Genomic DNA, 115,343 nt, shown 5'->3' on the forward strand with positions numbered 1-115,343 from the left:
GTCTTTCCTGGTGTCTATTGCGCGGTGGAACCACACTGATCCCTTCCCGAACTCAGAGGTGAAACGCTGTTGCGGCAACGATAGTTTAGGGGTCGCCCTACGCAAAAATAGCTCGGTGCCAGGGATATTATTCAACCACAACAACACAAGAAAAGCCTTCTCAAGATTAATTGAGCAGGCTTTTTTTGTTTCACGAAGTCATAGCAACCGCAAAGGCAAGTAAAACGTACCTTCCGCACCCCTAACTGTCACAAAGGGAAATTACGGAGAGAAAAAAGTTAAGTGAGAATCAAAATAGATATCATTAGTCAAAAAAGAGATTTCAGTAACCATGAATCATAAAAAATGGCATCAAAATAAGAGTGTAAATAAGGGGCAATAAGAACTGACGGCAGAAAAATGAGTTTGAGATAAATAAACGAAGATGTTAAAGACTGAAATCATAAATTAGAGTAATAAATGAAAGTGACATGTAGCTGATATTTGGTGAGATGTTAGAGGCTGTTTCTAAAGAAAAGTAAAGCTAACAATTTGGAGGAGTAAATCAATCCCAAAATAGACGAGGAGTTTAAGTCTAAGCGCCAATGATGTCTCGAAAACCTTATCCCAGTGACCTGACTGATTCAGAGTGGGAGAAGATTGCACCGCTCCTACCAGCAACGAGTCCAATTGGTCGGCCCCGTAAGGTGGATATGCGGGAGTTGCTTAATGGGATTTTCTATGTGTTGTCTGAGGGATGTAGGTGGCGTTCTTTACCCCACGACTTTCCACCCTGGCAAACAGTCTACAAGTATTTTCGTCATTGGCAACGCCTTGAGGTCTGGCATACTATCAATACCCATCTTAGGCAACAAGTTCGCAACAGCGTCGAGAAAGCAGATAACCTCACAGCAGGCATGAACGATAGTCAGTCGGTAAAAACGACGGAAAAAAGGGGGAGGTTTATGGCTATGACGGAGGCAAGCAAGTAAAAGGACGCAAACGTCATATCTTTGTGGATACATTGGGACTATTATTGGCAGTCGTCGTAACCGAAGCCAATTTTCCTGAACGTTTGGGAGCTACAGCTGTAGTGATGGAAGCGGCAGATGCCACAGAGGACATTGTACTCCTGAAGGGTAGATCAAGGCTACAGCGGGGAGAACCTTGCACGAGTGATTCAGCAATTGTGTGAGGCTAAAGTAGAAGTAGTGCGTCGCACCGAACCAGGATTTGTGGTGTTACCGAAGCGTTGGATTGTAGAACGAACTTTCGGGTGGTGGAATCACTATCGCCGCTTAAGTAAAGATTATGAACTACTTCCCGAAGTTAGTGAAGCAATGATCTATACGGTAATGATTCGCTTGATGCTACGACGACTAGCGCAGTCAGAATCAGCATCTTCATAATCTTTTAGAAACAGTCTCTTACCGTTGGATTATCTTTTTTAAGCGAAGCGTTAGCGAGTCCGCGAGCGTCTGTACTTTTTTGACCCTTTCAATTGCGCGAAAACCAGAACCATTAACGTACATTTCTAGGCATTCACGCTTAATATCTTCAGAATATCCTTTTGGTTCATAAGATTCGATAAATTGACGCTTACATCGAACGCAAATGTAATTTTGCTTACCACGTTGTCTACCGTTTTTACGTATATGAGTTGATGCACACTTAGGACATTGCATAGTGATCGCTCTAATTCATATTTCTATTCTGCAACGCCCATTTAACTTACCAACCTCCATCAATAGTAAACGCAAGTAAACGGAGCGAATAACTTCCCATTACAACAAGCGGCAATCATATTAACTAGCCCTTATCTCCTCGCACTTTTAACGCAAGTAGTCAACAGACAGTGCCTCGTAGTAGCTCTGTTTCGTTGTCAGAATTATGCAAGCCAAGTATGGGAGGTTGAGAATCAATCCCATACTCTGATTCATTAAGGTTTATCGCCCTCTCCCTGTCCTCCTGTGCCCTTCTGCCCTTGTGGTGCAGACATGATTCGCTTTTGCTGTTCTTGTAACCAAGTTTCAAAGAGTTCATTCAGTAGTCGGACTTTCATAAATTCATCTAGTTGTGCGGGGATAAATTTTTCCAGTCGCAAAATCACGAACCACTCGGCGATGCGGGTAGGGGGCAATATCTGGCCTGGTTGACTGCTAGATAGCATTTGCACCATTACCGGATGTAGTGCATTCAGTTCAATCGGACCTACTAAGCCGCCAGTTTGGGCTTCTGGCCCAAGCGAATATTCACGCGCCAAGTCAGCAAAAGAATTTTCTTTTGCCTGAATCCGGAAGTAAAGTTCTTGGGCAATTCCCACATCCTGGGTTCGCAGTAGGGAATAAATTACTTTATCTAGTTTTGCTTTGGACTGAAAAAAGTAGGATTCCAATTTATTACCCCAAGTGGCTTGCTTGAATTTTTCAATTTTAAGCTTACGAGTTGTAATAACTTCTAGCTGTTCGGTAGTCAGCCCTTGATGTGCCATCCAAGCCTGGATGTCTTCTTCATTTTTGAACTGTTTTTCAACGTAAAACTGCTGTTTGGCTTGGGCTATTTCCTCAGGTGTACACTCTATTGCTATCTTCTCGGAGCGTGAATTTTGCTCTATGGCCTCATCGAGGATCAATTCTCTCTGCAACTGTGGCAGCATTTGGTAATTTCCTAGCAAGGAAACCAGCTCACTCGCTGTGATTGTACGATTACCGATTTGGATCGCTTCAGTCATTAGCTTTCGGGAATCTCAATATTGTTAAAGAAGCTAAACCGTAGCCCATTCACTGGGAGCTTTTGTCTTAATTTTACCGAGTTAGGTACACTTACCTCACTTTCTCAATAATTACACACTTTAAAATATACAGATCATATATGTTTGTATAAAAATTTTACGTAAAACCGGTCATAGTGAAGACAAGATTAAAAGGGATAATCCCTCTTTCATGAAAGTGGGTTAAAACCTGATAGCAGTTCTCGACAATGGTGAGATACGTTATTAAGCTACTAAAGCTTGGGAAAAAATATTTGGGTGTACCTCAGTAGCTTAGAAAACGCTATACTTCATTGACTGTAACGTCGAAAACTCGTTCATTTATCCGAGAGTGACAAAAAGTGCGATTCGTTGTGTGACAAATCACCGTAGCCAGTCCGTAAATAATCACACCAACCAACACTAGCAATAAAGTTGGTTGAACTTTCGGTCTGATGCGGGTGAAAGCCCCGCCCAATAGACTCAGTTGTGACTCCTTATCTGCCCACACTGACCAGACTCGGTTTCTGGAGGGTGAAGCTGGGAACAGGGTGTAATCAGACATCCGTTGCGGGATGACACTGACGCTAACAGGGAGTTCCTACGGTGAAATAGAACCTAGAAAAGCAACCTACACTCAAGCAGAGCGCAACACTAAAACCCCGACTTCACTGGAGACAAAACATTATTCCCGCCACGCATTGTTTTGGGTAGTGGCATGAGTCCAGGGAATCCAGAGGTTGAATTGGTCCCACCTAAAGGAACATAGCAATCTGACCGAGGGAACGAATAAAAACGAATTGAGGGTGTAGGGGAGGTCGAATCCCTGCGTAGGCTAGACGAGAAGCGGAATTCTCTCAATTCGGGTAGGACTGACAGTAATTGGTCAGAGGTGTTCAGAATATACTTGCTTGGAGTTAGAGCATTATTAGACACAGCGATAATGCTAGTGAATCTTGGAAGAGTTTACCGTGGAAGAAATTTCGCCGTAATTTATTCCGCCTACAAAAACGAGTGTACAAAGCCATTCGAGACGGAGACAAAGTCAAAAACCTTTTAGCTATTCATCAAAGCTGCCACGATTACATACACATGGGCAATGACTCTAGTTAAGAACATCGAAAGCTGGGTGCGGGGAAAACCTGCACGCCCAGATTGAACAGAGAGGTGCGGCGGATAATACCGCCCATCGACTCTAACAGGGTTATTCCTCTTTCGCTCCCAGCCAGAAGATGGGTAAAATCTGCTAAGTGCAGGAAACCATAAATCTAGCTATTGCTAGATGCTGTAATTCTCTCAAACGCTATAATCTACATCTGTTGCACAGAGAGATTAACTTGTGGATGTCATATTAGAACGATCGCACGAATTAAAACAAGCCTTAGTTGATTTTGTCCTTGATGCTGAAGGCGAACTGGCACAAGCACTGGAAACTTATGCAGCAGCACAGTTGCGCCGTGGAAGTGGGGATAGTACACAGCAGGACTTAATCATTGATAGCTTTCTAACAGCAGGGAAAGTCGGTGATAAGTCTCCATTAGAGTTGTTTATCGAAAGCCATCCAGATTTAGAAGAGAGCGATCGCAATCTGATCAAAAGCTGGCATCATAGTTTTATTGGTTTATTTGCCATTAGTAACATCCTACCTGATGGCTTTGAATTGACGAACTGGATAACAGATAAATGCTACCTCGTCAAGCCTAACAATACCCAAACATTACAGGCAATATCTCGGTTGAAAATAGGAGAAATTTTACTAACTCGCATTTCTCCTGTTACCGATAGCTACTGGATGTTGTCTGGGCCCTATACAATAATGGGTAAATTAGGTAAACCCAAACTGGCTGTAGCAATTGGCAACTTCAAAGAAAAGTATAAAAGTAATCTTTACAGCGATGCTCCAGACTTGCTAGAAGAAGCTTGGCAGTCAGTAGAACAATATCATCAGCAGTTTGTAGACTTTTTTGGTACTGATGAAATCACCCTATCTGGATACCATCTTAATAAGAAAATCGCGGAATTTCAAGAAATAATTACTGAAAAAACCTTCGCAGCAGCAGGAATTGATACTTCCAAATCCTTGGCGGAAGTGGCAGAAGCAGCTGGCATTGGAGACGAGGAAATCAAAGCAGCAGCACAAGAGTTTGGCGCTGATTCTAATGTAGTCTCTCAGATGTTGAACAGCAAAGGCGGCAATAGCAAAATGGTTATGCCAAAGGTTGATTTACCTGCCGAACTCAAGAAAGCAGAACAGGTAACGGCTCTTTCTCATCCCCGTTGGGGACAAATGTTTTTACCAACATATAGTAAGGTACAAGCAATCTTATCAGCAGAAGACTGGCAAAGTGTTCAAGGGGCGGAAAAACTAATTCGCTACTATCTCGAAGATAAAAGTATTAATGCCTTTATTTGGCATCGACTAGCGCAACAATATCCAACTCAATTAGAAAATGTGTTGCAAATAGTTCTGCAACGTCCAGAGTTTCACCTTGAAAGCGACTTGGATGTGCTTTTGCAAGAATTCCACAAACCGATTGAGCCAGAGCTACCAGATATTGCCAGTGTACCCATACATTTGCATAATTTATTTCAGGAAGCTTTAGGAGAAGTTAATAAATCTAAATCAAAGGGTAAAGGGCAAGCAAAGCCAGCAAAGGGTTTTCAACGAGGTTAGTAATTCACCGTTCGCGTAATGGTACTCATGCTCGAAACCAAATAACCCTTCGACTCTGTGTTAGCGCAGAATTTTTGTAGCTTCTTGTAAAAATTTTTTGATGACATTTGGGAAAGCGTGTTTCTTTACATATCCCTTATTTCATCAATTTAATTCTCTATTAGGCGAACGGTACACAAAAAACCCCGACTTGATAGCCGAGGTAGATGGGAGAAGTCCAAATGTCGATGAGATATCGCAATACCGAAATCTGTTTTTATTAGCTAATGCCAGTTAGGTAGTTAAGTTTAGTTTTAGTTAAGTTATGTAAATAAATTTAACCTAAATATTACAAATAGTCAACTAAACTTGACAAAAAAATCTAATGGATATTATGAGAACTACTTATCAGTCAGTGTATAGGATTTTTTTTAGAGATGCGGTAAACGAAATAGGCAAAACAAAACGGGTTACTGGCTAAGATAGTGGGATGAAAATGAGAACCGATCTGCTTTAGAGTTAGAAAACTGAGGGATTAGCTGCATCAATCAAGGTAGTCGGAATTAGACCAGAGATTTGAGAAGCTAGCTACTAGATCACCAAAGTCTTTACAATTCCTTTGTTAGCTCAAAAAGTATTTCTCGACCTATGACAAATCAAGCTCCTATCCCGGTTATTGTCAACGGTGCTGCTGGTAAAATGGGCCGTGAGGTGATTAAGGCAGTGGCGCAAGCGCCTGACTTAAACCTAGTGGGTGCAATTGACCACAGTTTGGAACATCAAGATAAAGACGCTGGAGAATTAGCGGGTTTAAGCGAACCCCTTGAAGTGCCAATTACCAATCAATTGGAACCTATGTTAGGGTATGTGGCTGGCGACAGACAGTCTCCTCCAGGGGTAATTGTAGACTTTACTCATCCTGATTCAGTTTATGACAATATTCGTAGTGCGATCGCCTACGGTATTCGTCCAGTAGTCGGCACTACTGGGTTAAGTCCAGAACAAATTCAAGACTTGGCAGATTTTGCCGACAAAGCTAGCACTGGTTGTCTAATTATTCCTAACTTCTCTATTGGGATGGTGCTGTTGCAACAAGCCGCGATCGCAGCCTCCAAATATTTTGACCATGTGGAAATTATCGAACTGCATCACAACCAAAAAGCTGATGCTCCCAGTGGTACTGCCATTCAAACGGCGCAGTTACTAGGAGAATTGGGTAAAACTTTTAACCCTGCTCTTGTAGAAGAGACAGAGAAATTACCAGGAGCGAGGGGTAGCATAGCAGATGAAGGGATTAGAATTCATAGCGTGCGCTTGCCAGGACTGATTGCTCATCAAGAAGTTATTTTTGGCGCAGCAGGACAGATTTATACTTTACGACATGATACGAGCGATCGCGCTTGCTATATGCCAGGAGTACTACTAGCGATTCGCAAAGTCTTAGCGCTAAAGTCGTTAGTATATGGATTAGAAAAGATACTTTAGACTTTAAATACACTATTCAGCATTCATCACTCAGCACTCATGTTAGTACCACTGACTCGCCAGAAATTTGAACAAGTTATCCCCCTAATTGCCACTGGTTTGCAGTACAAGTACTATTGGGGGAAGTTTTCAAATTTTTTGCAACGGCTGTTAATTTCTGTAGTTGCCATAGTTGTTCTATTGCTTGTAACAGTCATTTTTAAACTTGAGTTTGCTTCAATAGTATTTGTGCTGGGGGTAGTTAGCGCTTTTTTTTGGCTGTGGTATCCAGTGTTTCAAGCAAGTATGCGGAATTTGCAATGCCGCCGTTATAAGTATGGCGGCTTTTTCCGTGGTCGAGTCCTAGATTGGTGGATCACAGACCAGTTGATGGGGAAACAAGAAACAGTCAACAGCAAAGGCCAACTGGTAATTGTGGAAAACCGAGAAAAACAAATTAACTTAGAGGTGGGTGATGAAACAGGATTTACCATTGAGTTTGTAGCACCATTACGTCCTGCTCACAAAGTTATTACTCGCGGTCAAATTGCCGAAATGGTAGTGCTGTCAAATCGTGCAGATTTAAGCAGTATTGAACAATTCAGCGATATATACATTCCCAGTCGTGACCTGTGGATTAGTGATTATCCTTATCTGCGGCGGGATTTCTTTAACGAAGTCGGTCGTCGCTTGCGTGAAGACCAACAACAAAAACCACGCCGTCGCCGTCGTAGAGACGAGGATTGAAAAAGAAGTCAAACAATTTTGGTTTTAGATTGACCCCATACCGTTGATGCGAAAGCTTGAATAAATAATTTTGAAATTTATTCTCGCGTTTAAATTCGGGGGCTTTAAAGCTTTTTGAATTTTAAATCTTTCAATCGAAAATTTACTGAAGGAGGTGGGATGATTTAATCAGTTTGCTAACGAGAGCATCCTACTTTGATGATTTTCCCTTTTAAACGATAGGTAACAGATCCACAAGCAAAACCTCCTAGCAAATCAGGCTCTGCATAAGTTTGCATAGGCGGATTTTGTTTATCTAGTCGCCATTTCCAATTGCCAGATATTTTTTCTAGAGTGGGATATTTTTTTAAAAACTGTGAATCTGCAACAATATCGTGAGTTCCCTTAAGACTTACCTTAGAACGATTAAGGTATATATTGTAATCGTAAATAACGTTTTTATTTTTATTACTACTATTAACAGCTTTGCCAGGATAAGCATAAAGAATGTTCCTTAAAATCCTGACATCAGATGATACATTAGCAAATATTTGCCCATCTTTAATTTCGGGACTTTGATTATTTAAAACAGCAGTATTATTTACAATATCAACATGATCGCTTAAAAATGTATGAATACCTGAACCACCATTATTAAATGTAAGATTGTTTTTAACTAAAGTGCGTCCTTTATATACACTCAACTTTGAGTTATTTTGATTATTTCTTGATGTATCGATAATAATGCCATTACCATCTGTGATCTTTCCGACTGCAATCCAAGGGATGAACATACGATTGTTATAGGTCTTGTTGTTGGTTACAAACATCTTGTATCCCCGATTGTTGTCAAAATTCCAATTGCTCAACATGGAAATACCACTGCAACCATAAACGCTGTACCAGGCATTATCGAACACCACGTTATTATTTATTGTCACGTAGTCTGATTCAATGACTGAAATGCCTGCTCCTCCACACTTGTGTACCTTGTTGTTGACAATACGTATATGGTGAGTATGACCATTTTTTCGTCCATCCACGTTGATGCAGTTTCCATTCGTCAGAGGGTTTAGTTTGTTAGTTTTCTGACTCATTGCATAATCTAGGGTTACATTGTCATTGTTCCCTATGACTTCAAGCCCATTTATCTCAATATATGACGCTCCATTGTGAATCAAAATTCCATTCCATCCATTGTGCTTAATTTTCGGACGATGCCCAGGATATGCTTTAAACTTAATCCATGCGTTTGCTTTTCCAGAGCGAGTAATAGATACTACCTGTCCATTTGGGCTTGCATTCCTGTAAACTCCGTTCATAATCAGTACGGTGTCCCCAGGGTTGGTCAGATTTGCTGCTTTTTGAATTGTCCTAAAGGGGGATGAATTAGAGAGTCCGCTATTTGTGTCATTTCCAGTACCACTAACGTAGTATGTTTTCGGTGTCGTCTTAGTGCTGATTAGCTGGCGACTGGATAAGATAATTTCCTTGTTAGTAGATACTTGATGGACGTTTTCAACTAAAGATACTTTTATATTTTCTCCTTTAGCCAAAAGACTCAATACTAAGGGAATTGCAAAGTATGCACTTAAGTTGAAACCTGTAATTACCACAAGAAACGGCTCCTTGTTAGGGACTACTTAACAAAAATATCAGGATATTCAGTGATTTTGAATGCTCTTTTGAATAGAAAATATAATAGAGTCGACTTTCCTAGCTCCCTCGATTTCCATCTTGTCCATAAGCTTGCCAAGCCAAGTCTACCAATCCATCAACGATCGCAGCTGCTACAACTGCATTACCTTTGCGACTCTCAATTGTAATATGGGGCACTAAGGAGTCTTGTAAACGCGCTTTCGCTTCATCAACATTGACAAATCCTACTGGAGTCGCAATTATCAAAGCAGGTCTAATTTCCTCAGCCTCAATTAAATCAACTAGTGCTGTTAGTGCTGTTTGTGCTTGACCAATCACAAAAATGCCCTCTGGATAACGCTTTGCTAAGGTTTCGATTCCCCATGCTGCCCGAGTTTTTTCTTTTTGAGGGCGTGTCAGAGCTTCCATACTGCAATACACCGGATTAGCAAAGGTGTTTTGAATCTCAGATGCAATACCTACTTGTACCATCGGGACATCTACTACAATCGTGGTACGCGCGGCTAGTGCTGCTGCTCCTGCTTGTAAGGCACGCTCAGAGAAACGAATCAAAGACTTATACTCAAAGTCAGCTGTAGAGTATATTACCCGCCGCACAATCTCATATTCTGCGGGTGAAAAGACATGATTTTCAATTTCATTATCAATAATTGCTAAACTTTGAGCATCAGTTACGTGCCATTCCATTTTTCTTGAGCTTCTTAAATATTAGCTTTCAGCTTATCAGCTTCAGGGATTTAGGAGTTAGGAGTTAATTAAAAACTCATAACTCCTAACTCAGCACTTATAACTCATTACTAGAAGAAGGTCGGCTGAAAACAGGAGATAAGTAGGCAACCAAGACACCGATAATAAAGCCAGAGATATTGCGAACTAGAGGTAGCCAGTCACTTGTACGTGTCACCACTGGCCCAATACCAAAGGCAATAAATAAGATCCCCCATAAAGGTGAGAAAATTAAAGCCCATTGCCAAGCAAAAACTTGTCCTTTCTCGCGGGGTTGAGCTGCAAATCCACAAATTATCCCACCAATAACTGAGGTAATCAAGGTGAGAATCCATTGCTCTCGTGGTAGTCCAGGAACAACATTGCAACCACCTTTGAGTAAACAGCCTTTAACAGATTCTAAAGCTTGCAGAATGGCTTGGTCTTCGCCTTGTTCGCGCACAAAGTACAAATTACCGAAGCGAGTTTGCAGTTCTATCCAGAATGTTCTGGGTAAAAGTTCATAAACAGCATCGCCGACGCTAAAACTGAGGATGTTACCGCCACGAGAATCGGCAACTAGTAAAATGCTTTTGTCATCCAAACCCCAATATTTTATAACTGCCCGGCCTGGGGTGCGGTCATACTGGGTCAATACTCGCAGTTTCCAGCCTGTATCGGCTTCAAACTGTTCTAAATCTTTGACAAGCTTTTCTTCTTGCAGCACAGGCAGAGATTTAGCTAAGTCTACAACTGGGGTAAAGGTGTCAGGGAGTAACTCAGGATTGTCATAAGCCAATGCTGGGGGAGAATTCATGACCCAAATTGACCCAGCCAGAAAAAAGACTGCGATAGATAGCAGAATTCGTCGCCAAAAACAAGATTGCATGGACGTTTTTATACAAATATCAACGGTAGAGGTGAACAAGTTGTTTTAAAAGAGTACGGGAAAAATGATAGTTCTTTACACTTGTTTACTTTACTCTAATCTAAGGGATCAAAGCAAAGCGTTTTTGGGAATAGGGCACTAGAGGCAGAGGGGCAGGGGGGAAAGAGATAATTTATTATTCTCCCCCTTGTCCTCTGCTCCCCGGTTTCTTTTCTTAGTCCCTAGTTCCCATTCCTTATTACCAATTCAATCTTCGTCATCAAAATTGGTTTCCCAGTTAACAGCGTCATCGTAACCTTCGTTAGCGCGGTATACTTCTGTTTTTATGCGGCGATTTTCTTGCCTTAGCACTTCTCGTTCTCGCAACGTTAGTGGTGGTTGTTCATTGCTTGGCAAGCGATCGCTATTTCGCCTCGTCGGTTTTGGGCGTGTGAAGTTTCTCCAAGCAGCTTTCGCGCCAACAAAAATGCTGCGTGTACCTACTTGCAGATTTTTAGCCTGAATTCTTGCACTATCGAGGGTTTGATCGACTTGTTTGGCTACTTGACTGGCATTTTTGACACCTTCACTAACATCATCAGTTAAGTCAGTTATTTCCAAACCAGTCACGCGAATAGCTTCTAGAGTGGGCGGTAACTCTCGTGAGAGTGTATCAAATAGCTTTTCTGCACTGCGAGCAGCGCGTGCTAACTCTTGCAAAGCGGGTATGGCCGCCACTAAAACCGCAGTTAAGCTTGTGGCGACTAGAAGTAAGGAGAGTCCCAACCAAAACAGGGGATCAATCACGGTAATGTCATTTATGAGCGTTCTAATGGCTGAGGAAGATAATCTGAGTCTTCAGGTGATGTTTGCCTCTGTAAGATTTGGCTTTCCTTTTGAGTGGCATCTACACCTGCTGCGATCGCTTCCCGTAATCGATCTAAAGTCTCATCCCAGTTTCGTAGTGCGCTGGCAGAGAGACGATCTGCTTGGATTTGCACACTCGTTGATAAATCTTCTGCCAATTCTGGGATAGCATTGGCAGATTTCTTCAAGATTTTACGCGTTTCGCGCCCTGTACGTGGAGCCACGAGCAAACCCGTTAAAGCACCGATGGTAGCTCCCAGCATCAAACCGCCAATAAATACTCCAGAACGGTTATTAGACATATTGTTGTTTCTCTCCTTACACCTATTTTAGGTGTGTTTTCTCTCCTTGTAAGGCTCACCGATTTTATTCAGTTAATCTATCCTGACAAAATATCAGCCAAAAATGTTGCTTTTGTTCATTAAACATTAAAACCATTAATTACTTATGATTCAAAACTCCCTGGGTTACTTTCCCTCTGTATCTTTGTACCTTTGTGTCAGCCCTAATTATAAATGTTCATGTGAACTTGACATAACTCATTTGGCAACAGTTCTTTTCCCGGATATTAACTCTAGCCTGCGAAAATAACGCTGCCAAATTTGCTGTCCTTGTAAAAGTAGACTGATAATTTGTCGCACTTGTTGGATTTGCATTTTTAGTGCTTGATTTTTCTGCCGTAAGTTATAAATATTCTCCTGACTGAGATAAATATTTTCTGGTGCTTTATTTAATACTGTATGAGTACAACTTTCATAAACAGTTAACGTATCTGCTATGTATGCTAGCCGCTGCTTGAGTTGCCACACTCGCCAAGCCACATAGACTAGTATCAACGAAATGAGGGTATTAACGAGGATAACTAAAATTACCATTGTTTATCTTCACCAATATCAGCTTTGCGGAATTGTTCTATATACTTGACTACGAATTTTAGATTTTAGATTTTTTTGGGGATGAACCAGAAAATCGCCAATTCACCAATTTTGTAACAACTATATGCCCACACCTGGCAAAACCACAGCTACAATTGCCTTAGATTCATGACTCGGTTTGCGAAATCAACCCGTATGCTTAAAAAGCCCCAGTTTTACTACGTTTCACTCCTTAACCTGATAATCCTAGTCAATTTGCGACCTTTGCGGCATCTAAGCACAATGGCATAGCCCCTTCAACATCCTGTGAGAGAACTACACTCCTTATTGGAGCCTCCTCAGCATCGCCTTTATTATTGTGCTATTACCTCTACCAGTTTTCCAGTCTGTCGCGTGAAGTTCACTAACATTTTGCTTGCAAACCCTCGCCAGTGCTTCAAATTGCTGGATGTGCGGTGGGGACAAGGAAAGTGGGAAAGGAAAGAGTCTATTAATTACCTCTTCCCTTATACAATTTTCCTAGCCGATGGCTTTCCCCTCTTCCCTTAACCTTCTTGTTGAAGGCTTATCCCTGGTATTTCACTAATTCGTTGCTAATAATGATTACTTTTTCTCTATATCCAGTAGAAGGTAAGGATGTCAAAAAAATTACTATCAACTAATTCCTTCCGAGCCATTTTAGTTGCTTTGACAATTGGATTTGTTGGGTGTGGAAATCAAGCTGCAAGAACTGCATTCACTCAAACTACCACCCCGGTAAATGAGAACCTTCCTCAAGTTGTAGCAACAACAAGTGTACTATGTGATTTAACCAAGCAAGTTGTCGGGAATACAGTTAACCTCACTTGCTTAATTGATCCTAGTGCCAATCCTCGCGTTTATAAACCAAAGCCAGAAGATCGTAGAGCCATTGAGCAAGCTAATCTCATTCTCTATAGTGGCTATAATTTAGAACCAAATCTGATCAAATTAATTAAAGCAACTAAAAATACTGCGCCTAAAATAGCCGTCGGTCAACTTGCGGTATCTAAGCCACAAAAATTTCAGAAAAACGGCAAGAATTTAATTAATCCTCATCTTTGGCATAATACTAAGAATGCTATCAGAATGGTGGAGGTAATTAATAGTAATCTGAGAAAATTAGAATCTAGTGATGCAGCAAATTATAACAGCAACGCCAAAAAAATTACCAATGAACTCACTCAGCTAGATAGCTGGATTAAGTCAAGAATTACGAGTATTCCTGCCAAAGAACGTAAGTTAGTTACAACCTCTAATGCACTGAGTTATTACGCCAAAGCATACGGTATTCCATTAGCAGGCGGATTACAAGGTATTAATAGTGGCCAAAACTTGACACCTACACAAGTTAGAAATTTAGTTACAAATATTAAACGGGCTAAAGTCTCAACGATTTTCCCTGAAACGGCAATTAACGAGAATTCACTTCAATCTGTAGCAAGAGTTGCTGAAGTGAAAATTTCTGATAGAAAGTTATATGTTGAGGGACTTGGTGAACCGGGAAGCGAGGCGGACACTTATCAGAAAATGATGATTGCCAATACACGCACAATTATAGAAGGGTTAGGAGGAACGTATTTAATGTTTCAATCGAAAACTGCTAATTAGTTATAAATTCCATTAATAAATCTGATAAACCGAAATGTTTTAGATTAATGAAAATTCGGTTTATCAGTCCTTTTTTAAAGACGAAAATGCTAATGCTATTTGTCTTTTAATCTAATATCAATCACAGTTGCATTGAAGTTGTAGTTAAAGCCTTCCAACTCAAACGGCATTCCAATTTTAACTTTACTGTTACCTAGAACGGGGCCATTGTCAGTAACCTGGGCTTTACCGTCTAGAGTCAAAAGCAAATCTGTACTAAAATTGTTGGTTTTTGGATCTGGTAATTCTTTTACACTACCATCTGGTTGGAAAACATTGACTGTTCTAGGTAGCTGTTGAATGGATTTAATTTCAATCTGTCCATAAGGTTGATTGCGGATAATCACATTAGTCTTTCCACCTTTTTTTAAACCTTGGTTAAATAATTGCTCAGGGTCACGGACATTCAAGCCACGAACAACTAAGTCTACTTCTATAGGTATTGTTTTCGCACCAACTTGGGCAACAGAACCAGAAGTTCCAGGAAAGACAAAGATGCCAAATATCACTAGCAGAATTACCAGTGCAGCACCTAAATCTAAGAGGTTGATTTTGCCGAACAAGCGACCTTTTGAATCTAAAATAGCCATAAAAATTTTTCCGAGGTAATAGCGAAGTAATTGATTGTAGCAAGAAGGCTTTCGATGAAAACGGCAATTTTTCCTATTTGGTAATAACTCAAAGCGGCTGGGCGTTGTAGTTATGCGACAGTTTATCACGAGTTTCGTAAGTTAGCAGGGGTGGGAGCTAACCCTGAAACTTTTACCCGTTCAGACTGACGCACCCAGAAAGTAATATCTAGTGTTTAAGCCTATCTCTAGAGGGAATCTCTAGTCCACCACAATTCGGTAAATTTGCGTAAGCATTAGCTGTATCACAACTCATTTGCTATTGAGTTAAGAATGCAACTTAGAATCCTCTAAATCCGTCTCATAATTTGTCCGATTATTTTATGTTCTCCCGAAATAATCTTTAAAGCGTATTATGTTCAATTGGAAAGGTTTTGTTGCAAGTTACCGTGTGTGGCGGCGTAGCTGGTTTTATCCCCTAATTTCGGTGGTAGTCGCCCTGAGTTTGTGTCTGAGTACACCCTTGCCTGGAAGAACTTTAGACTTCTTGCCTCTTATATTGCAGGGAGTCCAGGTACTTCAGCTTTCTAATATATCTGATCGCCAGGAAACTGATATTGGCAAGCAGATTAATCAGCAAATACTGGGGGGTCAAGTCAAACTTTACCGGAATGCTGAAGTTAATCGCTATGTAGAACAAATTGGTCGGCGTTTAGCAGCTAATAGCGATCGCCCCAACCTTCCCTTCATTTTCCAAGTCGTTGAAGATGATGCGATTAATGCCTTTGCAACTTTAGGAGGCTATGTATATGTCCACACAGGTTTACTGAAAACCGCAGACAATGAAGCGGAACTTGCAAGTGTCATCGCCCATGAAATTGGTCATATTGGCGGGAAGCACTTGGTTAAACAGATGCGGCAAAAAGCGGTCGCTAGTGGTTTAGCAACAGCAACTGGTTTAGATCGCAATACAGCAGTGAATATTGGTGTAGAACTTGCCTTGAATCGTCCTCGTAGTCGTCAAGATGAATTTGATGCCGATCAAAGAGGGCTACGAACCTTGACACGCGCTGGGTATGCCCAGTCTGGGATGGTTTCTTTTATGCAAAAGCTACTGAAAAAGGGTGGTTCTACTCCGACATTTTTGAGTACACACCCCGGAACTAGCGATCGCATTGATGCCCTCAGACGTGCAATTAACACCCAACCTAGTAATGGAAATTATGGGTTGGATAATGCTAGTTATAAAGCTAATATTCGACCTTTAGTAAAGTCTTAAGGGAATGGGGAATGGGGAATGGGGAATGGGGAATGGGGAATGGGGAATGGGGAATTGCTTACTTCCCTTGTCTCCCTAATCTTCCACATCTTTCCCTCCACCTCATCTCGACGAATATTATTCAATTCTTATTGCGACGATCAACTTTGATTTTGGCTGGATTAACGGTAATTACAACTTCTTCTAAAGGGAGGGTACGGAGATAGTTTTTAAAAATGTTAACTTGATAAACCAGGTTATTCGTTACATCCAGTCCAGTCAACCAGCCACTCCGGGGATGATAAGCGCCAGTATCTATGTCTAGCCATCCCTGTCCTTGTGCCAGTTTCCCAGGAGAAACACCAGGCAGAGTAAAAGTAATCGTGTGACCGATGATAATAAGCTTATCTGGAAAGTAGGGTTTTTCGATGCTGTGAAATTCCTCTCGTATCCAGCACAGTTGATCGGCAGTTTGTTCTGTCACCGACTTGGAAGGGTCAACCCCAGCATGAGTTAACCAAATATCCCCCAAGTCGAGATATGTAGGCAAACTCTTGAACCAATCCAGATGGTCATCGGGGATTGAAGCCTCGTGGTAACTGGCTACGGTAGCTTGCCCTCCACTATACAACCACGCTTGCATCGTCGGGGAGGAAGTTCTTTCATTAGTCAAAATGTTTAATAACATCTGCTCATGATTTCCCAGCAAACATGGGTAGTTATGTCGTTTGACAAAATTAACTACTTGTGAGCTATGAGGCCCGCGATCGATTAAGTCTCCCAAAAAATAGATTTGATCGTCTGACGTGGGAGCGATCGCCTCCAACAAAGTCATTAAACCTTCATAGTGTCCATGTACATCCCCAATTACTATTCGTCTGGGGCTAGTTTCGCTCATTGTCTCTTAGCTTCAATAGTTTTGCTAATACTTCTGCTACAGTTTAAGCTGTCTGGTTTCCGTAATGAAAGGTAAAAATACTGAACTAAGTTTTATTTTAATTTAATTATTATTCCAGAAATAAATATTATTAATGATGAACATAGAGTAGTATGGATAGTCTTTACTGCTAGTAAAGAAAATTAGCAAATGCCACTCGCGTTAGCTTAAAATCTAAGCTGTTGCTGTATTTCTAACTTTTTACCTCAACAATGTCTAAAGATTTTTCTGCTGAGATTAGTTCGCGCATCTGCCAGCACATGAATGACGATCATGCTGATGCCATAGTTCTTTATGCTAAAGCTTTTGGTGGTGTAACAGATGCGATTGCAGCAAAAATGTTGTCAATTGATGCACAAGGTATGGATTTGACAGCGCAAGTCAATGGTGAAGCTGTACCAGTTCGCATTCAGTTTGATCGTGTTTTAGTAGATGCAGAAGATGCTCATCAAACTCTCATTGCAATGGTAAAGCAGGCGCGGGTAAACGCAAAGTAGAAATTTGGAAGTAACTAAAGACCGCCATTGCGTTTTATATTAGCTATCACCCAGAGATACCGACCTCTTCCTTGACTACTGCGGTATGAGGCTGGGTTTGAATAATTTCAAACTTCCAGTCTGAAGAATAATCAGGCAAATCATAGCCAACACTCTTAACATGAGCCAGCATCAACTCATCGCGTTGGTGCCAAACAGCAAATATGCTTTCTCTACCATCGTCAAGCGTTTCTAGGTCGATTTTATAAACCTCATTTACCCGCTTTAGTTTCAAGCCCAACAAATTTAAGAGTCGACTGAGTATTTTTATTGCCGAAACCTGCTCTTTTTCTCCGACTAAGTTAATACCAAGCGCCCTTTTAATATGCTTACTATGCTGAAAAACAATATTTTTAAGCATTATTAAATCTGGATTACTCTCGGTAAACTCTCTTTCTGCTTCGAGAAACTGAAGCATTCCCAACGCTCTCATCGCCTCAACTTTGAGTGTGTAAGTTTTTAAATCTGGTAGAAAAACTTTCCCTTCACCCCAAGACAATTGCTGATGCCATTCTTGCTGATCTCTGACATGAAAATACTCGCTTTCATGAGTGAGATAATAATGAATTAACAATTGACGATAATATCCTTGGTCATCCTGCAATTTTAGCCAAGGAGTAACTTCTACACCATACCTTTGTCTGAGAACATATTTATTAATTTGGTTACGTTCTCCATCAGTTAGAGAATGTTTTACTAATAGCTGATCATATTCTACATAATCGATATCTTTAGCATTAGCTACAGCCTTTGCTAGCGATAGTTGATTTTGCTGCTTAATATCTTTAATTTTGCGTTTAATATCTTTAGCTTTTTGACGGCTTTGCGCCCAATCTTTTTGAACTTTGACAATTTCTAAAACTAATCTTCTGCGGGTAGCTAAATCATCGGCATCAGTTGCCAAAAATGCCAGCCGTAAATCTCGAATAATATTATTATGAACAGCATTGCTCCGCATCTGAATTTGATGCCCATCAGCAATCAAACCATCTTGCATCGATTGACGATAGAGGCGGATAGAAGCATTTACCCGTGCAGATAACTTAGCCCAAGTTCGCAAATGAATCGGGTCATGAACTAAAGGTAAATCGACATCTATTTTATGTAATGGACTAAGCAAAGCTAAGTTTTCTTTTTGATTTTCTTGATACCAGTCAGATAGCAAGCGATAATTTGTACTACCACTACCAATTAAACCAATACCTCGTTTCGCACACCAAACAACACGCGGCACATCATCTCGCACTCTCGCTAATGCTTGTCTTGCTTCCGAGTCAGGAATTACCCCTTGAAAAATTCCATAAACTCGGTCGAAATGTTGGACATCAATACTAATTCCTGTACCAAGACTTGGGGTAACAAAAACGCCATCATATTCAGAGATTTTTTGATTGATTGCTGCAATAAAATCAACGGCTGCGTGGCCAGGTGTATTTGTAGTATGGCTACTAACTACCAAAGTTTTGGGAAATTGCCGTCGTAATTTTTGTAAGCGTTCTTTCAGGTAACGTTCGATTGTTTCACAACTGTAACGCCCAGCGCGACTATCGGTAGTAACATAACATTTACGTCCGGCAAGTAAATCTAATTCTAATTGGTGAATTAGCGGGGTTGGGTTCGGCGAATCGTAAAAAGTTACATCCCAACCTTGTTGAGGCTTCCATTGGTTGAGAACTACCCAAGGCGTTAATTTTATTCCTGCTAATCCCTGTAGATATTCAAGTGATACATCTGATAAATCAGCATCTTGGGCAATTACTAAACCCCCAGTTGTTAAAACTGTGGAAATTAGTTGCTGGAATAATCTTAATATTTTTACACGTTTATGTTTACAAGTATTACTGTTTAGTAGATGCCACAAAGATTGCTCTACTTCATCTAAAATTATTATTGCCCCGTGCCAATTTTCAGGATTAAGTTTCCAAATGGAATCAACGCACAGTCCAAGGGATTGCTGTGGAGAGAGTGAACGGAGGATGGGAGGAGCGGGAGTAAGTGTTTTATTAATCCTTTTATCCCCATCTTCTTTATGCGTTCCCCATTGAATACCGATTTTTTCGCACAAAAATCGTCCTAGTAAAATTCTGTGAGTAATTAATAAAACGGGTTGATTTCTAATTTTTGCTTGCTGAACAACGGCTTGCAGTGCTGTAGTTTTACCTGTTCCTTTTGCAGACTTGACTCCTACTAATCCAGAAGTTGGAAAGGGGATTTCACCTATAAAAGGTCGATTCAAGGTAAGAGCAGCAGGAATAGTTAACTCAGTATGGGGTTTTGTTTGAGCAAGATAAATTTCTAAATCAACACTTTGACGATAAATTTTCTCGAAACTAGTTGCACCTTTCGCAACGATAAACTCATCAACCCCTTTTTCCATTCCTGGAAGTTCGATAACTTTAACAGGGCAATTTTCTTGCTGGAATAAACAACCAAGTTGAGAAATAGCATTATTTACAGCAGCAATTGTTTTAGGTTGAGTTTCAAAATCAAAACAAATATAAAAGCTACGCTTTGTAATTGCAAACGCTGCTAAGTCAGGAATTAGCTGACGACGGGTAACTTTGCCAAATTCATCTTTAACAACCCGATAACCACTGGTAATTCCGGGAATAGCAATAGCTGCATATCCTTGTGTCAACAGCGTTGCTGCTTTTTTCACACCCTCGCAGAGAATCAGGGGAATGTTATGTTGCATCACCCATTGCCAAAAGCCTCTAGCTTCACCATCAGCAGTAATGGTGATATTTTCAGGCATGACCAGATTGTAACGTCCAGCAACTTGCTGCCACACTTGCAGCGTTACCCGCAAACAAAATACCCGCGTTGGTGTGCTAGGGGGATGCTCGTATTTGATGGACTTAGCATTGTGATTCTGTCGGGGTTGGTTTGGTTTAAAGCATCCCCATTCCATCTTTTGCCAACTATTCAAAGGGTCTAGCCCGGAACACCACCAACCCCCTTCAGTAATATGAGCATAACGCTGCAACCAGCCAGCTTTCACCATTCCAGTATTGGTGCGGGGGAGTAGCTCAGAAATCAACAGGTACTCATAAGCAGTTACGCCTTGGAGCGACCTAAAATTGAGTTGCACTAAGTGTAAGTCTATACCACTACTCTTGACTAATTCCTCAAGGTGTTGGGGGTGTAAATAGTGCAGATGCATAGGGAAAGACCCGAAGAGAAGACGATGAGATTAAAACATTAGCACGCATCTGTTTTTTTTCTATAAGCGAGATTGCTAGGCTTTGATGATGCTTTTTTTACTTCGTCACGGGAGACACATCGGTTAAGCCTCTAGTAGGTTATTCTGCCTATTAGATCCCCAAAGTAATAATTTTGTATTGTAATATTTGTTCTATTTTAATTTTTATTTATCAGTAAATCTCTGCGTTAAGGAATGCGATCGCTTTAGGGTAACATCTTCATGTACTTCAGCAAAAACTTTGTACTGAGTATCCACCTGCGATCGCGCCTCATGTTTAGGATGTGACATATTTCAATGAATCAAATCAGGTAGGGGCAATTAATGAATTACCTTTACCGCTTTTAGTTTTGCGTAAGTTCTAACTTTTACTCAAGTAGCACGGTAACTTAAAAAGCTGATTGGAGGTAAAATAGACAACAACTTTTAAGAAAAGTTCAATCTACTTTATAAACCCTTTGCTTTTAGTTACGAATGTAGGAAATATGGCTTTGTGTTTTTCAATTTTACCGGGTGCTTGTTTCATTACTGGCTATTTTTTATTAAAAAAAAGTAATAATGAAATCTCGCATTTAGTAGCTGTATTTGCAGCTATTAGCCTAATTTTGGGTTTAATATTAGCTCCCTGGCAGATTTTACTTCTACTATTAATTCTTATTCTTATCAGTACAAGCTCCGAATACTATACAAGCAAGGTAGTCAGCAGCGAAATTCAATATCCACAAGAGCCAGTTACCAAGTCTGAACCAGATTATAACTTAATCTACCGTGGGGCTTCCTATCGTCCTGACCTTGATGCCAAATCAAATGCAGAAACGATACCATTAGTAACCCCTAAATTGATTTTTCGGGGATGTACTTATTTTGTTTGCGCTGATCCTAATACCCAATCGGCTGGAATAATTACACCACCAGTAACCTATAAATTGAGCTTTAGGGGAAGCAGCTATTCTATAAACAGAAATGCACACAGAGAAATTAAATAGGGAACAATATAACAAAAGTAGCTCAAATTATGTGTAAAGCCATACCTAATTCAAAGCTGGCAAAAAACTATTTTGAACTGATCTGACTACAGTTTTCCTGAGTAATACTACTAAAAAATCGTTTCGCTGAAACATCAGCGAAACGATTAAAGTTAATCTCAAAATTAAAAATAGCTAACCTGCTAAATTAAGCCCCGACAGCTTCCTTTGCGGCGTACAACACCTCAGCATTGATTTCTTTGAAACCGCGATCGCGGGCAAATTTCTCAGTATTTCGCTTCACTTTACCGCGAACAAATCCAGGAATCTTATTCAATTCTGCTTGACCATCTTTTGTCCAATTCAAATCAGAATCAGCAGAAATTCCCCTAGTAATTACTTCTTTGGTATCGTGACCACCGAAGATTTCTAATAGGTGATCTTCCATTCCCAAAGTGAAGGAATTGTAGATTAAATCTGTAATCTGATTAGTACCTTCGTAACCCATAAATGGTTTGTAACCAATGGGGAAATTTTGGACGTGGATTGGTGCAGCAATTACGCCGCAGGGGATATCCAAACGCTTACCAACATGGCGTTCCATTTGGGTGCCGAAAATGGCAGAGGGTTCGACACGAGCGATCGCATCCCCAATTTCACCATGATCTTCGGAGATTAGCACTTCATCGCAATACTCGCTCACCTGTTCGCGGAACCAATCCGCATCATATTTGCAGTAGGTTCCAGCCCAAACAACATGGATTCCCATTTCTCGCGCCAGAATCTTGGTAATAGCGGCGGCGTGGGTATTGTCGCCAAAAACTACAGCTTTTTTGCCAGTCAAGTTTTGACAGTCAATTGAACGGGAGAACCAAGCAGCTTGAGAAACATGGAGAGTTTGCTCATTGATGAAGTTTTCATAGTCAACTTCTGCACCTTGAGCGTTAATTACCTGCTGAATCTTGCGAATACAACGGGCAGTTTCCACTACGCCCATTGGAGTAATGTCTATATAAGGTGTGCCAAATTGTTGTTCCAGGTAACGTGCTGTGGTCAAACCGAGTTCGCGGTAAGGCACCAGGTTAAACCAGGCTTGGGACATCTTTTTCAAGTCATTCACCGAAGCACCTTCGGGAATTAAGGTATTTACCTCAATTCCCAAATCAGCCATCAGCCGTTTGAGTTCGGTGCAGTCGTGATTGTTGTGGAAACCAAGGGTCGTAGTACCGATAATGTTAACCGAGGGCTTTGCAGTTTTACCCTCTGGTAATTCGCCCCGCTTCCGCGCTTTTTCAATGTAGTATTGGACGATTTGATCCAGAGTGCGATCGGCGGCTTGCAGTTCGTTATAGCGGTAGTGGTTCACATCCGCTAGCATTACGTCTCCTTTCGCTTCCAGTTGCGCCCGTTCCACAAAGTTGTGCAGGTCTTCTTGCAAAATGCTGGAGGTGCAAGTGGGAGTTAACACAATCAGATCGGGGTGTTCCTCGGCATCTTTGCGGACGATGTTATCTACCACCTTCTCTTGGGAACCACGCGCCAAAACGTTGCGGTCAACAACACTGGTTGTCACTGGAGTGAAATCCCTCTCCCGCGATAGCATTGAGCGCATGACGTTAAAGTAGTCATCGCCAATGGGGGCGTGCATGATCGCATGGACATTTTTAAAAGAACTAGCGATTCGCAGAGTGCCGATGTGGGCTGGGCCTGCATACATCCAGTAAGCCAATTTCATGTTTGTGTTCTCCCTTTTCAACAGAAATAACACGGAGTCCGATAAGAATGGACTATAAGTGCTTGATTATTATTAAATCGTTTCTGATTGTCTCAAAACTTGTATCCCTAATGAAGTGAAGAGTTGTAAGGGTTTATCTGGAGTTCACAGGCTTAGGCATACCTCAAACCTGCTTACTGATTGGGATGTAGCTGCTGATTTTAACAACATGGCTGTTGTTTTATTTAAATAAATCTTAATTTTTCGGAAAGTTTGTTTTCAATTTGGGGTGGGGCGCTAATCATCATTATTGGAAAAGAATGCAGAATACAGAAGTCAGAATTCAGAATCAAGTAGGTATACAGCCATTGATTTTCCAACTATTCTGAATTTTGAACGGCAGTTGCTCATGGGGAAACCCCTTCAGACCGCACTGCCTCCTCCTGACTCCTGAATTCTTACTAGAGAGGTGTTAATTACTGCCGAAAAATTTCTACTTTTTGTAACACCACTTCTTGATTCGGACGATCTCTAGTCGTAGGCACATTAGCAATCTTGCTGACTACATCTAGACCTTGGACAACTTCACCAAAAACACTGTGTTTATTGTCAAGGTGAGGCGTTGGTGCTTCTGTAATGAACCATTGCGAACCATTTGTACCGCGTCCAGCATTAGCCATCGACAGGATACCCGCACCAGTATGTTTCAATTCAGGATGAAACTCATCTTCAAATTGATATCCTGGGCCACCAGTACCCCATCGGCTGGCTGTATCAAGATAACGACTCAGAGGATCGCCACACTGAATCATAAAATCAGGGATGACCCGGTGAAAGCGAACCCCATCGTAAGCTGGAGTTCCTTTGCCAGATTCACCAGTTTTAGGGTCTTTCCAGTCGATTGTTCCGGTTGCTAGACCGACAAAATTTTTGACGGTGTTGGGGGTTCGCTCTTCTTCCAAACGAACTACAATTTCACCCAAGGAAGTAATTAAACGAGCGTGCAGCTTGCCATTACCGGGAATATTAATTTCTGGAAAGTTCATTAGATATCCTACTTTTAACAAGTGCCAGTATTTGACCTATATAAGTTTATCAGCATTCAAGTTACCGCCTTTAGACATGACAAAAAACCTGAAGGAAGGAAACTTGAGCCAACAAATATTTTACTCAGGTAAATTTATCGCTGGATTCCGGCTAAAGAATCCTCTAGGGACTAGCTTAAAGCCAACTCGGTGAACAGGCATCACCGGCCAATCTTCCGATCGCGGAACATGAGTTACCCCCATTGTGTACCACAGCACGATATCTTCACCCATCAAGGGTTCATCGTCTGCAATATATTTTGGTAAACCCTGTCCTGGTTGAGTCTGGTTGGGATAATCGCCGCCAGCATAGAGTTCAGCAGGTTTATATTTTGTTACCCAGACGTGATGAGTTGCAAATTCTGCCCTTTGACGGATTTTCGAGCCTTCCACTGGAAAAAACATGGAGTTTCCACCAGGCATCAGCATATATCCAGGTGCAGCCCCTAGCGGATTTTTCTTGTCTGCACTCACAATCATCCATTCCCGACTGCTTTTCATATCCAAATCGCGCACAGCAGCCGTTTCCTTGGTGAGTGGGGTTTCTGCAACTGCGATCGCATTTCCTAATGGATTTTTCTCATCCATCGGTAAAGCTTTCACGTTCATTTCCATTACAGAATTAGCCTGACCATCGACATCGAAATCCAGGCGGTAGTTGAAAAAGTGTTGGTGATTTACTCCGAAGATATTCTTAGCAATTAGCCAACCATAAGAATTATCCTCAGATTGCTTTTGAGCAGCCGTTCCCTGCGCCAGCACGATACCCGTTAATTCATTTTGGACTTCCAAAGTCCCATCCTGGTGAAAAATCCAATTAATGCTGTAATCATAATTGTCAATGGCCGCAGTCATTGTCATGACTAATTCTCGACTACGACGAACATCATTACGCTGGGTGCCATACTCATAATGCTTCCAGAGCATACCGTTATTTCGCTCGTATATGCCGATAACTCCTGGTATGACATAAGGCTCTCCGTCGCCATTAGCAAACACAGCATCTAGCAAAAGACCGTTTTCAGGAATTTCCTTACCTAATTCCATCGTGGTTGCGAGGGAGCCAAAATTGTATTCCCCAACATCAAAGGCATTTCTGAATGACCAAGTGGGATCTGGATCGCCGTAAGGCACTACCGTCTCTGATAAGCTAGCGCGGTATAAAACTGGCCGGATATTTTTGCCGTCGTTGTATGTCACTTGGTACAGCACCAATCCACTACGGGGATGCATTACATAGCGGAACTTCCAACCTTGCCAGCTAATTTCATTGCCATTGAGCCGGAAACTTGCACCATTTGCTTGCAGAATCTTTAATGCTTTAAGTGGTGAAAGTAATTTACCCAAGGACTTGACATCGTAGTTCCAGTTTTCCTTGGAAAAAGGAACTATCCCCCTATCCACGAAACTAGAAATTTTACCTGTGTTCAAATTGACGGTTCCCAATATTCCTTCAATTGGACTGCCGTAATAATTCCAGCGTTCGCTTTCGCCCTTGTAGTAGAATAAACCCCGACAAAGACGGTTTCCTGCTGTTTCTTCCTGTTTACTCAGAATTCCTGGAGCCCAACAACTGATTTTGACTTGGTTGAAGTCTGTAATTCCCCGCTTTCGCATCGCTGTTTGCCATTGGGGGTCTGATTTAAAAGCTTGAGTTGCCAGTTCATATTCTGAAGCGACGATCGCAGGTTGAACAGAGGGTATTTCTTTCCAAGAACTTAAGCTTTTGTTTTTTAGATCAACAATTCCCTCATAAGTTTTGTTTTGCGATCGCTCATAAATAACCAAAAAAGCTTTTCTTGCAAAAGCTTTACCAGGTATAAATTTTAGAACTTCTTCTTTATCTGGTTCTTGTAAAGCAATCAGTGGAAAAGCTGCCATTTCGCTCAAAGTTTTTTCTTTTTGAATGATCGAAACAGCTGTATTAATTTCTGCCTCTGTTAGCGAAGTGAGAGGATGGGAAATCACAGGCTGTTGAGCCGTCAATATTCCCATTAATCCAAATGAAAGAGAAATAAAAACAATTATGGCAATAGCTAGCCACAAAAAATGCCTTAGCCGCTTAATCATCTTTCACATTCTTACAAAAGACGTATAGTTATCTATTTCTAAGCCGAAGCTTGAAACCCGATAAATTAAGAAGCTAAAGCCAAATTAATTTGTTAGCGATTAGGGTAATTGGGGACTAATAAAGTTTTTTTCCATGCCCCATTCTCTCACAATACTTTTCGGATAAGGTTTTTTTATGACACGCCCTAGATCACAAAGACGCGATAAATCGCCGTCTTTACAATAATCAGTCCTTTGTCTTGACGGCAATTTATCGCGTCTCTTTCCTTAACCGAACCGTATTGCATTCTCTCATTTACGCAGAAACCAAACGGCGTAAAGATTCAGCACGGCGTTTAGCAATAGGGTTATTTGGATCGAGCTTTAGTGCTTCTTCGTAGCTTTGTAACGCCTGAGTAGTTAATTTTTTCTTCTCGTAAGCGTGACCGATATTATTCAACCCTGTTACGTAGTCTGGTTTAGATTTCAGGGCTTCTTTATACTGACGAATTGCGAGGTCATATTGCTCTTGGGTAAAATAAATATAACCCAGCCCGTTGTAAATAGGAGCAATATTTTCTTCTCCCTCTTCTTCGGCAGCTTTCAGAGCTTTTTGAAACAGCGCGATCGCTTGGGAATATAATTTTTTTTCTGAATAGATACTGGCTAACTCATAATATTCTTGAGTCGTACCCTTTTCTTTCTCTAACTTCTTTCGCAATTTTGCAAAGGAGCCTTCAATCTTGCGAGTTTTGAAAATCTGGCGAAAAACACTCACGGCTGCAATTGTGAGTATAAACACCAAAATTGAGAGATAAACAACGGCTAGACTGTTATCCATTGCTGCAAATACAAATATTATAAAGTTTGTTATTTATCATTTGTCATTTGTTATTCACTAATGACCAATGACCAATGACCAATTTACGGTAAACCCCAATATTGAGAGCGTTGCTGGAGCCAACCTTGTTCTAAGTAACGAGCGATCGCTTGATTCACATTTCGTCTTAATTCATCGTACTGCAATCCCTTGGGCATAACTACAGACAAGGGTTCAGTTGATAACTTAGTTGGCAGTAGCCGATATTGAGGATATTGTTGCACCCAACCGCTTAGAACGCTAGCATCGGCGGCAAAGGCTACGGCTGTATTACTTTCTATTTTCTCTCGCGCTTCGTGATATGAATTTACTCCTACCAACTCGGCGTTTGGCAGATAGAACCGTACTTGAGCAATGGTGCTGGAGTTGTTAAGTACGGCAATTTTTTGTTTTGCCAAATCACTCAACTTATTCACAGAGGCATCTTTTGTAACTAATACAGTGCCATCCAAATAGTAGGGAACACTGAAACTAACTATACGGCTGCGTGACTCGGTTGCTGTCACCCTAGCGATCGCAAAATCAACTTTCTTGTCTAAGACAACAGACAGGCGATCGCGATTCGCTACAGGTTGCAATTTGACAGCATCTGCTTTCCCAACTAAGTCAAGTGCTAATCGCTGTGCCAAGTCAATTTCTAAACCTTGCAAATTACCTTTGGCATCTTTAAATCCCAAGGGACGCAAGTTGTCTTTAACAGCAACAGTTAGATAGCCGCGCTGCTGAATTTCTGGCATTTCGGCGGCAGATGCAGTGAATCCTGTCCCCACTATGGAAAAGCAAGATATCCAAAATATCGTGGCGGATAATACCAGATGTAACCGAGTAATTATTTGCCATCTGTTACATCTGTTATACATCCCTTGCCACCTTTATCCTTTAGCTTGATTTGCTAGTTCCGCAACTTTGCCAAAGCTAGCTGGATCGAGGACTGCCAATTGTGCCAACATCTTGCGATTTAGTTGGATATCAGCTTTTTTCAAGTTACCGATCAATTGGCTGTAGCTCAAGCCGTGTTGTCTTGAAGCAGCGTTGATGCGGGTGATCCAGAGGCGACGAAAATCGCGCTTTTTCTTTTTGCGATCGCGGTAGGCACTGCGTAGTGCCTTCATTACTTGTTGGTTGGCAGTTCTAAACAGAGTTGAGTGAGAACCGCGAAAACCTTTAGCTAGTTTGAGAATTTTATTGCGGCGTTTGCGAGCTACATTACCGCGTTTTACCCGAGTCATAACTTATTTCCTGAAGGACTTACAAATATGGGAGCATCAAGCGCACGTTGAGTTCATCACGTTCATGTACAAGTGTGGTCTTGGACATGCTACGTTTTTTGTCGGAAGATTTGTGTTCTAAAAGGTGGCTTTTGCCAGCTTTCCGACGGACGATTTTACCGGTGCCGGTGGCACGGAATCGTTTCGCTGCGGCTTTACGAGTCTTGAGTTTAGGCATGGTATAGCTTTAATTAGACACGATCCATTATTATACTAATAAAATTGTTGTAATGGAAATTAAGTTAGATAGTCCGTTATAAACCAATACGCTTGGGTTAAGGGCGATTGGCAAAATTTTGGGTTTTCGAGACGCGATAAATCGCCGTCTCTACAAGTGTTTTGGTCTTATCTGAACTGTATTGCGTTATAAACCACGTCTACACAATCAAAACCCATGAGGGCGGGTTTAAAACTTTGAATTTTTCCTTAGTCTCGGAGACTGACTTTGCCTGTTTAGCCTTATTCAAGCAATGTGCCACAGGCAATTCCATACGCCTTGGCTTTTTCGGAGCTTTTTGCAGCGATCGCAAACGTCATACCCAACTAATTCAAGATTAGCAAGCAAAGACAATTACGCGCGAGTGTTTTACATAATTACGAATTACGTTAGCGACGCAGGAGCATCATTACGAATTAATTAATTCGCTGCTGTTTGGGCTTCTTGATAAATTATTTCTTGAAATTGAATCATATCTTTTTGCGGATCGGCGTGGCTAACTTTCACCACTATCTGTTCACCTAAGTTAACAGAACGTTTGAAAACCATTGGTAACTGCAAACCTAAATCTTCGATCAAAATTAGGGCCAAGTTGCTGTCTTCTCGCAGCCACATCAATACAGTTACATCCCAAGTTTCCTCTGGATGACGGCGTAAATACTCTAGGGCATAATATCTATTCGTTTGCCGTTCTACCATCGTCACCTCTTGGGTGATGCTGGTGACATTCATCATCACTTCTTTAAGTTGATCTGCGGAAAATGGCAGAACTTCACCGCGCAAATGGGCTTTCAGTTGAAAGTGAGTAAGCAAATCACTGTAGCGGCGGATGGGAGAGGTTGCTTGGGTGTAGGTATCCAAACCTAAACCAGCATGGCGCAGAGGTGTAATGCTCATTTCACTCTTGGGCATACAACGACGCATGGCGCAAGCGCGAACGAATCCAGCTGGAAGTAGCAGTAATTCTTCTTCTGGGGGTAATTCGGGTTGGGGCTGACCGCGAAAGGGTAAAGGTATGTTATGAGCTTTACCATAACGAGCCGCAACTTCACCGGCAACAATCATCATTTCTGCGACTACTTGCCGTGATGGGGAATCGTCCAAAATATCAATGTTGATCTCGTCACCTTTGACTTTGATCATCGCTTCGGGCATTGTGATGCTAATTGCCCCTTGAGCGTAACGCCAAGCTTTGCGCTTCTGTGCCCAACTTGCGATCGCAGCAATTTCTGGTTCTGCCTGTACCCGTAATTGCAGCATTTCATCTACATCTTCGTAGGTGAGACGATAAGTCGGCTTAATGGAACTGGTATGAATGCTGTAATCTTCTACTCCCCCAGTTGTACCTAAAACAATTCCGAAACTGAGGGCGCAACAAACCCGTCCCTGGATCAGACTCATTGGCCCAGTTGCCAATACCTCTGGGAACATCGGAATCATCCCCGTAGGTAAGTAGACTGTACTACCCCGCTTTCTGGCTTCCAAATCTAATTCATCTTCCGGTACTAACCATCTGGTGGGATCGGCGATATGCACCCACAGGCGCTCCCGTCCATCGGGTAGAATTTCCCAACTTAGACCATCGTCGATCTCTGTGGTAGTTTCATCATCAATGGTGTAAACCTTCAGGTGAGTCAGATCAAGGCGGTTTGTATCTGAGTCAATCGGCGGGAAATCCAAACGCTGTTGCGCCACTTCTAACACCTTATTAGGAAATTGAATCGGAATTGAAGAACGACGCAGGAACAAGTTTTCATAAGGACTCCAGCAACCCAAATCTACTAATAGTTGAAAAGCCCCTTGGGGCGTTGTGGGCCGTCCCAGCATAGTCATAGTTTCTAATACTGGAGCGCTTGGCGGGTAAGCGCGAGCTAGTGAGTCATAATTAACTCCCGTCCGCACTGTGTCAGCAAGCAACGCTGCGTATTTTTCTAGTCCTTCTAGACGCTGGCGATCGTGGCGCTGCCATTCTACTGCTTCACCTTTGAGCGCCTGCTCAACACGAGTTAAAAATTCCTGCTGTCCTTTAGCTTTTAATGCCTCTACTTCCATCTGGTGCTTGCGTTCTGCCACCTGAGCAGCAGTTCGAGGCTCGTAAGCATCTCCTTTTTGCTTGAAATAAAGTTTGTCGTCTGATAACAAGCAATAGGCGGCGTAACAATGAGGCGCAGCTGATTCCGAAAATAACAGATTCGCCATCAGCTCTGGGGTTATTGTTTCCCCATCTTCAACCAGTATTTCCCAAGCTACCTCTAAGCTAGATGGGTCTAAATAAGGGTTGACTTGCTCTAAAAAGCTCGCGATCTCAGAGGGCTTGTAAGTTTGTCCGGTAACTGTATAAGTTATTTGTCTAGGCGCGAGGCTGTGGGATTGACCACGTTCGTCTACCACAAACCAGCGGGTTTTACCGTCTGGACGTTCTACGATCCCCAGACGGCGATCGCCTTGAACCCTAAATTCAACTAGCGTGCCCTTCTCCACAACTCTCGCGCTCTAATAATTTTAGATTTTGCTTCCACCTTTGGTGCGCTTACAGCGCAACTTGGATTTTGGATTTTACAACTGGATGTTTATGAAATCCTAAATCCAACAATTTTTCATGCAGCAATTCATTTTACACTCTCTGATTCAGATTTGAGATTTTGGAATCAGAAAGACAAAGCCAGATGTTTATTTAAAATGCAGCTTCCCTTTATAATCCAAAATCTAAAATTCCAAATCCAAAATTGCTCTAACCTTCTGCATTGATAAATGGCAACAAAGCCACAATCCGCGAACGTTTAATTGCTAATGTCAACTCTCGCTGTTGCTGAGACGTAAGCCCAGTAATCCGCCGTGGCAATATCTTACCCCGCTCGGTGACAAACTTACGCAATAAATCAACATCTTTATAATCGATTGGTTCTCCTGGCTTGATCGGAGAAAGACGACGACGGAAATAACTCATCTCTACTTAATTTCCTTGTGAACGGTATGTTTGTTGCAGTGGGTGCAGAACTTTTTCAGTTCTAGCCTGTTAGTGGTGTTGCGGCGATTCTTGGTGCTGGTATAACGTGAAACACCAGCAGAACGCTTATCTGAATTTGTCCGGCACTCAGTACACTCTAGTGTGATAATAATGCGGGCACCTTTACTCTTAGCCATAATCTTACAAACAGTGAAGCCTGAAGAGAATTAACACAAATGACTATCTTCTCACATTCCGCCGCATATTTTCAACTAATCTTTTAACTTTTATATCAAGTGAGTAGCCACGACGCGACGAAACAATGAAAGTTCCACAATAGCGATCGTGTAAAGCCTGCCGCATCTGGGTATCAGAGAAGGCAGTCCCACAATCAATTGCTAGGGGAAGTACTAGCAGTATAGCAGTGGGATTGGCTCTAATATTACTCAGGGTAATTGACACCAAAAGCGCACCTAAACCAACAATCGCCTCTCGCTTCACCAGCGAGAGCAAATCTGGAATTCTGCCCACTACTTCCCCATCTTCGACTTCCAACACCTTTAAATCGAACGCCCAACGTCCTAAACTTTGCCCTTGATTGTTGTATACCACCAACACCCGTAAAACTAGCCAGAATATGACAAAAACTAGGATTTGCACAAATTGAATCCCAATATCGCCGCCTCCTAGTAGGGAACTGACTAACCAGACACCAAGGAAATCAAGCCCTAATGCCATACCTCGCCGCCCAATTTCAGCCTTGGGATAGTGTTTTTGGGGAAGTCGTTCGATAGTCATACACAATAGGTATTTTTATTTAGGGGTTGGAGAATAATGATTGCTGCTGTTTTTTATATTAAGGTGATGACTTGGGTTTGGCCTTTAAACCCTTACACAGAAAAATTTCATAATTAGGGCGTTCATGTTGCCCATTCCACAAGAGTCTGTTTTTGGTAAATATTGTATTGTTTTGTTGTAAAACCTATTTGGAGGTTGTATCTATGACAAATCTGTTCGCTAAAAAAGCTATTGGGATGGTGGCGACTACTGCTTTAGCATTAGCGATCGCTATAACCACTCACAATCTAGCTGATGCTGCTGAGTTCAACTTTAACTGGAAGGGAGACACGGGTTATTCAGCTAAAGGTTCATTTAACTACGACACAACAACTGCTCCAAGCGTCATTTCTGAAGCAGGTTTGGGAGCTACGAAGAACTTGCAGTCTCTCTCAATTTCCTTCTTCGATCCATTTAGTACTCTGATTAATAGTTTCACTCCAGTACTTGGTAGTGTATCTAACTACAGCTTTTTGAGATTTAACTTTGATAATACTACCCAGCAAATCTTTGGCCCCTTTGATGTTGGTAAGGATGATGAACTTCCTGGCGACACCTGGCTTAATAATAATCTCGCACTCATTGATGAAGGTTTTAGCAATGAGGTTCTAGCTAAAGAATTTGGTTTTAACAATAGAGATGCAGCAGGCATAAAGCAAATCCTAGATTTAAGTAACAATTCCGTTCAGGTATCCAAAGTTCCTGAAGGAAGCATAATTATCGGTTTACTAGCAGTGTGTAGTTTGGGATTGACTGCTCATAGAAATCTCTCCAGAGCTAATCAAGAGTAGACTCAGTGCTACTTTACAGAGATAAAGTAAAAAGTCGGAGGCGATCGCTATGGTATCAGTCAGCGATGCACAAGCAATTATTTTAAATTTAGTACAACCGTTGGATTGTCAACGGGATACAGAAGTTGTAGATTTATTGGCAGCCGATAGCCGGATTTTGGCAATGCCTGTCACCAGTCCGCTAGATTTTCCCCATTGGGATAATTCGGCAATGGATGGTTACGCAGTTCGGTACGAAGATGTGCAGCACTCTAGCGCTCAACAACCAGCCATTTTAGAAATTGTTGAAGATATTCCGGCTGGGTATCAGCCTAAGTCTACGATTCAATCAGGAGAAGCCGCGCGGATTTTCACAGGTGCGGTGATTCCAGCAGGTGCGGATACTATAGTCATACAAGAGAGGACACGCCGCGAGGAAAACCGCGTATTTATCCTGGCTGCGCCACAACCGCAAGAATTTGTCAGACACAAAGCATCTTTTTACCAAGCTGGAACACAACTGTTACCAGCCGGAATTAAGTTAAATGCCTCAGAAATAGCTGTATTGGCGGCAGCACAATGTCCACAATTAAATGTTTACCGCCGTCCGCGTGTGGCAATTTTTTCTACTGGTGATGAGTTGGTGACAGTTGATCAACCGTTACAACCAGGGCAAATTGTGGATTCAAATCAGTATGCGATCGCAGCTTTGGTAAAGGAGAGTGGCGCAGAACCAATACTGTTAGGCATTGTGAAGGATGATCCAGTTGTTCTGGAGAAAGTTATTGCCCATGCCGTGGCGATCGCTGATATAGTTCTCTCTTCTGGTGGTGTCTCAGTGGGAGATTATGACTATGTTGACAAAATTATAGAGTCTCTAAAAGCAGAAATCCACATTCGATCTGTGGAAATGAGACCAGGGAAACCCCTTACTGTCGCCACTTTCCCCAGTCCAGACACGATTAATCGCGTCTCTACAAGCTCCCGTTCGGCTACGCTCACGGCAAGCCCACTTTATTTTGGTTTACCAGGAAACCCTGCGGCTGTGTTGGTGACATTTTGGCGGTTTGTGCTACCAGCAATCAAGAAACTTTCGGGAATTACTGAAGGTTGGGAACCAGTGTTTTTGAAAGTGCGATCGCATGATGAGTTGCGATCTGATGGCAAGCGAGAAACTTACCTTTGGGGTAAATTGCATTTAATTGATGGTGTTTATGAATTTCACAAAGCTGGTGGTAGTCACAGTTCTGGAAATTTAATTAATTTGGCTCAGACTAATGCTTTAGCTGTTCTCCCGGTGGGTAAAACATTAGTTTCTCCACAAGAAGAAATGCAAGTTTTGCAGCTTAGTAATAGTTAATGGGGAGTAGGGAGGCAGGTAATACTTTTCGGTTAAGGGGGAAGGGAGAAAGGGAAAGGTTTGAATTTCCCTTTCCCCTTTCCCCCTTAACCTTTCCCCAGACCAAAGAGAGATTATTGGGTTTAACCGAAAAGTATTGGGGAGGCAGGGAGCAAGGGAGAAGAGTTTTCCCCTCTACCTCTTTTGAATGCCCAATCTTAAAATAACTGCTCAAAAGCTTCAATCAGACTGTTAACTTCCTCAAGGGTGTTGTAATGTACCATACTCACCCGGACTATTCCACCTTGTGAAGCTAACCCCAAGTATTCAATAAGCCGTTTAGCGTAAAAGTCTCCGTAGCGAATCCCAATATGATGTTGGTCAATTTTTGGCGGAATGGTTGAGCTATTCATTCCATCTACTACAAAAGATATAGTCGGTACACGGCATTGACGGTCAGCATTTGGTTGGCCAATTACCCGGACATTAGGCTTACTGTTGAGGTAGCTTAGGAGGCGATCGCTAAGTTCTTCTTCATGTATGCTAATTAAATCAAACGCTTGCACCATCTGACTTCTCAAATCAGGTGCAGTTTTATCGCCGTAGTGCAGTTGTGCTAATTCACTTAAATAATCACATAAGCCTAACATTCCATAACTTAATTCAAAATTGACATTCCCTAACTGAAATTTATAAGGTATATCTGTCTGTTGAATAAAATAATGATTAAGTCCGGGCAATCTTAATAAATGTTCTTCTTTGCCATAAAGTAAGGCATGGTGTGGCCCGTAGACTTTATAACAACTCAAAGCATAAAAATCAACATCCAAATCTTGCACATCAACTAATCTATGGGGTGCATAAGCTACACCATCTACACAAATCATCGCGTTGCGATCGTGTACAAATGTAGCAATTTCTTTGATTTGGTTAATAGTTCCCAAAACATTAGACGCATGAGTCAAAGTTACTAATTTGGTGCGCTGACTCATCAATGCTTCTAAATCTGCTAAATGAAGTTCTAAGGTATCTGGGCGAATTTGCCATACTTTAACCTTAATTCCTTGTTTTTCCAAAGCCACCCAAGCACCAATATTGGCTTCATGGTCACAATTAGTAACAATAATCTCATCACCAGATGTAAAGGTTTGACCTAGACAAATTGAGAGAACTTTCAACATCATTGTCGTAGATGGGCCCATCACTACTTCTTTAGAAGAATTGGCATTAATCAAAGTAGCCATTCCCCTAGTTGCTAAAGCCAATCTTTCTCCCGCAAATTGAGAAACCGCATAAGAAGCTCCCAACTGGACATCGGAACTTAGGAGAAATTCGCTAATTCTATCTACTACTTTTTTTAGAGTTTGTGAACCGCCAGCATTATCAAAAAAAGTCCATTCACTAGCTAGCGCAGGAAAATATTGACGAACTTTATCAAGATTCAAAAGCATAGTATAAGTTTTGTAGAGAATGTTATTTACCCTAACCTACGTTTTGGCAAGTAGCCCAAAGAGTATCTACATCTGCTATTTACAGCTTCTTATATTAGCGTTATTGCTCTGCAAAAATCTCTCTTGGGGGGGTATACTGGGAAACTCAAAGAGTATCTTACTGAGATATCTAAGTTCCAGCAAGAGTTAATGTCTTGATTCTTCACAATTCTCGCCAATTTATTTGATAAGTTTGAGGTAGAGTCAAAGAAACCATTGTTTTGATTCTTAATTCCTTGATTGAAAATAAAGGAACGACCTATGAACACTACGGTTAAATACGACATCGAAGTTATCAAGGAAGAAGCACTTCAACTTGTTAAAAAAAGACTTGTTAACCGTCAGCAGACGATTTATACCCTATGTAAATATATTCCTCATCGTGACTGGGTTAATTTTGAACTTGAGTTAGAAAAAAACGAATTTCTACTCAGAGATAGAATTATCGACCTACTCAATCATGAATCTTGGGAAGATGATACAGGCTGCATCTAGAAGCAGTGCCCCATTAGCAGTATCCCGATAAAATCAAAATTAAAAATTCATTTTTCATGCATTTAAAACCCTCGAGTTAAGTCGGGGGTTTTAAACAAGATAGGACTTACACAAAACTACACATGGTAGGGACAATACCCTGCGGGTTCGCTGAAAGCGTTCTCGTAAGAGTAGCCGCTCCGCATCTACATGAATTGCCCCTACCAGAGAATCAGGGTTTTGACTATTGTTTGCGTAAGTCCTAGAAGAAATTATTGAAGTCAACAATAAATCTTAATGAATGGGTTAGGTGCTGGAAAATAGCAGAGAACCAGTGCTAGCGTTACAAATTACGAATTGTTAATGGCTGATTAGAGGCAAGGCATCTATTAGCCATTCCTATGTAGAGGCGATAAATGAGATAACAATCGAAAATCAAGCTTTTTTAGACTTGATATTTCTAGCCGTGTCAGTTAATACCTCATGGTTGAACTATAGCCTTACACTTTATGACAATTACTTGCCCAATTATTGAGAGCTGAATTATACCAAAACGATCACGGTAAGTTCAGATTAGGCAGATAAATCTTGTAGCCCTATCCATTCTTTGATAGGTTGCCATTGGCTTGCGTAAACAGTATTATTTTTACATTTTTCTTTTTGAGGCTTCCTAGGTATTTTCCCTATGACAGCTTCGGTGAATAAACTGGATTCGTTCAGCTTATAAACTGGCATTTCTTGCCAGCAGTGGCGACAAAACCAGTAACTATCTGCACCGCGTATATGTTCTAAAAGTAAGCTTGAACAGCAAGGACAGTAATTCATATTTTCTCAAACCTGTTAATAAAAGTGTTATTGCAAATCAGAGTAGTCATTTGACAAGCACGTAGATATTTAAAACAACTTGTTTATATTTTGACTATAGTTTAAAAAAATGAGGAACTTGTGAAGAAATTTAAGATACTTAATATTTTTGCAATATTTATACATACTTTTTAAGTAATAACTTTAGGCTATTGAGAAATTCTCTAATTATCTGGACTTAAGAGCAGCCTCAATACTTGTCGGGTTTTGGGGAAAAGGGGAAAGGGAAAAGGGAAAGAAAAAACCTTTAACCCTTCCCCTTTAACCTTTTCCCCAAACCCAATTCTGAGTTCAAAATCCAAAACCCGAGTAGTATTGAGAACAGCCTTACTGGTGGCGTGCAACTCGCTATGATTGAATAAAAATGTCAAACCCTTTTCCTTTAAGGCTTCTGTCTCTTGAAAGTGTGGCTGGAGCCTTATCAATAAAAGCCAAAAGTACAAATGTTCGGGAGCAAGGTTTTAATCTTTACACTCTTCAATTAATTTCAAATATTTCATACTCATAAGACTACCAAGACCATCAATTAGGGTAATCTCTTGAGATAGATGATCTGCTATCTCTAATTTGACAATAGAATGAGTTTAGCAATTCTAAAATTCTATCTACTTCCTGGTTTAGTTACTAACTTGTATCGTATCGCCTGTGTTAGGTCTTGTAAGGTTTACAGGGCAAATAGTTGATTTATTAGCAATTGCAGCAGAATAATTATTGATTTTCAACAATTTACTTACTCTAGCTTTTATTATTTCGTACTGATATCGAAAAGATCATTAGAATTGACGAATTAACTATGCGATTCAACGATCCTCTGATTAACATACCTAGTTTAACTAATGTTATTAATCGTTCTCCCTTAACGATTAGCATTGATAGTTTTGTAGTCGAAGCTATTGCCTTAATGAGTCAAGAAATAGCTAACAATTATGCACCTATTAGTTTAAATTCATTAGATTTAGGCTTGAGAACTCAACCACTAACTAGTTGCATCTTCGTTTTGGAGGCAGGAAGATTATTAGGTATTTTTACAGGAAAGGACGTAATCAAACTCATAGCTTCTGGAGTAGACTTCTCTACGCTGACAATGGCTGAAGTGATGACGCAGCCAGTAGTTACCCTTAGACAATCAGATTCTAATGATATTTTCATTGCCTTGTCATTATTGCGTCAGCATCAGACTGACTATTTGCCCGTTTTGGACGATCGCGGGCAATTACTAGGAATCATTACCCAGACTAGCCTGCTACAAGCATTTGACTTGGTAAAAATGATTGGGGTCGTTGAAGGCTTGCAAGAATATTTACAAAAACCCACAGATGAATTCAGGCGGGTTAATCAGCCAATTGAGATAGAGCAAGTCCGCAGCCAAACTCAAAATTACTTAAAAGTATGGGTTGAGGCACAATCGGCTGAAATCATGCAAGTTAATCAGGAACTTCAGCTAGCTCTCGAAGAACTCCAAGTAGTGGAAGAAGAACTACGCGAACAAAACGAAGAGTTGTCTCTTGCCCGTGAGCTAGTAGAATTGGAGCGCCAACGTTACCAGGATTTGTTTGAATTTGCTCCAGATGGTTATTTGGTAACTGATGTAGCAGGGATTATCCAAGAGGCTAATCGAGCGGCAGCAACCATGCTGGCTGTCCGGCAAAAATATTTACGAAACAAACCATTAATTTTATTTATTGCTCATCAAGACCGTCAGGCTTTTAACGCCCAACTAAATAATTCGCAGCAGTTACAGGAGTGGGAAATTTCCCTAAAACCACGCGGGGGTAAAGCTTTTCCGGCTAGCGTTAGAGTTGCTGCCATGTATGATTCAGAAGGGGATCTTGTTGGCTGGCGCTGGTTACTTTGCGATATTCGCGAACGTCAACAGACAAAGGAAGCACTGCGCCAAGCTTACGAGGAGTTAGAACAACGAGTGGTGGAACGGACAGCAGAACTTGCCATGTCCAACGTTTTGTTGCGACAAGAAATTACCGATCGCCAACGCGCAGAACTTGCATTAAGGCAAAGCGAAAACCTCTATCGCCAACTTGTGGAAAGTCAAATTGACATAGTTATCCGCATTGATTTGCAGGGGCAGATTACCTTCGCTAACATGGCTGCCTGTCAAACCTTCGACTGGAAACAAGATGAGTATCATGGTCAGTCATTTTGGCAATTTTTTCACCCAGATGACTTGCCTCAAGTGATGGAGAATATCACAGCTTTAGGATCTTCATCCCAACCCTTGACTAATTTTGAGCAACTGATATTTACAGTTAAAGGTATTCGTTGGTTTCAATGGAATGCGATCGCAATTCATGATGACAAAGGAGAAGCTGTTGAAATCCAAACGGTAGGCAGAGATATTACCGAACAGCAAGCCGCGTTACACCAACGCCAACTTGCCGAAGCCGCATTACACCAAAGCGAGGAGAAATTTCGCACTTTTGCCGAAAATACCCATGCAGTCATCTGGATTGCCAGCCCAGATTCATTCCGAACCTTGTACGTTAGTCCTGCTTATGAAAAAATTTGGGGTCGCTCTTGCCAAAGTCTATTGGAGCAGCCTGAGTCCTGGATAGACAACGTTTATCCAGACGATCGCGAGCTAACCGCCAAAGCAGCAAAGCAACAACTTAGTGGTGAGGCAGCTTCAGCAGAATACCGAATTTTGCGACCTGATGGATCGGTACGCTGGATTTGGGATCGGAGCTTTACTGTTTATGATGACCAAAGAGAAGTTCAGTTTTATGGTGGCATCGCCGAAGATATCACCGAGCGTAAATTGGCCGAAGAGTCATTGCGAGAAAGTGAAGCGCGATTGAGTTTAGCTACCGAAGCAGCCCAAATGGGCATCTGGGATCGGAACCTGATCACCAATACTTGTATTTGGTCTGCCAATATGGGGCCACTTTATGGTCTACCGAGCAACACCTTGTGTCCAAGCCTTGAAGATTATTTCAATTTAATCCATCCAGAAGACCGGGAATCTGTGGCTGTGAATATAGCTCGGATGATTGCGGAAGGACAGGGATCTATAGAGTATCGGATTATCTGGTCCGACGGCAGCCTACACTGGTTAAACTGCAAAGGTCAGACTTACTATAACGAAATTGGTCAGCCGATTCGGATGATCGGCACAAATAGGGATGTCACTGAGCGCAAGCTGGCGGAACAAAAAATTTCCGAACAAGCTGCTCTACTTGATATCGCCACCGATGCCATATTAGTTAGAGATTTCCAATCTCAAATATTAGTTTGGAATAAAGGTGCAGAGAGGATGTATGGTTGGCTCTCTACAGAGGTTATAGGAAAAGACCTCCGGAAAATTTTGTACCCAGCAGGAACCCAGCACCAACTGGAAGTACCGCTAAAAAGTGTAATTGAGAGTGGCTCGTGGCAAGGTGAGTTATTTAAAGTGACAAAATCCGGTAAAGAAATTGTTGTGCAAAGCCGATGGACATTGATGCGCGATCCTGAAGGAAAACCTAAATCTATCCTGAGTGTTGACACTGACATCACCGAAAAGAAACAACTTGAAGAACAGTTCTTTCGCGCTCAAAGATTGGAGAGTATTGGTATCCTTGCAGGTGGTATTGCCCACGACTTAAACAATATATTGACACCAATTTTGGCAGCAGCCCAATTGATACAAGGAAAATTTTTCCAAGACGAAGAGCGGTTTGGGCAACTGCTAGCACTTGTAGAAAGCAATGCCCAACGTGGAGCAGCTTTGGTGAAGCAAGTCTTGTCATTTGCACGAGGATTTAAAGGAGAGCGGATAATTATCCAAGTTAAGTATCTGATTTCAGAAATTATCCAAATCGTTAAAGAAACATTTCCCAAATCTATTGAATTGTCCACGATTATCCCAGAAGACACTTGGCCTATCACTGGGGACATCACACAGCTGCATCAAGTGTTGATGAATCTGGTAGTAAATGCCCGCGATGCTTTACCAGATGGTGGCAAGATCACAATTTCTGTAGAAAATAAGTTTATTGATGAAGCTTACACCAGAATGAATCTCGATGCCCAAGTTGGGTATTACATTATGATTACCGTTGCCGATAACGGAGTTGGGATACCGCCAGAAATATTAAATAGAATTTTTGAGCCATTTTTCACTACAAAAGAAGTCAACACAGGTACAGGACTCGGACTTTCAACAGTGTTAGGCATCATTAAAAGCCATGCCGGTTTTATCAAAGTGTCTACTAATGTTGGTAAAGGCAGCAAATTTGACCTGTTTTTACCAGCAGTGGAAGCAACTGAAGCGTTCAATATAGAAGACCTGGATGTCCTTCCAGGAGAGAGAGAATTGATCTTAGTTGTAGACGATGAAGCTCAAATTAGAGAAATTACTGCAATCATTTTAGAAAACTATAACTATAGGATAGTAGCTGCCAGCAATGGCATAGAAGCGATCGCACTCTATGCCCAATACAAGCATCAAATCAATGCCGTGTTGATGGATATAATGATGCCGGAGATGGACGGAATCACCGCTATTCGCACCCTGCAAAAAATGAACAACCAGGTTAAAATTATTGCCTGTAGCGGACTGAACTCGATGGAAATCTTTGCTCAAGCTTCTGATGCTAATGTGAAAGCAGTTTTATCAAAACCCTATACGGCCAGAGAATTATTGAAAAGTTTACACAACTTATTTAGAAGCAGTGCTGAGTTATGAGCTAGGAGTAGGTATTGTGTATTGGTAAGAATTAATTCCCAATGCAATACTGCTCGATTAAGAATTTTTAACTCGGAATTGGGTTTGGGGAAAAGGTTAAAAGGTAAAGGTTAAAGGTTTTTTCTTTCCCCTTTCCCCTTTTCCCCAAAACCCGACAAGTATTGATTCCCAATGCCCTATCCCTCACAAGTTCCTCAAATTGTTTTCTTAAATTTAGAGGGTGGCCAACATTGATAAAATGGGATAAATGTAGCTAATGAATATTGTTAGGAAGATTAACGATCAGTTAGCGATCGCCGGACAAATTACACTAGACCAGCTCAAACAAATAGCTGATGAGGGTTATAAGTCTGTATTGAACTTACGTTTACCCGATGAAACAGGCTTGTTAGCTGAAGAACAGGAGAAGACTGAGTTTTTGGGATTATACTACGTTAACTTCCCAACCAAAACTGAGGACATTAATCATCAAAGTATGCTCCAGATATATCAAACGATCGCTGAATTACCCAAACCGACTCTGATACATTGTGATAATTCAATTCGTTCCGCCGCAATAGTATTGTTGTATATCGCTATCAAACAGGGCATAACTTTTGAAAAAGCCCTGCAAAAAGTTATTACTTTAGGCTTAATATAATTATAAATTAAATTTATTTTTAATATAATAAAGAATTCAGGATTAAGAATTAATAATTAATTCGGTGCAAAAACCCTCACATCGCTAGCGCTACACTATCAGTGATGGATCGGAATTCTCTATTTTCTTGATTCCTATAGCGGTTCTCGAATGGAAGCAATACAGTTTGACCTCTCTCCTTTTAGGCTACGGTGTAGACACAAGTCAAATTACCCCTCTCAATCCCCCCAATGGATTGGGGGGAAGTCGGAAATCTAGTTCCCTCGCCTTTCCAAGGGGAGGGTTAGGGTGGGGTAAAAACCACTAGAGCTAGTCACAGAAGATTTGATATTTGCTTGGCTCTGATTTGTTGTAGATGTAGACGAATTTGAAACCTGGCTATTGTCTTTAATTAAACGGCTGTAAGTTCGTTGGGGAATAAAGTGGAGTGGATTGTAACCAACGAAACGCAAAATTAGTACACAAGCCCAGGAATATCTACCATCACTAATGGCTTCCATAACTTGCTCTAATTGTTCTGGACTAATGGCTTTGTGAAAATTTTTCCCAGAAGAAGAAATGTGGTAGTTCATAGCTAACCTGATGTAACTTATCTAAATCGAGGTGTATCAGTTTATGCCACCATAAGCTGTTGCTGGAATTGGGCTGAGTAGTATGTCTGCAATACAACGACGACGGATGATAATTTTAGCAGTGACTGTTTTACCAGCCTTTAATCTGCTTACATTTGGTTTGATTATGCTAAAACTTGCTGGATTTAACTTATTTATGGAGTAATTTTCTACTAGCGATCGCTCAAATTTGGCTGTATTGCTTGACCGAGAATAGTGTTTTATGCTTGATTGAGAACTAACTACTATACATAGAATAATCTGTCTTTGCTGTTACTCCAGCCAAATTGACAGTTTTTTGAATTGGGCATTGGGCAAAACAGTTCCGTTAGCGGATAGCTAAGGTTTAGCCCGTGAAGCGTTAGGAGTTACGAATTCTCCCCTTCCCCCTGCTCCCTCATCCCATAGATTTGAAGTCCTCGCAAGGTTTCATCCCATAGCTAGACGCGCGTGGTCTTTATAGTTACCTACTATTAGGTGGGAAATGTACCTCACGGAACCGGAGACTGGAGAAAAGAATGAGGTCGTGGACTAGCTAAAGTTTTGGAATTCGTCATCATGTATGAACTAGTTCAAGCTGTCTTCAACGGTGATGAAAAAACTGCTCTGCATCAGTTAATTTATACGTTGAGTGCTTCAGGTAAGGGTTATTTTCTGAGAAATGAGATTTTGCAAGCTTTTGCCGATTACTGTCATGAATCCCAAAAGCCAGCCTATTTTTACCACTCTTCTTGTATTGGCAAACTGATACAGTACACTCACGAAATAATTATTGAACAAGAAAGTACCTGGTTCGTGATTCGGCCCAAGATTGCTAACCAGGAAGTTTGGCGATTGACAGCCAATTTAGATAGCTTCGAGCAGATGACGCAACAAGCGCTGCTAGATGTAAGAGATCGCTTAGTCAACCGCTACCAACCCGGTATCCTCGAAATCGACCTTCACCCCTTTTACGAGGATTCTCCAAGAATCGACGACCCGAGAAATATTGGTCAAGGTTTAGCCTACCTTAACCGTTACCTGTGTAATCAATTGTTGACTGACCCTGAATATTGGGTAGAAATGCTGTTTCAAGCATTACAGGGGCTACAACATGATGGGATTCGGCTGCTGTTGAGCGATCGCATTCCCTCCGGTATTCATTTAGCCAAACAAATTAAGCTAGCGCTCAAATTACTGAATGAGCGATCGCCTGATGAACCTTATGAAAAATTCCGCTTAGACCTCCAAGAACTCGGCTTTGAGCCAGGTTGGGGTAACAATGTGGCACGAGTCTCCGAAACCCTAGAACTCCTCGACCGACTCATTTACTCTCCAGAACCGGGCATATTAGAAGCATTTGTGGCCCGCGTCCCCGCCGTTTTTCGCGTCGTCCTCATTTCCATCCACGGCTGGGTTGGACAGGAAGATGTTGTCGGAAGAGATGAAACACTCAGTCAAGTTATCTACGTCCTCGAACAAGCTCGCAGCTTAGAAAACGAACTGCGCGAACAAATCAAACTCGCTGGACTAGACCAGCTAGATATCAAACCCCATGTAATTATTCTCACCCGACTAATTCCTAACTGTGAAGGGACATTTTGTTACCTGCCCCTAGAAAAAGTCGAAGATACTGAAAATGCTTGGATATTGCGCGTTCCTTTTGGTGAATTCAATCCAGAAATTACTAACAATTGGATTTCTAAATTTGACATTTGGCCTTATTTAGAACAATTTGCTTTAGATGCAGAAAAAGAATTACTAACTCAATTCAAAGGTAAACCTAATCTTCTTGTTGGCAATTACAGTGACGGTAACTTAGTGGCTTCTCTTTTATCTCGCCGGATGAAAGTTACTCAGTGCAATATTGCCCATTCTTTAGAAAAGCCTAAGTATCTATTTAGTAATTTATATTGGCAAGATTTAGAAAATCAATACCACTTTTCGGCACAATTCACTGCTGATTTAATTAGCATGAATGCAGCCGACTTCATCATCACATCCTCCTATCAAGAAATTGTCGGCACACCAGACACTATAGGTCAATACGAATCGTATAAATGCTTTACTATGCCGCAGTTGTATCACGTAGTTGATGGGATTGATTTGTTTAGTCCCAAATTCAACTTAGTACCACCGGGAGTAAATGAAAGTATTTTCTTTCCCTGTAGTCAGAAAGAAAACCGAGATTCTAACCTTTGTACAGAAATTCACGACCTACTCTTTATCCGCGAAGATCCCCAAATATTGGGTCATTTAGATAGCCCTAATAAGCGACCAATCTTTTCCGTTAGTTCCATCAGTTCAATCAAAAACCTTGCGGGATTAGCTGAGTGCTTTGGTCAAAGTCAGAGGTTGCAAGAGCATTGTAACTTGATCCTCTTGAGTAGTAAACTGCATCCTGATGAAGCTACAAACCCAGAAGAAGCAGAAGAAATCCAAAAACTCCACAATATTATTGATCAATATCATCTCCATAGTAAGATTCGCTGGCTGGGGATGCGTATTCCTAGCAGCAGCCTTGGCGAAGCCTACCGAGTAGTTGCAGATTGTCAGGGGATTTCTGTCCACTTTGCCCGCTTTGAATCCTTTGGGCGGAGCATTTTAGAAGCAATGATTTCTGGCTTGCCAACTTTCGCAACTCAATTTGGCGGTTCTTTAGAAATTATCGAAAACCAAGAGGAAGAATTTAATGTTAATCCTACAGATTTGGTAGAAACAGCAAAGAAAATTTTAGATTTTATTGAACAATGCAATACTCATCCTGAACATTGGTACGAAGTCTCAGAATGGATGAGTCAGCGAGTTCATAACCGATACAATTGGCATTTACATAGTAATCAATTACTACTACTGGCAAAAATGTTTACTTTTTGGAACTTTGTTGCACCAGAAAATAACGACGCCAGAGATCGCTATATGGAAACATTATTCCATCTCATTTATAAACCTAGAGCTGAAAAGATTTTAGAAAAGCACATGGGGCTAATTCGTAATTCGTAATTGTGACTGGATGGGGATTTTGAGTCTATGAGGAGGTGTTATACCAATTTTTTATGAAGCTGCATATAATTCGATCCCCCCTAGCCCACGCCAGTCGCTCCACTTGGGGAGACCCCAGACGCTCGATGACTCGCTACCGCGCAGCGTCTCGCAGAGAAGACCGCGCTGGCTCCCCTTAATAAGGGGGGAACCAGAAAAACATCTATCAAAGTCCCCCAATTTATCGGGGGATTTAGGGGGATCAAGATATATGCAACTTCACATTAAATTGGTATTAGAACTTGAAGCATTAGGCTCAAAGACTTATTCATCCACCTCTGAATCAAATTTCCCAATTCCCCATTCCCCATTCCCCATTCCCCATTCCCCATTCCCTACTCCCCACTTTATGCAAACAAAAGACCGTTCTCGCCATTTTATTTACACAGACTGGATATTAATCGAAACCCAGTTTGATCCTGACCAATTACAATCTAAAGAAACCGTCTTTACAATCGGCAATGGATACTTGGGAACTAGAGGTAGTTTTGAGGAAGGGTATCCTCATTCATTACCAGCTACTTTTATCAACGGTGTCTACGACGATGTGCCGGTAGTGTACACGGAACTAGTAAATTGCCCTGACTGGCTACCCTTGATAGTAATTGTGAATGGCGATCGCTTCCGTCTCGATCAAGGTGAGGTATTGAGCTATGATCGCCAACTCGATCTCCGTCAGGGATTAGTCATTCGGGCTTTGCGTTGGCGTTCTCCTAGTGGAAACACCATAGACATCAGCTTTGAACGCTTTGCCAGTCTCGCAGATCCGCACGTGTTGGCGCTACGCTGCCATTTAACGCCAATAGATTTTGATGGGTTAATCGAAATTCAAGCTAGTATCAACGGCTATCCTGAAAATCAGGGTTTTAATCACTGGGAAGGACTAGATCAGGGTAAAACTGACCAGGGAATCTGGTTACAACGCCGCACCCGCCACTCCCGAATTGAACTTGGGATGGGAGCTAAGGTGACAATCTTAGGCGCTGAAGCATCTTTGCAAGTCAATACCGCACCTGGTTATCCAACCTTAAGCAGTAACTTCTTAGCTAAGGCGCAACAGACTGTAACAGTAGAAAAATTAGTGACAGTTTTTACCTCACAGGAGATTGATACCCCAGTCTCAGCCGCTCAAGAAAAACTCGCCCACCTGCCAGACTACCCAACCCTACAAAAAGCCAATCAGCAGGCATGGGATAAGGTTTGGCAGCAAAGTGACATCCTAATTGAGGGGGATAGCACAGCTGCTTTTGCTGTTCGCTACAATGTGTTTCAGCTGCTGATTGCTGGCGCACGCAATGATGATAGGGTGAGCATTCCTGCTAAAACACTTTCGGGGTTTGGCTATCGCGGTCATATATTTTGGGATACAGAAATTTTTATGCTGCCCCTATTTATATTTACCCAGCCAGCGATCGCCCGAAACTTACTTACTTACCGTTGGCACACCTTACCAGGAGCTAGACGCAAAGCGGCCCATTACGGCTATAAAGGGGCAATGTTTGCCTGGGAAAGTGCTGATACTGGAGATGAAGTAACACCACGTTGGGCGCTCGGAAATGATTTTTATGGTGAAGATGTGCGGATTTGGTGTCGCGATCGCGAAATTCATATCAATGCAGATATTCCCTACGCCGCTTGGAATTACTGGCAAACCACTGGTGATGATGAGTGGATGCAAAAGTGTGGCGCAGAGATCATCTTAGATACCGCTATCTTCTGGGCTAGTCGAGTAGAATTCAATCCTGAGCGTCAACAGTATGAAATTCGCGGTGTGATCGGAGTGGATGAATACCATGAACTCGTTCACAACAACGCCTTTACAAACCGGATGACGCAATGGCATTTAGAGAAAGCGATCGCAGTCTATGATTGGCTGGTTCAAAAATTCCCCGAACGAGCCAGAGAATTAGAAGAAAAACTACAACTCACTGTCCAAGATCGATCGCACTGGCAAGATATTATCAACAAAATATTGTTTCTCTATGACCCAGTAACAGAACTCATCGAGCAGTTCGAGGGATTTTTCCAATTAGAAGATATAAATTTAGCAGACTACGAACCACGCGATCGCTCTATGCAACCGATCTTGGGTGTTGAGAAAATTAACAAATATCAAGTAATCAAACAACCAGATATATTGATGCTTCTTTATTTAATGCGAGAATCAGCAGATTTTCCCTACAGCGAAAAAGCATTGCAGGCAAACTGGGATTACTACGCACCCCGTACCGATATTACTTATGGTTCTTCCCTTGGCCCAGCAGTTCACGCCATCTTAGCTTCCGATTTGGGCAAATCAACCGAAGCTTACGAAGTGTTTCTGCACGCATTAATGGTGGATCTTGAAGATAACCGAGGTAACACCAGCGATGGAATTCATGGTGCTAGTGCTGGTGGCATTTGGCAAGCTGTGATTTTTGGATTCGGTGGTATCCAAATCACCGAAAATGGCCCAGTAGCTAACCCTCATCTGCCCGATAGCTGGACGCGCCTGAAGTTTAAACTGCATTGGGGCGATAAATGGCACGACTTCGATCTCCGCAAAGGGCCAGTCCGCCAAGATATAAATCGTCAACTAGAATATCTCCAACTTTCCCTATCTCCAAATCCCCCCTCAAATGAGGTAGGGGGCAGGGGGCAGGGGGCAGGAGTGATTCTTCTTTATCTGTCTCATCTTCCCCAATCCCGAATCCCCAGTCCCCCAACATCCAAGGATTCATTTTCGATTTAGATGGTGTGCTGACAGATACAGCAGAACTTCATTATCTAGGTTGGAAGAAGTTAGCAGATGAAGAGGGTATACCATTTAATCGGCAGGATAATGAAGCGCTGCGGGGTGTATCTCGTCGTGCTTCCCTCATGCTAATTCTTGGGGATAGACCATATTCGGAAGCACAAATCCAAGAGATGATGGAGCGGAAGAATCGCTACTATGTGGAATTGATTCAAAATATGACATCCAAGGATTTGTTACCGGGTGCGATCGCCTTCTTGGATGAACTGCGACAAGCTGGGATTAAAATCGGCATTGGTTCAGCCAGCAAAAATGCCCGTACAGTAATCAAGCGATTGGGCATTGCTGATAAAGTAGATGCGATCGCAGACGGTTATAGTGTACAGAAACCCAAACCAGCACCCGATCTATTTTTGTACTCAGCCAAGCAGCTAGGACTTGAACCAACGCAATCTGTAGTTGTAGAAGATGCCGCAGCAGGCATTGAGGCGGCTCTAGCTGCTGGGATGTGGGCAGTAGGACTTGGCCCCGTTGAACGAGTTGGAGCCGCTCATGTTGTCTTACCCAGCCTAGAAGGTATCAAATGGGCAAATTTAAGAGCCAAATTGAGTGACATTGCTAGACAAAAACATTCAGGGACTTCCAAATAAAATTTATCAAACCAATGGCATCAAAGTTAAACTCAAGCGATGAAACTGATAACTAAAAGAATGTAGAGACGTAGCAATGCTGCGTCTCTACAAGGTTTAAGGATCTGACTTTTCACGGTATCTGGAAAATCCCTCCTAAAAGCAGAGAGACTTTGAATTTCCCCCTTCCCGCCGTCAAAAAGGGTGTTAGGGGTTGAGTTTTTCGATTTCATTTTTGGATATCTCTAATAACTGTTGAACAGCAAAAGCTAAGATCGTCCAAGTAGGGAATCTAAAATAAAACCCAACTTTAGAATCCAAATTAGGAGTAAGAGCGTGAATTTGGACGATTTAGCCTTACAGATAGAGCTTATGCGTAAGCGCATCGCCCTTTTGCAACGCCAGAGTGAACAGCAAAAAGCACAGGAAGATATTGAAGTCATCACAGATGTATTCAAGGAACTCTACCTAGCTTTGGAAGAAATGCAAATAGTTAATAAAGACTTACAGCAACAGAATGAAGAATTATTTAACGCTCAACAGTCCTTAATAGCACAAGGTCAACGCTACCAGGAACTGTTTGAGGAAGTACCAGATGCCTATTTGGTAACTGATCCAAGAGGAGTAATTCAGGAAGCTAACTCTGCCGCCCAGAATACATTGAACATCTCAAAGAATTTGCTGTTGGGCAAAGCTTTAGGAATTTTTGTGCTTGAGAAAGAACTGATTGCTTTTCATTTGAAACTGACTCATCTGAGCGATCGCGCCGAAACTCCAGACTGGAAAATGCAAGAGTGGGAAGTAAATCTGCGGCCACGTAACAAAACACCCATTATTGCTGCGATAAAGGTGGCTGCTATCCGTAATCAACAAGGCAACTTAGTTGGTCTGCGTTGGCTATTGCGCGATATTAGCGAAAGCAAGCGCACTCAAGCCAAGCTGCAATGGGCAGAAGAAGCGATGCGACTAGCGCTTGCCAAAGAAAGAGAGTTTAGTGAACTTACATCCCGGTTGCTCACCACCGCCTCTCATGAGTTTCGCAACCCTTTGGCTACCATCCACTCTTCGGCAGAACTACTAGAACATTATCGCCATCTATGGAGCGACGAGCGACAACAGATCCACCTGCGTCGCATTCAAACATCTGTTATGCATATAACCCAGTTGTTGAATGATTTATTGGTGCTGAATCAGGATGAAACAGGCAAGTTAGAGTTTAATCCAACACCCCTAAATTTGGTCGAATTTTGCCGCAATCTATTAGAAGAATTAGAACAGAGCGATCGCTCCCAACATGCGATCGTTTTTAGCAGTGAGTGCCAATGCACCTCAGCTAACCTAGATGCAAAACTACTGCGACAAATCTTGAGTAATTTATTCTCGAATTGTCTAAAATACTCTCCCATTGGTAGCACAGTTAAGTTTTCTGTAACCACTGCCAACGAGCGAGCTATATTCCAGACTCAAGACTCTGGTATTGGCATTCCTCCTGCTGACATTGAACACATATTTGAACCTTTCCATCGCGCCAGTAATACAGGCAATATCCCAGGAATGGGATTAGGGATGTCCATAGTCAAGCAGGCTGTAGATTTACATGGCGGCGAGATTATTGTCGAAAGTGCGATCGATGCAGGAACTACCTTTACAGTCATCCTGCCATTTTCGAGAAATTTGTATGTATAGTCGCTTGCACTAATGTTTCTTTTTATTGGTTTACTATTGAATGTTCTTAACTTCCAATGGATGCGTAGACCCCCAATTTCAGGCAAACAAGCTGCGAGAATCACTGACAACATTGAGTTTCAAGCTAGATACAAGTAAGTGGGCGTAAATAATTGTCGTTGGGATAAGCCAATAGATAATCTTGCTACAGGCAGAAAGGTTTTAGCCTAGTTCATTTTTCTTTACATAGTTTGATTTTATTGTGCCAACTTACTTACTAAGCTTTTGGCTCACTTTCAACCAAGGAAGACTGTACAATGATAAATCACTTTTATTTATGGAATTCAAAATAAAAAGTAATTGCTTCTATGCTGGAAGGTCTTTAAAGTGGAGTTAGCCGGTCAACAATTAGTTGATTGTAAAGTTTTTCTTAACAATAGCTTAGGGAAACGAACTCAAGGACTTTGTATATTCAAGTGTCAGTTTAAAATATTACGCCTGTGGTAATCTCTAACAAATCAGAATACGCACTTCTAGCCCTGTTAGAGTTAGCAACCTGCTACCCTAAGGGTGAAGCGCTGCAAATTCGAGAAATAGCGGTCTTACAAGACATACCAAACCGCTATTTGGAACAACTTCTGGCAACATTAAGACGTGGAGGTTTAATTAAGAGTATACGCGGAGCCAAAGGTGGCTATGTTTTGGCACGAGACCCTGGAAAGATTACAGTGTTAGATGCTTTTAGCTGCATGGAAGGGTCAGATATTGTTGTATCTGATTCTGAGCCGACTCCCAACACGGTAGAAGGTGAACTAATTCAGGAAGTCTGGCAAGAAGCACGTCAGGCTGCTAATTCTGTTTTGGAAAAATATACACTCCAAGACCTTTGTGAACGAAGATCGCTAAGAAAGCAGAAGGAACTCATGTATTACATTTAGAAAGGGTGAAGTGGGAAAATTTTCATCCTTTATCTTGAATTGATAGTCATTTCAGCTTTAACCATATTTAGCACATCTGGATGTTACATGTAGATATGCAGTAATTTCAAGTAAGTAAGCAGAAAATTCTTAGTATGATATCAAGTCTGGGTAATTAGTTACAATTCCCACAGTGATTTCACCCTTCCCTTTAGCCTACGGTGTCTACACAAGTAATAAAAATCTAGCTTGATGAGGCTTTGCTCGTTCCCTTTCCATACACCGTATGGGAATGCATTCATTGAGGCTCTGGCTAAATGTATCACTAGAGTCAGAGCCTCTAATCTGCTATTTCTATACAGAGCAAGGGGAGTAGAGACAAAGTATAGCTTTAGCAAGGTGGCTTTTTGTCGATTTAGTAAATAATCAGACGGACATAATATAAAATATTTTTGACAAAAAATACAGTCGAAAGAAGAAAATTTTGAGTAACTAGTCAGTTGAACCATACCTCAAGCAAGATAGTTTTCAAAAATTTGCTATCTCAATTGTCTAGTTAGACGTTTTTTGTGATGTAATCCTTATTAATATTAATAACCAGACAACCTGTGAGGCTGTTATATGCCTGAAGTTAATTCTCAACAGCCCATAAATACTGCCGCTACTCTTGTGGAGAGTTATGCAGCAGGAAAACGGGACTTTAGTAAAGCAGAACTGGATGATGCCGATTTGCAAGGCATTAACTTGAAAGGATGTGACCTGAGTTATGCTGACTTGAGTGAAGCTAACCTAAGTGGCGCTAATCTCAGGGGAACCGACCTGAGTTTCGCCGATCTCGAACAAGCTAATCTGAGGGATGCTGATCTTAGGGGAGCATTGTTGATGTCAGCGAATCTTCGCCAAGCCGATCTCAAAGGAGCAAAGCTGGAAAAAGCAGACTACGATCGCAGCACCCATTTTCCCCAAGATTTCGACCCAGTGAAAGCTGGTATGCAAATAAAAGTTGAAGATTAATTTAACAATATAACCAGTTCAAAAGAGAAGAATATTGCCCTCCTACCTCCTTCAACGATCCTACTTGCCTCAAGATAGAAGATATTTTTGCTAAAAGAGTTGTATTTTGGTGAAAAAGCCTATCTATGAGGTTGACAATGGAGGCAAAAAGTGGAACCATCAACCGACGCGCACCACTAATTACTGCTGGGATTTTTCTTGGTGTGGGTCTTGGGGGGTTTATTGATGGAATTTTACTGCATCAGATCCTCCAGTGGCATCACATGCTTAGTAGCATTCGACCTCTGACAAACAGAGCGAATATAGATTTGAACATGGTATGGGATGGGTTCTTTCATACCTTAGATTGGGTATTCACCGCCACTGGACTTGTGTTACTATGGCGTGCTGGACGGCGTGATGATGTTCCTTGGTCATCACAGACCTTTATTGGATCAATACTGATTGGTAGTGGGTTGTTCGACTTGGTTGAAGGTTTAATTGACCACCAAATTCTCGGTGTCCATCATGTGAAACCAGGCCCAAATGAGTTAGCTTGGGATCTAGGATTTCTGGCATTCGGTGCGCTACTTGTTGTTATCGGCTGGATAATGATAAAAAAGGAATCAAGAGTCATTAGTCATTAGTTATTGGGCATTGGGCATTGGGCATTGGGCATTGGGCATTGGTTAATAATCATAGTTCTTCTCCCCCTGCCTCCCCCACTCCCCACTCCCCACTCCACTCCTCCCCACTCCCCACTCCCCCTCTATGCCTACAGATACTTTTGAAAAAACTAGCTGGAGTTGGCAGCTTTCCCAATTTCAACAACAAGCGGGAGAATGGTGGGAATACCAGTTTTACCGCTTTGAGAAAACTCTACCAGAATTGCCTAATGAATGGTCGATTAGCCCTTGGTTAGGTGAGTTGCTGAAATTTCTGTTTTGGCTGGTAATTGGCTTATTTGTAGTTTGGGTGGGTTGGCAATTATGGCGGGAATTCAGCCCTTATGTATATTCTTGGCTGAATAGAAGTGGCAACCTGACTGATTTTCGTGCAAAAACTCGCTCTAGTGAGGCATCCATAGCACTTTTGTTGGAGCGATCGCAAGAATTTTATCGTCAAGGTAACTACCGTGAGGCTTGCCGTTGTGTTTATTTAGCAATGTTGCAGCAGTTGCATCAAAAAGCGATCGCACCCCACAAACTCAGCCGTACAGATGGAGAATATCTGCAATTGCTGCGATCGGCTGTGACTCCCATACAGCCTTATGAAACTTTAATTACCACTCACGAGCAATTATGTTTTGGGAATGCCGAGATTTTGCCAGACAATTATGAGCAGTGTCGGCAAGCTTATCGGGAAATTTCCCCAGAATGAAGAGAACGTGGGGTTAGGGATACTAGAAGCATAGATAGCTAAAAAAACAATAATTTTAAGGAAAATTAATAAATAAAGTAAGGAAAAGCGAGAGACAGGCACAAAGACTTATCCTCGCTTTATGATTACCTAAGCTGTGAGAGTTGCGATCGCCTTGTCTACAGCTTGCAAGGCAGTGTTTACTTCCGCCTCTGTGACAATTAGCGGTGGCACAAATCGGACTACTTTTGGCCCGGCTGGTACCAGTAATACACCCTCTTTGATGGCAGCATTGACGATATCTGCTGCGGTTAATTGGATATCGGCTCGCAACTCCAAACCGTTGATTAAACCCCAACCCCGAACTTCGCCAATTTGCTGAGGATATTTCGCTGCGATCGCTCTCAACCCAGATCGCAACTGTTCACCCCTGTCTTGCACATTCTGCAAAATATTTTCCCGTTCCAATGTCTGGCAAACACTGAGTGCTACACCACACACAAAAGGATTGCCGCCAAAGGTGCTGGCGTGTTCCCCTGGCTGAAAAACATCGCAGAATTTCTTGCTCATCATTGCACCGATGGGGATACCGCCACCTAAGCCTTTGGCACTGGTGAAGATATCCGGCTCAACGCCAAGATGTTCATAAGCCCATAATTTGCCACTGCGCCCCATACCAACTTGCACTTCGTCAAAAATCAATAAAATGCCAGTTTCATCGCAAATCTGCCGGAGCTTTTTGAAATAAGCAACATCTCCCGGACGCACACCGCCTTCTCCCTGCAATGGCTCAATCAGAATTGCCGCTACCCGGTAATCACCTTCATCCAACTCGCTAATCGCCACTTCCACAGCGTTAATATCGTTGTAATTTACGTAGTAGAACCCAGGAACCAAAGGATCAAAATACTTTTGATATTTCGGTTGTCCTGTAGCGGTAACGGTGGCCAAAGTCCGCCCGTGGAAACTGGCATTGGCGGTTAAAATAATTGGTTTTTCAATGTCTAATACTGTGTGGGCATATTTCCGCGCCAGTTTAATTGCAGCTTCGTTAGCTTCAGCTCCAGAGTTGCAGAAAAATACGCGATCGGCACAAGAATGTTCAACAAGCCATTTTGCCAATTCACCTTGTTCAGGAATATAGTACAAATTAGAGACATGGTGCAGCTTCTGAATTTGGCGTGTTACCGCTTCTACCATAACTGGGTGGGCGTGTCCCAAAGTGCAAGTGGCAATTCCCGCTACAAAGTCCAGATATTCTCGTCCCTGTGTATCCCAAACCCGGCATCCAGCACCCCGTTCTAGAGCTAAAGGAAACCGACCGTAGGTAGACATGACAGCTTCATTGAAGCTATCTGCATCAAAGGGACTAGATGCTGACCCTGAATCTGGGGGGATGGTGGCTTGTTCAACGAGAGTTTGTAGGCTCACTACCGCTCCTCCTGAAAGTTTTTCATTATATAGTTATTTACTAGTTTCCTAGAAATCCCTAAAAAATACTTTTTATTTAGCACAATTCGCACTTCTTCTTAGACTAACGCTTATATAACCTTGGCGGTGGTGAAAAAACTTTGGACTTTAACACTTGTGCAAGAGTCTGAGCGATAGCCAATTTGCATAGATGCAGCCCAAACTAGGCATCGCAAGTCTTGGGTAAAGTCTAGAGATTTTTCTCACTGATGTTCAAGCCTGACTAGTCAAATATTTCTAAGATACAAGGTTGGGTGCAGCGATCGCATAACCCAACATAAATAAGGTGGTAATGTTGGGTTGCGTTTCACTCCACCCAACCTACTAGCACGGCTGCAAACCCTCTCCCTTGCTCCATGCCCCCCTGCGATCTCAATGTGCAAATTAAATGCTTAACAGCTTACGTCTAATGCACTATTTTAGTCTTGCCACGCTACTACGACGGTATATGTTTTTACCGGAGTCTCTAGTTATGGTGTCCGCTAAAAGTGTATTCCCGCCATACTATGCTAAATCTGAGTGCTAGACAAAAACATTACCACCAACTACTAGATTTGTCGCGGTGAAATTATCTAAAGTTGCGAAGGTGTAAAAAGAATAATAACCAAGGACTTGAACTAGTGTAGAAGTACCCGATTGCACAAATTGTAGATTGCCATCTAAGATGGGGTTGCTACTACTGTAGCCCCGACTCTTAAACAGGTCAGTAAAGACTAACTTATCCTGGCTCGGATCAAAGTCAGTGATTGTATCATCGGAATCGCTCAAGGTTTGATAGATGAACTGGTCATAACCGCTCCCGCCAGTCAAGTTATCGCTACCTGAACCACCAATAAGAATATCATTGCCAGCACCACCAAGAAGGCTATCATTTCCAGCACCACCGAGAAGGCTATCATTACCTAGACTGCCAAGCAGGGTGTCGTTACCTTCACCACCCCGTAGTAGGTCGTTGCCACTCTTGCCATCAATGCGGTCATTTCCCCCTTGACCATTAATAAAATCAGCTGAGTTGTCAAAGCCATTGACATTGTTGTTTAGGTCATTAAAAAAGGTGACTGTATTTTTGTTGAAGATGGTGCTTTGGGTAGAGTTGGCATTAAAGACATCAAAGCTGTCACGAATTTTGGTTTGCCCATCACACAGGATATTGCCCAGAGTTGATAGGTTGTCTAGGTTTTCTAAGGCAAAGTTTTGCAGAATAATTTTGTCATCAGCCACCCCTTCAAAAGTAACTTCCAGATTATTACCATTCTGGGTAAGTAGTAAATTTCGGGCAGTCAATCCAGCCCCTTGAAATTTCAGGGTATCCAATTCGCCAATGATTGCTGCTGATGGATTTGAGCCTTTACCTAATCCACCAAAATCGGTAATGGTATCAACACCGTCACCTAAGTTGTAAACAAATTTATCCTTGCCACCGCCACCAGTTAAAATATCGTTGCCTTGATTACCTGCAATAATGTCGTTCCCAGCTTTAGCATAAATTATGTCAGCGTAGTTGTTTCCCACTAGATTATCAGCGCCACTAGTTCCGATCAAACCGTTGAACTCTAATGCACCAATATCAACTTTACCCTCAGATATTCTGTCAAATCCCATGCCGCGCTGGTCTGTTATAATACCTGCCGGAATCAGGGCATTGTTACCAGCGTTAATGGCGGGACTATCTTCAAATAAGGCATGGGTAAGGGTTGTACCACCGTTATTTTGCAATGGGCTAAATTTGGGATCGATTGGGTTGGTGCTGTTGCCAACGATACTGCTACTGCTAGTAAAACCAGTGCTACCAGTGTTATCCCCAATCAGGTTATTACCATCATCTATGAAGTCGCCGGAAACGTCGGGGTTGATATCACCGCCATAAAGATTCCTGTTGTTGAAGTTGCCTGCAATGATGGTGTTCCCAACGTTGATAGTCCCGCCACCAGAAACACCTCCACCAGTGCCGCCCCCCCAGTTGTAAAGGTCTTCTGCGGTGTTATTAGTAATCGTGGTGCTGTTCAGATTGAGGATGCCTGAGCTAGAGATGCCGCCGCCGTTCCCTCCACTTGCCTTATTGCCAGAGACAGTACTGCTGGTGATGTTCAAGATACCTGAGTTAGATATGCCACCTCCAGAGAGTGCTGAATTACCAGAGATAGTAGTATTACTCAAGCTGACACTGCCAGAGTTAAAGATGCCGCCACCGTAGGACGGGTAAGGGTCAGGCCCACCGCGATTAAGACCACTGGCAAAAGCCCCATTACCAGAGATAGTGCTTCCTATTATGCTGAGAGTACCTATGTTGAATATGCCACCACCGAAGGCTGAGGAGTAACTGATAGATGCACTATTACCAGAGACAATGCTTTTAGTAATGCTGAGGTTGCCTTTGTTAAATATGCCTCCGCCGAAGGATGAACCACTGTTATTAGAGACAGTGCTGTTAGTGAGGCTGAGATTACCTTTGTTAAAGATGCCGCCTACTGTTCCCTTGTTGCCAGAGACGATGCTTCCTGTCAAGTTGAGGCTAGTATTGTTATTAACCAAAATACTGCCAAACGCATCGTTAGCATTAGCAATCTTCAAGCCATCAATGTTGGCATCTGTCCCTGTTCCTGATATTTCAAACACGCCAGAGGCATTATTTCCACTCACGGTAAGGTTTACTGCCCCAGTCCCCAAAAGGGTAATATCATCGGTAATTGTTAGTTTATCGGTGGTGAGGGTGATGATATCTGGAGTGGCATCACTAAAAACTCCTGCAAAGGTAATAATATCTGCCCCAGCAGTAGCATTAGCATTGAGGATAGCTTGCCGCAACGATCCATCTCCAGAATCGTTGGTATTAGTGACGACTAAATCATTGGCTGCGATCGCTACTGTGGCGGTATAATTCACATTATCGATTTGGTAAGTCGAATCTGCTGCCAAGCTGAGAGTCAGATTTTCCGCCGCTTCTGCCTGAATATCGTTGACAGGTTTCAGGGTGATATCTACATAGCTTTGCCCATTAGCAATCACGATACTGTTGCCGTTGACAGGTTTGCCACCCACACTTAGGTTGTAGTCTGCAATACTCGCATTGCCATTAACAGAGAAGTTGACTGTTAATGCCCCACTGCTGTTACTGCGGCTAACGCGGTAACTACCAATATTCCCACTGTTTTCATCGGCAATGTTATCAGTTGCGATGATGCTGATGGTAGGGACGAGGGGATTGGGATTATCAGGTGGCGTAATTATACTAGGCTGGACTTCATAAGCACCAATATCAACTGCAACGCCGGATATCCTGTCGAATCCAGCGCTTCTTTGATCGGTAGTTACACCAGGAGGAACTAGGGAATTATTGCCAGCATTAAGAGCGGGGCTATCTGCAAGTAAGGCGTGAGTAAAAGTTGCACCACCGTTATTTTGCAGCGAACCGAGTTTTGGGTCAATGGGGGTGGCGGTTGTGCCAATGAGAGTGCTGGTGGTAAAGCCAATACTACCAGTAGCATCGCCAATCAAGTTATTGCCAAAGTCAGTGACGCTACCGGACACGTCAGGTTGTATATCACCGGCAGGGGACTTATCAAAGTTGTCTGCAATGATGGTGTTACTAACTTTCATGGGACTACCATAGCTGGCAACACCCCCACCATTACCAACACCATTGCTATCTGAGTCGGCTGTGTTGTTAGTAATTGTGGTGTTGATCAGAGTGAGATTGTCAGTATTTGTGTAGCTGCCGCCATTAAATATACCACCGCCTTCGTCATTGGCTGTATTGCCTGAGATGGTGCTGTTAGTTAGAGTAGCTGAACCACCAAAATAACTACCATCATTTGCGTTAACGACACCACCACCGTTATAGTTTGCCTTATTACCAGAGACAGTACTTGCTATGAGGTTGAGAGTACCGCCTTTGTTGTATATACCGCCACCATAGTTTGCTGTATTGCCAGAGACAGTACTTGCCGTTAGGCTAAGATTACCAGTGTTTGCAGTGGAACCGTCATTATAGATGCCACCACCGAAGTCACCCGTATTGCTAAAGACACGACTTCCTCTAAGGCTGAGGATGCCACCGTTATAGATTCCGCCTTTGGTATTACCAAAGATACTGCTTCCTTTAAGGCTGAGGATGCCGTTATTAGAGATGCCGCTTTCCTCTGTATTGCCAGAAACACTGCTTCTTGTCAGGCTGAGGATGGAATTTGAATTGACTTGAATACCGCCGCTAGCGATCGCCAAACCATCAATACTAACACCTGTCGCTGTTCCCGATATCTCGAATACTCTAGAAGTATTATTCCCACTCACAGTAAGTTTGGATGCGCCAGTTCCCAGGATAGTAACATCATGGGTAATGGTTAGTTTTCCAGAGGTGAGGGTTATTACATCTGGGGTAGCATCAGTAAAAATTTTCCCAAAGGCGATCGTATCATCCCCAGCAGTAGCATTAGCTAAGTTAATAGCCTCCCGTAAAGTAGTGACATGATTATTCGGATTCCCATCATCTGCATCCCCGGTACTATCTACCGTAAAGGTTGCCAGGACTCCTGCGTAAGCTTCCCGCGCCGTTTCTGTAAACGCTAAAGTTACTTCCATATCACCGGTGCGGACTTCCAAATCCCAATTACCGCCTAGTGCTGCATTGCCTGTAAGCTGACGGGAAGCGGCAATATTGGCTCCTGTAAGTTGGTGCAGTTTGGCAATAAATTCTGCCCCTGCATCACCGTCAGCTACGTTACAACCATAGATGAGTAATTTAGCTGGAGATTCTGTAGCAGATTCAACCGATAACCCAGCGGTTTTTGATGAGGCGGTAAATATCTTCTGCCACTGTTGTAATTGCTGAGTATATTCATCAAGGGTATCAAGCCCCAAGCGGGTGTTACCCAGTTGCAAGCTACCAGGAACACCGTGGCAAATAATATGAATGCTGCTGAGATTCTGGTTAGCACGAGTTGCCAAAACCTCCGTAATTTGCTCAACACCGTTCTGTGTTGGATCGATTACGAACACATCAGTGTTGGAAATAACACCTTTGACCAAACTCTGATAGTCTTTCACAGCCATGTCGATAAAGACCAAGCTGCGTGTGTAATGTATGGGAATTAAGGAATTTACTTGGAAGTATGGAGTACGTAGCGTTGCCATTTTTTTACTTCAAGCTAAGGTTTAAGGTTATGAGGTCAACTCAAACTGACTGAAGCCTTGTCATTACGAGTTTTTACACAATTAATAACAGTAATAGGGAATTATTTTTACTATTAATTTCTTTCTTATCGTCACGCAAGTTGCTGCTTTTGTAAAGCAATGCAAGTATATAGTTTTACTAAATTGCTAAAGTCACTAAGCTAGAAAACATCTAAACAAAACTAAACATAACTCTTGTCGTGTGGGCAACGTCAGCGCCCTAATGATGGAAGTTCAAGTTCAATGTGGGACAGCTTACTATCCTTGCTGAGTCCCTTCGAAACATAGTATGTATGGCTGTCGTCGCTATCGGCGGAATCGAAAATAAGACTATAGGGAATGAAATAGCAGATTCAGTCTTGAGAATTTTGGAGTTTTACCCAGATTCATCGAGCCGTTACTGAATAAGTCTTTAAGCTAAGTAACTCGTTAGAAGCGTTCTTATTCAGTAGCAAGTGGTCAATTTTATGCACTACTAATTACTCTTGAGTCGTTGCTGAAGACATCAATGATTATATTGATTTACTCCCAGTTACTTGTCTTAATTTTATACATATCTCAAAGATTATGCGAATTATACATATTTTGAACCACGTTCAAGAAATAGGTAACGGTATTGTGAATGTGGCAGTTGATCTGGCTTGCTTACAGGCAAAATCTGGTTATGAGGTAGCGGTTATTTCTGCTGGTGGTGAATATGAGAAATTACTAAATATCTGTGGTGTCAAACACTACCAACTAGACCAAACTAGAAAATCGATCAGTATTGTCAAAGCGGCTGTACGTTACCGGGCGATCGCAGCAGAATTTCAGCCAGATATTGTTCATGCTCACATGATGACGGGGGTAATCTTAGCACGTATTTTTCAAGGAAATAAATATACTTTAGTTTCCACAGTCCACAATGAATTTCAGCGTTCCAGTCTGCTGATGGGTTTAGCTGACAGAGTAATTGCTGTCAGCAAGGCGGTGCGAGATTCTATGGCAAAACGTGGTATCCCAGAAAACAAGTTACGGGTAGTATGCAACGGAACTTTGGGCAGCCCCCGCACCCGGCAAATACAAGATTATCAACCTTTAGAGTTACAACGTCCAGCGATCGCTACTGTAGCCGGTATGTATCAACGCAAAGGTATCGCTGAGTTAATCGCTGCTTTTGAACAAATTGCCCCAGATTTTCCCCAAGCGCATCTTTATTTGGTAGGAAATGGCCCTGATAAACAGCTATTTGAGGCACAAGCACAAGCAACTTCTGTAAAAGAACGGATTCATTTTGAAGGCTTCCAGCCGCAACCTCAATGCTACCTGATATCTTGTGACATATTTGTGTTAGCTTCTCATCGCGATCCTTGCCCTCTAGTACTTTCGGAAGCTAGGGAAGCTGGGACTGCGATCGTTGGTACTCAAGTAGATGGGATTCCTGAAGCTTTGGATAATGGACAAGCAGGTCTTTTAGTGCCAGCAAAAGATAGTAATGCTTTAGCTGGGGTTTTAGTGCAATTACTGAGTAATGCCGATATGCTGCATGAGTGGAAAAATCGGGCAAATCAAAACCTACAGTGGTTAAGTGTTGCCCGCGTTCATCAGGAAACATTAGCAGTGTATCGTGAGTTAATTACAGATTAAAGGGAATGGGGAATGGGGAATTGGGAATTGGGAATTGGGAATTGAATATTAGACACTAATTAATAGTTCTTCTTCCTCTGCTCCCCTACCTCCCCTACTCCCCTCATACCCAGTTCCCAGTCACAAAGGATGATAGAAAGCGTTAATAGTGTAGCGATCGCTTTAATTTTAAAGCTACACCTAAAGCACCAAGGGCCAGTAAACCCAAAACGTTAGTTGATTCAGGAATGGCAGTGTAATAAGATGCGACTCTAATAGGCCCATCTTTATCTGTTTGCTCTGCTGGTATTGGTGGAATGATTCCAGCACCTGGGGCTAGATTTGGTAGTGTAGCAAAGGGATTGTAAAACAGGCTTCCGTTTCGGATTACGCCACCCCTAAAAGTGATAGTACTGCCACTGATGGTAATGTCTGTAAAAATATCCTTTAGATCGGGGTTATTAGACAAACCGATCTTTCCATCTCCATTTACATCTCCCCACTCCACAGGCTCATTATCAAATGGTGGAGTCGAATCGGGATTAGTATAGGACAGCGTTTTTAAATCAAAGACTAAGCTTTCGATATCGTATCCGGTGTTATTTAGAAAGTTATTAGCTACATCTGGAACACCATATTCTATTACTTGCCCTGGTTGAAAATCTGTAAGGATTCTTGGCTTCTTCGTGTTGAATATATCTTCATTCACACTCGTTACAATGGGTTCTACCAAGATAACGGCTCTCGCTGGTGTCAAACACAAAAAACTAATTCCTGCTGCTCCTAGAAGAGACAAGGCTAATTTGGTTACGGTTGTAGTCATATTTCTGTCCTCTTCATATTGATTGAGAGAATGCTATATTGCGTGAGTTAAATCAAACAGCAAAACCTCACTTTTGAACTGCTATCTATTTGCTAGATAAATAGCGGTTAATGTGTGTCTGCTCAGTGAGTTTACATATACTCGTATGTTGATTTATAAAGCAATTCTTGTAATGCTTTATCACAATAACTAGTAATTTCACGCAATCTTTATCAAAAATCTAAATTAGAAGTTATTGGTTGACAAATTAAACGGTATATGTGTGTAAAAAACGCGTTAACGCGATCTGCCAACGAAAAAACTTGCTGGTAGATCGCGTTAATTTAAATTTCACTGTCTAGGGTGTTAAAAAATTTAATCCCTATCCGTAATGGAAATGAGTTTTTTCGTAAATCCACGTAACCGGATTAACACTGGCTTTGCCCAATTTCCACCAAGCAAATCGTGCAGTAGGATATAAAAACAGGGGATGATAAATAATGTCAGCATCGTTGCGATCGACATCCCAAAGAAAACTACAATCCCTAAAGGTTGCAAAAACTCAGAACCTTCACCAATGCCTAATGCTAAAGGGAACAGTCCCAATATAGTTGTGACTGTGGTCATGATAATTGGGCGCAAGCGTTGAGGAGCAGCTTTCATGATCGCAATTTGGCGAGTACAACCAACTTCATCCCGAATTTGGTTCGCCAGTTCTACCATGAGAATCCCTGCGTTCACCACAATTCCCACCAGCAGGACGACACCAACAATTACAGTTGCGCCAATTGCAGTTTGGGTAATGTAAAGTCCAAAAATTCCCCCAGCTAATGCCAGTGGTACGGTGAACATAATTACCAATGGGTCAATCAGCGAATTGTATTGTACCGCCATGACTACAAAGATTAAGAACGTCGCCAACGCCCCCAAAGTTTTTAAAGCATCTTGAAGTTGTTGATTAGTTTCTTGGGCAGAACTAGGCACAATTGAAACGCCATCAGGTAAGTCTACATCCTTGAGTACCTCATTGACTTCTGCGATCGCTTCACCAAGACTAGCTCCCTCGCTGAGATTGCCTGCCACAATAAAAGCTTGGCGCTGATTAATCCGTTGCACCTCACCAGGCGCTTGACCTTCTTGAATATTCGCAACATCTGAAAGGCGGATTAGCTGATTGTTTTCTGTAAATAGTGGTAATTGCTCTAGTTGGGAAGGACGCTGAATGGCTTCTTTATTTAGCTGTACCCGCACATCAACTAAACGATTACCACGTTGAATTTGCGTGGGAACTGAACCTTCAATTGCTGTTTGAACTGTTGCACCAATTTGTTGAGCGCTCAATCCTAAAGCCGAAACCCTTTCCCAGTCAGGGCGAATTTGGATTTCCGGTTGTCGGGGGTCGGCATCTGGTCGGAATGTTGCTAATTTTGCTCTTTCCTGTAATGCTTGCAGTACTTGAGCGCCTGCTTGCGTTAAGTTTTCTTCATTCTCACCTTGCAGAATCACGTCAACTTCTGACCCTTGCACTGGGGAATTACTCAAGATTAAACCCCGCACCTGACCAGGATTGAGGCGCAGCAGAATTCCTGCTAAATTGAGTTTGTTAAATTCCTGAGTTACTTTTTTGACGAAGGCTTCGACATCTGTGCCTGGTTTTAAATTGATGGTGCTACTGGCACGTAAAGGATTCTCTGTAGTATTGCTACCAAACAAAGAACCACCCACAGTTGTGAAAGCAGACTCGGTTTCTGGTTGTTTGAGCAAAATGTCATCGACAATTTGCATAACTTTCTCAGAAGTTGCTAAAGGTGTACCAGGAGGAAACTGCGCTCTCAAGTTAGCTTGACCAGTACTGATGCGGGGTAAAATTTCTTGGGGAATTTGACCAAACATAAAGAAGCTACTGCCGCCTAAAATTACCAAAGCAGCAGTTACTACAAGGAGACGATAGCGTAAAACCTTGGTTAAGAAGTTACTATATCCCCGCGTAGCATCTTCAAATCGGTGATTAAACTGTCTAAGCAGCCAAAATTCACTGATTCGACTAGACCAGCGAATTCCCAAGAGTCGAGAAGACAGCATCGGCACTACTGTAATGGCGACGACAAGGGAAGCTGCGACTGCGAAGCTAATTGTCAGAATCAGTTCATTAAATAGCAGTGCAATAAAGCCACCAATTAAGAGGAATGGCACTACAGAAACTAAGTTAGCACCTGTAGCAGCAACTAAAGCAGATTCTACTTCTTGGGAAGCTGCGATCGCACTGTCAATAAAAAATCTTGAATTTCTCCTCTGCCCCTCTGCCTCCATCTCTTTTTGATTGGGAGTCATCCCTGTTTTTTCGGAAATGTTCTCCAAAATCACAACCGATGTATCAATTGCTTGACCGACTCCTAATGTCAGACCTGCCAAACTAAAAACATTCAAGGTTAAACCAAATATTCTCATTAAAGCGATCGCTGCCAGAGTACACAGAGGAATCGTCAAACTGATAATAAATGTTTGCCTGAACGATCCCAAAAATAACAACACTGCTGCTGCTGCTAACAATGCCCCAGAAATCCCCGAAAAGATGACATCATTTAAAGAATTGCGGATAAAGACAGATTCATCTGTGGTAGGACTCAAAGTCATGTCTGCTGGAATTAAACCCGATTGCCGTAATTGTTCAATTCGCCGTTTAACAGCATCTACTACTGTGATTGTGTTAGCTTCAGGCTGCTTTTGGATTGAAAATTTCACCGCAGGCTGACGATTCAGGTAAACAAATACTCGCTGGTCTTCTGTATCATCAATTACCTCTGCAAAGTCTCGCAAATAAACGCGGCGGGAAGGTGCAGGGGAGGTAGAGGAGGTAGAGGAAGTAGAGGAAGCAGGAGAAGAAACTTCCAAAGAAAGGTTTTCAATTTCCTTGGCATTTTGGAAGCGCCCTACAGTCCGAGTCAATGGCTCGGAATTTTGCCCCAGAATCCGACCACCAGAAGTATCTTGGTTACGGGCTGTTAATTCATCTAAAACATCATTTAACCCGACACCCAAAGCTTGCAATCGGTTTAAGTCAACAAGCACTCGTACTTCTTCCTCTGCACCACCAGATACATCAACTGAGGCTACTCCTGGCACGACACTGAGTTCACGCGTTAACTCCTCATCAGCAAATACGCGTAAATCTTTACCTTGTAAAGAAGCAGATGTCAGTGCCAATTCATAAACTGGCAGTTGAGAGGGATCGACTTTAAATAAGCGCGGCTCCTCTATCGTATCTGGCAGTTGCCCCCGACCTCGGTTAAAAGCAGCAGTAGCATCGTTTAGGGCTTGGTCTATATTGCCCCCTGGTTGAAAGTATAAATCGAGACTTACCTGTCCCTCACGAGTGCGGGAAAAAACTTGCACTACATTCTCGGTTGCTGCTAAAGCTTCTTCTAAAGGTCTGGTGATTTCATCTACTGCTACTTCTGGTGAAATACCAGGGGCTTCTAACCGAACCCCTATTCGGGGATAGGTAATTGATGGTAGAAGATCGACTTGGATCGTTGTGAGAAAAAATACCCCAATGACAATTACTGCCACAGTGAGCATGAGTGTGCCAATGTGTTGGCGGATAGCGATCGCACTAAGGCTAAATCCGCCATTGCCATTATTATTTGCCTGTTGCATGATACTAAGTGATAAGGTCTGGTTACTGAGTGCTTTTTTTGCTCGTATGGTGGCTATTGCTCACCCTACTATTGCTTTTCTGAAAGAATTGAAAGACTTACAGTGTCACCTTCTTTTAACGGCTTACCACTACGAACAACATAGCGCTCTCCAGCTTGCAAACCGGATAAAATTTCCACTCTCCCATCAGACTTTTTTCCAAACATTACGGCTCGTGTTGTTACCTTCGTTTTGCCTTCTGTGTCTTTGACGACCAATATTGTCCCACTTCGATCTTGTGATTTTGCCTCTGCCATAACAGATGTGTTAGGTGGGGAAGAGTCCTGCCGTACATTTGTTTGCATCTCCCCTGTACTCTTGGAGTTGTTGCTCCCTACTTGTTTCTGAATAGCTGTTTGCGGTACGACTACACGCTGTTGAGTCTGGTTTTCAAAGTTGACTCGTGCCAGCAGCCCACTGCCAATCTTGCCTTGAGCGTTGGGAATCACTACCTCTACAGGTATTAAGCGAGCAGTAGCATCGGCAGCTGGAGAAATCCGTGTAACTCTCCCAATTAATGCTTCCTTGGGAAAGGCATCTAAGCGCACTTGTACAGACTGTCCAACCTGAATTTGTGCCAGTTCTAATTCAGAAACTTGCACAACGACTTTGACACGGTTAAAATCGCCAATTTTTACGACTTCATTACCTGCTTGCAGAAGATTGCCTGGTTCTGTCACCTTTTCTGTAACTATGCCAGTGATGGGAGATGTCAGCCGAGCGTAAGACCTGCGTTCTTTAGTTTGGGCAACCAATGCCTGCTGGGCCAATACTCTACCTTGAGCAGCGGCAACGGTTTGCTGTTCTGTACGGACTTGCTCTTGAGCTGCGCGCAGTGCCTGAGCTGCTGTTTTGGCCTGGGTACGTGCTTGTTGGGCAGTTTGTTCAGCGATCGCTCCGGCTTTAAATAACCTCTGTTGCCGTTCGGAATCAGCCTGAGCTTGTACCACTTCTAGCCGCGCCCTTTCAACATCAGCACGGGCATTGCTTACCTGATTGTTTGTCCTGGCTACTTCTGATTTCAGGGCTGCTAGTTCTGCTTCTGCTTGCTTTAATTCAGTCGAAAGTATGGCATCATCTAACTGCCCGACGTTTTGCCCAAGCTTTACTCTATCGCCCACATCAAGGTTCAAGGCTAACAAGCGACCTTCTACCTGCGATCGCAGTGATACGATGCGGAAGGGTGTTGTATTACCTGTATATTCTGGTGATTTTTGCAGCAAGTCAGTTCTAGCGATCGCCACGTCTACAGGTGTTACCCGACTACGTTCTTTATCACCAGGACTCTGAGATTGTGCATCTGCTGATTCTTTGGGCGACGAACCGCAACTCGCCGTCATCAATCCTATAGCTACAAAACAGGAAATTAATAAACTTCTTACATAAGTGGAGGAAAAAAAGGAATTTTCGCCTTTAGCTTTGCCACCTGTTGCACAAGTACTTTTTGCAAGAAGTCTACTTTTGAAATCTGCGGTCGCCACCTCAGTTTTCACAACTGAATCTAACTGGATAATTATTAGTTGGTTCGCGACTACGGGATCTTTCATTTTCACCTGTTTGTGCGGCTCATTTTTTTCCAAAATCATCTGTTTTTCTCCTATTGGGGAGCTTTTGGGGTTAAACAGCCGTGTTTTACCAAGTAATTTTGAGAGATATCATTAACAAAAAACGGCGAGAATGAAGAATAAGCTGTATGACAGTAATTTTTGATTCAAAAACTACTGTTTTCCCACAAAAGTCCAAAACTTCTCACCGTTCTACTTCTTACGCAGAGGTAGATAATCTTCTTGCAGTTAACAAATTATAAACTTTAGTATAAATATTTGTCATTTTTCTGGAATCTACCCAGAGGAGAAACCTGGCTTTTTCCTAAGATATGAAGCTTTTTTGCTGAATATCATAATTTGGGCAGTATTACAATAATTACCCTTGTTTTTACCTAATCAATTTATTCTACTATAACTAGCTGGAATTACAGTATTTAGTATTTTATTAAGAATATTAAAGATTTATTGCTTAATCTTGCCTATAATGTAATGGAAAACACTATTTCTTCTTACCCCCTTGCGTAATATGGCAAGAAATAGGGCGACAAATACTACAGCAACAACAGGTAAGAATGAACTTTTTTACCAGAAATATATTTGTATTAGGTGAGGAAGGTAAGGCGTGACATCTCAGTTTAAAACTGCACCAACCACTGATGAATCCCAGATTTCCGAATTTTTCCAGGAATCAGCAGGTAAATGGCGATCGCAACGACGCTACTACACCCTACCGAAGGGAGAAACTAAGGAGATTGAGAGTATCGTTACGATCAATTTTTTAGAGCAGGGCTGTGATGAATTACAAAACCTAGCTCAGATGCACGATTTGGCTGATACAAAGAGTTTAATCTGTGGTGCAGCAGTTGTCTGGGAAAGTACGGATGTGCTAAAGACCAAGAAAGAATCGCAAGGTTCAACAATATTTGGAGTGATGGGAAATACCTTGTATCGCGATCGCGGTTTTGCTATATCTAAACCAGTCACTGCCCAGTATTATTTCTCCAACCCAAAAATACTGTGTTTGCGAACTGAATACAACGGTTCAGTGTTTGAAGAAGAGTTAAAGCTAATTGGCAGTAAATACCGCACCAGACAGACTATTATCTCTCGTGCTGGTGAACAGTTGATGATTGGTCAATATTTAGAAAATAGAATAGAGAGTTAGTTTATCAAGAAGGGGAAGGGGGAAGGGGGAAAGGGGAAGGGGGAAAGGGTAAGTTTTTTAGAATCTCAAAAATAGTTGAGAAAATTCTCAATTGTTTAACGTGGTTTGGTCGTTTCAGGATTTAAGCATCGGCTGAAATAGGCAAAAAATGACCAAATACAAAATACCTACCCTTGAAAGAAAAGGGGAATTAGGTAAAAACCTCGCCCGCAAGTGGCGCGACCTGTTCATCCCTTTCCCCTTTCCCCTTTCCCCCTTTTTTTATCGGGTGCGGCTGGCTATAGTCTCACCCGTTTTGGAACTACCTAGCACCTAGCTATCAACTTGCAATATAACTTTTTATAACAGTTTTTCAAACTTTCCCCCAGAAAGTTAGTCGCTATGTAAAAATGGGAGGTGAAATGAGAATTAATTCGGCGACAGTGTTTGATTTTAGTATTGACAGGCTTTTCCCTTTTGGTATTACAGACTTCTCTCCGAAATCTAAATCTCTACAAACTTATGATTTTGGAGACATTTAATGTCAATTTACGTTGGTAACCTCTCCTATGAAGTTACACAAGATGCGCTGAGTACTGTTTTTGCAGAATATGGTTCTGTAAAGCGCGTTCAGCTACCTACTGACCGTGAAACAGGCCGTTTACGCGGTTTTGCTTTCGTGGAAATGAGTTCAGAAGACGAAGAAACTAAAGCCATTGAATCCCTTGATGGTGCTGAATGGATGGGTCGTGACCTTAAAGTGAATAAGGCCAAGCCCAGAGAAGACAGAGGTGGTTCTTTTGGTGGTGGTAATCGTGGCGGTGGTGGCGGTGGCTACAACCGTGGTGGTGGCGGTGGTCGCTACTAAACTCAGGCGAAAACCATTTAGTTTAATCTAGAAAAGGCTCAGGCAGAAATGCTTGAGCCTTTTTTATTCCGGTTCAGTTAGCTATAAAAACCTTAACCTGCGTAGGATTGGGTTTCACTTGTTTCAACCCAACCTATTGCTGGAGTTAATTATACCTTTGATAAGACGGCTTGCGATCGCCCAATAAAACAACGAGGTCATGAGGCTGGCTCACCATTTGCAGTTTTTGGCATCGACTCAATCAACGCCCTTAACACTTTATTGACCGCTTCTGGTGTAGTGAAAACCTGAGCCACATCTTCATCTAAGACCACAACTGTTAATTGTTGCGTTCCACTACGGGCAGTGAAGCGATTAGGCTTTGCTTTTTGATAATCGAAGCGATACTCAGCCTGAAGCTCGTCGTCAGAATTTTGCGATTGTTCAAAAGGTGTTTCGTTCATAATCTTCACGTTCCTTTCGAGTAGCTATGCAGACGTGAATGTAAGTACAGCAAGGAATTTCGCGCCAAGCTTGGTTTACCACCAGAACCGATGAAGTAGAGGTGAGGGAGAAGAATTAATAACTAATGCCCCATGCCCCATGCCCCATTCCCAATTAATAATGAGTTGCCGACTTGCGATGATGAACGGCTGTGATGCCATCATTATCTAACAATTTGCCATTCTCGACAGTGGCATAAACTAGCCAATGGTCGCCAGATTCCATCCGGTTTTGTACAGAACATTCCAGATATGCCAAGGCATCTGCAAGTATGGGAGAACCGTTTTCAGCTTCTTGGGCGGCGACATCAGCAAATCTATCTTGTCCTGGACCAAAAGGTTTGAGGAAATGCTTCATTAACCCCAAATGATTCCCTTCTTTAAGAATATTGAGGACAAATTTGTTTCCTGTATGAGTCAGTGTTTCTACTGCCCGTTCTTTAGCGACGGCTATAGTTAAACCAGGGGGATTAAAGCTAGCTTGAGCTACCCAAGAGGCTAACATGGCACTGGAGCGATCGCCTTCTTTGGCAGTCAAAACGCACAGAGAACCAACTATACGACCAACTGCTTGTTCTACAGTAGTAGCAGGTTGACTTGGCGATCGCACTTTTCTAGCTTTCTTCAGTGCTTGGGCAAAGTCGGTTCCGGCTTCTTCACACAATTGTAAGGTGGCATCGTCGGGTTTAAATTTCACGCGGATGGTGTCAAAACCAAACCGATAACCAGCATCTTTTAATTTTCCCTCAATTAAATCAACTGCTTCCCCACTCCAGCCAAAGGAACCAAAAACACCCGCAAGTTTATTATTAGTCGCGGTGGATAGCACAATTCCTAAAGCTGTTTGCACAGGTGTGGGTGCATGACCGCCGAGAGTTGGAGAACCCATAATGAAACCACCGGCTTTTTCTACAGCCGCCCGGATTTCTTCTGGTTCAGTAAATTCGCAGTTAATCGATTCTACAGCAACGCCAGCTTTTGTAATCCCACGAGCGATCGCTTGGGCTAAGGTTGCTGTATTTCCATAAGCTGACGCATAAATTAACGCCACTGTCAAGTCAGCAGAAGTTTGCTGTTGACTCCATTCTCGATAAGATTTGGTCAGTTCGATTAAGCCATAGCGTACCAAAGGCCCGTGTCCATTGGCATACATTCTCACGGGGAAATCGGCTAGTTTTTCCAACGCTGTTTCTACTTGACGGGCGTGGGGAGCCATGAGGCAATCAAAATAATAGCGTCGATCTTCGTTATATACTTCCCAGCCTTCATCAAATACCTGATCTCCACAAACGTGCGCCCCAAATAACTTATCTGTGTAGAGAATTTCTGTTTGCGGATCGTAGGTGCAGAGTTGATCTGCATAGCGAGGGTTAGGGGTGGGAATAAATTGTAAATTATGCCCGTTACCCAAATCTAGAGTTTCTTCGCCCCGCATAACCAGAATTTGCAAATCTGGATTTTCCAGTGCCGCACGTAAATTTATCGCCCCTGGATTAGAACAAACAAAAGTGATTTGTGGAGCAATTGCTAACAAAGCTTTTAAAGTTGCAGCCCGGTTAGGGTTGACGTGTCCCAAAATTACATAATCTAAATCTTCGAGATGGAAACGCTGCTGTAAGGCTTCTAAATAAATTTCTGTAAACGTTTCCCCTGGAGGGTCAATGATGGCATTTTTATCGCTTTCGATTAAATAAGAATTAGCAGTTGTACCCTTGGCAAGGGCATATTCAATTTCAAATCTGAGCCTTGACCAACTGCGCGATCGCAGTATTCTTGTATCTGTAGCTATTGGATAAACTTGAACATCACGAGGTTTATTTTTTGACATGGCTTTATTGGGGAATAGGTGATTGGGGATTGGGGATTGGGGACTGAGGATTGGGGACTGGGAAAGTTATTCTCAATACTTAATATTCAATCTTCAATATCTAATTCTTGATACCTAATTCCCAATCCCTAGTCCCCAGTACCTTCTTTAATAGTGATTTCCGACTTTGCGGTGATGCACAGCAGTTAAAGCATCGGGTTTAGAAACTCGTCCGGCGTAGACGTTGCTGTATACTGCCCAATGGTCGCCGCAATCCATTCTACTGACGACTTCGCACTCCATGTAGGCGAGGGCATCGTTGAGGATGGGCGCACCATTTTCGGCTGGCTGGGTTCTTACTCCTTCAAAGCGATCAGCACCAGGGGCGAACCGTTTCAAAAAGTGCTTCATAAGTGGTTGGAAATTGCCTTCTTCTAAAACGTTGAGAACAAAGCGATCGCCTACTTGCATGAGTGATTCAATTGCCCGATCTTTGGCGACTGCAATGGAAAATCCCAAGGGTTTGAAGCTGGCTTGAGCAACCCAGGAGGCTAACATGGCACTGGATACATCGCCTTTTTTGGCAGTAATAATATACAGTCCGCCACTGAGCCTACCCAGTGCTTTATCTAAGTCAGCACCCAGAGATTTCATCGCTTTGATGCTGCGATCGCGTGTTACCCATTGAGCTAAATCTGTACCCGCTTCTTCACAAAGCTTGTAGGTATTTTCTGTAGGCGTTTGTTTAATCCGAATTGCTGGAAAAACTGTTGTCAAGCCCAAATTGCGGAATTTACTCACTAAAGGATCTATCGGCTCATCATCGCCACCGCCACTTTCAAACACACCGATAGCTTGCTTTTCTTTGGCAGATCCTAAAACTGTGCTGAGTGCAGATTGGATGCTCGCAGCGCCAGAAGCCGGAGGTAGACCAACAATTAGCCCTGCACAACGGCTAACCAATTCCCGCAGTTCTTGTAAATCGACTTCAGATCCCAAATCGACAATTTCCACGGCGACACCAGTTTTCCCGATGCCGTTGGCAATTGCTTGCACGAGGCGATCGCTATATCCGTATTCGGAAACATAAAATATTCCAATTACCGTTTCTGGCTTGGCTTGGGTTTGACTCCAAGTGCGGTAACGTCCAACTAGTTCCTCAACATTGTGAGATAATAATGGGCCGTGTCCTGTGGCAATCATATCGATGGTTTTAAGTTCCCCCATCCGCTTCAGGGCAGACAAAACCGATCGGGCATTTGGCCCCATCAAGCAATCGTAGTAGTAATGAAAGTCTTCTTCGATCGCTGCCAAGTTTTCATCAAAGGTGCTATCTGAGCAATAGTGCAGCCCAAAAGCGTCGCAGGTGTAGAGAGTTTTGGTTTTGTGGTCGAAGCTGAAAATGGTATCTGGCCAATGTAAATTTGGGGCAATCACGAATTCAAATTCATGACCATTGCCCAAATCCAAGCGATCGCCATTTTTCACAATCCGCCGCTTGAATGGCTGATGTACAAAATCCTCAAGAAACTGAATCGCCACCTTAGAACCGACAACGGTAATTTCTGGAGCCATAAGCAACAAGTCTTTAACCAAACCGCTATGGTCTGGCTCAGTATGGCTGATAATCAAATAATCAATATCTGTTGGGTTGATTAGTCCGGTGAGCGTATCAAAATATAGTTGACGAAACTTTTCGTGGGAGGTATCAACTAAAGCAGTCTGCTCCCCACGGATGAGAAACGAGTTATAAGTAGTACCGTTTTGCAAACCAAACTCAATATCGAAGCGATCGCGATCCCAGTCTAAAGAGCGAATTGCCGTCGTCTCTTGAGCGATTTCCACAGTCTGTATGGTGAGCCGTTTTTCTGTTTTTTCGGTGAGCGCTACCATAACTCCCTCCTTGACACAATGAGTATTTGTTCCTCTTCTTTTATTGTGACACGTGATGAATGTTAATTTTTATTAAAAAATCTATGGCTGACTTAAAAAAGTTAAAAGTGTGAAACCGCAGAAGTACAGAGAGGAAATTTGGCTAGCGTTGGAAATTGGGAACTCTCGGCTACATTGGGCGTTATTTATTGACGAGACGCTTTACTCAGCGTGGGATACTGACTATCTTCCTGAGTCTGTTATACAACAGTTGGCTGAATGTCAAACCCTGAATGATTTACTAGAGAAAATTTTCCCCGAATTTAAATCTCTAACAAACACTCTGCCCCTCTGCCCTGTTTTCGTCGCCTCCGTAGTTCCGGGTCAAACTGCTATTTGGCAAACTTACCCAAATACTCATGTTATTACATTAGACCAAGTACCGCTAAAAAGTGTGTATTCCACACTAGGAATTGACCGCGCTTTAGCTTTGTGGGGAGCGGGGGAAATTTGGGGTTTTCCAATGTTGGTGATTGATGCTGGGACAGCGCTAACTTTTACGGCTGCGGATGCTAATGAGTGTCTAGTTGGAGGTGCAATTTTGCCGGGATTGGGCTTACAATTTGCAACTCTCGGTCAACAAACAGGACAATTACCATTAGTGGAAATGCAAAATTTTCCATCTCTACCACCACGTTTTGCCATCAACACTATAGAGGCTATTCAGAGTGGAGTATTTTATACAATATTAGCTGGAATTAAAGACTTTATTGAGGCATGGTTGCAATTATTTCCTGATGGCAAAATTGCGATTAAAGGGGGCGATCGCACTTTACTACTAAACTATCTACAAGCCTTATATCCTGAAATTACAGCACGTTTGCTTGTAGAACCCAATTTAATTTTTTGGGGAATGCAGGAAATAGTAATGGGTGATTAAGGCAACTGAATAAATTAAGTATTTCGCAGCACCAAAAAATGAAAATTTCAGTTTTAAGAGCTAGCGATTATATTGACCCTGATGTTTATTTAATTAATATAAATAAACCTTATTTTATAGATATCTGTAATTACTAATTTCCTTTAATAAACTCCCGAATCTCAAGTGCTACAACCCCAGCGCAAGATTCCGGTAAATCATTTCCGGCATGGGAAATCATTTTCAACTCAACTTTTGGCATCAGTTGAGCATAAACACGACTCTTGGCCAAAGCATCTGGTGTATCTTGCCCACCTTGTAAAATAAAAACCGACACATCTATCATATAAAGCCGCTTTTGCACTAATTCCGCTTCAATTTCTATCTGTCGCCGTTTGAAAAGTAACTGGCAACCTCTGGGATAAGGCAATAGCGACTGACGCAACTGCAAGTCTTGGGCAATTTTTTCATGCCAACCCAAGATTTTAGTTAAGGGAGTTAGCGATCGCAACAATTTAACTATTAGTGGTGGATAATTCAATAATCGCCGCATCTTCCGGCAATACTCTTCCTGTCCTGCTATCTCTACGCCCTCTGGTGCAAGCAGTACCAAACCATCGATTTTCTCAGGATACTTTAAAGCATAACTAGCAGCAATCCAACCCCCAAGAGAATGTCCTACTAAATATACTTTTTCTAGTTTGACAGCTTGCAGAAATTCAGCTAAACACTCTACTTGCAAATCTATCGAATGGTGGATATTAGGATTCTCTGACTCACCAAACCCTAACAAATCAGGTGCAAAGCAATGGAAATCTTGTGCAAGGGACTCCATCACAGATAACCATTGACTGCTTTCATTCCAAGTACCATGTAAAAAAATTATAGGAGTTTTTTCACCAATTTCACGCCAGAATACAAGCCCTTGAGAGAGCTTTATCCGGGAGTTACGGAATAGTGTATTCATTTTAATTTAGTAGTTAACTTTTAGCACCATAATAAATATTCATTTGTCATTAGTCATTTGTCATTAGTTTTGGGCAAATTATAAACAGAGAAGTCTGAACCGTTAGCGTAGCATCTCGTAAAGCCTGCGGCATAGCTACGCTTAGGGCGCAGCCTCTCGTAGAGAAGCTTCCTTAAATCAGAACTTTGGCGGCAAATGACCAATGACTAATAACAAAATATTGTTATGCCAGTGTTGTCAAGCCATTTAAGTAGTCTTGCAACTGCCTAGTATGGTCGTGAGACATCTGTCCTGAAGGTAGCAAATTGGGAGAAAAAGCTTGGATTTCCATAACTTCCAAAGTATCTTGAATCTCCATTGTCCCATGCACCTCGGCTTCAACCGCAATACAAATTGAATGGATTCTGGGATCGCGGTCTGGTGCAGAGTAAACTCCTACCAAACGGTTGATTTTCACCAATTCTAGCCCGGTTTCTTCGATCAATTCCCGGCGGACTGTGTTGGGAATATCTTCTCCCCAATCGACCATGCCTCCAGGCAATGCCCAAAGACCATCATCACGCCGTCGGATCAGTACTATCCGACCATCAGGTAAAATTGGGATGATACTAGTACCAGTAATGGGATGACGAAATATAATACCCAATACTGTTTGTCCAATACGCCATAAGCTACGTGTGGACTGGACAGCTGCCGGAAAAAAAGCAATAACGTTCAATCTTCAAAATTGATATGTTGTATTCTATATTTCTCTACCACTTACATCAACTCAACTCATAAAATTTCGTCGAGTTTTGTTTTATACAAAAATGTTTGTGGTTTGAGATTTTATTCTCACGATTTACGTAGAATATCATTAATCTTAACATTAACTTTCAATAGAAGCACTGTATTTATATATACATACCATTTGTTAAGTTAGAAGACTTTTCAGTTTATAAATAACATTAGCTTTGCTCAAACCAGCTATCATTAATATTTTTCAAGACACTTTCAAAAAATTAATCTGAATAAGTATGTCTAAATTCTGAATTCTAAAGAGGCAATTAAGTGCTATTGGAGATTGCCACCAAATTCTTGCTAATTAAGCTTAATATACGAAAATCCTTTACAAAAACTGCGATTACCTTTGGTGTGCTAAAAGCGATCGCACAAACAACCCAATGAAAAATCTAGCTCTACTATCTGCCATAGCCCTCACCACCACATCTGGATTGGTTTTCGGTACAATGCAAGCCGCCTCTGCTTTAGCTTGGAATTGGAATTATTCTGGTACTGGTATAGAGGCGATTGGTACTTTTACCACTGATAACACCCCTGACGATTTGGGTTTTTATCAGATTTTGGGAATTACTGGTACACGAAATGGTGAAACAATTACTGGTCTGCAACCTGTAGGCACTCCTATACCAGGAAACGAACCTTTTAATGTTGACAATTTAATTAGTCTTAATACTCAGCAGTTAACAGGTGATGGTTTTGGTTATTCTACATCGGGGGGAAACTATTCTAGTCCATTTTTCGCTAGTTTTTTGCCAACGCCAAGTTATTTAGAAGTTTTTTCTGTTCCACCACTGACACCAGGTTTTGAAAATTTGGGGACGGAAGATAGTGAGTTACCCATCAGTTTTTCTGCAAGCATAATCACCGTACCTGAACCCACCTCTATCCTTAGCTTATTTGCCCTCGCTATTATTGGTGTCCCTTCAGCACTCAAACGTAATAAGCCATCTAAATTAACTGATAAGAAGCTTGAAAAAGTTTCCTAAAACCATCAATAAAAGGCTTTGTTGCACGAATAGGGAAAAACGGTCAATTTCGCTTGTACCTATTGCATTTGCGTTGAATAAATGAAGTTGAAGTTTAGCAAATACTGAATTTTATTAGTAGGATAGCTTCCAATACTGCTTCGTTAATGGGAAAAGGGGAAAGAAAAAACCTTTAACCCAAGCCCAGTTATTTTTTACCTCAGCCAAATTCTTTGTGTAAAAAGTCTGACTCAGAGCAGTATTGAGATAGCTTCTTCATTGGCTTTTTGCAAGAATAACTAGTTAGCTAATTTACATATTTTTGATGTATTTGCATCTAAGAAAATGTATTTTTTGTCTAGCTGGTGGGGATAATTCTAAATTGTTATTGACAAAACAAGGTAAAACGCGGTAGACTAGTACACTGTTTAAAGCGTATTGATTGCTGCACTAGGCTACAAGTATATCAATAACATTGGTAGCTAATATTGCCTACGTGATGCCTAGTTGCTACTCTTTTGTTGTTTATTTAATGAGGTGAACATGGCCAAGCGCCGTAACCCGAAAAAAGAAAAGGCGCTACGGAACCAGGCGTATGCCAGAAAGTTTCGTAAACGAACTACGACAGGAAGAATGCAGAGAAGGTTCCAACAAAGACCACCCAAGAGTGAAGAAGAAGAAGGCGCAGCAACAGCAGCTGACACTGACTAAGCTGTCTGCTTAAATCCTTTTTTATATAGATTATTTATTGTTTAGGGCGCACATTTGTACGCCCTTATTTATTTTTGGTTATGGGGCAATACGGTTCAAAGCGCTACTTGTACAAAATCGTGGGTTTTGAGACGCGATAAATCGCCGTCTCTACAAGTGTTTTGGTCTTATCTGAACTGTATTGGGAATTGGGCATTGGGAATTGGGCATGAAGAAGAAACAAGGAAGAGAGAGGAGACTTATTCAATAATTCCCTCTGCTCCCCCTACCTTCCCATTCCCCATTCCCCATTCCCCATTCCCTTATTGATCGATTTGAGCGCGAGCAGCTATGAGTGCTTTGCTAACCTGTACAAAGCCAGTACCACCGTGACTGTTGCGGGCTGCTACAACTTGACGGGGGGATATCGCCTCATAAATATCTGCTGCAAATGCCGGATGTAGTTGTTGCCACTCTTCCAAATCCAAATCTTTCAGGAGTTTACCTGCGGCAATACTAGTTTTTACTACCTTACCCACGAGGTTGTAAGCTTCCCGGAAAGGAACGCCCCGTGCTGCAAGATAATCTGCTACATCGGTAGCGTTGGAAAAATCTTCGGTTACGGCTTCTGCTAAACGCTGGGTACGAAATTCTAAGCCTTCTCTGAGCAAAATCGTCATTGCTTCTAGAGATGCTTTGACTGTGTTAACGCTGTCAAATAGACCTTCTTTATCTTCTTGCAGGTCTTTGTTATATGCCAGAGGTAGCCCTTTCATAATCACCAGCATTGCCTGGAGATGACCAAATACACGCCCTGTTTTCCCCCGCACGAGTTCTGGAACATCGGGGTTTTTCTTTTGGGGCATGATACTGGAACCTGTAGCACAGCTATCTTTGAGGGTGACAAAACGAAATTCTTCAGATGACCAAAGAATGACTTCTTCTGCAAGGCGGCTGAGGTGAACCATAATCAAGCTAGCAGCACACAAGAATTCGATCGCAAAATCGCGATCGCTTACTCCATCGAGACTGTTAGCATAAATATCGTCAAAATCTAATAGTTTGGCTGTGTAGTGGCGATCAATAGGGAAAGTAGTTCCCGCTAAAGCACCGCACCCTAAAGGTGAGATATTGACACGGCGAGAAACATCTCCTAAGCGTTCCCAGTCACGTTGCGCCATTTGAAAGTATGCCAAGAGGTGGTGAGCTAAACTCACTGGTTGAGCGCGTTGTAGATGGGTATAGCCTGGGATCAAAGTTTCAACGTGCTTTTCAGCTATATCTAGTAGAACAACTTGGAATTCTCGCAATTCGCTTTTGATTTGCTGGATTTGGTCGCGGAGGTAGAGTCTAGTATCAGTACCAACTTGGTCATTACGCGATCGCGCCGTATGCAGTTTTTTACCCACATCACCGACAATTTCTGTCAGTCGTTTTTCAACTGCAAAATGTACATCTTCTGAATCAACACCAGGCTGAAATCTACCTTGGCGGTACTCTTGGCGAATTTCTTCTAAACCTGCAACCAGTTGTTCACCTTCTTCTGAGGAGATAATGCCCGTGTGAGCTAGCATTTTGGCATGGGCTTGAGAACCAGTCAGATCGTATTCTATTAATTCAATATCAAAACCTATACTGGCATTAAAACGAGCGATCGCTGGATGCAACGCTGATTCAAACCTCTGGCTCCAAGTTTGTTCTTTGGTCATAAATATCAAGAGAGTGGGGGAGAGTTAAGAGTTAAGAGTGAGGAGTTATGAGTTTTTAACTCCCATAACTTCTCACTCCTCACTTTCAACTCCTAACTTTTAAATTTAACCGTAGCTAGTTAAATTCCGAATCATATAGCCAATGACTAAACCAATCAACAATGCCCACACTTGACCTGTTTGTATAAAGTGGCTCCAAGATTTTTGAATCTGACCCATCAGGTCTGGATCGGTAATTGTTTGTGCTAGTAGTGCTGTCAAATTTGCAGGCAAATGCCAATATAACTGAGATGTCAAATCGCTGAGATGGCTCATATTTGGTGATTAAGAGGTTGAGGGTGGCACATTTGAGATCAGTTTATTTTTCAGATAAATTACTGATAACGTACTGAAATATTGGGTGTAACTTTAAAGTCTTAACTCAAGATTCAGCCGATGCCAACCGCAATTTCTCGGCAGTTCGCAAAATTTGCCCCGCTAAAACTGCTGCACCAAAACCATTATCGATATTTACTACACCTACTCCCGCCGCACAAGAGTTAAGCATTGTCAATAAAGGTGCTAACCCACCAAAACTCGCACCATAGCCGATGCTGGTGGGTACGGCAATCACAGGACAACTCGCTAAACCAGCGACAACGCTGGGTAAAGCGCCTTCCATCCCTGCCACGACAATCAACACCGATGCTGACTCAATCAGGTGGCGGTTACTTAATAAACGGTGAATTCCGGCAACGCCAACATCCCAGAGACGCTGTACCCGGAAACCAGAAAGTTCAGCAGTGATAGCTGCTTCTTCAGCAACGGCTAAATCGGCAGTACCAGCAGAAAGAATGGCAATTTCACCCGCAAATAGTGGTTCGATCTTAGGAGGAGCGATCGCACAAATTCGCGCCGAATCGTAATATCGCAAACCGCTAACTTTTGATTGCAGTACGGTATAAACTGCTGGTTCAATGCGAGTCGCCATCACCACCGGGTTGCGGAGGCGCATCACCTCCATAATTTGAGCAATTTGTTCGGGAGTCTTACCAGGCCCCCAAATCACCTCTGGGAAACCAGTTCTTAGCTGGCGATGATGGTCAATTTTGGCAAACTCACCTACAGATTCATAAGTTAAGTCTTTGAGTGAGTCTAATGCCATATCTGGGGTAACTTTACCATTGGCAACCGCAACGAGTAGCGATCGCAAGGTTTTTTCATCTGTCATTAGTCCTTTTTCCTTTATTCTTGCCACTAACCACTGACTAATAACTAATGATTAATCCGTTACTTTTATTTCATGAATGTTCCAGAATGCACCACCCAGTGCAGAGTATTGAATACCTTCAAAGCGATTACGCACTGCTGACATTGATAAAGCGTTAACTAAGTAAATAAAAGGTAAATTCTCTTGAGTAATTCGCTGGGTTTCTGCATAAATTTCTTTTCGCTTGGTTGTGTCTAATTCCCTTGCCCCTTGAATGTATAACTTAGCAATTTCTGCTTCCCAAGGAGCCACTTCCCAACCTTGAATCGATTTTTGTCCTGCTTGGGGTTTCTGATTAAACATGTGCAATCCACCTTCGGGCGACCAGACATTAGCCCCATCATTTGGTTCTAAACCACCAGTCAAACCCAGCATAGAAACTTCCCAATCTAATGAGTTTGACAGCTTATCTGTGTAAGTATTCCATGCCAGAGGTGTGAAATCAACTTGAATACCAATTTTACTCAGGTCTTGTTTAATCTGCGACCCAATTGCTTCGCGGATTTTGTTACCAGCATTGGTGAGCAATGAGAAGCGGACACGGTTTCCTTGAGCATCTATTAATTGGTTCTTGTCGTTATATTTGAATCCTGCTTTTAGTAACAGTTCTTTCGCCTTTTCTGTATTGTAGTTATAAACTTTTAGTCCTTGTTCAGGCGACAGATAATAAGGACTTTGCACGGAAATGGGTGAATTTTGTGGTTTACCCAAACCCCGAAAAGTATTGTTAATCATTGTTTGTCGGTCAATCGCGTATGCTACTGCCTGTCGAAATTCTACAGTATTAAACCAACGCGATTTTATTGGATCAACCAGGGGTTTTCCATCCCTTTTACCTTTATTTAAATTAAAGAAAACAAACGTCGTACCTGTTGCTGGGCCACCATTGAAAATTTTGAAATTCCCCTGTTCTTCTTGCACCTTTAGCAAAGAAAAATAATCTGGTGAGACTCCCACAGTATCTAACCCGCCAGAACGAAATTGCAGCAAGGAGGTATCTGTTGATTCCACAATTTCCCACACAATCCGTTCAATATAAGGTTGGGATTCTCCTTTGGGCCCTTTGCGCCAATAGTAGGGGTTGCGCCTAAATACTACACGCTGACTTGTATCGTAGCGCTCTAACTTGTAAGGGCCATTAACAATAATTTGATCTGGAGGAGTATCAACGCCCCATTTTGACAAAAATATTGGCTTACCCTCTTGGTCTTTTGTCTTAACAAATGGTTCTAGAGTATGAGCAGGTAAAATTGGCAGTCCTAAAGCTCCTAAAAACGGTGCAAATGGTTCTGGAGTCGTAAATTCAATTCGTTGAGCATCAATTTTTCGTACCTTTGGCAATGCCCGACTTTCACCAATCCGTAGCACATCTCTAGCATCTGCGGGAATCGCTTCGTTAAGATAAATTTCGTTGAAGGTAAATACTACATCATCTGCTGTTAAAGGCTTCCCATCAGACCATTTCAATCCCTGGCGTAGGGTAAAAACAAACCGCAATTTGTCATCAGAAATTTCCCATGATTCCGCTAAAGAAGGCTCGATTTTGCCACTTATAGGGTTTTCAGTAGTTAATCCTTCATAAATTAGAGGAAAAACATTCGGAACCTCCTGACTGAGAGGATAATTAAAAGTTTTAGGGTCACTGAGAATGGCACTTACCAATTGCGGCACTTGAGCAGCTACACTTTTGAAGTTAGTGGGGTTGCAGGCGATAAGTGTAAGTGCTGTTGCTGAAGTCAAAATTATTGGCAACCAAAAACGTTTAATTACCAGAAATATTTTGCTAAAAAATTTCATACTTTTAATGCACAAATAGTTCATCAACCCAACCTACAGGTCTTATAAGTCTTTAAGTGAATCTGATATGATAAAGTTTAGTTTTGATAACACATGAAAATTAACTAGCTTTTTTAGTTTCTACTACTTTGAGTTCATAAATATTCCAATTGTAACTTCCTATCGCTGAGTATTTTACGTTCTCAATGGTATTACGCACGGCTACTAAAGCGAGGGAATTGAATAGGTGAATAAAAGGCAGATACTCTTGTGAGAGTTGTTGGGTTTCTGCATAGATAGCTTTGCGTTTTGTTTCATCAAATTCCCTTGCCCCTTGAATGTAGAGGTCTTCAATTTTCTGCTCCCAATCGGTAGCTTTCCAACCTACTGTTGGGGATTGTCCGGCTTGAGCTTTCTGATTAAATACATGAAAGTTACCTTCTACAGACCAAACATTGAAACCATCTTGTGGCTCAATACCCCCGGTGATGGCTCCATACCAACATTCCCAATCTAGAGTGTTAGAGATTTTTTCTCCAATAATACTGAAGTCAAGAAATTGTAAATCAACTTTAATACCTATCTTGCCGAGATCCTGTTGAATTTTCGGTGTAATTGTCGGTCTATTACCAGCAACAGCCATCATTGTGAAACGGACTCGATTACCATCCGCGTCCAAAAGTTGACCTTTATCATCGTATTTGAATCCGGCTCCTAGTAAAAGTTGTTTAGCTTTTTCTGGATTATAGTCATAAGTTTTTAAACCTTCTTTGGGAGAGAAATAATAGGGACTGGGAACAGAAATTGGAGAGTCTTGTGGTTCACCCAATCCCCGCAAAGTATTGTTGATCATCGTTTGGCGATCAATAGCGTAGGCGACAGCCTGTCTAAAAGCAACGTTGTTAAAAAAGCGTGATTTAATGGGATCTACAACAGGCTTGCCATTGCGACTACCTTTGTTGAGATTGAAAGTTATAAAACTTGTCCCAGAGTCAGGCCCGGCATTTTTAATAGTAAAGTTACCCCGCTTTTCTTGACGCTTAAGCAATTGAAAATTTCCAGGGCCAATTTCTAGTAAATCTAACCCTCCAGAACGAAATTGCAGCAAAGCTGTATCAGGCGATTCCACAATTTGCCAAATTACACGTTCAATATATGGCAGTTGTTTTCCTTGTGCATCTTTTTTGCGCCAGTAATAAGGGTTACGCCGAAATGTTAAGCGTTGATTGGTTGAATAACTCTCGATTGCGTAAGGGCCATTAACAATAATTTTTTTCGGGTCTGTGTCGGTTCCCCAAGTGGACATAAACACTGGCTTACCGTCAGAGTTTTTCGCTTCCACAGCTTCACGTAGGGCGTGTTCTGGTAGTATTCCTACCCCTGCTGCAATTGATCGCAAGAAAGGCGCAAACGGTTCTGGCAGAATAAATTCTACTCGGCGTTCATCGACTTTGCGGACTTTCAGAAAAGTCTTACTGCTTCCAATGCGGAGAGCATCTTGGATATAAGTGGGAATGCGCTTGTTCATGTAGATGTCATTAAAAGAGAAAACGACATCATCGGCTGTTAATGGCTTACCATCCGACCACTTCAATCCTTCTCGCAAGGTAAAGATAAACCGCAGTTTGTCTGGGGAAATTTCCCAAGATTCAGCCAAAGCTGGCTCAATTTCTTTAGTTATTCCGTTTTGAGTCGCTAATGCCTCATAAGTGAAACCAGCAATATTGGGAGATTCTTGGATGAGGGCGTAGTTAAAGGTTTTAGGATCACTCGTAGTAGAAACAACTAACTGGGGAACTTGTGCAGCTGCGGTTTTAAAGTTAGATGGATTGCAGGCAGTAACTGTAATTGCTGTTGCTGAAGCCAGAATTATTGGTAAGCAAAAACGCTTAATTATGTGAAAAATTGTCGCATATTTCATAATTTTTATTCTTTCAAAAGCAAGACAACAGCATAAGCAGATATACCTTCCTCCCGTCCAACGGGGCCTAATTTTTCGTTAGTGGTAGCTTTGATGCCAATTTGATTTGGTTCTAATTCTAAAATCGCCGCTAGTTTGTCGCGCATATTGTGAATATGCGGCTTTAATTTGGGACGTTCTGCTACTATCACCGAGTCAATATTTCCTATCTGCCAGCCTTGATCCCGAATCAGTTGATGTACTTGAGTTAATAGTACTAAACTATCTGCTCCCGCCCATTTGGGATCGCTTGGCGGAAAATAATGACCAATATCCCCCAAAGATAATGCCCCAAGCATGGCATCCATAATCGCGTGCGTTAATACATCAGCGTCACTGTGTCCTAATAAACCCAGTTCATGAGGAATTTGAATTCCACCCAAAATCAAAGCGCGATCGCTCACTAATCGATGGATATCGTAGCCGTTACCAATACGAATTTTTGTCATTTGTCATTTGTCATTTGTCATTTGTCATTAGTTAGGAGTTAGGAGTTAGGAGTTAAGAGTTAGGAGTTAGGAGTTATTATTCTCCCCCTGCTTCCCCTGCTTCCCCTGCTTCCCCTGCTCCCTGCCCCCTGCCCCCTGCTCCAATAGATCGGGGCGGCGATCGCGGGTTTTTTGAATTTGTTGTTCGTAACGCCACTTGGCGATCGCTGCATGATTCCCACTGAGTAAGACATCAGGTACTTTCAAGCCGCGAAAATTGGCAGGACGAGTATATTGGGGATAGTCCAATAACCCTTCCTCAAAACTTTCTGCTGTAAGAGACTCGGTTTTGGCCACGGTTCCTGGTATTAGTCGCACTACACCATTAATCAAAGCCATTGCTGGAATTTCTCCGCCAGTCAGAATAAAATCGCCTAAAGACACTTCCCGAGTTACCAAATGCAGTACTCGCTCATCGACTCCTTCGTAATGCCCACAAATAACTACTAGCTGGTCATAATTTGTCACCAATTCTTTCAAAAGAGGTTGATTAATTGTTTGACCCTGTGGACTCATCAAAATTATTTCTCTTCGGGGTAGAATCGGCAGCGACTCCACGGCGTTAAAAATCGGTTCTGGCTTCATTAGCATCCCAACGCCGCCGCCGTAGGGTTCATCATCCACCTTTCGGTGCTTATCAGTGGTAAAGTCCCGTGGATTAACCAGATGCACTTCGGCAATCTGTTTAGCTAAGGCTTTACCCAGTAATCCAGAATTGAGAACAGAGTTAAAACAGTCAGGAAAAAGTGTAACTATATCAAAGCGCACAGTTATTCGTATTCAAGGACACTAATCTTAAATTTGGATGTCTAGCAAACACCGCCAAGCCGAGGTCGAGTCAAACTCCAGTTAAACTTTATCAATAGTATCTAAAACTACCAGACCTCTTGGATTTTAGATGGGATCAAAAGTTTTTCTAATTACTTAATTTATGTTTAAATGTTGTCACAACTACATTTAAATTAATAATCATATCAAGTTAACAACTTCCAGGATGCATCGAGCCAGCCTCAGAAAAAAGCGTAGTCTTATCTGCTCGTCCCCAGCCCCAGGGTGGGAATCTAGCCCCCTAAAGACTATTTTGCCCTGCTGCAAGTGGACAGGTGAAAAACAAGGCCCTGGCTTTGAGGAATGGGAACAAACACGTTTAGACTGAGGCAACGCGAGCGTTAAGCGAGAATTCGGAGAGTGGCTGCCCAGTTTCAAAACTTCCACAAAGTGTCCTCTCGAAAGTTGCAAAGCGCAAAAATCATCAGCCTTCTGAACCTTGTTAAATTCACCTGAAGTTGTTGACAGGAGAAACAAAATGCCGCAATTACAAGCTAAATCGCTAGAAATGAGGACACCCCAAGCAACTAAAACCGCCGTTCTGGTTATCGGAGGCGCAGAAGACAAAGTTCATGGGCGCGAAATCCTACGAACTTTTTTTGGACGTGCCGGTGCTAGTAAGGCTTATATTACAATTATTCCATCTGCCTCTCGCGAACCCGCCATCATTGGTGGTCGGTACATTCGCATTTTTGAAGAAATGGGTGCCCAAAAGGTAGAGATTTTAGACATCCGCGAACGCGAACAGTGTGAAGCCTCTCAAATCAAAGCATCCTTAGAAGCCTGTAGTGGGGTATTTTTGACAGGAGGAGATCAGCTGCGTCTCTGTGGCGTATTGGCAGATACGCCAGCAATGGAAATTATTCGGCAGAGGGTTAGGGCAGGGCAACTGACGTTAGCAGGCACCAGTGCAGGAGCGGCAGTGATGGGGCATCACATGATTGCTGGCGGCGGGAGTGGAGAGTCACCAAATCGTTCCCTAGTAGATATGGCAACGGGTTTGGGATTTATTCCTGAAGTCATTGTTGATCAACATTTTCACAACCGGAATCGGATGGGGCGGTTGATTAGTGCGATCGCTGCTCACCCCGATCGCTTAGGTATTGGCATTGACGAAGATACTTGTGCAGTGTTTGAACGTGATGGTTGGTTACAAGTTATGGGTAAAGGCAGTGTTACTATTGTCGATCCCACTGAAGCCACCCACACCAACGAACCCCATGTTGGTGCTAATGAACCATTAACCGTGCATAATTTACGTCTCCATATCCTCAGCTACGGCGATCGCTTCCACCTGTACCAGCGCACTGTATTGCCTGCTGTACACCGGATCTCCAGCTGACGGGATAGAGTATCTGAGGTTACACTGAGTTGACCACAAATTTTAGATTTTGGATTTTGCGAAAAGTTGTAAGGAAGGTTTCCCGACCTAGCAAACTTTTCAAAACGGATTTTAGATTAAGAGAGCTTTTCGGCAGATGCCGCCAGAAAGTGGGTAAAACAAATCTAAAAACCCCTCGATGACTCGTTGACGCTACGCTATCGTAAATCTAAAATTACCAGAGCTAAGTACCCCAATTGTCTCTTTTAATCCAAAATCATAAATCTAAAATCCAAAATCGGTTGACCGCACATTTATTTCTTGTTGTAGAAAAATGATGAGAATACTATGTAAAAAGAAAAAACTGTTTGCAACGAACAGTTTAGCGGTCAATTACAGTAAGAAACTAGAATTTTGGTTCCGAATCTCCATCTACCTATTCCCATGAGAATCCTCAAGATCCAGACCTTACGCGGCCCAAACTATTGGAGCATTCGACGCCACAAGCTGATCGTCATGCGCCTCGATTTAGAAACCCTTGCCGAGACGCCCTCGAATGAAATCCCAGGCTTTTATGAAGGACTAGTTGAGGCGCTGCCGAGTCTGGAGGGTCATTATTGTTCGCCTGGCTGTCGTGGTGGTTTTTTGATGCGAGTCAAAGAAGGCACGATGATCGGCCATATCGTAGAACATGTAGCTTTAGAACTCCAGGAATTAGCTGGTATGCACGTCGGCTTTGGTCGCACACGCGAAACTGCCACACCCGGAATTTATCAAGTAGTAATTGAATACCAGAATGAAGAAGCAGGACGCTACGCTGGACGAGCCGCAGTGCGCCTGTGCCAGAGTATCGTTGATCGAGGCCGTTATCCCAAGGCAGAACTAGAGCAAGATATCCAAGACCTGAAAGATTTCACCCGTGATGCTTCCTTGGGCCCTTCCACTGAAGCGATCATCAAAGAAGCAGAAAAAAGAGGTATTCCCTGGATGTCTCTAGAAGCCCGCTTTTTGATTCAGCTAGGCTATGGCGTGAACCAGAAGCGGATGCAGGCCACAATGACAGACAACACCAGCATTCTGGGTGTAGAACTAGCTTGCGACAAAGAAGCCACTAAACGCATCCTCGCGGCAGCCGGTGCGCCAGTACCTAGAGGTACAGTGATCAACTTCTTAGACGATTTAGAACAAGCCATTGAATACGTTGGCGGCTATCCCATCGTTCTCAAGCCCTTGGATGGTAATCATGGACGTGGGATCACCATTGACATTAGAACTTGGGAAGAAGCTGAAGCCGGCTACGAAGCTGCTAGACAGGTTTCCCGCTCAATTATCGTCGAACGATATTATGTTGGGCGTGACCATAGAGTATTGGTGGTAAATGGTAAAGTCGTCGCAGTCGCTGAACGTGTCCCGGCTCACGTCATTGGCAATGGCAGATCCACCATCTCCGAACTGATTGAGGAAACAAACCTCGATCCAAATCGCGGTGAAGGACATGATAACGTCCTGACCAAGATTGAACTAGACCGTACCAGCTATCAACTATTAGAAAGGCAAGGCTATACCCTAAATAGTGTTCCACCCAAAGGTACTATTTGTTATCTCAGGGCAACAGCCAACTTAAGTACAGGTGGTAGCGCTGTAGACCGTACTGATGAAATTCACCCAGAAAATCTGTGGTTGGCACAACGGGTAGTCAAGATTATCGGTTTGGATATCGCCGGGCTTGATATCGTTACTACGGATATTAGCCGTCCCCTACGAGAAGTGGATGGCGTAATTGTTGAAGTTAACGCTGCTCCAGGCTTTCGGATGCACGTTGCTCCCAGCGTGGGTATTCCCCGTAACGTCGCTGGCGCAGTGATGGATATGCTGTTTCCCAACGAGCAATCTAGCCAAATTCCTATCCTCAGCATTACTGGTACTAATGGCAAAACCACTACTACCCGACTACTAGCACATATTTATAAACAGACTGGAAAAGTAGTTGGATATACTACAACCGATGGAACATATATCGGTGATTACTTAGTAGAAGCTGGCGACAATACAGGCCCCCAAAGTGCCCACGTCATCCTTCAAGATCCAACAGTGGAGGTAGCGGTACTGGAAACGGCTCGCGGTGGTATTCTCCGCTCTGGATTGGGTTTTGAAGCCGCAAATGTGGGAGTGGTCTTGAATGTAGCCGCCGACCACTTAGGAATAGGCGATATAGAGACTATTGAGCAATTAGCTAACCTCAAAAGTGTAGTAGCCGAAGCCGTATTCCCTGATGGCTACGCGGTACTAAACGCTGACGATCATCGCGTCGCCGCTATGTCAGAAAAAACTAAGGCTAATATTGCTTACTTCACCATGAACCCTGATTCGGAATTAGTGCGAAAGCACATTCAAAAGGGTGGTGTAGCCGCAGTATATGAAAGTGGCTATTTGTCAATTGTTAAAGGTGATTGGACACATCGGATAGAAAGAGCAGAAAATATACCTTTAACAATGGGCGGACGTGCGCCGTTTATGATTGCCAACGCTTTAGCTGCAAGTTTGGCAGCATTCGTGCAAAACGTCACAATTGAGCAGATTCGCTCTGGTTTGAAGACTTTCCGGGCTTCAGTTAGTCAAACGCCGGGACGAATGAATTTATTTAATTTAGGCAACTACCACGCTTTAGTAGACTATGCTCACAACGCAGCTAGTTATGAAGCTGTAGGTTCCTTTGTACGGAACTGGACTACAGGACAACGGATTGGCGTAATTGGTGGACCTGGCGATCGCCGCGACGAAGATTTTGTTACTTTGGGCAAATTAGCAGCACAAATTTTTGACTACATCATTGTCAAAGAAGACGATGACACACGGGGACGTTTACGGGGTTCAGCCGCCCAATTGATTATTCAAGGCATTACCCAAGTGAAGCCTGATAGCCGCTATGAATCAATTTTGGATGAAACCCAAGCGATTAATAAAGGCTTAGACATGGCTCCTGATAACAGCCTGGTGGTGATTCTACCAGAAAGCGTGACTAGGGCTATTAAGTTAATTAAGCTGCGTGGTTTAGCCAAGGAAGAGACACATCAACAAAATACTGGCACAGCGATCGCTGATTCTCAAAATGGAATAGCACCTTCTTCTGTAGTCAACACACTACTGTAGTCAACAGTCAAGAGTCTCAAGTTCAGCATTTCAAAGTTTTTCAGCCTTGACTCTTGACTATTGACTATTGTTTTTCTTCTTCTGAATTAGTTTCATCACTGGGGGTTTTCATCTCCTCCTTAAAACCTCGTAGGGTTTTGCCTAGTGCAGTGCCCAATTCGGGAATTTTTTTAGGGCCAAAAATTAGAATAGCGACTATGGTAATTACAGCGATTTCTGGCCATCCTAGTCCAAACATATAAATTTCCTCTAAGGCATCTCTAATTAAATATAGACATTGATGGCTCAAATCTGATTATTTAGGGGCAAACAAGAGGTAAAGAAGTAGGGAAGATTATGCTAGGGATTGCGTTTCAGGACAGAGAAACCGCGTAAAGGTTCCTATTATTTTTGAACAAAGCGACGCTAGCTCGATTAACTTCCCATTGGCTTGGTAATTGGCAAACCCAACCAATCACTTAATTCATGAGCTAACCATTCAAGTTCTACTTCGGATTTAATACCGACATCGTTTCCACCAAGCTGATATTTTTGTACTCCTGAGTAAATATATAATTGTGCTGGAACGGCAATTCTAGTGCCATCAGAATTTTTAGTAAAATGTTTGGGAATGTAAACTAACTTATTAATACTTTGCCGTGACGATGCACGGGGGCGATAAAATTTCCAACTAAATAACTCCCAACTTAGGGTAATTTGTTCTGCATTCAGGCGTAAGCAGATGCGTCCAAATAAATGAAAGAGAAGTTTATACACCATGAGAAAGCCAGCACCCCAAAAAGGAAGTGAGAACAAAGCAAAGGGGATGTTGACAGGAAAAGGAATAGAGAGTGCGCCAATTGTCCAAAAGAGGATAAATGAATTCCAGACGATCGCAAATAAACCTGTAAATACTATTGATGGATCAAAACCAGATGGTGGAACGATAATTTCCAGAGAGTCCACATTTTTGGTTAGTTGAATCTTACTCCCATCTGGTTTACCTACAACCAAAGTAGGCAAGTTTGTCGTTTGTGGTTTGTCTAAAGCTGCAAACGCACCAGCAGCAGAATTAAAACGCCTTTCTAAACTGGGTTCAGTCATTTGCTGCAACCAGTGAGTCAATTCAGGACTCACATTAGCCACCTGTTCAAACTGAATCCGAAAATCTTTTTGGGGTAAATCGGCTGGATGAGTACCCGTCACTAAATAAATTAAAGTTGCACCTAAGCTATAAAGATCGGAAGCTGGAACCGTGCGTCCGCCAAATTGCTCCTGTGGCATATACCCATAGCTTCCCACCACAGTCCTAGTTCCACCTTCTGTAGCAAGGACAGTTTGCACCGAGCCAAAATCTACTAGGTAAACTTGACCAACACTGTTACCAGAACGCTCTCCCAATAAAATATTGCTAGGCTTAATATCACGATGGATAACAGGCGGATATAACCCATGTAGATAAATGAGAATTTCTAAAAGTGCTTTGGCTATCTCTTTGACTTCTACTTCGGTAAAAGTCCGGCCAGATTGGACGTATTGCTCTAAAGTTTGTGCTGGGATATAACTTTGTACTAGGGCAAATCCTTTGATGGCGGGTGAATTTACCTCAAAATAGTCTAAATAGCGAGGTATTAAGGGATGTGACAAAGATTTTAGAGTTTCAGCTTCTCGCTCAAACAGCTTGAGTGAATCCCATTCAAAGTCACCATCAAAAGAGAGTAACTTAATAACAACCAATTCCTGAGTGTTCAAATCACGAGCTACAAGCGTCCGCCGCCCTGCTTTTTTGCCTAATAGCTGCTGAACTTGATAGCGTTCGCCTAATATTTCACCAATCATTATGGTTTCTTATAATGCTACGTTTGAAAAGTTTTTATAGCTTATGACTTTTCAATTTCGGCAAATCCATATCTTTAGTATAATTGCGTAATTCTATGCCCTCCCAACTTTGGCCTTATATTACCCCTGGTATTCCTGATGAACTGTTCGAGCATTTGCCAGGAATTCCCCTGAGTCAGCGAGAAGTCCGGCTACTGTTAATTGCCCAACTGCGACTAACATCAGATTCTGTATTGTGGGATATTGGCGCAGGGACAGGTACAATTCCCGTAGAAGTTGGGCTATTGTGTCCAAAGGGTCAAATTATTGCTATAGAAAGAGATGAAGAAGTAGCTAACCTGATCAAGCGGAACTGCGATCGCTTTGAAGTGAAAAACGTCGAAGTCATTGAAGGTAGCGCCCCAGAGTGTTTACATGACCTCAAGGTTGCTCCTCACCGCGTTTGTATTGAGGGAGGAAGACCTATCCAGGATATTCTGCAAGCAGCATGGCATTATTTGCCACCATCCGGTCGGGTTGTAGCTACAGCTGCTAATCTAGAAAGTCTGTATGCTATTTCTCAAACCTTTTCTCTGTTAAGGGCTAGAAATATCGAAGTTGTTCAGTCTGCGGTTAACCGCTTAGAAACGCGCGGCTTTTCTCAAACCTTTACTGCCGTTGATCCCATTTTTATCCTCAGTGGTGAGAAACTGGATTAGAGAATGGGGAATGGGGAATGGGGAGTAGAGAGCAGGGGAGGCAGGGGGAGCAGGGGGAGCAGGGGAAGAAGAACTATTGATTATTGACCAATACCCCATGCCCCATGCCCAATGCCCCATGCCCAATGCCCCATACCCAATGCCCAATGCCCAATATTTAATACTTCTATGCCTTGGTCTCGGATTATTAGTGGAATTGTTGCGATCGCTCTTGCTCTTTCTGTTACCCTTTTGGGTGGCTGGTACTTTACCATCATGTTTGCGGTTGTCATCTTTTTGGGTCAACAGGAATATTTTAATTTGGTGCGAGCCAGAGGCATCGCTCCCGCCGCTAAAACCACTATGGCTGTCAGCCTATTTTTGCTAGTAATTTGTACCATTGATGGCAATTTAGCTGACGCTGTGATGCCATTAGCTGGCACACTTATCTGTTTTTACCTGTTATTTCAGCCCAAATTTGCCACGATCGCTGATGTTTCTGCTTCTATAATGGGGCTATTTTACGTAGGTTATTTGCCAAGTTACTGGGTGCGATTACGAGCAATTGATAGTGCCGTTTTTAGCAATCTACCTTTCGGGGGTTACTGGCCTACAACGTGGACAGACTTCTGGGAAAAGGCAAGTTCTGCTTCTTTACCACAAGGTTTTACAGCAACAATGCTGACTTTTTTGTGTATTTGGGCAGCCGATATTGGTGCTTACACCATTGGCAAATTCTTTGGGAAAACCCGTCTGTCTGAGATTAGCCCGAAGAAAACTGTAGAAGGTGCTGTATTTGGCATTACTTCAAGTGTTGCTGTAGCCATAGCAGGAGCCTACTATCTCCACTTGCCCAGATCCTTGTTGACTGGTTTAGCATTGGGTTTGTTGATTGGCATTGCTAGTCTTTTAGGGGATCTTACCGAGTCTATGCTCAAGCGTGATGCTGGAGTCAAAGATTCTGGACAATTAATTCCCGGTCACGGTGGTATTTTAGACCGTACTGATAGTTATATTTTCACAGCACCTTTGGTTTATTATTTTGTGACACTACTGTTGCCGCTACTATAGAGCTTTTGGGATGAGTTCAAAAGAGGCAGGGGGAAGGGAGCAGGGAGCAGGGGGAGAGATGGTGCAATTACCACTTCCACAAGGGTTTCAAGCCTCTGCATTGATGTATCATTTATATATGGGATTTCACCCTAGGTTTGAGTCCCCTGACCCTTTTGCTCTTATTCTCATCATCCTCTGAGAGGCACTAGGTCATTTAAAATAGGGTATTAACGCCGTGTGCAACTTATTCTTAGAACTCCACTTCCATTCCTCTCCCCGAAACGGCTACGGTGTACACACAAGTCTTATAAAGTTGTTTAACAGTGTTTCGATCCCCCCTAACCCCCCTTAAAAAGGGGGGAAATTTCTTCAAGTCCCCCTTTTTAAGGGGGATTTAGGGGGATCAGATGATTTGTGTGTACACCGTAGCCCCGAAACGGAGAGAGACTTTGATTTTTGCTCCCCAACGCTAGCAGGGAAGGGGCTGGGGGTTAGGTTTGAAAGAAAGTTGCACACGGCGCGTATTTAGTATTTTTTAATTTTTCACGATCAAGGATTAACGTTAATCTGACCCCTACACACCAGTTTGCCTGGGATCAACGTTAGTTCTTGGATATCGACATCTGAGCCAAGATCCAGATTGTACTCATGATTGTCGTCTAATATATCTCCCTCGTGGGGATTGATTTTTATTTGTGTCAGTTGCAACTCATGCCCACTAAGTAACTGTAAGCCGCCCAAACAAATCTCTAGAGGCATTGTTTCAGTATTGGTTACTCTCAAGCCTCGCAGTATAATTTGATTGTTATCAAGGATAATTTCTTGCCAGTTTATTGGTTGTGACTTTGGGAAATTTGTTGGTAAAACTTTAACCAGCAAATCGCTCAAAGCAGTTGATAATAAGTCAGATGAGAGAGAAGTATTCAAATCATTCTCGTCTACGATCAAATCGCCAACCACTGATACTGTTTCTAACAGTCGTAATGGCTTTCCCTTAAGTACGGAACCAATGTTTATCTGAATATTTTCTGCCGTTAATTGAATTTGTGTAATTAGGAGACCTTGATAAACTGCATGAGTAGCAAAAATAGATACCAAGGGGATACGCCCAGAGAGAAGTTGGCGATCGCTTGCTTTAATCTCCACTTCTAATTCTGATATTTGGCTCACTTGCGCTCTTAACCAGAGCTTTAGGGCTTTTGTGAGTACCTGCGTAATTATGCGGATTTTATTTGCATTTGTCGTTTGAGAATTTTGCTCTGGCATCTAAGCAATCGGTTTATGAGTATTTGCTCAACAGCTGGACAGAAATTAAACAAGTCTTAAATGTAACATTTATGCCTACTCGCTACAAAATGCAAATATCATTTAATTGTTAACAGTAAATAAGTAATTCCAGATGGAGGAACGGTTACAAAAAATTCTTGCTCAATGGGGCATCGCCTCACGTCGTGAAGCTGAAGAAATGATTAGGCACTCACGGGTGCAAATCAATGGGGAATTGGCACATTTGGGTCAAAAAGTTGATCCCCAAAAAGATGCGATCGCAATTGACGGTAAAACTGTATCCGAAAAGCAGCGTCCGGCTTTAATATATCTATTGCTACATAAACCTGCGGGAGTAGTTTCGACTTGCTACGACCCTCACCGAAGAACAACAGTCCTGGATTTACTACCGAGAAAATTACGGGAGGGTTCAGGTATTCACCCAGTTGGGCGTTTAGATGCAGACTCAACGGGAGCATTAATCCTCACAAATGACGGAAATCTGACATTTGGACTAACCCATCCCCGCCATAGCATTTCCAAGACATATCATGTTTTGGTCAGAGGACATCCCCCAGAAGCAGTACTGCAAATGTGGCGTGAGGGTGTGATGTTAGAGGGTAGAAAAACCAGGGCTGCTAAGGTACACCTAATAGAACATCGTGCCGAACAAAGCTTTTTAGAAATAGTGTTGCAGGAGGGAAGAAATCGCCAAATCCGCCGGATAGCTCAACAGTTAGGATACCCAGTAATCAAGCTGCATCGAACTGCTATCGGCCCAATTCAATTACAAACTCCAAAAGAACCCTTATTGTCAGAGGGTAAATATCGTTCCCTCAACGATCATGAAATTCGCTTTTTGCAAGATCAGATAACGCAACCTATTAAAGATTCAGTGGAGTTAAGGAGTGTCAGTAGGCATGAAATGGCTAAGAAAGAAGAATAATCACCAGCCATCGCTTTCATTAGAGCAACAACGAACCGAAAAGTTGGCAGAATTGGGCGCTCAACTTTGGGCTTTGCGTCAAGAACAGGGTCTATCTCTAGAGCAAGTGGTTGTATTAACCAGAATTCCTCAACGATTATTGCAGGCGATCGAAGAAGGTAATATAAACGATCTCCCAGAACCAGTCTATATTCAGGGTTTGATCAGGCAATTTGCCGATGCTCTAGGCTTGAATGGAGTAGAATTTTCTGGCACTTTTCCGATCAGTTCTGCACAATTAAATCCTCAAGGTATGGGGAATACTTCACCCATTAATCAACTACGTCCGATTCATCTTTACTTTCTTTACATATTGCTAATCGTATGCTCTGTAAATGGGTTGTCTCAGTTATTAAATAACGCGGTACTACAAGCAAGTAATAGCCAAAACCAAATATACCCAAAACAAAAATCCATTGTTAACCCAGAGCCAACCCAACCAAAAGATTCCCTAAAAGTTCAACCTGTCAGTAATCCCGTTGACGGCGGACAAGAGGGACAGGTTGTACAAATTGGTGTCACTTTGAAAGCGTCATCTTGGATTCGCGTCATAGCCGATGGTAAAACCGAGTTTGAGGGTATTCTTCCAGAGGGAACTCACCGGATTTGGAAAGCTCAAGAGCAACTGACAGTGAAAACTGATAATGCTGGTGGTGTATTGATGAGCGTCAATCAGGAGAAAGCTAAGGAAATGGGAGAGCCAGGGAAAGAGGAAGAAATTAGGATTGCTGCCAAGCCTAATGTTTTGAGATAAGGGAGAAATAAATTCAAAATTTTACCCTTACAAGGAAGCAAACTAAGCGCAGCGTGTCGCAGACAATAAAAAGACTAGGGGAGATGAGAGGCATGAGGAGGACAAGGAAGACAAGGAGGCATTTACTCCTCCCTCTTCCTTGTCTCCCTTGTCTCCCTTGTCTCCCTACTCCTTAATTTTCTTGCGGGGCGCGTCCATTAAGTCTGGTAAGAACTTTTAAGCGATCGCGTAATTCATCTCTCAAGGCTTCTGCTTGATAGCGCCACCCCCAGTTACCCTCAGCAGTACTAGGAAAATTCATCCGCGCTTCGTTTCCTAATCCCAAAACATCTTGCAAGGGAATAATCGCTTGATTAGCTATAGAACTCAAAGCTAGGCGAATTAAATCCCACTGGATGCCTTCAGGACTAATAGAACCTAAATAAAGCCATAAGTTATGCTTTTCGTTGTCATTAGCTGAATTGAACCAGCCTACAGTTGTGTCATTATCGTGAGTGCCGGTATAAACTACAGCATTTCGCGGGTAATTGAATGGTAAGAATGGATTACCGGGATCAGAACCAAAGGCAAACTGCAAAACCTTCATTCCAGGAAATTCATACTTGTCTCGGAGCGCTTCTACCTCTGGTGTAATTACTCCCAAATCTTCTGCCAAGACAGGTAGCTTGCCCAACTTCTCCCTAATCGCTGCAAAAAAAGCGTCTCCAGGTGCTTCCACCCATTTACCATTCATGGCAGTTTCTTCACCTTTGGGTACTGACCAATATGCCTCGAAGCCTCGGAAGTGGTCAATGCGAATTATATCGACATAATCTAGCATTGCTTCAAAGCGTTGCACCCACCATTTAAAGTCTTGTTTTTGTAATTCCTCCCAGTTATAAACTGGGTTGCCCCACAATTGACCGGTGGCGCTAAAGTAATCTGGTGGGACTCCCGCCATTTGAGCAGCAACTCCAGTCTCTTCGTCTAAGCAAAAGATATCAGGATGTGCCCACACATCAGCACTATCGTGAGATACGTAAATAGGGATATCGCCGATAATGTCAATACCGCGCATGTTGGCGTAGCTTTTCAGGTCTGACCACTGCCGGAAAAACTCAAATTGGACGAACTTGTAATAAAAAATATCTCCCTTGAGCCGATCCTCTGCTTGAGCTAAAGCTTCGGGTTTACGCTTGACAAATTCGGCTTCCCATGTATGCCAGCTTGCACCATTATGGTCATCTTTCAGTGCCATAAATAAGGCGTAATTCTCTAGCCAGTAGGCTTTGCTGTCGCAAAAACCTTCAAACTCTTTCTGCTGGATAGGCGTAGCATTGGATCTAAAGTTTTCACAGGCTTTTTTGAGTAGTCCAATCTTAATTGGCACAACCTGGTCGAAGTCTACCTTTTCTACCGGAAATCCTGGTAAATGAGCAAAGTCTTCTTCAGATAGCAGACCCTCATCTCGTAGTTTTTCTGGGCTAATCAACAGAGGATTTCCTGCCATTGCCGAGTAGCACATATACGGGGAATTACCATATCCAGTGGGGCCCAGGGGTAAAACTTGCCAATATTGTTGATGGGTATCTTTGAGAAAATCAATAAAGCGATAGGCTTCTAAGCCTAAATCTCCAACGCCAAATCGACTAGGAAAGGATGTAGGATGCAGCAAAATACCACTGGATCTAGGAAAAGGCATAAGTAACCTGAATTATGAGAAAGAGCAATTGTTTGATGCACACGCTACGCGATCGCCCAAGGGGCAGTGGCAAAGCCAACGCATCGAATTTATCACGGAACAGTATTTGCACGGTAAATCAAGTAAACTCATTTTGATTGTCATTTGTCCTTTATCATTTGTCCTTTGTGAATAACTAATGACCAATGACTAATGACCAATGACTAATGACCAATGACTCATAAATATGACTTACCGAAATCCTGCACCGACAGTTGATATCATCATTGAACTAGTAGATCGACCTCATCGGCCAATAGTGTTAATTGAAAGACATAATCTACCTTTAGGTTGGGCTATTCCGGGTGGGTTTGTAGATTATGGGGAAGCCGTGGAAGTGGCGGCCCGGCGAGAAGCTGAAGAAGAAACGGGTTTGCAGGTGGAATTAGTTGAACAATTACTGGTGTATTCTGACCCCAATCGCGATCCGCGTCAGCATACGATTAGCATTGTATTTTTAGCGACAGCTACGGGGGAACCCAAGGCTGGGGATGATGCCAAGGGTGTAGGCATTTTTGAGTATTGGCGTGTGCCTGGTAATTTATGTTTTGACCACGATCGCATTTTGCGCGATTATTGGCGATATCGGCATTATGGGATACGTCCAAGGTTGGGGTAAGAGGGACGAACCGCCAAGACGCAGAGAGCGCAGAGAGAAGAGGGGAGAGGAATATCTGGAATTCCCCAACATACAGTTTGTGTTAACGTTCTGTAGGAATCGGTTGGTGTTGGGAAGATGTCAAAGCCAAGATTCTAAGGCTAAGGTTTGCACCTGTTGTATCCTTTGAAAATCGCTGTTTCCTGAGACGACGGTGAGTTTATAGTGCAGAGCGGTTGATGCTATCCACAAGTCGTTATCGCTAAAACCCAAATCTTGAACTGTAAACTTTCTACGTTTTGCTTTATCTTTGGGGCCAAAATGTTTGACAATTTCTCCTTTGAGGCTACCGTAAACATCGGCAACTCCTCCACTAATGGGATAAAGATCAATGGTTTGGAGAGAAGTTTTGCCAAAGCGAAGATTTGCTTCTTGTTGAGAAGACTTTTGCACCATGTAAAGGAGTTCGCCTTGCACAATAACGCTAGTTGCAACCCCTAAACCAATGTGTTCTTGTAATTGTTTGGCTGATATAGACTTTACAGCAGCATCTCTTCAAAGTACAAACCTTATAAAAACATTTCTCCAAGGAGCGAATTTAGAAAAAGTTAATTTGCGATGGGCAAATTTAACCAAGGCAAATTTGGATGGAGCAAATTTGATAAGGGTTGACTTAACTGGGGCAAATATCTATCGAGCAACCTTTAAAGATGCTGACCTAACTGGTGCGATAATGCCAGATGGAGAAGTTTACAAACCGATCGCTTCTCAGATGGAAATCGGTAAACAGGAAACATCGTTAGAGAAAGTAATATCTATGACCCGTAAAGTAATTAATACTGATAACGCACCCGCACCAGTGGGCCCTTATAATCAAGCGATCGCAGCTTCAGGTCAATTTTTATTCATCGCTGGGCAAATTGCCATCGATCCCCGCCTTGGTGATGTCGTCTACACTGATGATGTCAAAAAGCAAACTGAGCAGGTATTAGCTAATCTTGAAGCCATCCTCACAGCAGCCGGAGCAACTTTTGAAGATGTGGTAAAAACCACTGTATTTCTAGCTGATATGAATGATTTTGCGGCGGTGAATGCTGTATATGCTAAATATTTCCCGGAAAATACAGCCCCAGCGCGGGCTTGTGTACAGGTATCGCGCTTACCTAAAGATGTGTTGGTAGAAATTGATGCGATCGCTGTAATTAGCGGTTAGTACCAATACACTTACAAAAGAAGCCTACAACTCTACAAATAAACTAGGCTTTCTTATTGACTTTTTTTATTAAAAGCTATAAATCTTTTTTAGGAGTTAATTAAAAATTAATTAGCAAAAAAACTGAGAAAACTTCCTAATGGAGAGTTGCAAATGAGTGTGAGGACAAAGAGCTTATTAGGCGCTGGCGCAGCATTTGCAGTGCTTACAGGTTTAGTAGTCAGCACAGTAGGGGCTATGCAGGCAACGATCGCCAACCCCACCGCTAATCAACAAACACCACGCTTACTTGCCCAAGGGCTGAAGACTTTAACAATAGTTTTTCCCAGTCGTGCTGATTCTACAGACTTGCAAAATAAGGCAAATGCGGTAGGAGTTTTTTTATCCAAAGAGTTAGGAATTCCAGTCGTCGCCCAAGTTGGTGATGATACAGCTGCTGTGGAAGCTTTGAGAGCAAATCGGGCTGATGTCGCTTTTTTAAGTAGCCGTCCAGCTTTGAAAGCAAAACAATTAGCAAATGCCAGCTTGTATCTAGCCGAAGTTCGCTCCACTTATTCTGGAAGATACACCTATAGCTCAACATTTGTTGTCCCTAAGAATAGTCCCCTAAAAACTCAAAATTCAGCTAAAGCCACTTTAGAACAACTGCGGGGCAAGAAAATGGCTTTTACTTCCCCTACTTCTGGCTCTGGGTTTATTATCCCTGTCGCTGAGTTGGTCAAACAAAAATTTGTACCCAACCGCGATCGCTTAGATGATTTCTTTGGTCAAGTTTCTTACGGCGGCAATTACAGCAAAGCCTTGCAAGCAGTTGTGCGCGGTCAAGCTGATGTGGCTGTTGTGTCAGAATATGCCCTGAATCCACCTTATATCACCGCCGAAGAGAAGAGTAAGTTACGGGTTCTGCACAAAATTACTGGTGTACCTGCCCACGGTATTGCCATTGATGATGATGTTCCAGCCCCAACACGGGAAAAAATCATCAACGCTTTACTGAAATTAAATCAGTCGCAAAATAATAAGTTGTTAAGCGACTTGTATAATTCCACAGAATTAGTGCGAATTAATCACGATCGTCACCTAGCAACTATCCGTGAAGCTCTGCAAATCGCTGGCATTGAACCATAATTTAGTTAACAGTTATTCTAGTAAACATCTTGAATAACTGTTAGCAGATGTTTTAAAAGTGGTCGCCTGTAATCTTAGGTACTTCTAGATCCCCCCTAACCCCCCTTCAAAAGGGGGGAACCGGAATCAAAGTTCCCCTTCAAAGTCCCCCTTTTTAAGGGGGATTTAGGGGGATCTAAAACGTTTTATTACCGACCAAAGAAGTTTTAAAACATCCTCTTAGCAGATAAACAAATTTCTATGAATGATTATGTTATTGAGTGTCATAACCTAGAGACAGCTTATACTGCTTCTCTCAATCGTCCTATTCTCAACGGGATTAATTGCCAGATTAAACGCGGTGAATTTGTCGTTTTGCTGGGGCTAAATGGTGCTGGTAAATCTACATTACTACGATCGCTAGTTGGACTAGTGCCATCAGTGAGAGGAGAATTGCTCGTCAATAATGTTGAGATGAATTCCCGAACACTGCCAAAAATTCGGCGCGATGTTGGGATGTTATTTCAAGGTGGTGGATTGATTCGGCAGTTATCAGCACTGGAAAATGTCTTATGCGGATGCCTTGGTAAAAGAACAACTTGGCAAACACTGTTGGGATTTTCCAAACGCGATCGCTTGTTGGCACTAAATTTATTAGAACAGTTAGGACTCTTAGAGTTAGCTTTTCAAAAAACCAGTCAATTAAGTGGCGGACAGCAACAACGAGTAGCGATCGCCCGGACTTTAATTCAATCACCGCAAATTCTTTTAGTTGATGAACCTATCACTGGCTTAGATGTTGTGGCATCGCAACAAGTCATGGAAACTCTATCTGAATTGCACACTCAGCAAGGTATGACTATTGTCGCAGTTTTGCACGATTTGGGAATCGCAGAAAAATACGCCCAACGAGCGATCGTCTTAGATGCTGGACGCGTCGTTTACCAAGGACTTTGTGACAACTTACAAGCTCAATTTGCTAAAGTTTCCGCTTGAGTAAGATTTGATTTAAACCGCGTCTGTTTTACCCCACCCTAACTCTCCCCGATTCATTGGCTACGGTGTACACACATCTCTATACAAAACCAAAATCGTGTAGATCCTCCTAAATACTCCTTAAAAAGGAGGACTTTGAGAGGTTTTTGCCCCCCTTTTTAAGGGGGGTTGGGGGGATCAAAAGGCTCTGGGGCAACTCTAGAAGACTTGTGTGTACACCGTAGGGAGATTAAGGGGGGTAATTAATTTGACTAATCGCAAAGACTACGCTTCTCAACCTAGATGAGATTTAATACAGTATGAGTTACTTTTTTAAGTCAAAACGCTTACGCTTCTACCCTTGGCTGAGTTCTCTACTCATCTCATTAATTGTTGTGGTAGTTTATGGTTGGGCTTTGCGAGGACTCAAACTCGATTTTGAACTGCTAAGTTCTAGCTGGCCATACATCACCGATTTTATTACTCGGTTATTTCCTCCCGATTGGAAAGTTTTAGATATTGCAGTTAAGGCATTAATTGAAACTGTACAGATGTCTTTATGGGGAACTACCATTGGAGCCATTCTTTCTGTACCCATTGCTATAGCTAGCGCCAGTAATGTTGCACCTGGGTGGTTGCGATCGCTAGCTAATTTACTGCAAAATACTGTACGTTCTGTCCCCTCAATTATTCTGGGGCTAATTTTTGTTGCCGCCACTGGCTTAGGCGCACCAGCAGGAACTTTAGCTTTGGGAATCTACACCATCGGCTACCTTGCCAAATTTTATCAACAGGCAATTGAAGCGGTTGATCCGCGTTCTCTTGAATCCTTGCAAGTTATCGGAGCCTCCAAGTTACAGATTGCTCAATACGGCATTCTCCCGCAAGTGCTACCTTTGGGATTGGGTTACACTTTTTGGATGTTTGAATACAACATCCGTGCTGCTTCTGTCTTGGGTGTAGTTGGTGCAGGTGGTATTGGCTTTCAGTTAAAAAGTTACATCGACGGGTTCGAGTACACCAAAGCCACAACCATGATGTTAGTGCTTTTGGTAGTCGTCACAGTAATTGATGCTTTTAGTAGCCAATTACGTCATCGGCTCGATTCTATGTAACGAATTCTGGCGTTAGCGTATCTTGAAAACTAATGCGATTGCTTCTGTAACTTTGGGAATACTGAAATTAAGTACCCTATAGGAGTATTAAAAATGGCAGAAAATCGCATCAGTGCCAGTTTAGCCCCAGCAGACAAGAAAGCAGTAATGGAGGCGATCGCTACAATTAGAGAAAAGTTACCGTTTTTAATTGATTTGACTACTGAAGACCGACGCACCATAGTCAAGATGGGAGATAAAAGTCGGGCTTTTGTTAGCAAAGCCTTAGAAGTGGCGACACAGAACCCTAATTTTTTGCCTCGTTATTTTGATTTAGAAGAGATGCGCCGGGACTTGGAAATATATGAAGATTTATATCCGGTGCTGTTGTCTCTAACCCAACTGCAAGAACTGGTAGATGATACCTGTATTGCGGCTGGTAGTGAAGCTTATGCAGCAGCCTTGGCAATTTACAACTATGCCAAAGCTAGCGGTGATGTTACAGGTTTAGATGCAGTCATTGATGAGATGGGACGCAGGTTTAGCCGCCGTTCTAAGAAAAAGAAACCCGAAGCCGCAGCCAGTTAAAGCCTGAGATAGACGATGCCTGCGGCGGGTTGCGCCTACGTCGCAGTTATAAATTTGGGCAAAATACACGTTACTCGTAGGGAAGTACACCTGTGCTTCCCTACCGTGTTTTCTATCTAAATTACCAATTTGAAAAAAGAATCCGACAAATAGACCATTTGTAGAGACGCGATGAATCGCGTCTTTACCCAAGGATATATTGCAATCATCAATTAAAATGGTATAAAAATTTTTGCAACCCACGCAGGCGGGTTTTATTTGTGTAGCCGCGACTTCTAGTCGCCAAGGCATTTTTGAGCCTTTGAACCTGACAGTTGAGCCTTTGAGCCTGACGATTGAGCCTCTGAGCCTGACGATTGAGCCTTTAAACCTGACAGTTGAGCCTTTGAGCCTGATGATTGAGCCTTTTATCCTCAACCTTAAGCCTTTGAGCCTGACGATTGAGCCTCTGAACCTGAAAGTTGCGCCTTTTAGCCTCAACGTTGCGCCTTTTAGCCTCAACGTTGCGCCTTTTAGCCTCGAAGTTGCACCTTTTAGCCTGAGATTAGAAGTTTATTTAGATAAATTGTTAAATTTACTACTGGTTTTCAGAAAAAATCTAATAAAACCTTGTTGAAATATATTAACTCAGTACATCTACCAGCGTCATACAGCAACTATGAGCAATACCTCTGGATTTTCAGTCAGCAAACCTGTTGCATTATGGAATAAACCCATTAAAGCTGACTTTAAAGAACTATTTAAATCACTAGGAAAAGGTGCGATAAATGGGGTTTTGGGTCAGTGGGGAGAGGTAGCTAAAGATGCTTTGGAAGCTACAACAGCACTAGGTTTATCAGCAGCACCAGAGGAAGTTGCTTGGTTACTAATTTACCGTTCTTTGGTAGAAGCAATAGTGAGTTTGGTAAAAGGAAATCAAGAATTACTGTTTGAAGAACCAAACGAGGGCGATCTTGAGCTATTGTGCGATCGCCTCAACGATTCCCTAGAAAGTATAGAATTGCGTATTGACCAGGATTTTTTTAGCCGTCCCAAAGATTTGCCGATTCTGGAAGCGATTAAAACTGCTTTTGCCGACTGGTTAAAATACTTTAGCGTCAATCAAGCACAGGCACTAACAATTAGTCATCGGCTTCCTACCTATTTTGTGTTTGCTTTACATGAAGAGTGGGCAAAACATCCAGAAAAATATGCTTGTTTAAAAGAAGAACTGGATACCCCCTTTACTCAAGCCAATGAACGGGAACAGTCATGGCAGCGTTATTTAGCTTGGCTACAAAAACAGGTTGAAGAACCGATGCTTTTAGAAGCTTTTGGTTTAAAACAGGTTTATGTTCCTTTACACGCCTACTATAAGCAGAAAGTTGGGGGCGAAAAATCAGAAGAATTTGAACGCCGGGTGAGAGAAGATGAGAAATATCAGCGAATTGTTCTTGATTTAGAAACTGAACTAGAAGCTTGGTTAGAAAAAGGCGATCGCAATGATGCCATTAGAGTGATTAGTGGTGGCCCAGGAAGTGGTAAATCTTCCTTTGCCAAAATCTTTGCAGCTAACCAAGCCGAAAAAGGAAAAATTCCGGTTTTGTTTATTCCTTTGCACCATTTTGAACCCTCGGAAGACTTAGTTGAGGCAGTTGGTAAGTTTGTCCGAGATGATGGCTTTCTCAGACATAATCCACTAGATAAAGATAAGGCTGATTCACGCTTACTGATTATCTTCGATGGTTTAGATGAGCTTGCCATGCAGGGTAAAATTGCCACTGAGATTGCTCAACAATTTGTGCGTGAAGTTCAAAGAAAAGTAGAGCGGTTTAATGGGCGTGAAACTTGCTTACAAGTATTAATCGGCGGTCGAGAATTGGTAGTGCAAGCAAATAGTAGCGACTTTCGCCAACCACAGCAAATCTTGCATATCTTGCCTTACTTTGTTACTGAATATGAGAGAACCAATTACATTGATGATCAAAACTTATTGCAGCAAGATCAACGTCAGATTTGGTGGCAGAAATACGGCAATGCTAGCGGACGGGCTTATGATTGCTTACCAAAAGAGTTAAACCAAGATAACCTGACAGAAATTACTGCCCAACCGTTGCTGAATTACTTGGTAGCATTGAGTTTCGACCAGCAAAATAAATTTCCTACAGACGGCAACCTGAATGCAATTTATGCAAATTTGCTCACAGCAGTTTATCAGCGCGGCTGGGCTGGTTATCAGCATCCGGCTATTCGTGGAATTGAGGAAAAAGACTTTGTTCGCATCCTCGAAGAAATTGCTTTAGCTTCCTGGCATGGAGATGGACGAACAACAACAGTCAGAGAGATTGAAGCCCATTGTGAACACAGTAGTTTAAAGAGTCTTTTAGATAAGTTTCAAGAAAGCGCCAAATTAGGCGTAACTCGTCTTTTGACTGCCTTTTATTTTCGTGAGAGTGGAGTTAAAGAACAGGAAAAAACTTTTGAATTTACTCACAAAAGTTTTGGTGAATATTTGACAGCAAAACGCATTGTGCGAGAAGTTAGACTCATTCATAAAAAGCTGAAGGATCGCCAGGAAGATCCAGATGAAGGATGGGATGAGCGCGAGGCTTTAAAAAGGTGGGCAATTCTCTGCGGTGCATCCCCTATGGATGAATACCTTTTTAAGTTTGTTGCGGATGAAATGCCTTTACAGAATGCATCGGATGTTGGCAATTGGCAGCAGACATTATGCCATCTGATTGGTTTTATGTTGCGTCATGGAATGCCGATGGAACGCTTGAATCCCAGACCTGATTTTCAAGAAGAAAATAGACAAGCACGAAATGCAGAAGAAGCGTTGTTGGCTGTCTTAAATGCTTGCGCTAGAGTGACAAAGACAGTTTCAAAGATTCAATGGCATACTCCTGAAACTTTTGGTGTCTGGATTTCCCGATTGCAAGGGCAAAGAATCAATACTTATACAAATGTGTTTTGCTTGAATTGCCTGAGTTTTTTGGATTTGCAAAACTGTATTCTCATCTGCCAAGATTTTTACCAAGCGAACCTTGAAGGAGCGAACCTTGACAGAGCGAACCTTGACAGAGCGAACCTTGAAGGAGCGAACCTTAAAGGAGCGAACCTTGAACAGGCGAATCTTAAAAGGGCAAGTCTTAGAAACGCATCTTTTGACAAAGCCATTCTTCGAGGAGCTGATCTTCAAAGAGCAGATATTGATGATGCATATTTTACGAATGCGAATCTTGAAGGAGCAACTTTTCTTGAAGTGGCAACTTTTATAAATGCGTATCTTGGAATAGCGAATTTTTACGGGGCGAATCTTCGAGGAACGATTCTTGAAACCAAGGACTTAACAGACTTGAATGATAATTCAGGTTCAAACTCAAGTGATTAAACTAGATCAGCATTGGTTTCACAACTAGCCAACTTCTCTAGATTAAATTGATTGAACTTGCATTAATAAAATATAAAGCGATCACCTTTACTACTTTGTCCTTCTCATGAGGCATTGTAGGCGATCACTCAACTTAAATGCATAGAAATATAAAGCGATTTATCCTTCTGATGACAATGTGTCGGCGATCGCTCAACCCAATTGCAACAAATATTAAGCGATCGCTACTACTACTTTGCCTTTCTGATGACAAATCGTAGGCGATCACCTCGTTGTTAAGCTGTGGGTAATTGATCGTAAGATTCCGGTTCAATATCTGGTACTTTCGCTAAAACTGCGTCGTATTTTTCTCGACTGCCTCGCTTTGCTAACTCCCCTAGATAAACTTCAGTTTTAGTGCAGCGATTTTTTCCGCAACTGCTGTCGCCACAAACTGATCGATAGAAATGCCGTCTTGTTTGGCAAGCTCCTGCAAACTTTTGTACAAAGAGTCAGGAAGCTGGACGCTGAGGTTGCTCATGACAATGCTCCAAATAGATTGCAAAAACTCCGCAGGTGTCAATAAAGATGATTACGAGGAATTTTATATTTTAGATGATCAGCCAGGTAAAGACGGGATTTATCTAAATCCACTCAAATCCCTGTGTGGCTAAAAATTCTTTAGCTGGTTCCAAAATATCTTTGCTTAAAATCAGTTTGACTTTTGGAGAACTAAGATACAAACGAAAACGCTCAATAAATAGTTGGTTAGCAGGTTCAATTTTCCTAATGGCACTCCAGGGAATCAACAACGGCGGAAGTCCCAAGCCAAATAAGGGGAAAATACTCAAATAAATCCCTTGAGGAGTTATACCAACATTTAAAGTTCCTTTGTAGTACACTAAACCCACAGAACCGCTTTGCATTCGGAAGAAGTTTGATGGCGGCGCTTCTTTCGTGCGATATAGTTTAGCCAGGCGATTCCAGTCATGACGGAATAGAAAAATCATGACTATCGTGGAAAATGTAAAAAAAACGATGTATATCCACTGAGGGGTATGTGGCATTTGTTTTTAAATTATTGATGATTGACGCTTCAAATTTAAGCGATGTCTAACGACAAATCTCTTTGCGCCTACGCATTCATCAATCAACCACATTCCCTTTAATTTTTCCAAATTATGGGAGCATCCCGGTTAAAAATTGCTTAATAAAAATCCCATTCATTCAAAAAACTGGCTTTAAATTAAGGCCAGTTTTTTGATTTTATTGCAAACTTCTATCGGACTTTACGGCCGAGTATTAACGGAACACACTTGAGAAGATATTATTAAGCTTTCTCATTCAAATGTCAAGATTTCACTAAATAGGTGGGTGGGAAAATTCACAAGTACGTAATTGCGAGTGAAACCTACTCCTGCAAAGAAGCAAGCTACTTGCAGCATCTCTTATGAGAAGCAATCACAAAGATTTCAGCTATATTACATTTTGTTGCATAGTTAGGTTTATTCATGCTTACCTGCTTACGTCAGCAAAACTTGCCATTAGATATCGCCACTTCCCTTAAATTCTCAGGCTGTGCTTCTAAACTCTTGTCACCAAAATGCTGATTCATCAATGCGGGAACCTGTGCCGCTTGAATTCGACTATGGCGTGTTTTATCTGGCATAACTAGGTTTGGCCCAGCTTTACAATTTTTCATACAACCAGTGCCCTTGATTGTAACTTGGTCTTCTAAACCGCGATCGCTTAAAGCTGCCTCCAACGCCTGACAAACTGCTTTACCACCGCGTTTCATACAATCAGACTTTTGACACACCAAAATCGTGGCTTTAGCCTTAGCTGGCTTTACCTTAACATTATCAATAGATGGGGGTTCTTGTACTGGTGCGATCGTTTCAACTCTCGCCATTTCAGAACGCGCTGCCATTACCCGTTCAGCCTTCAGAGTGACAGTGCCATCCTTCAAATCATGCTTTTTGTAACCAACAACTTGCAGCCAAGTCCCTGGTGGTAAGCGCAAGTCAAAAGCAGCCCGTAATTGTTTAGCTAATTTAATATAAAACTCACCTTCATGAGTCCCTAGCATTAAGCCTTTAACCTTATAGCCATCTTTAATAACAAAATTTATAAATCTACCCTCAAGACAAAATTCTGATACTTCCATAGTGTGAGATGCACCCATTTTTTTGATCTCCTTTTAACTAAGTACAAGCTATCAAGCAAAATATTCTCAGCAGTAGCTAAAAATTAGAACTGTTGTTAGCGATTTTCCAACAGCACTCAAGAGTCAAAATTTGGTCTTGACGGGAGGCTGTTAATCGCTGTATCACACTCCAAAGTTGAACAGCTGTCATCGGAGAGCCAATTTCAACTTTCAATGGCTGGTTAGCTGTACAAGTACAGGGAATGTCTAACTCCTTTAGGCGTTGATAGACTTGCCAGCGATCTGCCCAATTCACCTCTACAAGGTGGTTGCTTTCTATTTCTGAACTAAACGATTTCAAGAGAATTGCCCTCAAAGTGCAACAAACTTGCAGTAATTACCGCGATTTAACTCTCTGCTTAGTGAAAGTTTTAGGAGTGTAACCTCTTAAAACCAGCATACCTTAAGTGCAAAGAATTCTCATTAATTTTGGAAAAAAAAAGTCAAACTTTTACAGCCATTCCATATTGAGAGGGGGAAGAGGTAGGGAGCAGGGGGCAGAGGAGAGAGGTAATTTTTATCAATGAAGGCAGGAGGCAGAGGGCAGGAGGCAGGAGGAAAACTGCCCTCTGTAACAGCCCGCGACCAGACGGGTCTTGGGTTTAAGACCCATTCCAAAATCTCTGATTTGGTTGGGAGCAATCAGTGTAGGTCTGAAGCGTACACTGATTGCAACCTTCTGCCTCCTGCCTTCTTCACTTTTTATTCTCTCCCTTGTGCCCTGCCTCCTGCCTCTATTGGGAAACATGCACATTTAAGTTATAATGTCAATATTAATGAGAAATTTATGCACATTGATAGGTGTGCCATCATCCAGCAAACAATAAAATTGAGATTATTAGTAAGCAAAAATACAAAATCTTGTGCTGGCAAATTGGCTTGCACTTATTATTAAAATGTTAATATGTTGAGAATAAGCAGTTAAAATATATAACTGTTAAAAAGAGAGGAACACAATGTCTGAAACGCAAACCTTGTTACGAAATTTTGGTAATGTATATGACAATCCCGTGTTGCTGGATCACAGCGTCACTGCTCCAGTTACAGAAGGATTCAATGTTGTATTAGCTAGTTTCCAGGCACTGTATTTGCAGTACCAAAAGCATCATTTTGTAGTTGAAGGCTCAGAATTTTACTCTCTGCATGAGTTTTTTAACGAAAGCTACAACCAAGTACAAGACCACATCCATGAAATTGGAGAACGCTTGGATGGACTAGGTGGTGTTCCAGTAGCTACCTTTAGCAAATTAGCAGAATTAACCTGTTTTGAGCAAGAGTCTGAAGGCGTATATTCTTCTCGCCAAATGGTGGAAAATGACTTAGCCGCAGAACAAGCTATTCTGGGCGTGATTCGCCGCCAAGCTGCTCAGGCAGAGAGTTTAGGCGATCGAGGTACACGCTATTTGTACGAAAAGATTTTGTTGAAAACCGAGGAACGTGCTTATCATTTGTCTCACTTCCTCGCTAAAGATAGCTTAACTTTAGGGTTTGTCCAAGCGGCTCAAAGCTAAAACTCTCATAATCTAGATTTGTTTACCTAGACTGAAAGAAAAAGTTGGCAGCACTAACTCTTAAAATATTATAAAGAATGGCAGAGAATGATACCTTTATTCTTCTGCCATTTTTAATTTAAGTAAACATATCATCATAAGATTTAATGTTGAAAATATTTAGCAATTAGATAGTTAATAAATATTTTTATCTAATAAATTTATTTGGGCTGAATAAGCGAACAGATATATGCCATAATAAATTACTATTTTTCGCAAAGTTTTATCAAACTAAATAACAGAAATTTGCAAAAGCTTTAAAAAATTACTCGTCACAATTAAATAGTATTTAGAAATACAAAATAATCATAGGGCATTAAGTATTTGGGTTAGGGGGGAGGTGACAGGGAACACAAAATAATCTGTACCCTCTAACCCGAATTTCTCACGTATTGTGTGGTTAGGGTGGGGAGTGTGGGAGGTGTGGGAGGCAATGCAGCGTTCATTGACAGTTATTCAATTCCTCCTCTTTCTCCCCACACTCCCCACACCCCCACACTCACGCTCATTTCTCACAAGTGAGAAATCCAGGTCTAACCTGTACCCTATTCCCTAATTCCCACTCCTTTCATGTCATCAAACCTAGAAAACTTAATAATAAAAAGCACGACAGGGTGTAAAGACCCTTAAAATAATCAGGATTTGTATTCTCATACTCCAAGGCAACGACTATGCCCCGCCGTGACGACCTCAGGAAGATTCTACTGTTAGGCTCTGGCCCAATTGTGATTGGACAAGCCTGTGAGTTTGACTACTCTGGCACTCAAGCCTGCAAAGCGCTGCGTGAAGAAGGCTATGAAGTAGTTTTGGTCAACTCAAACCCTGCAACGATTATGACCGACCCGGAAACGGCCGATCGCACTTACATTGAGCCGTTAACTCCAGAATTGGTCGAAAAAGTCATTGAGAAAGAACGCCCCGACGCTTTACTACCAACGATGGGAGGACAAACTGCCCTCAACCTCGCCGTTGCTTTAGCCAAAAATGGCGTGTTGGAAAAGTATGGCGTTGAGTTAATCGGTGCTAAACTGCCAGCCATCGAAAAAGCTGAAGATCGAAAACTGTTCGGTGAAGCAATGGCAAGAATTGGGGTAGCTGTGTGTCCTAGCGACACAGCCGAATCTTTGGAAGAAGCCAAAGCAGTTGCCCGCCAAATTGGTAGTTATCCCCTAATTATTCGTCCAGCTTTCACTATGGGTGGAAGTGGCGGCGGTATTGCCTACAACCAAGAAGAATTTGAAGAAATGGCACAGGTAGGTATAGATGCCAGCCCCGTTTCGCAAATTCTCATTGACCAGTCTTTACTCGGCTGGAAAGAATATGAACTCGAAGTGATGCGTGATTTGGCAGATAACGTGGTGATTATCTGTTCCATCGAAAACCTTGACCCTATGGGCATTCACACCGGGGATTCAATTACCGTCGCTCCCGCGCAAACCCTTACTGATAAAGAATATCAAAGGCTGCGGGATATGGCAATTAAAATCATCCGCGAGATAGGTGTGGAAACTGGCGGTTCTAATATTCAATTTGCCGTTAATCCACTTAATGGAGATGTAGTGGTAATTGAGATGAACCCCCGCGTTTCCCGCAGTTCGGCTTTGTCTTCCAAAGCTACGGGTTTTCCCATCGCTAAAATTGCCGCAAAATTGGCTGTCGGCTATACCTTGGATGAAATTCAAAATGACATCACCAAGAAAACTCCCGCGTCCTTTGAGCCGACAATTGACTATGTGGTGACAAAAATCCCCCGCTTCGCCTTTGAAAAATTCCCTGGTTCTGACCCAGTGCTGACAACCCAAATGAAATCAGTCGGGGAAGCAATGGCAATTGGGCGGACTTTCAACGAATCCTTCCAAAAGGCGCTGCGATCGCTCGAAACCGGACGCGCTGGTTGGGGTTGCGACAAAGCCGAAAAATTACCCAGTGGCGAACAAATCCGCGCCCAATTGCGAACACCTAACCCCGATCGCATTTTCGCTGTGCGTCATGCCTTGCAGCAAGGTATGACTATTGAAGAAATCTATGAACTGACTGGTATTGACCGATGGTTCTTGGATAAATTGCAGCAACTCCTAGATGTCGAAAAATTCCTGAAGCGGACACCTTTACAGCAATTGACAAAAGAGCAGCTTTATGAAGTGAAGCGGGACGGATATAGCGATCGCCAGATTGCTTATGCCACCAAAACCACCGAAGATGAAGTTCGCGCTTACCGCAAGTCACTAGGAATCATCCCAGTTTACAAAACCGTAG

Annotated in this window: 96 protein-coding genes, 1 rRNA gene and 5 pseudogenes (1 of these 102 running past the window's edge); 49 read left to right on the plus strand and 53 right to left on the minus strand. The window is 42.3% G+C overall.

All coding sequences use genetic code 11. The annotated features are described in order from the left end of the window. Positions 1 to 6: 6 nt before the first annotated feature. Together rrf and IQ274_RS17370 are read left to right on the plus strand one after the other, a co-directional pair. Positions 7 to 124, plus strand: a 5S ribosomal RNA gene (gene rrf / locus IQ274_RS17365). 463 nt (positions 125 to 587) lie between these two features. Next, positions 588 to 1,388 (plus strand): annotated as a pseudogene (locus IQ274_RS17370) (IS5 family transposase). Between the two features lie 72 nt (positions 1,389 to 1,460). On the opposite strand, the pseudogene IQ274_RS17375 reads toward IQ274_RS17370, so the two are convergent. From IQ274_RS17375 to IQ274_RS17385, 3 genes and pseudogenes are all read right to left on the minus strand, one after another. Next, a pseudogene (locus IQ274_RS17375) lies at positions 1,461 to 1,664 on the minus strand (transposase-like zinc-binding domain-containing protein); the annotation flags it as partial. A 254-nt stretch (positions 1,665 to 1,918) separates the two neighbouring features. Then, positions 1,919 to 2,710: a peptidylprolyl isomerase gene (locus tag IQ274_RS17380; protein ID WP_163935568.1), complete on the minus strand. Its 792-nt coding sequence runs from the start codon at positions 2,708 to 2,710 to the stop codon at positions 1,919 to 1,921. A gap of 322 nt (positions 2,711 to 3,032) precedes the next feature. Next, positions 3,033 to 3,293, minus strand: a complete 261-nt coding sequence (locus tag IQ274_RS17385; RefSeq protein WP_194142974.1) for a hypothetical protein — start codon at positions 3,291 to 3,293, stop codon at positions 3,033 to 3,035. A 359-nt stretch (positions 3,294 to 3,652) separates the two neighbouring features. Here IQ274_RS17385 and IQ274_RS17390 point away from each other — a divergent pair. The 4 genes and pseudogenes from IQ274_RS17390 to IQ274_RS17405 form a co-directional block, all read left to right on the plus strand. Continuing rightward, positions 3,653 to 3,778, plus strand: a pseudogene (locus IQ274_RS17390) (reverse transcriptase N-terminal domain-containing protein); the annotation flags it as partial. A gap of 289 nt (positions 3,779 to 4,067) precedes the next feature. After that, on the plus strand, positions 4,068 to 5,402 hold the full coding sequence (locus tag IQ274_RS17395) for a hypothetical protein (protein WP_194142975.1): 1,335 nt from the start codon (positions 4,068 to 4,070) through the stop codon (positions 5,400 to 5,402). Between the two features lie 627 nt (positions 5,403 to 6,029). Further along, positions 6,030 to 6,866 (plus strand): 4-hydroxy-tetrahydrodipicolinate reductase, encoded by an 837-nt coding sequence (dapB, locus tag IQ274_RS17400; RefSeq protein WP_012411217.1) that lies wholly within the window; start codon positions 6,030 to 6,032, stop codon positions 6,864 to 6,866. 39 nt (positions 6,867 to 6,905) lie between these two features. Then, on the plus strand, positions 6,906 to 7,592 hold the full coding sequence (locus IQ274_RS17405) for a phosphate ABC transporter permease (protein WP_179073515.1): 687 nt from the start codon (positions 6,906 to 6,908) through the stop codon (positions 7,590 to 7,592). A gap of 176 nt (positions 7,593 to 7,768) precedes the next feature. Here IQ274_RS17405 and IQ274_RS17410 read toward each other — a convergent pair whose 3' ends face one another. The 6 genes from IQ274_RS17410 to IQ274_RS17435 all read right to left on the minus strand — a co-directional run bounded on the left by IQ274_RS17410 (position 7,769) and on the right by IQ274_RS17435 (position 12,545). After that, a complete protein-coding gene (locus tag IQ274_RS17410) occupies positions 7,769 to 9,187 on the minus strand; it encodes a right-handed parallel beta-helix repeat-containing protein (protein ID WP_194142976.1) in 1,419 nt (472 codons plus the stop codon). A gap of 100 nt (positions 9,188 to 9,287) precedes the next feature. Then, entirely contained in the window at positions 9,288 to 9,917 is a 630-nt protein-coding gene (locus IQ274_RS17415) for a precorrin-8X methylmutase (protein ID WP_114084626.1), read from the minus strand. A 97-nt stretch (positions 9,918 to 10,014) separates the two neighbouring features. Further along, complete coding sequence (locus tag IQ274_RS17420) at positions 10,015 to 10,824, minus strand: TPM domain-containing protein (protein ID WP_041565603.1); 810 nt, start codon at positions 10,822 to 10,824, stop codon at positions 10,015 to 10,017. Positions 10,825 to 11,070: 246 nt separating this feature from the next. Then, the gene (locus IQ274_RS17425) at positions 11,071 to 11,610 is read right to left on the minus strand and encodes a DUF948 domain-containing protein (protein WP_163935554.1); all 540 of its coding nucleotides are present in this window, start codon (positions 11,608 to 11,610) and stop codon (positions 11,071 to 11,073) included. Positions 11,611 to 11,621: 11 nt separating this feature from the next. Continuing rightward, positions 11,622 to 11,972: a YtxH domain-containing protein gene (locus tag IQ274_RS17430; RefSeq protein WP_114084629.1), complete on the minus strand. Its 351-nt coding sequence runs from the start codon at positions 11,970 to 11,972 to the stop codon at positions 11,622 to 11,624. Between the two features lie 237 nt (positions 11,973 to 12,209). Further along, positions 12,210 to 12,545 carry a hypothetical protein gene (locus IQ274_RS17435; RefSeq protein WP_194142977.1) on the minus strand — a complete coding sequence of 112 codons (336 nt, stop codon included), beginning with the start codon at positions 12,543 to 12,545 and terminating at the stop codon, positions 12,210 to 12,212. A gap of 636 nt (positions 12,546 to 13,181) precedes the next feature. Here IQ274_RS17435 and IQ274_RS17440 point away from each other — a divergent pair. Beyond that, positions 13,182 to 14,174 carry a metal ABC transporter solute-binding protein, Zn/Mn family gene (locus IQ274_RS17440; protein ID WP_194142978.1) on the plus strand — a complete coding sequence of 331 codons (993 nt, stop codon included), beginning with the start codon at positions 13,182 to 13,184 and terminating at the stop codon, positions 14,172 to 14,174. A gap of 95 nt (positions 14,175 to 14,269) precedes the next feature. On the opposite strand, the gene IQ274_RS17445 is transcribed toward IQ274_RS17440, so the two are convergent. Then, positions 14,270 to 14,803 (minus strand): DUF4330 domain-containing protein, encoded by a 534-nt coding sequence (locus tag IQ274_RS17445; protein WP_114084633.1) that lies wholly within the window; start codon positions 14,801 to 14,803, stop codon positions 14,270 to 14,272. Positions 14,804 to 15,197: 394 nt separating this feature from the next. Between IQ274_RS17445 and IQ274_RS17450 the strand changes: the two genes are divergently transcribed. Continuing rightward, positions 15,198 to 16,061, plus strand: a complete 864-nt coding sequence (locus tag IQ274_RS17450) for a M48 family metallopeptidase (protein ID WP_194142979.1) — start codon at positions 15,198 to 15,200, stop codon at positions 16,059 to 16,061. Positions 16,062 to 16,182: 121 nt separating this feature from the next. Here the strand turns inward: IQ274_RS17450 and IQ274_RS17455 are convergent, their stop codons facing one another. Continuing rightward, positions 16,183 to 16,938: a metallophosphoesterase family protein gene (locus tag IQ274_RS17455; RefSeq protein WP_194142980.1), complete on the minus strand. Its 756-nt coding sequence runs from the start codon at positions 16,936 to 16,938 to the stop codon at positions 16,183 to 16,185. Between the two features lie 251 nt (positions 16,939 to 17,189). On the opposite strand from IQ274_RS17455, the gene IQ274_RS17460 reads away from it, so the two are divergent. Then, the gene (locus IQ274_RS17460; RefSeq protein ID WP_194142981.1) at positions 17,190 to 17,474 is read left to right on the plus strand and encodes a DUF2470 domain-containing protein; all 285 of its coding nucleotides are present in this window, start codon (positions 17,190 to 17,192) and stop codon (positions 17,472 to 17,474) included. Between the two features lie 46 nt (positions 17,475 to 17,520). Here the strand turns inward: IQ274_RS17460 and IQ274_RS17465 are convergent, their stop codons facing one another. Next, positions 17,521 to 20,676 (minus strand): plasmid replication protein, CyRepA1 family, encoded by a 3,156-nt coding sequence (locus IQ274_RS17465; protein ID WP_194142982.1) that lies wholly within the window; start codon positions 20,674 to 20,676, stop codon positions 17,521 to 17,523. Positions 20,677 to 20,880: 204 nt separating this feature from the next. Beyond that, positions 20,881 to 21,006, minus strand: a complete 126-nt coding sequence (locus IQ274_RS37390; protein ID WP_265578551.1) for a hypothetical protein — start codon at positions 21,004 to 21,006, stop codon at positions 20,881 to 20,883. Between the two features lie 194 nt (positions 21,007 to 21,200). Between IQ274_RS37390 and IQ274_RS17470 the strand changes: the two genes are divergently transcribed. Next, complete coding sequence (locus IQ274_RS17470) at positions 21,201 to 21,701, plus strand: hypothetical protein (RefSeq protein WP_194142983.1); 501 nt, start codon at positions 21,201 to 21,203, stop codon at positions 21,699 to 21,701. 187 nt (positions 21,702 to 21,888) lie between these two features. On the opposite strand, the gene bchB is transcribed toward IQ274_RS17470, so the two are convergent. The 7 genes from bchB to rpmI all read right to left on the minus strand — a co-directional run bounded on the left by bchB (position 21,889) and on the right by rpmI (position 28,854). Then, a complete protein-coding gene (gene bchB, locus IQ274_RS17475) occupies positions 21,889 to 23,415 on the minus strand; it encodes a ferredoxin:protochlorophyllide reductase (ATP-dependent) subunit B (RefSeq protein WP_194142984.1) in 1,527 nt (508 codons plus the stop codon). A 455-nt stretch (positions 23,416 to 23,870) separates the two neighbouring features. After that, a complete protein-coding gene (locus IQ274_RS17480; RefSeq protein WP_163930458.1) occupies positions 23,871 to 24,440 on the minus strand; it encodes a peptidylprolyl isomerase in 570 nt (189 codons plus the stop codon). A gap of 120 nt (positions 24,441 to 24,560) precedes the next feature. Next, positions 24,561 to 26,549 (minus strand): primary-amine oxidase, encoded by a 1,989-nt coding sequence (locus tag IQ274_RS17485; RefSeq protein ID WP_194142985.1) that lies wholly within the window; start codon positions 26,547 to 26,549, stop codon positions 24,561 to 24,563. 295 nt (positions 26,550 to 26,844) lie between these two features. Beyond that, on the minus strand, positions 26,845 to 27,369 hold the full coding sequence (locus IQ274_RS17490; RefSeq protein WP_194142986.1) for a tetratricopeptide repeat protein: 525 nt from the start codon (positions 27,367 to 27,369) through the stop codon (positions 26,845 to 26,847). 83 nt (positions 27,370 to 27,452) lie between these two features. Further along, the gene (locus IQ274_RS17495; RefSeq protein ID WP_194142987.1) at positions 27,453 to 28,268 is read right to left on the minus strand and encodes a transporter substrate-binding domain-containing protein; all 816 of its coding nucleotides are present in this window, start codon (positions 28,266 to 28,268) and stop codon (positions 27,453 to 27,455) included. Positions 28,269 to 28,280: 12 nt separating this feature from the next. Then, positions 28,281 to 28,637 (minus strand): 50S ribosomal protein L20, encoded by a 357-nt coding sequence (gene rplT / locus IQ274_RS17500; RefSeq protein WP_069069781.1) that lies wholly within the window; start codon positions 28,635 to 28,637, stop codon positions 28,281 to 28,283. Between the two features lie 19 nt (positions 28,638 to 28,656). Next, the gene (gene rpmI, locus IQ274_RS17505; RefSeq protein ID WP_012411238.1) at positions 28,657 to 28,854 is read right to left on the minus strand and encodes a 50S ribosomal protein L35; all 198 of its coding nucleotides are present in this window, start codon (positions 28,852 to 28,854) and stop codon (positions 28,657 to 28,659) included. 236 nt (positions 28,855 to 29,090) lie between these two features. On the opposite strand from rpmI, the gene IQ274_RS17510 reads away from it, so the two are divergent. Beyond that, positions 29,091 to 29,234 carry a hypothetical protein gene (locus tag IQ274_RS17510; RefSeq protein WP_194142988.1) on the plus strand — a complete coding sequence of 48 codons (144 nt, stop codon included), beginning with the start codon at positions 29,091 to 29,093 and terminating at the stop codon, positions 29,232 to 29,234. Positions 29,235 to 29,313: 79 nt separating this feature from the next. On the opposite strand, the gene IQ274_RS17515 is transcribed toward IQ274_RS17510, so the two are convergent. The 4 genes from IQ274_RS17515 to IQ274_RS17530 form a co-directional block, all read right to left on the minus strand. Then, complete coding sequence (locus IQ274_RS17515; protein ID WP_190934676.1) at positions 29,314 to 31,374, minus strand: ribonuclease catalytic domain-containing protein; 2,061 nt, start codon at positions 31,372 to 31,374, stop codon at positions 29,314 to 29,316. A 250-nt stretch (positions 31,375 to 31,624) separates the two neighbouring features. Then, positions 31,625 to 31,840 (minus strand): 30S ribosomal protein S18, encoded by a 216-nt coding sequence (gene rpsR / locus IQ274_RS17520; protein ID WP_012411240.1) that lies wholly within the window; start codon positions 31,838 to 31,840, stop codon positions 31,625 to 31,627. Positions 31,841 to 31,842: 2 nt separating this feature from the next. Then, the gene (gene rpmG, locus IQ274_RS17525; protein ID WP_012411241.1) at positions 31,843 to 32,037 is read right to left on the minus strand and encodes a 50S ribosomal protein L33; all 195 of its coding nucleotides are present in this window, start codon (positions 32,035 to 32,037) and stop codon (positions 31,843 to 31,845) included. A 43-nt stretch (positions 32,038 to 32,080) separates the two neighbouring features. Then, a complete protein-coding gene (locus tag IQ274_RS17530) occupies positions 32,081 to 32,638 on the minus strand; it encodes an RDD family protein (RefSeq protein WP_194142989.1) in 558 nt (185 codons plus the stop codon). A 203-nt stretch (positions 32,639 to 32,841) separates the two neighbouring features. Here IQ274_RS17530 and IQ274_RS17535 point away from each other — a divergent pair, with 203 nt between their 5' ends. Together IQ274_RS17535 and glp are read left to right on the plus strand one after the other, a co-directional pair. Further along, the gene (locus tag IQ274_RS17535) at positions 32,842 to 33,468 is read left to right on the plus strand and encodes a PEP-CTERM sorting domain-containing protein (RefSeq protein ID WP_194142990.1); all 627 of its coding nucleotides are present in this window, start codon (positions 32,842 to 32,844) and stop codon (positions 33,466 to 33,468) included. A gap of 49 nt (positions 33,469 to 33,517) precedes the next feature. After that, positions 33,518 to 34,807: a gephyrin-like molybdotransferase Glp gene (gene glp, locus IQ274_RS17540; RefSeq protein WP_194142991.1), complete on the plus strand. Its 1,290-nt coding sequence runs from the start codon at positions 33,518 to 33,520 to the stop codon at positions 34,805 to 34,807. Between the two features lie 197 nt (positions 34,808 to 35,004). On the opposite strand, the gene IQ274_RS17545 is transcribed toward glp, so the two are convergent. After that, positions 35,005 to 36,237, minus strand: coding sequence for a cysteine desulfurase-like protein (locus IQ274_RS17545; protein ID WP_194142992.1), 1,233 nt, complete (start codon positions 36,235 to 36,237; stop codon positions 35,005 to 35,007). A gap of 300 nt (positions 36,238 to 36,537) precedes the next feature. On the opposite strand from IQ274_RS17545, the gene IQ274_RS17550 reads away from it, so the two are divergent. Next, positions 36,538 to 36,771, plus strand: a complete 234-nt coding sequence (locus IQ274_RS17550) for a DUF4327 family protein (RefSeq protein WP_163930436.1) — start codon at positions 36,538 to 36,540, stop codon at positions 36,769 to 36,771. Between the two features lie 552 nt (positions 36,772 to 37,323). Here the strand turns inward: IQ274_RS17550 and IQ274_RS17555 are convergent. Further along, positions 37,324 to 37,575 (minus strand): hypothetical protein, encoded by a 252-nt coding sequence (locus IQ274_RS17555; RefSeq protein WP_163930434.1) that lies wholly within the window; start codon positions 37,573 to 37,575, stop codon positions 37,324 to 37,326. An 832-nt stretch (positions 37,576 to 38,407) separates the two neighbouring features. Between IQ274_RS17555 and IQ274_RS17560 the strand changes: the two genes are divergently transcribed. Together IQ274_RS17560 and IQ274_RS17565 are read left to right on the plus strand one after the other, a co-directional pair. After that, entirely contained in the window at positions 38,408 to 42,295 is a 3,888-nt protein-coding gene (locus tag IQ274_RS17560) for a PAS domain S-box protein (RefSeq protein ID WP_194142993.1), read from the plus strand. A gap of 256 nt (positions 42,296 to 42,551) precedes the next feature. Continuing rightward, entirely contained in the window at positions 42,552 to 42,935 is a 384-nt protein-coding gene (locus tag IQ274_RS17565; RefSeq protein WP_194142994.1) for a beta-lactamase hydrolase domain-containing protein, read from the plus strand. A 254-nt stretch (positions 42,936 to 43,189) separates the two neighbouring features. Here IQ274_RS17565 and IQ274_RS17570 read toward each other — a convergent pair whose 3' ends face one another. Next, a complete protein-coding gene (locus IQ274_RS17570; RefSeq protein WP_163930428.1) occupies positions 43,190 to 43,507 on the minus strand; it encodes a HetP family heterocyst commitment protein in 318 nt (105 codons plus the stop codon). An 82-nt stretch (positions 43,508 to 43,589) separates the two neighbouring features. Between IQ274_RS17570 and IQ274_RS37395 the strand changes: the two genes are divergently transcribed. From IQ274_RS37395 to IQ274_RS17605, 8 genes and pseudogenes are all read left to right on the plus strand, one after another. Then, positions 43,590 to 43,712, plus strand: coding sequence for a hypothetical protein (locus tag IQ274_RS37395; RefSeq protein ID WP_265578552.1), 123 nt, complete (start codon positions 43,590 to 43,592; stop codon positions 43,710 to 43,712). Between the two features lie 392 nt (positions 43,713 to 44,104). Further along, positions 44,105 to 46,528: a sucrose synthase gene (locus tag IQ274_RS17575; RefSeq protein WP_194142995.1), complete on the plus strand. Its 2,424-nt coding sequence runs from the start codon at positions 44,105 to 44,107 to the stop codon at positions 46,526 to 46,528. Positions 46,529 to 46,916: 388 nt separating this feature from the next. Continuing rightward, a pseudogene (gene pgmB, locus IQ274_RS17580) lies at positions 46,917 to 49,951 on the plus strand (beta-phosphoglucomutase). Positions 49,952 to 50,266: 315 nt separating this feature from the next. Next, the gene (locus IQ274_RS17585) at positions 50,267 to 51,616 is read left to right on the plus strand and encodes an ATP-binding protein (RefSeq protein WP_194142996.1); all 1,350 of its coding nucleotides are present in this window, start codon (positions 50,267 to 50,269) and stop codon (positions 51,614 to 51,616) included. Positions 51,617 to 52,095: 479 nt separating this feature from the next. After that, the gene (locus tag IQ274_RS17590; protein ID WP_012411254.1) at positions 52,096 to 52,533 is read left to right on the plus strand and encodes an RrF2 family transcriptional regulator; all 438 of its coding nucleotides are present in this window, start codon (positions 52,096 to 52,098) and stop codon (positions 52,531 to 52,533) included. A gap of 600 nt (positions 52,534 to 53,133) precedes the next feature. Next, entirely contained in the window at positions 53,134 to 53,526 is a 393-nt protein-coding gene (locus IQ274_RS17595; protein ID WP_163939268.1) for a pentapeptide repeat-containing protein, read from the plus strand. A 137-nt stretch (positions 53,527 to 53,663) separates the two neighbouring features. Continuing rightward, positions 53,664 to 54,152, plus strand: coding sequence for a DUF2243 domain-containing protein (locus IQ274_RS17600; protein ID WP_163939266.1), 489 nt, complete (start codon positions 53,664 to 53,666; stop codon positions 54,150 to 54,152). 124 nt (positions 54,153 to 54,276) lie between these two features. After that, positions 54,277 to 54,885 carry a DUF4129 domain-containing protein gene (locus tag IQ274_RS17605; RefSeq protein ID WP_163935733.1) on the plus strand — a complete coding sequence of 203 codons (609 nt, stop codon included), beginning with the start codon at positions 54,277 to 54,279 and terminating at the stop codon, positions 54,883 to 54,885. Between the two features lie 129 nt (positions 54,886 to 55,014). Here the strand turns inward: IQ274_RS17605 and IQ274_RS17610 are convergent, their stop codons facing one another. Beyond that, a complete protein-coding gene (locus IQ274_RS17610) occupies positions 55,015 to 56,295 on the minus strand; it encodes an aspartate aminotransferase family protein (protein ID WP_194142997.1) in 1,281 nt (426 codons plus the stop codon). A 561-nt stretch (positions 56,296 to 56,856) separates the two neighbouring features. Then, a complete protein-coding gene (locus IQ274_RS17615) occupies positions 56,857 to 61,464 on the minus strand; it encodes a DUF4347 domain-containing protein (protein WP_194142998.1) in 4,608 nt (1,535 codons plus the stop codon). Positions 61,465 to 62,070: 606 nt separating this feature from the next. Between IQ274_RS17615 and IQ274_RS17620 the strand changes: the two genes are divergently transcribed. Continuing rightward, the gene (locus IQ274_RS17620; protein ID WP_194142999.1) at positions 62,071 to 63,129 is read left to right on the plus strand and encodes a glycosyltransferase family 4 protein; all 1,059 of its coding nucleotides are present in this window, start codon (positions 62,071 to 62,073) and stop codon (positions 63,127 to 63,129) included. A 142-nt stretch (positions 63,130 to 63,271) separates the two neighbouring features. On the opposite strand, the gene IQ274_RS17625 is transcribed toward IQ274_RS17620, so the two are convergent. The 3 genes from IQ274_RS17625 to IQ274_RS17635 all read right to left on the minus strand — a co-directional run bounded on the left by IQ274_RS17625 (position 63,272) and on the right by IQ274_RS17635 (position 69,192). Beyond that, positions 63,272 to 63,931, minus strand: a complete 660-nt coding sequence (locus tag IQ274_RS17625; protein WP_163935721.1) for a hypothetical protein — start codon at positions 63,929 to 63,931, stop codon at positions 63,272 to 63,274. Between the two features lie 354 nt (positions 63,932 to 64,285). After that, positions 64,286 to 67,567, minus strand: coding sequence for an efflux RND transporter permease subunit (locus tag IQ274_RS17630; RefSeq protein WP_194143000.1), 3,282 nt, complete (start codon positions 67,565 to 67,567; stop codon positions 64,286 to 64,288). Positions 67,568 to 67,635: 68 nt separating this feature from the next. After that, on the minus strand, positions 67,636 to 69,192 hold the full coding sequence (locus tag IQ274_RS17635; protein WP_194143001.1) for an efflux RND transporter periplasmic adaptor subunit: 1,557 nt from the start codon (positions 69,190 to 69,192) through the stop codon (positions 67,636 to 67,638). Between the two features lie 583 nt (positions 69,193 to 69,775). Here IQ274_RS17635 and IQ274_RS17640 point away from each other — a divergent pair. The 3 genes from IQ274_RS17640 (at position 69,776) to IQ274_RS17650 (ending at position 71,165) form a co-directional block, all read left to right on the plus strand. Further along, positions 69,776 to 70,318, plus strand: coding sequence for a phycobiliprotein lyase (locus tag IQ274_RS17640; protein ID WP_163935712.1), 543 nt, complete (start codon positions 69,776 to 69,778; stop codon positions 70,316 to 70,318). A gap of 148 nt (positions 70,319 to 70,466) precedes the next feature. After that, positions 70,467 to 70,634, plus strand: coding sequence for a hypothetical protein (locus IQ274_RS17645; protein ID WP_163935593.1), 168 nt, complete (start codon positions 70,467 to 70,469; stop codon positions 70,632 to 70,634). Between the two features lie 204 nt (positions 70,635 to 70,838). Beyond that, positions 70,839 to 71,165, plus strand: coding sequence for an RNA recognition motif domain-containing protein (locus tag IQ274_RS17650; protein WP_163935596.1), 327 nt, complete (start codon positions 70,839 to 70,841; stop codon positions 71,163 to 71,165). 197 nt (positions 71,166 to 71,362) lie between these two features. Here IQ274_RS17650 and IQ274_RS17655 read toward each other — a convergent pair whose 3' ends face one another. The 3 genes from IQ274_RS17655 to IQ274_RS17665 form a co-directional block, all read right to left on the minus strand. Then, positions 71,363 to 71,608 carry a hypothetical protein gene (locus IQ274_RS17655; protein WP_163935599.1) on the minus strand — a complete coding sequence of 82 codons (246 nt, stop codon included), beginning with the start codon at positions 71,606 to 71,608 and terminating at the stop codon, positions 71,363 to 71,365. A 154-nt stretch (positions 71,609 to 71,762) separates the two neighbouring features. Next, positions 71,763 to 73,475, minus strand: coding sequence for a diflavin flavoprotein (locus tag IQ274_RS17660; protein WP_114084491.1), 1,713 nt, complete (start codon positions 73,473 to 73,475; stop codon positions 71,763 to 71,765). Positions 73,476 to 73,622: 147 nt separating this feature from the next. Beyond that, a complete protein-coding gene (locus tag IQ274_RS17665; RefSeq protein WP_194143002.1) occupies positions 73,623 to 75,347 on the minus strand; it encodes a diflavin flavoprotein in 1,725 nt (574 codons plus the stop codon). Between the two features lie 109 nt (positions 75,348 to 75,456). Here IQ274_RS17665 and IQ274_RS17670 point away from each other — a divergent pair, with 109 nt between their 5' ends. Beyond that, entirely contained in the window at positions 75,457 to 76,266 is an 810-nt protein-coding gene (locus tag IQ274_RS17670; RefSeq protein WP_163935605.1) for a pantothenate kinase, read from the plus strand. Between the two features lie 133 nt (positions 76,267 to 76,399). On the opposite strand, the gene IQ274_RS17675 is transcribed toward IQ274_RS17670, so the two are convergent. Together IQ274_RS17675 and IQ274_RS17680 are read right to left on the minus strand one after the other, a co-directional pair. Beyond that, complete coding sequence (locus IQ274_RS17675; protein ID WP_163935609.1) at positions 76,400 to 77,212, minus strand: alpha/beta fold hydrolase; 813 nt, start codon at positions 77,210 to 77,212, stop codon at positions 76,400 to 76,402. Between the two features lie 223 nt (positions 77,213 to 77,435). Further along, positions 77,436 to 77,930 carry an NUDIX hydrolase gene (locus IQ274_RS17680; protein ID WP_114084487.1) on the minus strand — a complete coding sequence of 165 codons (495 nt, stop codon included), beginning with the start codon at positions 77,928 to 77,930 and terminating at the stop codon, positions 77,436 to 77,438. Positions 77,931 to 78,375: 445 nt separating this feature from the next. On the opposite strand from IQ274_RS17680, the gene IQ274_RS17685 reads away from it, so the two are divergent. Together IQ274_RS17685 and IQ274_RS17690 are read left to right on the plus strand one after the other, a co-directional pair. Next, the gene (locus tag IQ274_RS17685) at positions 78,376 to 78,981 is read left to right on the plus strand and encodes a PEP-CTERM sorting domain-containing protein (protein WP_163935612.1); all 606 of its coding nucleotides are present in this window, start codon (positions 78,376 to 78,378) and stop codon (positions 78,979 to 78,981) included. A 522-nt stretch (positions 78,982 to 79,503) separates the two neighbouring features. Next, positions 79,504 to 79,671: a hypothetical protein gene (locus IQ274_RS17690; RefSeq protein WP_012412073.1), complete on the plus strand. Its 168-nt coding sequence runs from the start codon at positions 79,504 to 79,506 to the stop codon at positions 79,669 to 79,671. 302 nt (positions 79,672 to 79,973) lie between these two features. Here IQ274_RS17690 and argH read toward each other — a convergent pair whose 3' ends face one another. The 7 genes from argH to trmD form a co-directional block, all read right to left on the minus strand. After that, positions 79,974 to 81,359 carry an argininosuccinate lyase gene (argH, locus tag IQ274_RS17695; RefSeq protein ID WP_194143003.1) on the minus strand — a complete coding sequence of 462 codons (1,386 nt, stop codon included), beginning with the start codon at positions 81,357 to 81,359 and terminating at the stop codon, positions 79,974 to 79,976. Positions 81,360 to 81,464: 105 nt separating this feature from the next. Further along, positions 81,465 to 81,674, minus strand: coding sequence for a hypothetical protein (locus tag IQ274_RS17700; protein ID WP_163935618.1), 210 nt, complete (start codon positions 81,672 to 81,674; stop codon positions 81,465 to 81,467). Positions 81,675 to 81,780: 106 nt separating this feature from the next. Further along, positions 81,781 to 82,569, minus strand: coding sequence for a nickel pincer cofactor biosynthesis protein LarB (larB, locus tag IQ274_RS17705; RefSeq protein ID WP_194143004.1), 789 nt, complete (start codon positions 82,567 to 82,569; stop codon positions 81,781 to 81,783). A 51-nt stretch (positions 82,570 to 82,620) separates the two neighbouring features. Continuing rightward, entirely contained in the window at positions 82,621 to 84,405 is a 1,785-nt protein-coding gene (locus tag IQ274_RS17710; RefSeq protein WP_194143005.1) for an ABC transporter substrate-binding protein, read from the minus strand. Positions 84,406 to 84,505: 100 nt separating this feature from the next. Further along, positions 84,506 to 86,305, minus strand: coding sequence for an ABC transporter substrate-binding protein (locus tag IQ274_RS17715; RefSeq protein WP_194143006.1), 1,800 nt, complete (start codon positions 86,303 to 86,305; stop codon positions 84,506 to 84,508). Between the two features lie 5 nt (positions 86,306 to 86,310). Continuing rightward, complete coding sequence (gene ispF, locus IQ274_RS17720) at positions 86,311 to 86,793, minus strand: 2-C-methyl-D-erythritol 2,4-cyclodiphosphate synthase (RefSeq protein WP_194143007.1); 483 nt, start codon at positions 86,791 to 86,793, stop codon at positions 86,311 to 86,313. 66 nt (positions 86,794 to 86,859) lie between these two features. Then, the gene (gene trmD / locus IQ274_RS17725) at positions 86,860 to 87,600 is read right to left on the minus strand and encodes a tRNA (guanosine(37)-N1)-methyltransferase TrmD (protein ID WP_194143008.1); all 741 of its coding nucleotides are present in this window, start codon (positions 87,598 to 87,600) and stop codon (positions 86,860 to 86,862) included. A gap of 538 nt (positions 87,601 to 88,138) precedes the next feature. Between trmD and IQ274_RS17730 the strand changes: the two genes are divergently transcribed. Both IQ274_RS17730 and cphA read left to right on the plus strand, forming a co-directional pair. Further along, on the plus strand, positions 88,139 to 89,002 hold the full coding sequence (locus tag IQ274_RS17730) for a cyanophycinase (protein ID WP_012412065.1): 864 nt from the start codon (positions 88,139 to 88,141) through the stop codon (positions 89,000 to 89,002). A gap of 423 nt (positions 89,003 to 89,425) precedes the next feature. Next, complete coding sequence (gene cphA / locus IQ274_RS17735) at positions 89,426 to 92,131, plus strand: cyanophycin synthetase (protein ID WP_193950050.1); 2,706 nt, start codon at positions 89,426 to 89,428, stop codon at positions 92,129 to 92,131. 64 nt (positions 92,132 to 92,195) lie between these two features. On the opposite strand, the gene tatA is transcribed toward cphA, so the two are convergent. Together tatA and IQ274_RS17745 are read right to left on the minus strand one after the other, a co-directional pair. Then, complete coding sequence (gene tatA, locus IQ274_RS17740; RefSeq protein ID WP_012412063.1) at positions 92,196 to 92,369, minus strand: twin-arginine translocase TatA/TatE family subunit; 174 nt, start codon at positions 92,367 to 92,369, stop codon at positions 92,196 to 92,198. A gap of 176 nt (positions 92,370 to 92,545) precedes the next feature. Continuing rightward, positions 92,546 to 93,949, minus strand: a complete 1,404-nt coding sequence (locus IQ274_RS17745; RefSeq protein ID WP_194143009.1) for a serine/threonine protein kinase — start codon at positions 93,947 to 93,949, stop codon at positions 92,546 to 92,548. 95 nt (positions 93,950 to 94,044) lie between these two features. On the opposite strand from IQ274_RS17745, the gene cbiT reads away from it, so the two are divergent. Both cbiT and IQ274_RS17755 read left to right on the plus strand, forming a co-directional pair. Then, positions 94,045 to 94,647 carry a precorrin-6Y C5,15-methyltransferase subunit CbiT gene (gene cbiT, locus IQ274_RS17750; RefSeq protein ID WP_114084477.1) on the plus strand — a complete coding sequence of 201 codons (603 nt, stop codon included), beginning with the start codon at positions 94,045 to 94,047 and terminating at the stop codon, positions 94,645 to 94,647. A gap of 168 nt (positions 94,648 to 94,815) precedes the next feature. Further along, positions 94,816 to 95,697, plus strand: coding sequence for a phosphatidate cytidylyltransferase (locus IQ274_RS17755; protein WP_194143030.1), 882 nt, complete (start codon positions 94,816 to 94,818; stop codon positions 95,695 to 95,697). Positions 95,698 to 96,228: 531 nt separating this feature from the next. On the opposite strand, the gene IQ274_RS17765 is transcribed toward IQ274_RS17755, so the two are convergent. Further along, positions 96,229 to 96,945: a DUF2993 domain-containing protein gene (locus IQ274_RS17765; protein ID WP_163934526.1), complete on the minus strand. Its 717-nt coding sequence runs from the start codon at positions 96,943 to 96,945 to the stop codon at positions 96,229 to 96,231. A 133-nt stretch (positions 96,946 to 97,078) separates the two neighbouring features. Here IQ274_RS17765 and IQ274_RS17770 point away from each other — a divergent pair, with 133 nt between their 5' ends. Then, positions 97,079 to 97,891 (plus strand): pseudouridine synthase, encoded by an 813-nt coding sequence (locus tag IQ274_RS17770; protein ID WP_163934529.1) that lies wholly within the window; start codon positions 97,079 to 97,081, stop codon positions 97,889 to 97,891. Continuing rightward, positions 97,866 to 98,684, plus strand: coding sequence for a helix-turn-helix domain-containing protein (locus IQ274_RS17775; protein ID WP_163934532.1), 819 nt, complete (start codon positions 97,866 to 97,868; stop codon positions 98,682 to 98,684). Before IQ274_RS17770 ends, IQ274_RS17775 begins: the two co-directional genes overlap by 26 nt. Before the next feature lie 172 nt (positions 98,685 to 98,856). Here the strand turns inward: IQ274_RS17775 and malQ are convergent, their stop codons facing one another. Then, positions 98,857 to 100,365, minus strand: a complete 1,509-nt coding sequence (gene malQ, locus IQ274_RS17780) for a 4-alpha-glucanotransferase (RefSeq protein ID WP_163934535.1) — start codon at positions 100,363 to 100,365, stop codon at positions 98,857 to 98,859. A gap of 28 nt (positions 100,366 to 100,393) precedes the next feature. Here malQ and IQ274_RS17785 point away from each other — a divergent pair, with 28 nt between their 5' ends. Both IQ274_RS17785 and IQ274_RS17790 read left to right on the plus strand, forming a co-directional pair. Then, positions 100,394 to 100,540 carry a hypothetical protein gene (locus tag IQ274_RS17785; RefSeq protein WP_163934538.1) on the plus strand — a complete coding sequence of 49 codons (147 nt, stop codon included), beginning with the start codon at positions 100,394 to 100,396 and terminating at the stop codon, positions 100,538 to 100,540. A gap of 51 nt (positions 100,541 to 100,591) precedes the next feature. Next, positions 100,592 to 101,023, plus strand: coding sequence for an NUDIX domain-containing protein (locus IQ274_RS17790; protein ID WP_194143011.1), 432 nt, complete (start codon positions 100,592 to 100,594; stop codon positions 101,021 to 101,023). A 120-nt stretch (positions 101,024 to 101,143) separates the two neighbouring features. Here IQ274_RS17790 and IQ274_RS17795 read toward each other — a convergent pair whose 3' ends face one another. After that, entirely contained in the window at positions 101,144 to 101,479 is a 336-nt protein-coding gene (locus tag IQ274_RS17795) for a type II toxin-antitoxin system VapC family toxin (protein WP_322745240.1), read from the minus strand. Positions 101,480 to 101,576: 97 nt separating this feature from the next. Between IQ274_RS17795 and IQ274_RS37740 the strand changes: the two are divergent. From IQ274_RS37740 to IQ274_RS37410, 8 genes and pseudogenes are all read left to right on the plus strand, one after another. Then, a pseudogene (locus IQ274_RS37740) lies at positions 101,577 to 102,215 on the plus strand (Rid family detoxifying hydrolase); the annotation flags it as partial. A gap of 153 nt (positions 102,216 to 102,368) precedes the next feature. Beyond that, a complete protein-coding gene (locus IQ274_RS17805) occupies positions 102,369 to 103,343 on the plus strand; it encodes a phosphate/phosphite/phosphonate ABC transporter substrate-binding protein (RefSeq protein WP_194143013.1) in 975 nt (324 codons plus the stop codon). A 240-nt stretch (positions 103,344 to 103,583) separates the two neighbouring features. Then, the gene (locus tag IQ274_RS17810; protein ID WP_194143014.1) at positions 103,584 to 104,318 is read left to right on the plus strand and encodes a phosphonate ABC transporter ATP-binding protein; all 735 of its coding nucleotides are present in this window, start codon (positions 103,584 to 103,586) and stop codon (positions 104,316 to 104,318) included. Between the two features lie 299 nt (positions 104,319 to 104,617). Beyond that, positions 104,618 to 105,412, plus strand: a complete 795-nt coding sequence (gene phnE, locus IQ274_RS17815) for a phosphonate ABC transporter, permease protein PhnE (protein ID WP_163934552.1) — start codon at positions 104,618 to 104,620, stop codon at positions 105,410 to 105,412. Between the two features lie 93 nt (positions 105,413 to 105,505). Then, a complete protein-coding gene (locus IQ274_RS17820; RefSeq protein WP_194143015.1) occupies positions 105,506 to 105,979 on the plus strand; it encodes a hypothetical protein in 474 nt (157 codons plus the stop codon). Positions 105,980 to 106,211: 232 nt separating this feature from the next. Then, positions 106,212 to 106,595 carry a hypothetical protein gene (locus tag IQ274_RS17825; protein ID WP_194143016.1) on the plus strand — a complete coding sequence of 128 codons (384 nt, stop codon included), beginning with the start codon at positions 106,212 to 106,214 and terminating at the stop codon, positions 106,593 to 106,595. A gap of 42 nt (positions 106,596 to 106,637) precedes the next feature. Beyond that, a complete protein-coding gene (locus IQ274_RS17830) occupies positions 106,638 to 109,352 on the plus strand; it encodes a pentapeptide repeat-containing protein (protein WP_194143017.1) in 2,715 nt (904 codons plus the stop codon). Between the two features lie 137 nt (positions 109,353 to 109,489). Then, positions 109,490 to 109,612, plus strand: coding sequence for a hypothetical protein (locus tag IQ274_RS37410; protein WP_265578553.1), 123 nt, complete (start codon positions 109,490 to 109,492; stop codon positions 109,610 to 109,612). A 116-nt stretch (positions 109,613 to 109,728) separates the two neighbouring features. Here the strand turns inward: IQ274_RS37410 and IQ274_RS36590 are convergent, their stop codons facing one another. The 4 genes from IQ274_RS36590 to IQ274_RS17850 all read right to left on the minus strand — a co-directional run bounded on the left by IQ274_RS36590 (position 109,729) and on the right by IQ274_RS17850 (position 111,838). Beyond that, a complete protein-coding gene (locus IQ274_RS36590; protein ID WP_228058236.1) occupies positions 109,729 to 109,872 on the minus strand; it encodes a ribbon-helix-helix protein, CopG family in 144 nt (47 codons plus the stop codon). Positions 109,873 to 109,975: 103 nt separating this feature from the next. Beyond that, positions 109,976 to 110,341 carry a hypothetical protein gene (locus tag IQ274_RS17840; protein WP_228058237.1) on the minus strand — a complete coding sequence of 122 codons (366 nt, stop codon included), beginning with the start codon at positions 110,339 to 110,341 and terminating at the stop codon, positions 109,976 to 109,978. Between the two features lie 518 nt (positions 110,342 to 110,859). Continuing rightward, complete coding sequence (locus IQ274_RS17845) at positions 110,860 to 111,516, minus strand: (2Fe-2S) ferredoxin domain-containing protein (protein ID WP_194143019.1); 657 nt, start codon at positions 111,514 to 111,516, stop codon at positions 110,860 to 110,862. A gap of 58 nt (positions 111,517 to 111,574) precedes the next feature. Then, entirely contained in the window at positions 111,575 to 111,838 is a 264-nt protein-coding gene (locus IQ274_RS17850) for an Asr1405/Asl0597 family protein (protein WP_012412041.1), read from the minus strand. 655 nt (positions 111,839 to 112,493) lie between these two features. On the opposite strand from IQ274_RS17850, the gene IQ274_RS17855 reads away from it, so the two are divergent. Together IQ274_RS17855 and carB are read left to right on the plus strand one after the other, a co-directional pair. After that, positions 112,494 to 113,048, plus strand: coding sequence for a Dps family protein (locus IQ274_RS17855; protein ID WP_163934571.1), 555 nt, complete (start codon positions 112,494 to 112,496; stop codon positions 113,046 to 113,048). A gap of 710 nt (positions 113,049 to 113,758) precedes the next feature. Beyond that, on the plus strand, positions 113,759 to 115,343 hold the start of the coding sequence (carB, locus tag IQ274_RS17860) for a carbamoyl-phosphate synthase large subunit (RefSeq protein ID WP_163934574.1). Its footprint extends 1,679 nt past the window's final position; 1,585 of the gene's 3,264 nt are visible here — the first part of the coding sequence; the start codon lies at positions 113,759 to 113,761; its stop codon lies off the right edge, out of view.

Source organism: Nostoc sp. LEGE 12447 (genome assembly GCF_015206985.1).
Lineage (GTDB): Bacteria > Cyanobacteriota > Cyanobacteriia > Cyanobacteriales > Nostocaceae > Nostoc.

Excerpts from the sequence above, each read along its gene's own strand:
- tatA (WP_012412063.1), bottom strand. The coding sequence starts at position 92,369 with ATGTTTGGACTAGGATGGCCAGAAATCGCTGTAATTACCATAGTCGCT.
- rplT (WP_069069781.1), bottom strand. The coding sequence starts at position 28,637 with ATGACTCGGGTAAAACGCGGTAATGTAGCTCGCAAACGCCGCAATAAA.
- IQ274_RS37390 (WP_265578551.1), bottom strand. The coding sequence starts at position 21,006 with ATGTCACATCCTAAACATGAGGCGCGATCGCAGGTGGATACTCAGTAC.
- cbiT (WP_114084477.1), top strand. The coding sequence starts at position 94,045 with ATGCCCTCCCAACTTTGGCCTTATATTACCCCTGGTATTCCTGATGAA.
- IQ274_RS17845 (WP_194143019.1), bottom strand. The coding sequence starts at position 111,516 with ATGGGTGCATCTCACACTATGGAAGTATCAGAATTTTGTCTTGAGGGT.
- IQ274_RS17485 (WP_194142985.1), bottom strand. The coding sequence starts at position 26,549 with ATGATTAAGCGGCTAAGGCATTTTTTGTGGCTAGCTATTGCCATAATT.
- bchB (WP_194142984.1), bottom strand. The coding sequence starts at position 23,415 with ATGAAATTGGCTTACTGGATGTATGCAGGCCCAGCCCACATCGGCACT.
- rpmG (WP_012411241.1), bottom strand. The coding sequence starts at position 32,037 with ATGGCTAAGAGTAAAGGTGCCCGCATTATTATCACACTAGAGTGTACT.
- IQ274_RS17775 (WP_163934532.1), top strand. The coding sequence starts at position 97,866 with ATGAAATGGCTAAGAAAGAAGAATAATCACCAGCCATCGCTTTCATTA.
- IQ274_RS17575 (WP_194142995.1), top strand. The coding sequence starts at position 44,105 with ATGTATGAACTAGTTCAAGCTGTCTTCAACGGTGATGAAAAAACTGCT.
- glp (WP_194142991.1), top strand. The coding sequence starts at position 33,518 with ATGGTATCAGTCAGCGATGCACAAGCAATTATTTTAAATTTAGTACAA.
- IQ274_RS17620 (WP_194142999.1), top strand. The coding sequence starts at position 62,071 with ATGCGAATTATACATATTTTGAACCACGTTCAAGAAATAGGTAACGGT.
- IQ274_RS17605 (WP_163935733.1), top strand. The coding sequence starts at position 54,277 with ATGCCTACAGATACTTTTGAAAAAACTAGCTGGAGTTGGCAGCTTTCC.
- IQ274_RS17380 (WP_163935568.1), bottom strand. The coding sequence starts at position 2,710 with ATGACTGAAGCGATCCAAATCGGTAATCGTACAATCACAGCGAGTGAG.
- IQ274_RS17530 (WP_194142989.1), bottom strand. The coding sequence starts at position 32,638 with ATGACTATCGAACGACTTCCCCAAAAACACTATCCCAAGGCTGAAATT.
- IQ274_RS17790 (WP_194143011.1), top strand. The coding sequence starts at position 100,592 with ATGACTTACCGAAATCCTGCACCGACAGTTGATATCATCATTGAACTA.
- IQ274_RS17690 (WP_012412073.1), top strand. The coding sequence starts at position 79,504 with ATGGCCAAGCGCCGTAACCCGAAAAAAGAAAAGGCGCTACGGAACCAG.
- IQ274_RS17490 (WP_194142986.1), bottom strand. The coding sequence starts at position 27,369 with ATGGATAACAGTCTAGCCGTTGTTTATCTCTCAATTTTGGTGTTTATA.
- IQ274_RS17615 (WP_194142998.1), bottom strand. The coding sequence starts at position 61,464 with ATGGCAACGCTACGTACTCCATACTTCCAAGTAAATTCCTTAATTCCC.
- IQ274_RS17495 (WP_194142987.1), bottom strand. The coding sequence starts at position 28,268 with ATGTATAACAGATGTAACAGATGGCAAATAATTACTCGGTTACATCTG.
- IQ274_RS17675 (WP_163935609.1), bottom strand. The coding sequence starts at position 77,212 with ATGAATACACTATTCCGTAACTCCCGGATAAAGCTCTCTCAAGGGCTT.
- IQ274_RS17655 (WP_163935599.1), bottom strand. The coding sequence starts at position 71,608 with ATGAACGAAACACCTTTTGAACAATCGCAAAATTCTGACGACGAGCTT.
- IQ274_RS17830 (WP_194143017.1), top strand. The coding sequence starts at position 106,638 with ATGAGCAATACCTCTGGATTTTCAGTCAGCAAACCTGTTGCATTATGG.
- IQ274_RS17820 (WP_194143015.1), top strand. The coding sequence starts at position 105,506 with ATGGCAGAAAATCGCATCAGTGCCAGTTTAGCCCCAGCAGACAAGAAA.
- rpsR (WP_012411240.1), bottom strand. The coding sequence starts at position 31,840 with ATGAGTTATTTCCGTCGTCGTCTTTCTCCGATCAAGCCAGGAGAACCA.
- IQ274_RS17715 (WP_194143006.1), bottom strand. The coding sequence starts at position 86,305 with ATGAAATATGCGACAATTTTTCACATAATTAAGCGTTTTTGCTTACCA.
- IQ274_RS17685 (WP_163935612.1), top strand. The coding sequence starts at position 78,376 with ATGAAAAATCTAGCTCTACTATCTGCCATAGCCCTCACCACCACATCT.
- dapB (WP_012411217.1), top strand. The coding sequence starts at position 6,030 with ATGACAAATCAAGCTCCTATCCCGGTTATTGTCAACGGTGCTGCTGGT.
- IQ274_RS17700 (WP_163935618.1), bottom strand. The coding sequence starts at position 81,674 with ATGAGCCATCTCAGCGATTTGACATCTCAGTTATATTGGCATTTGCCT.
- IQ274_RS17415 (WP_114084626.1), bottom strand. The coding sequence starts at position 9,917 with ATGGAATGGCACGTAACTGATGCTCAAAGTTTAGCAATTATTGATAAT.
- IQ274_RS17755 (WP_194143030.1), top strand. The coding sequence starts at position 94,816 with ATGCCTTGGTCTCGGATTATTAGTGGAATTGTTGCGATCGCTCTTGCT.
- IQ274_RS17535 (WP_194142990.1), top strand. The coding sequence starts at position 32,842 with ATGACAAATCTGTTCGCTAAAAAAGCTATTGGGATGGTGGCGACTACT.
- IQ274_RS17430 (WP_114084629.1), bottom strand. The coding sequence starts at position 11,972 with ATGTCTAATAACCGTTCTGGAGTATTTATTGGCGGTTTGATGCTGGGA.
- cphA (WP_193950050.1), top strand. The coding sequence starts at position 89,426 with ATGAGAATCCTCAAGATCCAGACCTTACGCGGCCCAAACTATTGGAGC.
- IQ274_RS17625 (WP_163935721.1), bottom strand. The coding sequence starts at position 63,931 with ATGACTACAACCGTAACCAAATTAGCCTTGTCTCTTCTAGGAGCAGCA.
- malQ (WP_163934535.1), bottom strand. The coding sequence starts at position 100,365 with ATGCCTTTTCCTAGATCCAGTGGTATTTTGCTGCATCCTACATCCTTT.
- IQ274_RS17805 (WP_194143013.1), top strand. The coding sequence starts at position 102,369 with ATGAGTGTGAGGACAAAGAGCTTATTAGGCGCTGGCGCAGCATTTGCA.
- IQ274_RS17480 (WP_163930458.1), bottom strand. The coding sequence starts at position 24,440 with ATGAACTTTCCAGAAATTAATATTCCCGGTAATGGCAAGCTGCACGCT.
- IQ274_RS17595 (WP_163939268.1), top strand. The coding sequence starts at position 53,134 with ATGCCTGAAGTTAATTCTCAACAGCCCATAAATACTGCCGCTACTCTT.
- IQ274_RS17455 (WP_194142980.1), bottom strand. The coding sequence starts at position 16,938 with ATGAGCGAAACTAGCCCCAGACGAATAGTAATTGGGGATGTACATGGA.
- IQ274_RS17730 (WP_012412065.1), top strand. The coding sequence starts at position 88,139 with ATGCCGCAATTACAAGCTAAATCGCTAGAAATGAGGACACCCCAAGCA.
- phnE (WP_163934552.1), top strand. The coding sequence starts at position 104,618 with ATGAGTTACTTTTTTAAGTCAAAACGCTTACGCTTCTACCCTTGGCTG.
- IQ274_RS17600 (WP_163939266.1), top strand. The coding sequence starts at position 53,664 with ATGGAGGCAAAAAGTGGAACCATCAACCGACGCGCACCACTAATTACT.
- IQ274_RS17555 (WP_163930434.1), bottom strand. The coding sequence starts at position 37,575 with ATGAATTACTGTCCTTGCTGTTCAAGCTTACTTTTAGAACATATACGC.
- IQ274_RS17550 (WP_163930436.1), top strand. The coding sequence starts at position 36,538 with ATGAACACTACGGTTAAATACGACATCGAAGTTATCAAGGAAGAAGCA.
- IQ274_RS36590 (WP_228058236.1), bottom strand. The coding sequence starts at position 109,872 with ATGAGCAACCTCAGCGTCCAGCTTCCTGACTCTTTGTACAAAAGTTTG.
- IQ274_RS17420 (WP_041565603.1), bottom strand. The coding sequence starts at position 10,824 with ATGCAATCTTGTTTTTGGCGACGAATTCTGCTATCTATCGCAGTCTTT.
- IQ274_RS17385 (WP_194142974.1), bottom strand. The coding sequence starts at position 3,293 with ATGTCTGATTACACCCTGTTCCCAGCTTCACCCTCCAGAAACCGAGTC.
- IQ274_RS17645 (WP_163935593.1), top strand. The coding sequence starts at position 70,467 with ATGACCAAATACAAAATACCTACCCTTGAAAGAAAAGGGGAATTAGGT.
- larB (WP_194143004.1), bottom strand. The coding sequence starts at position 82,569 with ATGACAGATGAAAAAACCTTGCGATCGCTACTCGTTGCGGTTGCCAAT.
- ispF (WP_194143007.1), bottom strand. The coding sequence starts at position 86,793 with ATGACAAAAATTCGTATTGGTAACGGCTACGATATCCATCGATTAGTG.
- IQ274_RS17440 (WP_194142978.1), top strand. The coding sequence starts at position 13,182 with ATGTCAAAAAAATTACTATCAACTAATTCCTTCCGAGCCATTTTAGTT.
- IQ274_RS17840 (WP_228058237.1), bottom strand. The coding sequence starts at position 110,341 with ATGATTTTTCTATTCCGTCATGACTGGAATCGCCTGGCTAAACTATAT.
- IQ274_RS17445 (WP_114084633.1), bottom strand. The coding sequence starts at position 14,803 with ATGGCTATTTTAGATTCAAAAGGTCGCTTGTTCGGCAAAATCAACCTC.
- IQ274_RS17465 (WP_194142982.1), bottom strand. The coding sequence starts at position 20,676 with ATGCATCTGCACTATTTACACCCCCAACACCTTGAGGAATTAGTCAAG.
- IQ274_RS17710 (WP_194143005.1), bottom strand. The coding sequence starts at position 84,405 with ATGAAATTTTTTAGCAAAATATTTCTGGTAATTAAACGTTTTTGGTTG.
- argH (WP_194143003.1), bottom strand. The coding sequence starts at position 81,359 with ATGACCAAAGAACAAACTTGGAGCCAGAGGTTTGAATCAGCGTTGCAT.
- IQ274_RS37410 (WP_265578553.1), top strand. The coding sequence starts at position 109,490 with ATGCATAGAAATATAAAGCGATTTATCCTTCTGATGACAATGTGTCGG.
- IQ274_RS17560 (WP_194142993.1), top strand. The coding sequence starts at position 38,408 with ATGCGATTCAACGATCCTCTGATTAACATACCTAGTTTAACTAATGTT.
- IQ274_RS17650 (WP_163935596.1), top strand. The coding sequence starts at position 70,839 with ATGTCAATTTACGTTGGTAACCTCTCCTATGAAGTTACACAAGATGCG.
- IQ274_RS17770 (WP_163934529.1), top strand. The coding sequence starts at position 97,079 with ATGGAGGAACGGTTACAAAAAATTCTTGCTCAATGGGGCATCGCCTCA.
- IQ274_RS17855 (WP_163934571.1), top strand. The coding sequence starts at position 112,494 with ATGTCTGAAACGCAAACCTTGTTACGAAATTTTGGTAATGTATATGAC.
- IQ274_RS17765 (WP_163934526.1), bottom strand. The coding sequence starts at position 96,945 with ATGCCAGAGCAAAATTCTCAAACGACAAATGCAAATAAAATCCGCATA.
- IQ274_RS17660 (WP_114084491.1), bottom strand. The coding sequence starts at position 73,475 with ATGTCAAAAAATAAACCTCGTGATGTTCAAGTTTATCCAATAGCTACA.
- IQ274_RS17470 (WP_194142983.1), top strand. The coding sequence starts at position 21,201 with ATGGCTTTGTGTTTTTCAATTTTACCGGGTGCTTGTTTCATTACTGGC.
- IQ274_RS17570 (WP_163930428.1), bottom strand. The coding sequence starts at position 43,507 with ATGAACTACCACATTTCTTCTTCTGGGAAAAATTTTCACAAAGCCATT.
- IQ274_RS17745 (WP_194143009.1), bottom strand. The coding sequence starts at position 93,949 with ATGATTGGTGAAATATTAGGCGAACGCTATCAAGTTCAGCAGCTATTA.
- IQ274_RS17665 (WP_194143002.1), bottom strand. The coding sequence starts at position 75,347 with ATGGTAGCGCTCACCGAAAAAACAGAAAAACGGCTCACCATACAGACT.
- IQ274_RS17630 (WP_194143000.1), bottom strand. The coding sequence starts at position 67,567 with ATGCAACAGGCAAATAATAATGGCAATGGCGGATTTAGCCTTAGTGCG.
- IQ274_RS17635 (WP_194143001.1), bottom strand. The coding sequence starts at position 69,192 with ATGATTTTGGAAAAAAATGAGCCGCACAAACAGGTGAAAATGAAAGAT.
- IQ274_RS17810 (WP_194143014.1), top strand. The coding sequence starts at position 103,584 with ATGAATGATTATGTTATTGAGTGTCATAACCTAGAGACAGCTTATACT.
- IQ274_RS17565 (WP_194142994.1), top strand. The coding sequence starts at position 42,552 with ATGAATATTGTTAGGAAGATTAACGATCAGTTAGCGATCGCCGGACAA.
- IQ274_RS17405 (WP_179073515.1), top strand. The coding sequence starts at position 6,906 with ATGTTAGTACCACTGACTCGCCAGAAATTTGAACAAGTTATCCCCCTA.
- IQ274_RS17450 (WP_194142979.1), top strand. The coding sequence starts at position 15,198 with ATGTTCAATTGGAAAGGTTTTGTTGCAAGTTACCGTGTGTGGCGGCGT.
- IQ274_RS17545 (WP_194142992.1), bottom strand. The coding sequence starts at position 36,237 with ATGCTTTTGAATCTTGATAAAGTTCGTCAATATTTTCCTGCGCTAGCT.
- IQ274_RS37395 (WP_265578552.1), top strand. The coding sequence starts at position 43,590 with ATGTCTGCAATACAACGACGACGGATGATAATTTTAGCAGTGACTGTT.
- IQ274_RS17460 (WP_194142981.1), top strand. The coding sequence starts at position 17,190 with ATGTCTAAAGATTTTTCTGCTGAGATTAGTTCGCGCATCTGCCAGCAC.
- rpmI (WP_012411238.1), bottom strand. The coding sequence starts at position 28,854 with ATGCCTAAACTCAAGACTCGTAAAGCCGCAGCGAAACGATTCCGTGCC.
- IQ274_RS17435 (WP_194142977.1), bottom strand. The coding sequence starts at position 12,545 with ATGGTAATTTTAGTTATCCTCGTTAATACCCTCATTTCGTTGATACTA.